This is a genomic window from Ewingella americana ATCC 33852, from assembly GCF_000735345.1.
Classification (GTDB): domain Bacteria; phylum Pseudomonadota; class Gammaproteobacteria; order Enterobacterales; family Enterobacteriaceae; genus Ewingella; species Ewingella americana.
The window spans coordinates 1-115,343 of the sequence record NZ_JMPJ01000033.1; the positions used below are offsets into that span (position 1 = coordinate 1).

Consider the following 115,343-nt stretch of genomic DNA (forward strand, 5'->3'; position numbering starts at 1 on the left):
TTAAAACGGTGTGGGCCGACGCCCACGGTTTTGAAGTTGAATTGAAATTTAAAAGGCGAATCTGGGTCGCCCAACCCATCACCCCATCAGCTGATCGGTTTCCCACCTGTCACTCCGATAACCTCCCCAGTAATGTAACTCGACTCCTGCGAGGCGAGGAAAACATAGCTTGGGGCCAGTTCGGCAGGCTGTCCGGCGCGTTTGAGTGGGGTGTCGGAACCGAAATCGGGGATATTCTCCTGAAGCTGCCCGCCGCTGACTTGCAGCACTGACCAGATAGGGCCGGGAGCCACGACGTTGACGCGAATACCTTTCTCGGCGACTTGCTTCGCCAAGCCTTGGCTGTAAGTGATGATGGCGCCCTTGGTTGAGGCGTAGTCGAGCAAGAACTCACTTGGCTGATAAGCCTGAATTGACGACGTGGTGATGATCGTCGAGCCAGCGGGCAGGTGCGGGATGGCGGCTTTGGTTATCCAGAACATAGCGAAGACGTTGGTTTCGAAGGTCTTTCTGAACTGTTCGCTGGTTAACTCAGTGATATCAGTGACTGCCACCTGCTTGCCTGCCACCAGTGCTAACACATCTAAACCACCCAGCTCGGAGCGGGCTTTCTCCACCAGACGCTTACAGAAATCTTCATTGCTGATATCACCGGGGATCAGCACGGCTTTACGCCCGGCTTCAATAATGTATTTCGCCACTTCTTCGGCATCGACCTGCTCTTCGGGCAGATAGGAGAGGGCGACGTCGGCCCCTTCTCGGGCGTAGGCAATCGCGGCGGCGCGGCCAATGCCGGAGTCGGCACCGGTAACCAAGGCTTTGCGGCCTTCGAGTCGACCTGAGCCACGATAAGTCTCTTCGCCGTGGTCGGGTTTTGGCTGCATCTTGGCATCAAGCCCCGGCGCAGGTTGCTTCTGCTTAGGGAAGCCGTCGCTGCTGTACTGCGTTACGGGGTTCTGCATGGTGTATTGATCGCGCTTACTCATATTCGTCCTCTCTTCACCGGTTGATGCATTAAACGTGCATGAACCATTAAGGCTAGTTGAGTGAGAGGGGATCACAACGTGGATTCGTCTGATTCAAACCTGAGCTGAAATCTGCTGAATGAAAAAGCAACAAAGCCGGTAAAAACGGCGAATTTACAGCCGGTTACAATGCGGGGTTGTTAATCAATGTTTAGCGCTTGACCCAATAATAACCCTCTCTTTATATAGTTGCGGGGCGTTATCTATCACCTGTTGCCTCAATATGCGGCGCAGAGTGCCAGCCGCGATCAGTGAAAATTATTGAGGTTATAGAGCCGCTTATGAGTCAATTCTTGCCGAATTTCGCCCCGCGTTTTTCTCTGGCGTGGCTGCCCGTCGCGGCGCTTTCTCTGGCGCTGGGCGGATGCTCAATGGCCAACGCCGGGCAGAACAGCGCGGAACCACCACTCGATGCGCGGCTTAATGAGCAGGTGGTGATGCTTCCGGCGCATATCGGCGATAGAACTGTGGAGCTGCAAACCACCATTTTCAAACCTGCCGGGCCGGGACCTTTCCCACTGGTAGTGCTCAATCACGGTAAAAACCCCGGCAAGGCCCGTGACCAAAAACGTTCAAGACACCTGCGGGTAGCGGCGGCCTTAGTGGAGCGGGGTTATGTGGTTGCCATTCCAATGCGCGAAGGCTTTGCGGGTTCCGAGGGACGCTATCCTGATGACCACTGTGATATCTACAAACACGGCTTAGACGAAGCGCGAGACGTCGCGGCGGCGATTAATGAATTGGTGAAACTGCCTTATGTCGACAGAAAACGCATTGTGATTGCAGGGCAGTCGGACGGCGGCCTGACCACTATCGCGCTCGGCACCAAGCAGATCCCCGGCGTGCTGGGCTTGGTGAACTTCTCCGGCGGGCTGCGGGTGCGCACCTGTAGCGATTGGCCGCAGAGGCTGGTCGCCACTTACGCGGCCTACGGCAAGCAGGCTCGCTATCCGTCCCTGTGGTTCTATGGCGACAACGACCAGAACTGGCCGCAACCTATGCCGCAGCAGATGTTTTCGGCTTATCACAGTCACACTATTGGCGCGGCGCATGAGGCGAAAATGGTGGATATCGGCGTGTTCGGCAAAAATTCCCACGTGTTCTTTGACGCCAAAGACGGCGTGAAACTCTGGCTGCCGCAAGCCACGGTATTCTTCCACTCTCTTGGCCTGCCGTTTGAGCCTGTGAAGTGAAACAGTAATTAGAACGCATCCCGACCCTGCGCAGCCTCGATCTCACAACAAAAAAACGCAGGGTTCCAAGGGAGGCGCGTTTACGCCTCCCTTGGCCGGTGTGGGCCGACGCCCACGACCTTGACGTTGAACTTAAATAAAGCGGATTTGGACGCCTTCCAAACTCACCCGTGTAACCACTCGGCATGGAACCTCAGATGCTCCTCGATAAAGGTGGCAATCGTGAAGTAGCTGTGGTCGTAGCCGGGCTGGATGCGGATCTGCAACGGCCAGCCTTGCTGACGGGCTAGCTCGACCAATTTGGCTGGCTGAAGCTGATCGGCGAGGAACTGATCGTCATCACCCTGATCGATCAAGATCGGGAAGGGCTTCTGATCTTTAGGCAGCGTGTTCAGCAAATGGCAGCTGTCGTACTGCAACCATTGGCTCTCGTCATCGCCCAAATAGGTGCTGAAAGCTTTACGCCCCCAAGGCACCTGACAAGGGTTAACGATGGGCGCGAAAGCTGACACCGAGCGGAAACGCTGCGGGTTGCGCAGCGCTAACACCAACGCCCCGTGGCCGCCCATGGAGTGGCCGCAGATTGACTGTTTATCGCTGACGGAGAAGTGCCCGGCGATGATCTGCGGCAGCTCGTCGATAACATAGTCATACATGCGAAAGTGAGCGTCCCACGGCGCGCGAGTGGCGTTGAGGTAGAACCCCGCGCCTTGGCCCAAATCGTAATTTTCGTCATTGGGCACATCGTCGCCACGCGGGCTGGTGTCTGGCATCACCAGCACCAAGCCCAACTCAGCGGCAATGCGCTGCGCCCCGGCTTTCACCGTGAAGTTTTCATCATTGCAGGTCAAACCGGACAGCCAGTACAGCACCGGCGGCGGATTATCATCACGCGGCGGTGGCAGGTAAATGCTGAAGGTCATGCTGCAATTCAGGCTGCTGGAGGTGTGGCGGTAGCGCTGCTGCCAACCGCCAAACATTCGGTGTTCTTCGAGTAGTTCTATCGAGCTGCTCACCGTTAGGCTCCCTTATTTATTAAAGTGGATAACGGAACGAATGGACTTCCCTTCGTGCATTAAATCAAAAGCTTCGTTGATTTCATCCAGACCCATGGTGTGGGTGATGAAGTCATTCAAGGCAAATTCGCCGTCCAGATAGCGCTGCACAATGCCCGGCAGCTCGGTGCGGCCTTTGACGCCACCGAACGCAGAACCGCGCCATACGCGACCAGTAACTAACTGGAATGGACGAGTAGAAATCTCTGCCCCCGCCTCTGCGACGCCGATAATCACTGATTCGCCCCAGCCTTTGTGACAGCACTCAAGCGCTGAACGCATTACGTTGACGTTGCCGATACATTCAAAGGAGAAGTCCACGCCGCCGTCGGTCATTTCAACAATCACTTCTTGAATCGGCTTATCAAAATCCTTTGGATTGATCAGGTCGGTTGCACCGAGTTTGCGCGCCAAGTCGAATTTGCTGGTATTGAGGTCGATACCGATGATGCGGCCCGCGCCCGCCATCACGGCACCAATAATTGCCGACAGGCCGATGCCGCCGAGGCCAAAGATGGCTACGGTGTCGCCTTTCTTCACTTTGGCGGTGTTCATGACCGCGCCCATGCCGGTGGTGACGCCGCAACCCAGCAGGCAGACTTCTTCCAGCGGGGCTTCTTTGTTGATTTTAGCGAGGGAGATTTCAGGCACCACGGTGTATTCAGAGAAGGTGGAGGTGCCCATGTAATGGAAGATTGGCTTGCCGTCTTTGAAGAAACGGGTGGTGCCGTCTGGCATCAAACCTTTACCCTGCGTGGTGCGAATGGCCTGACACAGGTTGGTTTTGCCGGATTTACAGAACTTACACTCGCCACATTCCGGGGTATAAAGTGGGATCACGTGATCGCCCACCGCGACGGTGGTTACACCTTCGCCCACGGCCTCGACTACGCCAGCGCCTTCATGACCCAAAATCGCCGGGAATACGCCTTCAGGGTCCTTGCCGGACAGGGTGTAAGCATCGGTATGGCACACGCCAGTAGCAACGATGCGCACCAGAACCTCGCCTTTTTGTGGCGGCATTAAATCCACTTCTTCAATGGACAGTGGCTGGTTAGGGCCCCATGCAACGGCTGCGCGAGTTTTGATCATTTCCATGGTATTGCTCCTGTTTTATAAATTGTCGCCCTTGCGACAGCATTAATCACTGTGGGCTCATACTGCTGGCTGCTCTACTTCTTCGCCAGCAATGGGGTGTTTGAGTTGCGGCACGACGCCGCCGTTTTGCGCGATGATCAGCTCTTTGAGCGCGCGCACGTTAGGGGTGAAAGCGTCGCGGCGCCAGATAAGCCAGGTCGCGGTGTTGGCGAAACCGTCTTCGATTTCATGGGCTTGCACCCGCTCATGGCCCGGTAGCTGATCCAGCACGCTGCGCGGCACCATGGCAATGCCCGCGCCGCTGGCGACGCAGGCCACCATCGCGTGGTAGGACTGAATCTCCATAATATTGCCGACCGCTAGCCCGGTGTGTTTAATCCACGACTGCAAGCGCGTGCGATAAGAGCAGGTGGCGCGGAAGGCGAACACCGTGTGACCACTGCGCCCCGGCGGGGTGTCGAAAGGCGATTCCCCTTGCGGCGAGATAATGACCAGACGCTCACGAAACGCGATGCAGCCATTGATGTCGTCGTAATCAATCGGGCCATCAACCAGCGCGGCGGCCAGTTTGCCTTCGCGCACGCCATCAATGGTTTCTCCCGAGGTGGCGGTATTGAGCGACAGCGACACCTGAGGGTAAAGCTGGTGATAGGCCGCCAGCAGGCTCGGCAAGCGCGTGGCCGCCGTGCTCTCCATTGATCCCAGCGCAAAGCCCCCTGCAGGCTCGCCGGCGTGGGTGATGCTCATCGCTTCATCGCTCAGAGCCAGAATGCGCTGGGCGTAATTAAGGAAGTTATGGCCCATCGCCGACAGGCGAATTCGCTGCTTCTCGCGGATAAATAAGTCGCAGCCCAGCTCGATTTCAAGCTGGCGCAGGCGAGTGGTCAGGTTAGAGGGCACGCGGTGCAACTGCTCGGCAGCGCGCGCCAGCGAGCCGGTTTCCGCTACGCTGCAAAACATACGCAATTGTGTCAGGTCCATCGCACCCCTCTTGATGATGATCTGCCGAGTTGAATAACGCTCTCCGTGGATTAGTTCTCAAAGAGGAAACAACTTGGTCATTATTATTCACTTTTCGTGATTGTATCCTCAAGGCATGATGATCCACAACTTAGTTTTAACACCTAGGCACAAAAGAGGGTGTTTACTCGTTACAATTTCACTATGTTTGTTTGGTGTTGCGAAATTGTAAAAAACAATAAAACAGGGCGGATCGTTATGGCATTTCGTGTAGCACTCAGCGGTTTTTTGGCATTTGTCGTCGCCATGGGGATAGGCCGTTTCGCCTTTACGCCTCAGGTGCCATTAATGATAGCTGAACATCAGTTCACGCTAACTGGCGCAGGCTTGGTCGCGGCATTTAATTACTTGGGCTACCTGTGCGGAGCCTATGACGCCATGAAGGCCAGTCGGCACCTTGAGCGCCGTCTGTGGCTTGGGCTGTGGGGCGCGGTGGCGCTGACGCTGCTTTCGGCGGCGGTCACGGGTGAAGTCTTCCACAGCGTTATTCGCTTTATGATTGGCTGGACCAGCGGCTGGGCGATGGTGCTGGTATCGGCATGGTGTAATGAGCGGCTGCATCACTTTGGCCGTCCGGCGCTGGGTGCGGCAGTCTTTGCCGGGCCGGGGGCAGGCATCTTCCTCAGTGGCATCTTGGCGGTGGTCATTCACAGCCTGCAACTTAGCTCGGCTCAGGCTTGGGCGGTGTATGGCGTACTGGCGTTTGTGTTTATCGCGCTGATTAGCATCAATCTGCCGCGCACTGGTGAGCTGCATCGTGCTCACGTGGCGACCGAGCCGCTGAAGATGACGCCGACGCTAAAACGTTTGGTGTGGAGCTACAGTCTGGCGGGGTTCGGCTATATTCTGCCCGCCACCTTCCTGTCGCAGATGGCCAGCGCGCGTTTCCCTGAGAGCCTGTTTGCTCAGTTCGTCTGGCCGGTGTTCGGCGGTGCGGCGGTGATTGGGATTATCATCGGCATTCTGACCCGTCACTGCCTGACCACCCATACTCGTCTGGCACTCACCCTGTGGGCGCAGGGGCTGGGAATTCTCTCTGCCGAAGTGATCCCCGGCGTCAGCGGGCTGGTGATGGGTGCCGTGCTGGTGGGCGGCGGCTTCCTGAGCGTGGTGCAACTTAGCCTGCAATATGGTCGCGAATTAGCGCCGAACCACAGCCGTTATCTGGCGGGGTTGCTGACCACGGGTTACGCCGTAGGCCAGCTGTGCGGGCCGATCCTGTCCGCTATCTCGACCGCGCTGACTCACCGCCTTGAGCCTGCGCTGTATGTTGCGCTGGTGGGCTTTATTATTGCCGGTGCCTTAGTGGTTGGGCGTCCGGGGCAGCAAGTGGCCAGCGCCAAAGCATAAAATACATTTACACGGGGAATATTTATTTATTAGATATTCCCCGTGACTATATAATTAAATCCATCACAAGTAATTTATAAATAATCAGATATAAAATATGTTAGGAGTATATTTATATTAACTTTCCATTACTCTACATTTTTAGTGTTCACCAGTTATTCCTGCTTTAGATAAAGCGCGTGCGCTCATCCCTTGAAGTAAAACACTTTTAAATTACTTGCATACCATCAGTTTCACTGAGTGGGACTGAAGTCATAGGCTATTGAGTTGTTTTCTTGCACATATATAGTGAGCGGAAACCGCAAGGTTTTAATAATCGGAAATTACTATTGAGATGAATTAATAAAATAGTTATTTAATTTATCTAATGCAAGGAGCAAACAATGAAAAAGGTCACTTATTTTACTGCCGCTATTTTGTCTTCGGCTGCTGCCCCTTCTATGGCACTAGCGGAAAGCGAGATTGATTGTTTCACACCGGAGAAGGTCACCCTTGGGCTTTCATTAGGCCAATTGCAAGGTGAAGCCAAAGAGCGGGTATATGAGCCAAAAGAGGGCGATCGTAAGGTCAGCCAGCTAAATTGGAAATATAACAATGCTGCCATTCTCAAAGCTGACTTGGCGTGGGATTTATTGCCGTGGGCCTCGCTCGGGTTTAATGGTTGGACGACCTTAGCTTCTGCCGGTGCGGCAATGGATGATTATGATTGGCAGGATATTTCTCAATCAAAGTGGACTGAATGGTCAACGCATCCTGAGACCAGACTGAATTATGCCAACGAATTTGATATCAATATGAAAGCTTGGTTGTTGAATGAAGATCAATACCGTGTAGGGGTATTGGCCGGTTATCAACAAAGCTCATTTAGTTGGTTGGCGAAAGGGGGCAGTTACAGCTATAGCAATGGTACCGAAATCGGTAACTTCCCTCGTGGGCAGCCCGGCATTGCGTATATGCAGAAATTTAAACTGCCTTATATCGGCTTATCTGCCCGATATAAATATGAAAAATTCGAAACTAATCTGCTGTTTAAATACAGTGATTGGGTTGATACCACGACCAATGATGAACATTATGCTCGCGGAGTGACATTCAAAGATGACGTCAATAATTCCCGCTATTATGCCGTGGTGGCGGATGTCGGCTATTACTTTACGCCACAGGCAAAAGTCTACTTGGAAGGTAGCTGGAACCAGTATCAAGAGAAGCGTGGCTCGTTGAGTTATAACAGTCCGTCCGAAGGCGTATACGAAAAAGAGAATGATGCTGGCAGCATTGAAAACGAGTTTTACACCGTGACGATGGGGATGAAATACAGTTTCTAATCCTCAGACTGTCCGGTTTCCCCTGTGGAAGCCGGACTTGAGCCAACTTCCTGCACTATTGTGCCCAAGATTGATAACTTGCGGCTATTTCACTCATCATGAGACACAATCACTGGATTATGAATCCGCACTCCACTACAGTAAGCCACCTCATTTTGGTGTGATCTGCGTCAACTTGACGACACTTGCGGGACCTGCTGGAGAATAACTATGTCAACTTTGAGTAAAGAAGCCATTCTGGTGCACGAGGCATTACTGGCCCGTGGTCTGGAAACCCCACTGCGTGAGCCTCTGCCAATCGATAACGAAACGCGTAAACAGCGAATCAAAGAGCATATGACCGGCATCATGCAGCTGCTCAATCTTGACCTTGCAGACGACAGTCTGGCCGAAACGCCACACCGCATCGCCAAAATGTATGTCGATGAGATCTTCTCCGGTCTGGATTACGCCAACTTCCCGAAAATCACCGTCATCGAAAATAAGATGAAAGTCGATGAGATGGTGACAGTGCGTGATATCACCCTGACCAGCACCTGCGAGCACCACTTTGTGACCATCGACGGCAAAGCCACCGTGGCTTATATCCCGAAAGACAAAGTGATCGGCTTGTCGAAAATCAATCGCATCGTTCAGTTCTTCTCCCAGCGCCCGCAGGTTCAAGAACGCCTGACTCAGCAAGTGCTGCTGGCTCTGCAAACGCTGCTCGGCACCAACAACGTGGCGGTGTCGATTGACGCTGTTCACTACTGTGTGAAAGCACGCGGCATTCGCGATGCCACCAGTGCGACCACCACCACCTCACTCGGCGGGCTGTTCAAGTCGAGCCAGAATACGCGCCAAGAGTTCCTGCGCACGGTGAGACACGCCAGCTAATCGCGTTTTTTCTCACAGTCGAAAAGCAGTCGAAAGCTTTAAGTTGCGGCACCTTTTAGGTGCCGTTAATCTATCTGGCATACTCATTTTCCTATGCCACCGACTTTGCAGCCCACTTTAATGACAAAACCTTCAGGAATGCGTCCGCGCATTGCCACTCTCGATTTTGCCCGTGGCATCGCCATCCTTGGCATTTTACTGCTCAATATCAGCGCTTTTGGTTTGCCGAAGGCGGCCTATCTCAATCCGGCCTTTAACGGCCAGCCGTCGAGCAGCGACGCTTGGACATGGGCGGTGTTGGACCTAGTGGCGCAGGGCAAATTCCTGATGATGTTTGCCATTTTGTTTGGCGGCGGCCTCTACCTGCTGCTGCCTCGCGGTAAGCATTGGATTCAGGCGCGGCTGTCACTGTTACTGCTTTGCGGCTTGTTACATGCGGCGTTCTTTTGGGATGGCGACATCCTGCTCTCCTACGGTTTGATTGGTCTGGTGTGCTGGCGGCTGGTCAGGGAAGGGCGCAGCAGCCAGTCGTTGATCAATACCGGTATCATGCTCTATCTGATTGGCGTCGCGGTGCTGCTGATGCTCGGGTTTATCAGCAATCCACAGCCCGGCAGCTTCTGGTTGCCCGGCCCGGCGCAGCTGCAATATGAGCAATATTGGAAGTTGAAGGGCGGGCTGGAAGCTATCACTAACCGGCTGGACCTGCTGTCATCCAGCCTGATTGCCATTGCCGTGCAGTACGGCTGGGAGTTGGCGGGCGCGATGCTATTGGGAGCCGGGCTGATGCGCAGCGGCTGGCTGCGCGGGGGATATAGCCTGCGCCACTACCGCCATCTTGCGGCGCTACTGTTACCGCTTTCATGGCTGATTCAAATCCCGGCCATCACCATGCAGTGGCAGTTGCAGTGGGACTATCGCTGGAGCGGCTTTTTGCTTCAGGCCCCGCGTGAAGTGGGCAGCCTGATACAGGCGGTGGGCTATTTGTCACTCTGTTATGGCTTCTGGCCGCTGCTGTCTCGCCTGCGTTTGGCGCACTGGATCTCTCAAATTGGCCGCATGGCGCTCACCAACTACCTGTTACAAACTCTGGTTTGCACCACCTTCTTCAACGTTTTTGGCTTCTATCAGCACTTCGACCGCCTACAGCTGGTGGCGCTGGTGCCTGTCGTTTGGGCCATCAACCTGCTGGTGACCTTAGTCTGGCTGTGTTATTTCAAGCAGGGACCGATGGAGTGGATATGGCGCAAACTGACGGTCCGCGCTTCGGGCGTTGAGGAGAAAAGCCTGAGTTGATATTCACACAAATGATAAATATGAGAGAAACGTTGCAAAATTGTATGTAAACGTTTTCTTTCCTGTGACGAGATTCACGCAGGTGTTTTCGCAAAATGTTTAGGATATCGCTCGTGCAGCGTTAGCCGATAAAAACAGGAAACACCATGATCACTGTACTGCCGACTTTTTTCACCTCTTTGTTCTCCACCTGGGCACGAACTTTTGCATTCCCTCCTTATTGTTTTCAATCAGTTAACTCAATAAACCTGCCAACGCAGGCGCAGCCTTCATTGCCAGCATCTGGAGCGACCCATGGTCACCATTCGTGATGTGGCGAAGCTGGCCGGTGTGTCAGTGGCGACCGTTTCCCGCGTTTTAAACAACCCCGCCATCGCCAGTAAAGAGGCGCGTGAGTTGGTGTTACACGCCGTGGCTGCGTTGGGTTATAGACCGAATGCTAACGCGCAGGCGCTGGCCACCCAAAGCAGTGACACCATCGGCGTGGTGGTGATGGACGTCTCCGATCCTTTCTTTGGCGCGCTAGTGAAAGCGGTAGATACCGTAGCGCAGCGCCACCAAAAATATGTGCTGATTGGCAACAGCTATCACGAGGCGGAGAAAGAGCGCCACGCGATAGAAGTGCTGATCCGCCAGCGCTGTAACGCCTTGGTTGTACACGCAAAAGCGCTGGACGACGACGAGCTTTCTCACTTCCTCAATCAGGTGCCGGGCATGGTGCTGATTAACCGGGTGATCCCCGGCTATGAGCATCGCTGCGTGTCGCTCAACAATGTCACCGGGGCTGAAATGGCGACCCGACTGCTGCTGTCGCAGGGGCATCAGCGCATCGGATACATCGGTTCTAACCACGGGATTGAAGATGATTTGCAGCGCCAGCAGGGCTATTTGACAGCAATGACGCAGGGCACGTCAGTCTCAATGACGCAGACACGTCAGCCGCCGCCAGAAAGCTGGCGCGCGCAGGGCTCACCTGACCTGCAAGGTGGCGAAGCGGCGATGGTTGAGCTGTTGGGGCGCAACCTCCAGCTGAGCGCGGTGTTCGCCTATAACGACTCAATGGCCGCGGGCGCGCTGGCGGTGCTGAAGGAGAATGGCATCAGCGTGCCGCAGGATTTCTCACTGGTCGGCTTCGACGATATTCCTATTGCGCGCTACACCAGTCCGAAGCTCACCACCGTGCGCTATCCCATTGTTTCCATGGCGACATTAGCCACTGAGTTGGCTCTGAAAGGGGCTGCCAACCAGCTTGAAACCGGCGTGTCTCACTGTTTTATGCCGACCTTGGTCAGACGCCATTCGGTGGCACCTTGGCAAAATGTGGCACCGGTCACTTATTGACTAATTAGCGCCGTGTAACCGTTTTCAATCTGTGAGAACTTTCACAGTTTATTAACATTGACGCCATTATGATTCATTCGTTTTCGACATGATTCATTTTGTGTCCTTGTTACAGGACAGGTTTTCACAGCGAGTCAGGAAGTCATACGTCAAGGAAGGCAGGCACCGTTTCATTGTTGAGGCGCGGACGCACTGCTCCCGCAGGATTGCCGGTGCCACACTCTGTACCACCCTACACAAAACCGGAGATATAAATGAATAAGAAGGTCTTCACCCTGGCTACTCTGGCTGCAAGCATGATGTTTGGCGCTGCTGCTCATGCTGCTGATACCCGTATCGGTGTCACCGTTTATAAATATGATGACAACTTCATGTCCGAAGTTCGCAAAGCCATTCAGGAAGATGCGAAACAAGCTCCAAACATCCAACTGCTGATGAATGACTCGCAAAACAGTCAATCAACGCAAAACGATCAGGTTGACGTCATGGTTGCAAAAGGCGTGAAAGCGCTGGCCATCAACTTGGTTGACCCAGCTGCGGCCCCGGTCATTATTGCTAAAGCCAAAGGTGCTGGCATTCCGGTGGTGTTCTACAACAAAGAGCCATCACGCAAAGATTTGGACAGCTACGACAAAGCCTATTATGTCGGTACTGACTCTAAAGAGTCTGGCGTGATTCAAGGCGAGTTGATTGCTAAACACTGGAAAGCGACTCCAGCTTGGGACCTGAACAAAGACGGCGTGATCCAATACGTGCTGCTGAAAGGCGAGCCGGGCCACCCTGACGCAGAAGCGCGTACCAAGTATGTGGTGAGCACGCTGAATGATAAAGAAGGTCTGAAAACTCAACAATTGCAGCTCGATACAGCAATGTGGGATACCGCTCAGGCTAAAGACAAAATGGACGCGTGGTTATCTGGCCCGAACGCTAACAAAATCGAAGTGGTTATCGCCAACAACGATGCGATGGCAATGGGTGCTGTAGAAGCGCTGAAAGCTCATAACAAAACCAGCATTCCTGTGTTCGGCGTTGACGCCTTGCCAGAAGCTCTGGCTCTGGTGAAATCTGGCGCAATGGCCGGTACCGTGCTGAACGATGCTAAAAATCAGGCTCAGGCGACATTCGATCTGGCGAAGAATCTGGCTGACGGCAAACCTGCCGCCGACGGCACTAAATGGAAAGTTGAAAACAAAGTGGTACGTATTCCTTACGTAGCGGTAGACCAATCTAACTTGGCTGACTTTACTAAATAATCCAAAGATTACGGACAGACGAGTAAATAGCTAAATATATAGCTAAGCAGTGGCATTAATAAGCAGTGAAGTAATATCACGTTAATACCTGCATAACAGGAAGTGATGTCTTTATACCGCCGGTCTATTACTGACCGGCGGTATTCATGACGTCAGGTATTAATATAATCAGTTTCTCTTAATATTTAGCCAGGTATAACTATGGCCGATATTCCTAAGCCTGACATCACGCAGACTGACGCTGCTGCCCCGCAGCCGCGCGAGTTTCTGCTGGAAATGAGCAATGTTAATAAATCATTTCCCGGCGTTAAGGCATTAGATAATGTGAATTTGAAAGTTCGACCGCACTCTATTCACGCGCTAATGGGCGAGAATGGGGCGGGTAAATCCACCTTATTGAAATGTCTTTTTGGCATCTACAGCAAAGATTCCGGCACCATTCTTTTCCAAGGTCAGGAAGTTAATTTTAAAAGTTCTAAAGAGGCGCTTGAGCAGGGCGTGTCGATGGTTCACCAAGAGTTGAATCTGGTGTTGCAGCGCACGGTCATGGACAACATGTGGCTGGGCCGCTACCCAACCAAAGGCTTCTTTGTTGACCAAGAGAAAATGCTCAAAGACACGCAGGCTATCTTCGATGAGCTAGATATTGATATCGACCCGCGTGAGAAAGTCGCCAAGCTTTCCGTTTCCCAGATGCAGATGATTGAGATTGCTAAAGCTTTCTCCTATAACGCGAAAATCGTGATTATGGATGAGCCAACCTCGTCTCTGACTGAGAAAGAGGTGAATCATCTGTTCACCATTATCCGCAAGCTGAAAGACCGTGGCTGCGGCATCGTCTACATCTCTCACAAGATGGAAGAGATTTTCCAGCTGTGCGACGAGATAACCATTTTGCGCGACGGCCAGTGGATCATGACCCAGTCACTGGAAGGTCTCGACATGGATAAAATCATCTCCATGATGGTAGGGCGTTCACTGAGTCAGCGTTTCCCAGACCGTCAGAATGTGCCGGGAGAGGTCATTCTGGAAGTCCGTAACCTGACCTCGCTGCGCCAGCCTTCAATCCGCGATATCTCCTTTGATTTGCACAAAGGGGAGATTCTGGGCATTGCCGGTCTGGTCGGGGCGAAGCGTACCGATATTGTCGAAACCCTGTTTGGTATCCGCGAAAAAGTCGCCGGAACCATCAAGTTGCATGGTAAGAAAATTAATAATCACAGCGCCAACGAAGCCATTAATCACGGCTTTGCCTTGGTGACTGAAGAGCGCCGTTCCACCGGTATTTATGCTTATCTCGATATCGGTTTTAACTCACTGATTTCAAATATTCGTAATTACAAAAACAAGATTGGCCTGTTGGATGTCAACCGGATGAAAAGCGATACCCAGTGGGTTATCGACTCCATGCGGGTGAAAACGCCGGGGCATCGCACCAGCATTGGTTCGCTGTCTGGGGGCAATCAGCAGAAAGTCATTATTGGGCGCTGGTTATTAACTCAGCCGGAAATATTAATGCTTGATGAACCTACGCGCGGTATTGACGTCGGGGCCAAGTTTGAAATTTACCAGTTAATTACCGAGCTGGCGAAAAAAGAGAAGGGGATCATTATTATCTCCTCCGAAATGCCAGAGCTGTTGGGAATTACAGACAGAATATTGGTTATGAGCAATGGGCAGGTTGCGGGTATTGTGGAAACAAAAAATACTTCGCAGAATGAAATTTTACGCCTTGCATCCTTGCACCTCTAATTTTTAAGGGTTCTTATTATGAAAGCATTAAATAAGAAAAGTATGCTCACTTATTTAAAAGAGGGCGGGATTTACGTTGTGTTGCTGGTGTTACTGGCAATTATCATTATTCAGGACCCGACCTTCCTCAGTCTGGTCAACTTAAGCAATATTTTAACCCAGTCTTCAGTGCGCGTAATTATCGCCCTCGGCGTGGCCGGGCTGATTGTGACTCAGGGTACTGACCTGTCAGCCGGTCGTCAGGTCGGTTTGGCGGCGGTAGTTGCGGCAACTCTGTTGCAGGCAATGGACAACGTTAACAAGGTGTTCCCGCATCTTGAAGTCGTGCCTATTCCAGTGGTTATTCTGACCGTGTGTGTGATTGGCGCGCTGATTGGTTTGGTGAACGGTATCATCATCGCCTACCTCAACGTGACGCCATTTATCACCACCTTGGGTACCATGATCATCGTCTACGGGATTAACTCACTCTATTACGACTATGTGGGTTCCTCTCCAGTGGCCGGTTTTGACCCAGGATTCTCCAGCTTCGCACAGGGCTTTATCCAACTGGGCGGCCTGAAGATCTCCTACATCACCTTCTACGCGTTGATTGCCATTGGCTTCGTTTGGATCCTGTGGAACAAAACTCGCTTTGGTAAAAACATCTTTGCCATCGGCGGTAACCCAGAAGCCGCCAAGGTTTCCGGCGTCAACGTACCGTTAAACCTGATCATGATTTATGCGCTGTCCGGCGTGTTCTATGCCTTCGGCGGCTTGTTGGAAGCAGGGCGCATCGGCAGTGCCACCAACAACCTCGGCTTTATGTATGAGCTGGACGCCATCGCGGCCTGCGTGGTGGGCGGGGTATCCTTCGCCGGTGGCGTGGGTTCAGTGGCGGGCGTGGTTACGGGCGTGCTTATCTTCACCGTGATCAACTACGGCCTGACCTATATCGGCGTGAACCCTTACTGGCAGTACATTATTAAAGGTTCGATTATTATCTTCGCGGTGGCGCTGGATTCACTGAAGTACGCCAAGAAGAAATAAGGCTGGGAAGCAGGAAGAACCAACAACTAAAAAATCAGCAGTAACAACAAGGGCGCTTCGGCGCCCTTGTTATTTTAGGGTCAGTGAGATTCCCGAGACTGCGAGAACGGATTGCGGCCCGGAACCATCGGGCGCGCAGGCGGTGGCGGCGGTGCGGCGTCATCTACGCTCTGCTCTTCGGCGTCGTTGGCTTCTTGCTCGGCTTTGAGTCTGGCAGCTTCATCGGCTGCCGCTTTGTCAGCCGCGGCTTTCTCTGCGGCGGCTTTCTGTTGGGCCGCTTTCTCTTCTGCCGCTTTCTTCTCTTCGGCCAATTTCTGTTGCAGGACCAGCAGCTGCTCCGGCGTGACGGCAGGGTAGCCCTGTGCGTCATCCGGGATGTGATGGACGGCTGGAATTGGGATTAGCGGGCCAAGGAAGCGCGGCTCGCGTTTCAGAATATAGAGGTCAGTCAGCGCGCCAAGGCGGGCGAAGATTTCACGCACGCGCACGGTCATGATGTCTTTCGGCGACGGCACGGCGAAGCACTGGGCCTGAATCCCCATGTGCAGCGCAATATACAGGGCGCGCTCGCAGTGGAAACGCTGGGTGATTATCAGGAAATCATTGGTGTCGAACACCTTGCGGGTGCGCACGATAGAGTCCAGCGTGCGGAAACCGGCGTAGTCGAGCACGATATCGCTGGCCGGGATGCCTGCTGCCATCAGGTCACGGCGCATGGTCATCGGCTCGTTGTAGCTCTGCTGGGCATTGTCGCCGCTCAACAGCAGGTATTTGACCTTGCCGCTGTTATAGGCGTTGATAGCCCCCTGAATGCGGTAGAGATAATACTGATTGGGCACGCCGGTGCGGTAATACTTGGCCGTGCCGAGCACCACACCGACCTGACGATGCGGCAACTCCTGCACTTCGTCATAGACATAATCTTTGGTTTTCCAGCTGATCCACCGGTCAAGCCCAATAGCGACAACCAACATCAAGACTATGATGCTGATGAAGCCTACTATTAGTCGCTTAATCATAAACTCGTCATCCTTCAGGTTGCAGCGGCCTTAGCGGCTAACGCTATGCTCTATCGCTTCCCTGAGTCGCTGCTGGAAATCAGGAATTCAAGGCTACTTGACCAATCGACACCATGCAATAAGCACGGCTCCGTATCTCGGGGCTTCGCGGAATATTTCAGCAACATTGCTGTAATTACTTCGCGCGGTGGAAGCTGCATTCCAATTTTGTCACCAAACGGCATAAAAAAAGGGCCAGTGCAGAAGCTGCATGGCCCGATGTTTTATGGCGTTAGTCCGCGAAAATTAGAACGACGTGCGTTTGTAATCGCGGTACTGCGGTGCCCAGAAATTGTGTTCGATGGCTTTTGACAGCGCATCTTCAGAGGTCACCATCGCCACGCCTTGCAACTGCGCGGCTTTACCCACTTCCATGGCGATGCATTTAGACACGCCCTGAATGTCATTGACGTCTGGCAGCAGGGAGCCCACGCCATCCGTCGCCAGCGGTGAACACTCGGCCAGCGCGCGGCTCGCGGCCATCAGCATCTCATCAGTCACGCGGGTTGCACCCGATGCCACGACGCCCAAGCCGATGCCCGGGAAGATGTACGAGTTGTTGCACTGGGCGATTGGGTAGACTTTCTCTTTGTAAGTCACCGGAGAGAACGGGCTGCCGGTCGCGACCAGCGCGTTGCCGTCGGTCCAAGTGATGATATCCACCGGCTGGGCTTCCACGCGAGAAGTCGGGTTGCTCAGTGGCATCACGATTGGGCGTTCGCAGTGCTTATGCATCTCGCGGATAAGCTCCTCGGTGAACAAGCCCGGCTGGCCGGAAACGCCAATCAGCACGGTCGGTTTCGCATGGCGAACCACGTCCAGCAGGGAGATACTGTCGTTATCCAAGCCCCAATCGGAGAGATCGGCGCTTTTTTGCGTCAGCTTGCTCTGGAAATCTAACAGGTTTGGCAGTTTGTCGGTCAGCAGGCCGAAACGGTCAACCATGAAGATGCGCGCGCGGGCTTCTTCGTCGCTCAGACCTTCTGCTTTCATACCGGCGATGATCTGCTCGGCGATACCACAACCGGCAGAACCTGCACCCAAGAAGGTGACAGTTTGGTCGCGCAGGCGGCAACCTGCGGCTTTACTGGCGGCAATCAGGCTGCCGAGCGTTACTGACGCGGTGCCTTGAATGTCATCATTGAAGCAACAAAGCTCGTCGCGGTAGCGCGTCAGCAGCGGCATGGCGTTTTTCTGCGCGAAGTCTTCAAACTGCAACAGCACGTTCGGCCAGCGCACTTTTACGGCTTCAATGAACATGTTAACGAATTCGTAGTATTCGTCGCCGGTGATACGCGGATGGCGCCAGCCCATGTACAGCGGGTCATTCAGCAGCTGCGGGTTGTTAGTGCCCACGTCGAGAACCACTGGCAGGGTGTAAGCTGGGCTAATGCCGCCACAGGCGGTGTACAGCGACAGTTTACCAATCGGAATGCCCATGCCGCCGATGCCCTGATCGCCAAGGCCGAGGATACGTTCGCCGTCAGTCACCACCACCACTTTTACGTGCTGTTTGGTGGCGTTCTGCAACATATCGTCGATGTGAGCGCGGTTCGGGTAGGAGATAAACAGGCCGCGGGCGCGACGGTAGATATCAGAGAAATGCTCGCAGGCTTCGCCAACGGTTGGGGTGTAAATCACCGGCATCATTTCACTGAGGTGGGAGTCGATCAGGCGGTAAAACAGGGTTTCGTTGGTGTCCTGAATGTTGCGCAGATAAATGTGTTTATCGATATCGCTTTTGAAGTCTTGAAACTGGCGGTAAGCACGTTCGGCTTGTTCTTCTATGGTTTCAACGGCTTCCGGCAGCAGTCCATGCAAGTTAAAGTTGTTGCGTTCTTCTTCTGTGAAGGCACTACCTTTATTCAGCAGCGGGAATTCAAGCAGGATTGGGCCAGCATGTGGAATATACAGCGGGCGTTTACTCTCGTATTCAAGTTCCATTGATTTTACTCTTCGGCTATCGGAGCGGGTTGCTGTTTTCTTATTATTTACTATCTCAGGGAGCTGATCCTAAAAGATAAAGTAAATATGTACAGTATTTGTTATCAGCCTATGACGAAAGGCAGAGGAAATGTGATTTGTGTCCTATTTCTGCACAGAAGGGTAACAACGGAAAATAACTATTTCAAATGCCAGACGGGGAAAGGGAATTAGGTAACTAAAAAAAGTGATTTCCGACGACAGATATTGGATTTAACAGCCGTCGTCGGGGGAACAAATAACAATTTACAGCGTAATTGCGCTTAATTCTTGGCAGCCCAAAGCGGCGAGGGTTGCGCGGGTGGCATCGTGCTGGCTGACCAGCGGCTGGTGGCGTTCGACAATCACCGCCCGGCGGATTTTCAGACAATCTTCACCCGACAGATTAAGCAAAATCAGCGCCCCTTGCAGCGGTGGCAGGCTCGGGTTGAACGCAGCGTTCTCCGCATAGCGCCCGGCGAAAATCTTGCCATTTTCCGTTTCCAGCGCGACGCCGCTGTGTGACTGGCTATAAGGTGCGTGGCTCTGGTTACAAGCATCCAAAGCCTGCTGGCTGAGGGCATCTTGCTCTGCAATCTGGTAGCCGTGATTGACCTTGTCCATCAGCAGCGTGGTGATATCCAAGTCTTTCGGGCCGAAGGAGTAAGGCAGGTAATCGCCCAAGGTCGCGACATCGCGGTCCGGCAGATGAATATTCAACTCGGTTCCGCTGTTCAGCTCATTCATAAACTGACGGCAGTGGCCGCACGGCGTGTAGTTGACGGTAATTGACGCCAGTTTGGCTTCTCCGCGCAGCCACGCGTGAGTCACCGCAGACTGCTCGGCGTGTACGGTTTGCTGCATTGAAGCTCCGCTGAACTCCATATTGGCACCAAAGTACAAATTGCCTGAAACACCCCGCGCTACGGCACCCACGTGGAAATGGGAGATAGGCGTCAGGGAGCAGGCGGCGGCCAGCGGCAGCAGTGAAAACGCCAATGCATCATCATCCAGCCCCGTTTGCGCTTTAACGTTCGCGACCTGTTCGGCTGTCAACATGGCCGGGAAGTCGTCACGGCTGAGCAACGGTTCGAGTGCGGTCTGAAGAGTGGCGGGCAGTGTGGCGAATGCGTCGAGGAAACGAGAATGCATGAGTGTGATCCTTCAGGATTTACGGGAAATCATTCTATGAGTCTTTGTGGGATTATTGTGTGACGAGAATCACTATTTTTATGAAATGAGGTGATGTTGTTGCAGTAATGCGAGATATCTCGCAAGTTTCGGCGATGCCCGCGTGGAATTGCATTGCATTCGGCAATAAAAAAAACGACCCGAAGGTCGCTTTTTCAATTTGGCAGCAATGTGCAGCAATCACGCTTGGGTTGCTGCTTACTTAAAGCTTAGTTGCGGCGCTCAAAGGCCAACGCGCGGCGCTCGATCAGACGCATCATCAGCGTCAGCAAGCCGTTCACACACAGATAAACCAGACCCGCCGCGCCAAACACCATCACATCATAGGTCCGGCCATACATTAATTGGCTGTGGCCCATCACGTCCATCAGGGTAATGGTGTACGCCAGCGAGGTACTTTTAAACACCAACACCACTTCGTTCGAATAGGACGAAAGGGCACGTTTAAAGGCAAACGGCAGCAGGATGCGCAGCGACTGTTTCTTCGACATGCCCAACGCTTCGCAAGATTGCCACTGACCCGACGGGATAGCGCGCACCGCACCGGCAAACAGCTGAGTTGTATAAGCCGCGCTGTTCAGCGCCAGCGCAACCATGGCGCATAGCCAAGGCTGAGACAGCAAGTCCCACAACCACGGAATTTCGCGAATCGAAGGGAACTGGCCCGGCCCGTAATAGATAAGGAAGATCTGCACCAGCAGCGGCGTGCCGGTGAACAGCGTGATGTAACCTTTCACTATTTGGCTGAGTACCGGCACCTTGAGTGTCAGCACCACGGTGAAAATCAGCGCCAGCAGCAGGGCGACGATCAGCGCCGCAATGGTCAGAGTCAGGCTGGTGTGCAGCCCTTTGACAACTTCGGGTAAGTAATCCCACATCAGGAAGCACTCCGTTCAAAGCGGGTGGTACGGAGTTCGATGCGTTTGATAACAAACTGGCTGAACAGGGTCACGAGCAGATAAATCGCGGCGGCAATCATGTACCAAGTGAAAGGTTCCTGAGTCCGGGTCGCGATGCTTTTGGTTTGCAGCATCAGGTCATTAACACTGATCAGCGACACCAGCGCGGTATCTTTCAACAGCACCAGCCACTGGTTGCTCAAGCCCGGAAGGGCGTGACGCCACATTTGCGGCATGATTAAGCGGAAGAAAATCGCCGCTTTCTTCATACCCAGCACTTGGCCTGACTCCCACTGGCCTTGCGGCACGGCCTTCAGCGCGCCGCGCAGAGTCTGCGAAGCATAGGCCGAATAGAGCAGGGAGAGGGCGATGACGCCGCAGACGAAGGGGCTGACTTCGAAGTTATCAATCGGCAACTTCACCGGAATCTGGAATAGGCCCAAATTGATGTTGAAGCCGTCGGCCAGCACCACTAACAGCTGCGATGAGCCGAAATAGATAAACAGCACCACCAGAATTTCCGGTAGGCCGCGCAGAATAGTCACCCACGCCGTACCCAGCCAGCTGACGGGTTTCCACGGCGCAGATTCCCACACCGCAAAAATCATCGCTAAAAACAGGCCGAGGACCAGCGCACAAACGGCAAGGCCGACGGTCATCCCGGCGGCGCTTGCTAGAGGTAGAAGTTCAGTCATTGATGGCAAAACTTACTGTTGGAACCATTTTGAATACAGAGTCTGGTAAGTGCCGTCAGCCTTCACTTTTGCCAGTCCGTCATTCAGTTTCTTCAGCAAGTCAGTGTTGTTCTGGCGAACCGCGATGCCCAGACCAATGCCGAAGTAGTCTTTGTCAGTGATTTTTTCGCCGACGGAAGAGAGGTTCGGGTTCTGTTTCAGCCACTCATTGACCACGGCGGTGTCGCCGAATACGGCGTCAAGACGACCATTTTTCAGATCCAGCACGGCGTTCTGATAGCTGTCGTAAGGCACGGCGGTGATCTCAGGGTGTTTTTCCATCAGGTATTTCTGGTGGGTACTGCCGTTTTGCATGCCAACACGTTTGCCTTTCAGCGCAGCGAGATCAGCGAACTTGCCTTTCTCAGCGATGAACAGCGCGGAGTTTTCATAGTAAGGCGTGGTGAAAGCGACCTGCTTTTCACGCTCTGGGGTGATGTCCATGCCGGAGATAACCGCGTCAAAACGGCGGAATTTCAGGCTTGGGATCAGGCTGTCGAAGGCCTGATTGGTGAAGGTACAGTCAGCCTGAATCTCTTTACAAACGGCATTCGCCAAGTCGACGTCAAAGCCCTGAATCTTGTTGCCGGAGTCCACAAATTCGAACGGAGGATAAGAGGCTTCCATCGCGAAACGAATGGTGTCCGCTGCGCTGGCAGACAGACTGACGCTCGCCAAAACAGCAGCAATTAATAATTTTTTCATCGCAAACTCCGTAGTAAACATCAATGAGACAGATAGCTGGCAAACTCTTTGGTTTGCGGCTGGGTAAAGCAGGTGGCATCGCCTTGTTCAACGACGCGACCGTTTTCCATGTAAACCACGCGGCTGGCGGTCTTACGCGCGACTTCCACTTCGTGGGTCACGATAACCTGAGTAATGCCGGTACCGGCCAGTTCGCGAATAATGCTGACGATTTGCGCGGTGATTTCTGGATCAAGCGCGGCGGTAGGTTCGTCGAACAGCAAAACCTGCGGCTCCATCATCAGGGCGCGGGCGATGGCGACGCGCTGCTGTTGACCGCCTGAAAGATGCAGCGGGAAACGTGACGCATAGTCAGTTAAGCGCAGGCGGGTCAGCAGCTTTTCAGCCCGTTTCATGGCGACATCTTTGCTTAAACCCAATACACGCATCGGCGCTTCAAGCAGGTTGTCGAGCACCGTGCGGTGCGGCCATAAATTGTATTGTTGGAAAACCATTCCGACGTTTTGGCGCAGTTCACGCACCGCTTTTTCGTCTGGTTTTTTGGTGAAATCGAAGGTGTTCCCGGCTATCTGCAACGTGCCTGAACGCGGCATTTCCAGCAAGTTTAACACGCGCAGAAGAGAACTTTTCCCGGCACCGCTTGGCCCGAGCAACACGAGGGTTTCTCCGGCAGGGCAGTCGAGCTGAATGTCGAACAACGCCTGATGTGCGCCGTAGAAGCAGTTGATGTTATTTAGTTGAATACTCATGCGCAAATAGTGAATAGCCATTGATGCCGCGGATGTTAACTTCTGTAGCATAGTTATGCAACGATCGCGGCTTAAAATTTATGAGTGAGGTGCTTTAGCTACAAAGCTTAGCACATCATATTGTTACGCCACTGTTAATGACGTAAAAGTCAGGCCCAGATCACTGAGCCTGGGGAGGGAGTTTGCAGGATTATTGATTTTCCAGAACCTGACGCAGGGTGCCGCTGGAGGCGAAGTCGAGGTCGGCCATGTAGCGCACGTCGTCGACGGTCCAGCATTGGCCTTCGCGCACCATCAACACTTCATCTTTCCAGGTTGATTTCGCGCCGTTGTCTTTGGCGTGGGTCATGGTGACGCGCAGCGGGATGTTGCGGGCGTCGGTATTCGGAATGGTGGAAGCGTCATCAACCGAGGCCGAGGTCGGGCCGTCGAACAGGCTGGAGAACACGTCACCGTCGCTGGCGCCCGGTTTTTCATTCGGCGTGGCGGCGATATCCACTTTACGTTCAGACTGCGCCTTGAGCAGCGCGTTATACAGGCCGGTGCTCAAGTAAGGGCGATATTCCGCCAACTGGCTGCTGTTCGGCAGGCCAGAACCGCCTTTTTGAATGCGTAAATCATAGAATTTCTGAGCGACGGTATCCGGGCCCCCGTCAACGCAAGGCGCGGTGCGGCTGCCAATATCCTTAAAAGCCGGGTCAACCGTAGTACAAGCGCTGAGGGTCAGCACCAGGGGGATCGCGGCGGCAAGTGTTTTATATTTCATCGTATTCCTTACTGAAAGATTGAACGTTTTCACCATGACTTTCTTTAGCATACAGTATAAAACCGATTTGGATTGATGCACTGTGCGGTGCGAAATCAACCTTAGCGCATGGGCTATACTCAAGACGTTGGCCGACGGCTGGCGAGTAAATGGACGAAAACTAATAAGGAATACTTATGCAACTCCTACTCACTGCTTCCTTCGATTGCTGCTTATGAAAGCGATATGGCGCACCGGCGGGGCGATGATCGCCGCCATCATGCTGCTGACCGGCTGCCAAAACTCGCCATCGGCAGAACAGAATTTACCCTATCGGCTAGAAAGCCAGCGACAGGCACAGGGTGCTGACCAGCGCGTGCGTTTTCTGGTGATCCACTACACTGCCGAAGATTTCCACAATGCATTAAATACGCTTACTGATGAGCACGTCAGCGCACATTATTTAATTCCTGCCCGGCCGCCGGTGGAAAATGGCAAACCGGTGGCGTGGCAGCTGGTGCCGGAGTCGCTGCGTGCATGGCACGCCGGGGCCAGCGGCTGGCGCGGGCGCACTAATCTCAATGACACTTCTATTGGCATTGAGCTGGAAAACAAGGGTTACAGCCGCCATCTGCTCGGCAAGCATTTTTACCCATTCCCGCCCGCGCAGATTGACCTGCTCGCCGACCTCAGCCAGCAAATTATCCAGCGTTACCAGATTGAGCCGCGCAACGTGGTGGGCCACAGCGACATCGCGCCGCTGCGCAAAGACGATCCGGGACCGCTGTTCCCATGGCATGAACTGGCCAAGCGCGGCATAGGCGCGTGGCCGGACGCCCAGCGAGTCAGGGATAATCTGGCAGGGCGCGATCCGCATCAGGCAGTGGATCAAGCCGGCTTGCTGGCGAAGCTTCAGCAGTACGGCTATCCGGTGACGCCAGAAATGAACCCAGCCCAGCAGCGGCGGGTGATTGCCGCTTTCCAGATACATTTCCGCCCGGCGGATTATCGCGGCGAAGCCGATGCCGAATCTGACGCCATTATCAGCGCGCTGCTTGAGCAATATCCGGCGGGGAATTAAGGGGAAGAATGATTGAGGGGCGTTAGTCGCGCTTGCTGCCGACGCTCTGCAAACCTTGCAGACGGCCATGGTCGCGCAGCCAGTTGGCGGTGCGGATAATGCCTTGGTCGAGGGAAATCGGCGGGCGATAGCCCAATTCATCCTGCGCGCGCTGGGTGTCGAGCGTCAGGTCGAAATTCAGCTTGGCGACGCTGTAGTGCGTCAACACCGGCTCTTTATGCGAGTTCTTGCTGATCTTCTCCATACCGCGCGCCATCATGTCCAGCAGCGGGTAGGGCACCGAGCGAATGCGGTATTTCATCTCCAGCGCGTCCATCAAATGCTCCACCATGGTGCGCAGCGGGCGAGGCTGCTGGTTGGTGATGTTGAAGGCGCGACCGGATTCGGTATTTTGGGTCTGCGTCGCCAGCCACATGGCGTGAACGGCGTTTTCCACGTAGGTCATATCCACCAGCGCTTCGCCACCGCGCGGCAACATCAGCGTGCCGCCGTACTTCAACATTTGCAGCAGGCGCGGCAGCAGCACATTGTCGTGCGGGCCGAACACCCCCTGCGGGCGCAAGATCGTAAAGTGAGTCTGTGGATTCGACAGCGCCAGCGTGGTGATCACCTGTTCCGCCGCCGCCTTGCTGCGCGCAAAGGAGTTGGCAAAACGGTTCGGGCGGAAATCTTCTTTTATATTGCGATGATGATGAAAGTCGAAGTAGATCGCAGGAGAGGAGAGGTGGACAAAATTCTCCACGCCATAGGCAGTAGCCCACTCACCAAGGCGGCGGGTGGCGCGCACGTTGGCCAGCTCGAACTCCTGCTCGCTGCCCCATGGGGAGATCATCCCCGAGCAGTGCCACAGGGTATCGACATCCGCCAGCAGCACTTTGGCCTGCGATGACACCAGGCTGGTGAGGTCCGCGTGAACGAACTCCGCGCCCATTTTTTGCAATAGCGGGCCCATGGCAGCGTTACGCCCCGTCGCTCTGACGCTAATGCCTTTGTTACGCAGAAATTCTACGGCATTGCGGCCTAAGCCGCTGCTGGCGCCTGTGACGAGTACTTTCATAAATAGGTCAATTCCAACGCTTTTTTACCGGGCTGAGGTTCAATCCCATACCCATGAGCAATAAGGGTGCCATTCTTTCGTGAAATTGTGCTACTTGCAATCGGAAAGGCGGAAAGCGTGACGCCAGCCGGTGCGACTGCGCGGGAAATAATCCGCGTCACAGGCCGCAGCGATCTTTTTGCCGGGCGAGGCTGGCAATGCGCTTCGCCATGCCACGAAAAATAAACTGATGCGCGGGCATCATGCTGAACCAATAGAGCAAACCGCTAAAGCCCGCCGGGTGCCACCATGCCCGAACATCAATGCTGCGGCTGTCGCCATGATCGGTAATGGTGAAGGTCAGCCGCCCCAGCCCCGGCGCTTTCATGCCGAACAACAGGGAGAGCTCGCGCTGGGGTTGCAGGCCAATCACTTTCCAACCGTCAATCTTATCGCCGAGCCGCAGCAGTGGGCGATCTGGCCGACCATACTTCACGCGGCCACCCAGCAAATCGTCGATTCTGGCCCGCAGTCGCCACAGCTTGTTGGCGTAGAAATAACCCTCTTTGCCGCCCAGTTGCTGAATCACCTGCCACAGCGCGGCTTTGGACGCCGTGGTTTCCAGCTTAAATCCGGCCTGCTTCGGGTAGTAGCCGTAACCCGGACGCCAGCGAGCGCGGGCGTCGGCATCATAATGCCAGTCGGAGGAGTCGAGCACCTGCTGCTCTTCTTGGGCCAGTGTGGCGCGAATCGACTCGTTTACCGTGATCAGTTTCTGCGGAATAAGCTGGCGCAGCGCCGCGCTATCGGCGGGTAAATCGTGTTTTAGCCCTTGGATCAGCGCCTTGGCCAACGGCGTTGGCACCGAGGTGATCAGACTCAGGAAGTAGACTGAAATCAGCGACGTCGGCAGAGGTAATGGCAGCAGCCAGCGGCGTTTGCCACTGATGGCGATAAAACGCTCAAACAGCGTCTGGTAACTCATATATTCCGGGCCACCGGCGTCGAAATGGCGGTGCACCTGTGGGGGAAGGGCAATCAGCCCGCTGAGATAATTCAGCAAGTTTTCCAGCGCCACCGGCGACGATTTCGAGCGCACCCAGCGCGGCGGGGTGAGAATGGGCAGGTTATAGACCATGTCGCGCATCACTTCGAAGGCCGCCGAACCCGCGCCAATCACAATTCCCGCGCGCAGCTCGGTCACCGGGATATCCCCGCGTCGCAGCAGGTCGCCGGTAAGCTTACGGGCTTGCAGATGGGCAGAGTGGCTGGACTTCGGCTGCATCGAGCCGAGGTAGATAATGTGTTTGATGGAGGACTCTTTCAGCGCCAGCAGGGTGTTTTGCGCCGCCTGTCGCTCTTTCTCCAGCAGGTCGTCGTCTTCGCTCATGGAGTGAACCAGATAGACCAGCACGTCGGCACCCGCAAACACTTCTTTTAAACTTTTGCTGTTATACACATCCGCGAAGCAGCAGCGCACATTGGGCCATTTCTGCTGCTCTAGCCACTCGACGCGCCTTGCTGCCGCAGTGACCTGATAGCCCTGCTGGCTGAGATGTGAGGTCAGATGCTGGCCGATGTAACCGCTGGCCCCAAGCACCACGACCCTTGTGGTTGGTATTGACACTGGCATCATCCATTTCGCTCATTGAGGAAAAAATCGATGATAAAAAAGCGGCGCTTAAGCCGCTTTGTTTATTCATCGCAAAGCTTACTTGGCGTGATGTTGCAGGAAGTCTTGCCACAGAGACACGACTTTTTGCAGATCAGCCCGACTAATGTCGATATGTGTGATCAGACGAGTCAGCGGACCGGCGCTGAGGATCACGCCGCGTTCGCGCATCCACGGGCCAAGCTTGGCGGCCAACTCGGCAGATTGCTTGATATATAAAATGTTGGTTTGCGCGCCCGGCGCGGCGATTTCTACGCCAATCGCCCGCAGCTGCTGTTCAAGCCAAACCGCGTTGTCGTGGTCTTCTTGCAGGCGCTCAACGTTGTTTTCTAAAGCATAAATCCCCGCCGCCGCCAGAATGCCCGCCTGACGCCAGCCGCCGCCGGTCATCTTGCGCCAGCGATTGGCGCGGGTAATGTACTCACGGCTGCCGCACAGCACCGAGCCGACCGGCGTTCCCAGACCTTTCGACAGGCAAATGGTCAGGGTGTCGCAATACTGGGTTATCTCAATTAGCGGCACTTTCAGCGCGACGCTGGCATTCATGATGCGCGCGCCGTCGATGTGCAGCGCCAGACCTTTTTCGCGCGTAAATTCAAAGGCTTTTTGCAGATAATCCAGTGGCAGCACTTTGCCGCTGTGGGTGTTTTCGAGGCTTAACAGACGTGTCCGCGCGAAGTGAATGTCGTCCGGTTTGATGGCGGCAGCCACTTTGTCGAGGGGAATGGAGCCGTCGGCGTCCATGTCCAGCGGCTGGGGCTGAATGCTGCCTAGCACCGCCGCGCCACCGGCTTCATACATATAGTTGTGGGCTTTTTGGCCGACAATGTACTCTTCGCCACGCTGGCAGTGGGTCAGCAGAGCCACCAGATTGGCCTGAGTGCCGGTCGGCATAAACAGCGCCGCTTCTTTGCCGGTCAGTTTGGCAGCCAGCTCTTGTAAAGCATTTACCGTCGGGTCATCCCCGTACACATCGTCGCCCACTTCTGCATGGGCCATAGCCTGACGCATTGCTTCGCTCGGGCGAGTCACCGTATCACTGCGTAAATCGATCAACGTCGGAGTCCTTTTGAAAAGTGGAGAAGGGGCGGAAATTGCGCGGGCCGCCATGCGACAACCCGCGCACTACTCACTGCACTATATCCCTGTCGGGGTTATCGCAGCCAGTTGGTTTTCGCCAGTTCTACCACTTCGTCGCCACGGCCGTTGATCACCGCGCGCAGCATATACAGGCTGAAGCCCTTGGCCTGCTCAAGTTTGATTTGCGGCGGCATCGCCAGCTCGTCGGTGGCGGTCACCACGTCAACCAGCACCGGGCCTTCATAGGCAAAGGCGTCTTGCAGCGCGGCGTCAACGTCAGAGGCTTTCTCCACGCGAATACCTTTGATGCCCGCGGCCTCTGCCATGGCGGCGAAGTTCGGGTTTTGCAGCTCGGTGCCGTCAGTCAGATAGCCCCCGGCCTTCATCTCCATCGCCACAAAGCCCAGCACGCTGTTGTTGAAAATGATGATTTTCACCGGCAGTTTCTGCTGCGCCAGCGTCAGGAAATCTCCCATCAGCATGGTGAAGCCGCCGTCGCCGCACATGGCGACCACTTGACGGTTGCGGTCAATGGCCTGTGCGCCCAGTGCCTGCGGCATGGCGTTAGCCATCGATCCGTGGTTGAAAGAGCCAATCAGGCGGCGCTGGCCGTTCATCTGCAAGTAGCGGCAGGCCCAGACGGTTGGCGTGCCCACGTCACAGGTGAACACCGCGTCGGCATCGGCAAAGCGGCTAATCTGCTGCGCCAAATACTGCGGGTGGATGGCCTTTTTGTCGTTGAGGGTGGCGAGGCCGTCGAGGTCTTTACGCGCCTCTTGGTAGTGTTTCAGCGCCTTGTCGAGGAATTTACGGTCGCTCTTCTCCTGCAATTTCGGCAACAGCGCGGTAAGCGTGGTTTTGATATCACCCACCAGCGCCATATCCACCTGACAGTGCGCCCCGATGCTGCCCGGATTGATATCAATCTGAATAATATTGGCATCCGTCGGGTAGAAGGCGCGGTAAGGGAATTGGGTGCCGAGCAGGATTAGCGTGTCGGCATTCATCATGGCGTGGTAGCCGGAGGAGAAGCCAATCAGGCCGGTCATCCCGACGCTATAAGGGTTGTCCCACTCGATATGCTCTTTGCCGCGCAGGGCGTGAACCACCGGCGCTTTGAGGGTTTCCGCCAGTTTCACCACTTCATCATGCGCCCCGGCACAGCCGCTGCCGCACATCAGGGTGATGTTTTTCGCGCCATTGAGCACTTCCACCAACTTTTCCATTTCGGACAGATTTGGCAGCACCAGCGGCAGCTGCGGCGGATACCACTTGGCGGTGGCTGCTTCTGGCGCAGGTTTTAGCGCCACGTCGCCCGGCAGCACAATCACCGACACGCCGCGATTGAGAATGGCTTTGCGCATGGCGATGCCCAGCACCTGCGGCAGCTGGTCGGGATGAGTGATCATCTCGCAATAGTGGCTGCACTCGCGGAACAGCTCGGTAGGGTGAGTTTCTTGGAAATAGCCGCTGCCGATTTCACTCGAAGGGATGTGGGCGGCGATCGCCACGACCGGCACGTGGTTGCGGTGGCAGTCAAACAGGCCGTTGATTAAGTGCAGGTTGCCCGGCCCGCAGGAACCGGCGCACACCGCCAATTCGCCCGTCAGCTGGGCTTCCGCTCCTGCGGCAAAGGCGGCAACTTCTTCATGTCGGGTGCCCATCCATTCGATGGTTCCCATGCGGTTTAAGCTATCACTGAGTCCATTAAGGGAATCGCCGGTGACGCCCCAAATCCGTTTAACGCCAGCCTGTTCAAGTGTTTTTGCCAGCAACGAAGCCACGGTGTGTTTCATAGATCCCTCCAGATAGACTGTTAATCGATCGAATCGATAAGTTAAAAGCTCCGCTAATCATAGTTCATGATGCAAATGTGATTTGTTTCGAGAATGCTTTTAAGATTTCGATAGATTTCCGTAATGGCTATCAACCTTACAGAAAAGGTCAGGGAGTGGGGTTGTAGTTTTGTAAATCTACCCGGCCTTACTGTAAATCTGCATGTCTACAGGCTAGGCCGGGAAGGATTGGGAGAAAGGTGTTTAGGCGAGGGTGACGTCGCCCTGCAACTGGCAGCTACAGGCCAGCACGTAGCCGTCGGCTATCTCGGCGTCGGTTAGGGTCATTTGGCTGCTGGTGGTGAAGTCGCCTGAGATCACGCGGGTTTTACAGCTGCCGCAGACACCGGCGCGGCAGGCGGCATTGACCGGCACCAGATGCTGCTCCATCGCCGCCAGCAGGCTTGAACCCACCGGCACCTTGAAGTGGGAAAGGGGCGTCAGGCGCGTCATGGTCAGCTGTTGGTCGCTCTGCGGCTCGGCAACCGGCTGGTGGAACTGCTCGGTGACGACGCTATCGCCCGCCGCGCCCAAGGCATTCACCCACTGTTCTGCTAGCTGCATATAAGGCGCCGGGCCGCAGATCATCACTCTTCGCGCCGCCATGTCCGCGACGCCGGTCTGTAGCAAGTCTTGACTCAGTCGCCCGGCGATAAAGCCCTGTTCGGCACTGTTTTCAGCCAGCAACGTTAAGATTAACTGCGGGTGGCGTGCGGCCAGTTGCCGCCACTGGTCGGCGAAAATCACATCCTGCGGGCTGCGCACGCTGTAAAACACGGTCACAGCTCTGGCAGGCGTGTGCTGAAGAACATCGCGGCAAATCGACATAATTGGCGTCACGCCGCAGCCCGCCGCCAGCAGCAACAGGGGCTGATCGCCGTCGCAAACAAAGCTGCCTTGGGCATCAGACAGCCACAGATAGTCTCCGGCTTTCACTTCTTTCGTCAGCCAGTTCGAGCCTTGGCCGTCGGCGATTTGGCGCACCGTCAGGGTGATAAAGGGACTAACGCCGGGCGTGGAGGAGAGGGTATAAGCGCGCTGCACCTTGCCGCTACGGCCAATATTCACCAGCGCAAACTGGCCGGGCCGGTAGTCATAGGTGACGTGGCTGAACAGAGATAAAGTCCAGACATCGGCGGTTTCCTGCTTGATATCATGCACCTGCATGCGGTTCGGGCACAGCAGCGTGGGTTGGTCGGCAAACAGTGGGAAAGTCATGGCGAGTTCCTTGAGCAGGGCCGGTGGCGCGCACCGGCCAACTGAAATTATTGTGGCAACATCTGGCGCAGATCGTCCTCAACCGAGGTAATGGCGCGCAGGCCGAATTTTTCATTCAGCACGTTCAACAGGTTTTCTGTCAGGAAGGCCGGAGCCGTCGGGCCGGTGGCAATATTCTTCACTCCGAGAGAGAGCAGGGTCAGCAAAATAACAATCGCTTTCTGCTCAAACCATGACAGCACCAGACTGAGCGGCAGATCGTTGACGCCGCAGCCCAGCTTGTCCGCCAGATGAACCGCCAGCATGATGGCCGAATAGGCGTCGTTGCACTGGCCGACGTCGAGCAGGCGCGGCAGCGGGCCGAGGGTGCCGAAGTCCAGCTTGTTGAAGCGATATTTGCCGCAGGCCAGCGTCATGATCAGGCAGTCGTCAGGCACGGCGCGGGCTAAGTCGGTGAAGTAACTGCGTTCGCCACGGCTGCCGTCACAGCCGCCAATCAGGAAGATGTGGCGCAGCTGTTTGCTGGCGACCAAGTCAATTACCGTGTCCGCCGCGCCGAGCAAGGTTTCACGGCCAAAGCCGACGGTGATCTCTTGCTCGATTTCACTGTATTTGAAGCCCGGCTCTGCCAAGGCTTGGGCAATCACTGGCGCGAAATCTTCCCCTTCCAGATGCTTCACGCCCGGCCAGCCGACAATGCTGCGGGTCCAGATCCGGTCGCCGTAGTTGCCGACATTCGGGTCAATAATGCAGTTGGAGGTCATCACCACTGGCCCCGGGAATTTAGCGAATTCACTCTGCTGGTTCTGCCAGCCGCTGCCGTAGTTGCCCGCCAGATGCGGGTATTTCTTCAACTGCGGGTAGCCGTGGGCGGGCAGCATTTCCCCGTGGGTATAGATGTTAATGCCCGTGCCCGCGGTCTGTTCGAGCAGCATTTGCAAATCTTTCAAGTCGTGGCCGGAGATCAGAATGGCTTTCCCCGCGCGAGGTTTGACGTTAACCACCGTCGGCTGCGGGTGCCCGTAGGCGTCCGTTTCGCCTTTATCGAGGATTTCCATCACGCGGAAATTCATCTTGCCGATGCCCATGGCATTTTCCAGCAGAGTAGTCATGTCGGCAGGCTGGGTGCCGAGCCACGCCATGATCCGATGGTAATCGGCATAGATATTGGTGTCGGACTGGCCCAGCACGTGGGCGTGTTCCATATATGCGGCGGCCCCTTTCAGGCCATACAGGCAGAGCAGGCGCAGGCCGTGGATGTCGTCGCCGACCTCGGCTTTATCGCTGTTCAAGGCAAATTGCTGGGCCTGAATTTGTAGCTGGTCGATGGCGTCGCTGGTTAAGGTCAGATTGGCCAAAGGGTGCTGATTGCTGATGGCCGGGTCCATCAGGCGGCACTGGCTGGCAAGGGATTCGCGATAACCAATGGCTTCGCGGGCATAGGCCACGATGCGCGCCGAATCGAAGTTAACGTTGGTTAAGGTTGAGAAGAAGGCGCGGGGCGCAAAGGCGTCAATTTCTGCGTCAATGATGTCATAGCCTCGGGCGATCAGCGCCCACGAGGATAAGCCCTGCAACACTGCTACCAGCAGGTCTTGCAGGTCAGAGGTTTCAGCCGTTTTGCCACACATCCCCTGCGCATAGGCGCAGCCGCTGGTGGTCGGGGTTCTTACTGTTTGTTCACATTGCACACAAAACATCATCCGTTCCTTTTATAAGTTGCATTTATAATGCATGTTTTAGGCTAAGCCTAAGACGCAACAGATAAGAAATGAAGTGCTTTATGGAATAACTGCCGAAGGGTTGATTTAGCGCAAATTCTTAAGGCTGATCACCGCGCTGGTGGGGGCCAGCGCGGTTTTCATCAAGTCGAATGGAACAGGTCAGGCGGAGAAGAAGGCCATGAGGATTGGCGCGATAAGACTCAGCAAGAAGCCGTGAACCACCGCCGGTGGCACCATGTCCAGCCCGCCGCTGCGTTGCAGTACCGGCAGGGTGAAGTCCATTGAGGTCGCGCCGCACAGGCCCAGCGCCGAGGAACGGCTGGTGCGCACCAAGGTTGGGATGAGCATAATGGCGCACAGCTCGCGAGCCAAATCGTTGAAGAACGCCGCGCTGCCGACCACCGGGCCGAAAGAGTCGGTTAACACGATGCCCGACAGTGAGTACCAGCCGTAGCCCGAGGCCATCGCCAGTCCGGTATTCAGCGGCAGGCCGAGCAGCAGCGCGGCCAGTGCGCCACCGACCAGTGAGCTAACCGCAACCACCGACGCCACCAGCATGCCACGGCGATTAAGGATGATTTGGCGCAGCGTCATGCTGCTGTTACGCAGTTGCATACCCACCAGCGCCAGCAGGAAAATCAGCGCCACTTCGCTGGCTTCGGAGGCGTAAGTCAGCCAGTGCCACTGGGTCAGGCCGAGCAGGAAACCGGCGATCACCACGCCGCACAGCTTGAGCGAATCAATCGCCATATTCAGGCGAGATGGCAGGGACTCTTGCTGATGATTGGATTTCCAAGGTTTACGCTTCTCCAACAGCCAAAGTGCGACAAAATTGAAAATGAAAATGCACAAGAAACAGACCGCGGCGTATTTGAAAATCAGCAGCAGGTTAGTGCTCAAATTATCGAGAAAAGCCAAGCTGACGCCCATGATGAACAGGATCACGTAGACCATCCAACTCAGCAGACGGTTGATGGCATAGAGCAATGCCGATTTTTTTAATGGAATGAGGTAGCCGATGATCAGCGGCAGAAGAATGATCAGTAAACCTGAGTACATGAAGCTTTCCGTGTGGTTGCGAGTCCTAAATGGGCGGTCAACACGCTAACCAAAAGCCGTGACAGTGTAAAGTCGCTTTAAGCAGCAAATGGCGAGGCAATATCTTGACCAAACAGCATTTTTCACGCCATGCTGAAAACAGATGAAGCAGAAGGGAGCGTCCGATGTATCTGGAACATATCGATATTGCAGGATTTCGCGGTCTAAATCGGTTATCGCTAACCTTGACCCAACCCACGCAGCGCGGTGCTTCCATCAGCGGCCCGCTGGGCGAGGAGGACGTCTCCTCGGTCACCACCAATACCGTGCTGGTGGGGGAAAATGCTTGGGGTAAATCCAGTTTGCTGGATGCCCTGACACTGCTGCTCTCACCCGAACCCAAGCTTTACTGCTTTAAAGAAGAAGATTTCTACTTCCCCGCTGGTGAACAGCAGGCCAAATCGAAATACCTGCACGTGGTGTTCACCTTCTGCGAGAATCAGGCTGGGCACCACACTTCGCCGCGATTCAACCCGCTTTCTCCTTTATGGGTGAAGTGCGCGGACAAGCTCACGCGCATCTATTATCGCCTCGAAGGGGAGCTGGACGATGACGGCAGCGTGCTGACCCTGCGCAGCTTCCTCTCGGCCAACGGCCAGCCGCTGAATCTGCAAACTATTGATCCGCTGGCGCAGGCCTTAATTACTTTAAATCCGGTGCTGCGGCTGCGCGATGCGCGCTTTATTCGCCGCCTGCGCAGTGAGACGCTGGCCCCGCGCCTCGCCAAGAATAATGAAGAGATGGCCAAGCAGCTCGACGACCTGACGCGCGGGCTGATCCACAACCCGCAGAACCTGACCAACAGTGAGTTGCGCAGCGGGCTGGCGGCGATGCAGCAGCTGTTAGAACACTATTTTGCCGAGCAGGGCACCAGCAGCAGCGCGCCGTGGCAGCAAAAGCGCCACGGTCGGGCCGAGAGCCGCCGCGCATGGCGCTCACTCGATAACATCAACCGCATGATTGCCGAACCGAACAGCCGCAGTATGCGCGTCATGCTGCTGGGGATGTTTTCCACGCTATTGCAGGCCAAGGGGTCGGTAGTGCTGCACCCCGATGCTCGCCCGTTACTATTAATAGAAGACCCCGAAACCCGTCTGCACCCGATTATGCTGTCGGTGGCGTGGGGACTGCTCGATCAGCTTCCCTTACAGCGCATTACCACCACTAACTCTGGCGAGCTGCTGTCGCTGGTGCCGGTAGAGCAGATATGCCGATTGGTGCGCGAGTCAGGCCGGGTCGCGGCTTACAGCATCGGGCCGGAGGGGCTGAGTTCGGAAGACAGCCGCCGCATCGCGTTTCATATTCGCTTTAACCGCCCGTCGTCGCTGTTTGCCCGCTGCTGGCTGCTGGTCGAGGGTGAAACGGAAGTGTGGCTGCTCAACCAGTTGGCGCGCCAGTGTGGTTACCACTTCGAGTCAGAAGGCATCAAGGTGATTGAGTTCGCCCAGTGCGGCCTTAAGCCCTTGCTGCGCTTTGCTCGCCAGATGGGAATTGAGTGGCACGTGCTGGTGGATGGCGACGAGGCCGGGAAGAAGTATGCCGCGACGGTGATCAGCAATGTTGAGAAATACGACGACACGCTGCGCTACCGGCTGACCGCGCTGCCTTCGCAAGATATTGAGCATTTCCTCTATCGCGGCGGCTTTGAGGATGTTTACCGCCGCAATGCGGCACTTCCTGATACGCTACCTATGTCGCCACGGCGTATTATCGACAAAGCGATTCACCGCACGTCGAAGCCTGATTTGGCTATCGACGTGGCGCTGGCGGCGTCCCAACGTGGCGTGGGGTCTATTCCGCCACTGCTGCGGCAGATGTTCTCCCGCGTCGCATGGCTGGCGCGGGGTAGGGCGGACTAGGCGGCGTCGTTCTTGCGGCTGGCCGCAAAACCCTGCGAGAAGGTTTGGCGGATCTGCGCTTCCAGCGAATCCAGTAACTGGTAGCGGCGGCGATACTCAGAGCGACGCTTGCTGGCTATCTCTTCCAGCGAGCGGTGTGGGATCTGCCGTGGCAAATGGTAGTAATCATCTTCCTCCAGCTCGCCTTGCAGGGTTTCCCAGAAGCTGTCGTAGTCAGCGAACATCATGCCTTTACGCTTCTTGTAGCGCGCATTCTCATAGATGTGGGTTTTATTGGCGACGGCGACGATTTGCGTCATTTGGGTCAGCTCGGCCAGCAGCAGCGTGGCTTCCATCACCAGTTTTTTCGGGAACAGGCCGTGGCAGGCTTTGGTGGCTGCCTGAATCTGCGAGTGCTCAACGTGGGCGCGCGGGCCTTGAATAGCGCCAATAAACAGCGTTGGCTGGCCGCGGTAGTTAATCAACGCGAAGGTGACGGTGGCCAGTGGCTCGCCGTTTTCCAGCGTGAACATCAGCGTGGCTTCGCCTTCTTTATCTAAACGCCCGGCGGCGTTGAACTGAATAAAGTAGCGTTGATCCTCTTTGCCTTCCAGCGTAGCGATGTGCAGCGGCTGGTCAGAAAAATGGGCATGCGCCAGCGCTGGCGGCACTTGTGCTGCGAAGTGATCGTAGTGGGCGATAATATTTTTCAGCGCAATCTCGCGGTTTACTTTCACCGACTGGTACACACGGTGCAGCTTGCAAGGCAGGGACGGCGCGGCGCGCAGCATCTCATCACGCAGTGGGTGGCTGGCCAGATAATCCAGCAAAGAGAGCGTGGATTTCGGCGCCATCAGGGTGCGCAGTAAGAATTTAAAGCGATAGCTGGTCCGGTTCCAGGCAGGGCCAGGCACCATTCGGCGGGAAACCAATGCGGATAACATCTGCATACCAGAGTGTATTTTTTTATCTTCGATTGGGTAGCTGATTGCACTCATCGTTATGTACCTGCTCTTCACAAGCCCTCAAGGGCTGAATGTCGTTATTTGAGCAGTTGGTGAATAAACCAAATATCAACGGTGATTTTGATCACAGCGGGAGATTTACAATTGTTTGGGTTCCGTTTAGTTGAAGTTACCAAATGTAAATAATTAGCTAGCGATGCATCTAGGGCGCGCGGCAAAACTGACAATAATGTGCTTTTTTATTTTTCGGGGCTTGAAGGCCAATCGTTTCTCCCCCATAAATAAAAATGCCAGTCAAGATGAGACTGGCATTTGGCAAAGAGTACGCAACATGATGGTGTGGCAAAAAGGCGTTGAGTAGGGTCAGGCGACCGCTTCACTTTCCACCGGAATGATGAGGCTTGCATGATTTCCTTTTGGCCCTTCATGGACATCGAAGCTGACTAGCTGCCCGGCTTTGAGGGTGCGGTAACCCTCCATCTGGATAGTGGAATAATGAGCAAAGATGTCTTCACCGCCGTTTTGCGGACAGATGAAACCAAAGCCCTTAGCATTATTGAACCATTTAACAGTACCCGTCTCCATGCTTCTACTTCCCTCTCAAGACTATTTGGTGAGTTGAAGAGATTGAGCTAATTAGTGAGCACGAATGCCCGTACGTCGCTGAATACAGGCACTAATCGCCGGTATTTTGCACACGAAATTACACTCTAGTGGAATTGATCTGGACGTCAAGGGAAGGGCATTTGTCATGCCTGAGCAGATAGCCAAACTTTGAAGCAGGTAACGATCCTGAAATAATGTGGTCATTATTTCAACGATTTTACCGATAGCAAAGAGAGGAAGATGTGCGGGGGCATGATGCATTAAGAGATGGTAAAATGAATGTTAAACGTCATGACGAAAGCTGGGGCACAAGGGTGCCAGACAATGCTGACGTCATAACAGACCTTCAGAAGGTGATGGACAGGCAATGGGTAACAATCAAGACTGGCTAAATTTCGAACACTTGGCGGCGGATAAGCTAAAGGATGAGGTAAAACCGCCATCTATGTATAAAGTTATATTAAACAACGACGATTACACTCCGATGGAATTTGTGATTGACGTTCTGCAAAAGTTCTTTTCTTATGATATTGAACGTGCAACGCAACTGATGCTCCAGGTGCACTATAAAGGCAAAGCTATTTGTGGAGTCTATACCGCTGAAGTAGCCGAAACCAAAGTCGCACATGTGAATAAGTACGCCAAGGAGAACGAGCATCCGTTGCTGTGTACGCTGGAAAAAGCCTGATTAAGGCAATCTATTTGGGAGGTGCCTATGCTCAATCAAGAACTTGAACTCAGTCTCAACATGGCTTTCGCAAGAGCCCGTGAGCACCGGCATGAGTTTATGACCGTGGAGCACCTGCTGTTGGCGTTGCTTAGCAACCCGGCAGCCCGTGAAGCGCTTGAAGCTTGTACCGTTGACCTGGTGGCGTTACGCCAGGAACTGGAAGCGTTCATCGAACAAACCACGCCCACCTTACCTGCCAGTGAAGAAGAGCGCGACACCCAGCCTACGCTGAGTTTCCAGCGCGTTCTGCAACGTGCGGTATTCCACGTGCAATCTTCCGGTCGTAGTGAAGTGTCTGGCGCAAACGTTCTGGTCGCGATATTCAGCGAACAGGAATCCCAGGCCGCATATCTGCTGCGTAAACATGACGTTAGCCGTCTCGACGTGGTGAACTTCATCTCTCACGGTACCCGTAAAGATGAGCCAGGTCAGGCGCCAAACAACAACGCAGAGAACCCAGTTAACGAAGAGCAGTCGGCGGGGGAAGATCGTATGGAGAACTTCACCACTAACCTTAACCAGTTGGCGCGCGTGGGGGGTATCGACCCGCTGATTGGCCGTGACAAAGAGCTTGAGCGTGCGATTCAGGTTCTCTGCCGTCGTCGCAAAAATAACCCACTGTTGGTGGGGGAGTCAGGCGTGGGTAAAACCGCTATCGCCGAGGGTCTAGCCTGGAGAATCGAGCAGGGCGACGTGCCTGAAGTGATGGCCGATTGCACCCTGTACTCACTCGACATCGGTTCACTGCTGGCGGGCACTAAATACCGCGGTGACTTCGAAAAACGTTTTAAATCACTGCTGAAGCAGCTTGAGCAAGACAAAAACAGCATCCTGTTTATTGATGAAATCCATACCATCATCGGGGCAGGCGCGGCGTCTGGCGGCCAAGTTGATGCAGCAAACCTGATTAAGCCACTGCTTTCTAGCGGCAAAATTCGGGTTATCGGCTCAACGACTTATCAGGAGTTCAGCAACATCTTCGAAAAAGACCGTGCTTTGGCGCGTCGCTTCCAGAAGATTGATATTACTGAGCCAACCGTCGAAGAGACCGTGCAGATCATTAATGGTCTGAAAACCAAATATGAAGCTCACCACGATGTGCGTTACACCGCGAAAGCCGTGCGCGCTGCCGTTGAGCTGTCAGTGAAATACATTAATGACCGTCATCTGCCGGACAAGGCGATTGACGTGATTGACGAAGCGGGCGCGCGCAGCCGGTTAATGCCGGTCAGCAAGCGCAAGAAAACGGTTAACGTCAGCGACATCGAAAGCGTGGTTGCGCGCATCGCGCGTATTCCAGAGAAAACAGTATCGGCCACCGACCGTGACGTGCTGAAGAATCTGGGCGATCGCCTGAAAATGCTGGTATTCGGGCAAGATCCGGCGATTGAAGCACTGACCGAGGCGATCAAAATGAGCCGCGCCGGTCTGGGCCAAGATCATAAGCCTGTCGGTTCCTTCCTGTTCGCCGGTCCGACCGGTGTGGGTAAAACCGAAGTGACCGTACAGCTGGCGAAAGCGTTAGACATTGAGCTGCTGCGTTTCGATATGTCCGAATACATGGAGCGTCACACCGTCAGCCGTTTGATTGGTGCGCCTCCGGGCTATGTCGGCTTTGACCAAGGCGGTTTGCTGACTGACGCGGTACTGAAGCACCCGCACGCGGTTGTGCTGCTGGATGAAATCGAGAAAGCGCACCCGGACGTCTTCAACTTGCTGTTGCAGGTGATGGACAACGGTACGCTGACCGACAACAACGGCCGTAAAGCGGACTTCCGTAACGTCATTCTGGTCATGACCACCAACGCCGGCGTGCGTGAAACTGAGCGCAGATCTATTGGTCTGGTGCATCAGGATAACAGCCCGGACGCGATGGAAGAGATCAAGAAAGTGTTCACGCCAGAGTTCCGTAACCGTCTCGACAACGTGATTTGGTTCAACCACCTGTCTACTGAAGTTATTCAGCAGGTTGTCGACAAATTCATCGTTGAACTTCAGGCGCAGCTGGATGCGAAAGGCGTGTCTCTGGAAGTCAGCGACGAAGCGCGCGACTGGTTGACAGTCAAAGGCTACGACCGCGCCATGGGCGCACGTCCAATGACCCGTGCCGTGCAGGAAAACCTGAAGAAACCGTTGGCTAATGAACTGCTGTTTGGTTCGCTGGTTGATGGCGGTTCAGTCTCCGTGGGCCTCGATAAGAGTGCCGATAAACTGACGTACCATTTCATGAGTGCGCAGAACAAGAAAGCGGAAGGCGCGGTGCACTAATCACCGGTAGCTGAAAAGTAAAAAGGCGATGGAAACATCGCCTTTTTTTATGCCTGTTTTCCGTCAAATTTCAGTTGAGTGAAGGTAATAACCTGAAGCTGATAAAAGAGGAAAATAGCGGGAAGTGCCGAATTGCGGACACCACAAAACGCCCTTGCAAAAGCAGGAAGGGCGAAGAGGGTATCCTCGGATATCGCTGGAAATCAGCGATGAGTGAGCCGCCTGTTAGCGGCTACGGAAGACAATGCGGCCTTTGCTCAGGTCGTAAGGAGTCAATTCTACAGTGACTTTGTCACCCGTCAGGATGCGGATGTAGTTCTTACGCATTTTACCGGAGATGTGTGCGGTGACTACGTGCCCGTTTTCCAACTCAACGCGGAACATAGTGTTTGGCAGCGTATCAAGTACGGTGCCCTGCATTTCAATATTGTCTTCTTTGGCCATCGAATCCTCTAGGTCTAACTACCATAGTTTTTAACCGGCGTGATAATGCCGAAAAACCCACATTATGTAAAGAAGTATGGTTGACGATCGCATCTATTCCCTATCCATCGGGACTGTCGGCAGGTCTTCATAACGTGGGGATAAGTCTTGGGGCAGCCAGCATTCCGGCGGTAATTGTTGCTGTGAAAGCCGGGAAAGCGACTGCAAAAATTGGCGGCGTGGGATCTCTCTCGCACCCAGCGACGCAGTGTGAGGGTTGAGCACCTGACAGTCAATCAGTTCTCCACCATAGCGGGTGAAATGTTGGCAAAAAATCATCACGGCGCACTTTGAGGCGTTATCCCGGCGGCTGAACATTGATTCTCCACAGAATAATCCGCCGACATTCACGCCGTACATGCCGCCCACCAGTTCATCGCCGTCCCACACTTCAATCGAGTGCGCGTGACCCGCTTCGTGCAACTCCTGATAACCGCGTTTGACCAGCGGGCCAATCCAAGTGCCTTCATCACGCTGCTGAGAGCACGCGTGAATCACCTCAGCGAACGCTTTGTTAAGCGTGAAGCGATAGGGTTCCCGACGCATAAAACGGCGCAGGCTGCGGCTGATATGGCGCTCTTCGGGGTAGAGCACGGCCCGTGGGTCAGGGGACCACCATAGAATCACTTCCCCCGGCTCGAACCAAGGGAAGATGCCGCTGTGATAAGCCGAAAGCAGGCGAGGGGAGGTTAAATCCCCGCCCAGCGCCAGCAGGCCGTTGGGTTCATGCAGCGCCGTCTCCGGGTTAGGGAAGGCGACGGAGTTAGCTTCAAGCTTGACTAACCGCATAGGGTCCTTATTCATTGGTCAAAAAAGTCGGTCAGCCGCGCGCACGAAAACGTGCATAGCGACTCGCCATGCCGATCAGCGCGTGGTGAGAGCCTTCCTCAACGATTTGACCCTCTTCCATCACGCAGATCTTATCCATATTTTCCAAGCCGTAGAGGCGATGGGTAATTAAGATTAGCGTCTTTTTTTCACAATGTTGGCGCAGCAGCGCCAGAATATGACGTTCGGTTTCCGCGTCCAGACCCTCTGTCGGCTCATCCAGCAGCCACAGCGGCGCGTTATGCAAGATAGCGCGCGCCAAGCCAAGGCGACGCTGTTCGCCGCCAGAGAGCTGTCTTCCGCCTTCTCCTAGCCAGCTGTTTAAGCCATCGCCGACCAGCAAGGCTTGAAGATCAACCGCTTCCAGCGCCTTGACCAGTTGCTCGTCGCTACTTGCCGGAGCCACCATGCGCAGGTTTTCCCGCAGCGTGGTGTTGAAGATATGCACTCGCTGGCTGACCACGGTCATCGTTTGGCGCAGCGTGGCTTCATCGTAATCCGTAATCGCCGTGCCGTTAATGTTCAGGCAGCCTTGGTTGCTGTCCCACGCGCGGGTGATCAGCTGTAACAGCGTCGACTTACCGCAGCCGGTTTGGCCGAGCAGCGCCACGTGTTCGCCAGCATTAACCTGCAGATTGATGCCTTTCAGCACCGGCAGCGGCTGCCCCGGATAAGTAAAGCTTAGGTTTTCAATCTCCAGCGCGACCTGCTGTTCAGCCTGTGGGCCGTGCGCCGGGAAGCTGACGGCGGGCTGCTGCTGAATTATCTGCGTTACGCGCTGGGCCGAGGCAATGACTTGCCCCAGATGCTGGAAGGCCGCGGCGACCGGGCCGAGCGCCTCGAAGGCGGCCAGCGGGGTGAAGACAAACAGGGCAATCAGCGCGCCGGGCTGGACGATATCGCCAATGCCACCGGCAGCCAGCCACAGCATCAGCGTAACGGTCAATCCGGCGCTGGCAATGATCATCGCCTGCGACAGGCCTGAAAGCTTGGCTTGCTGCTGTTGGCGGCTCACCCAGCGGCTTTCCGTCTCATTCATGCTCTGGCGAAAACGCGCCTGTGCGCCAAACACCGCCAGTTCTGACTGGCCCTGCAACCATGAATTGAGCTGGGTGCGATAGGTGCCGCGCAGCTCGGTTAATTCGCGGCCAATCGGCTGGCCCGCGCGGTAAAACACCAGAGGTAACAACAGCATCAGCAGCAGCATGATGCCGCCGAGCGTCAGGGCCAGATGCAGGTCGAGGAAGCTCAGGCCAAAAGTGACCACCACGATGATCACCAAGGCGCTGACCAGCGGCGAGATAACCCGCAGGTAGAGGTGGTCGAGCGTGTCGACGTCGGCAACCAGCCGATTGAGCAAATCTGCCTGACGGAAGCGGGCAATGCCGCCCGGAGAGAGCGGCATGATTTTGGTGAAGGTGAACACCCGCAGATGGGCTAAGACGCGGAAAGTGGCGTCGTGGCTCACCAGACGTTCCGCATAGCGCCCCGCCGTGCGGAAGATTGCCGCGCCGCGCACACCGGCAGCGGGCAGCATGTAGTTGAAAGTATAAAGCCCGGCGAGGCCCGCCAGCGCTGACGCCGCGAGGAACCAGCCGGAGAGGGTCAGCAGGCCAATACTCGCCAACAGGGTGATGATCGCCAGCACAATGCCCAGCGACAGGCGCAGCCAATGGCGGCGATAAAGAGCCAGATAAGGCAGTAGAATTTTCATGTTTATAGCTCCTGACTGCGCTGAGCTAACAATCGGGAAAATGCGCCATTCCCGCTCGCCAATTGTTGATAACCACCTTGCTCAATCAGCAAGCCTTTATCCATCACCCACACTTCGTCGTATTGCTGAGTGTCTTCTAACTGATGGGTCACCAGCAGCGTGGTTTGTGATTGAGAAGCCACGTTCAGCGCCTGCATCACCCGTTTTTCACTGTGAGCGTCGAGGCTGGCGGTGGGTTCATCTAACAGCAGCAGGTGGCAAGGGGAGAGCAGGGCGCGAGCCACGGCAACGCGCTGAGCCTGCCCGACTGAGAGCCGCGCCGCGCTGTCGCCAAGCTCGGTGTCTAAACCTTCAGGCAGCAGCGGGAGAAACTCGCTGACATAGGCGCGCTCGATGGCAGATTGCAGCTGCGCTTCGCTGGCATCCGGCCAGCCCAGCAGGATATTGGCTCGCAGGCTCTGCTCCGGAAGGTGTGGGTTTTGCCCCACCCAGCTGAGCTGCTGGCGCCAGTCCGCTCGGGCTATCTGCTGCAATTCGATGCCATTGGCCTTGAGTGAGCCTTGATAAGGCAGGAAGCCGAGCAGGGCATTGAGCAGGGAGCTTTTCCCCGCGCCGCTCAGGCCAACCAGCGCCACGCGCTTGCCCGCAGGCAGGGTGAAGTTGAGCGGGCCAGCCAGCGTTTTGCCGTCCGGCGAGCGGATAATCAGGTCGACGGCTTCCAATGAAATGGCGCTCTCTGCCTCTGTCGGCCAAGGCTGGGTGCCTTCGCCCTGACTTTCAGCTTCGGCACTCAGGAAGGTCAGCAGGCTCTCTGCCGCGCCCACCGCCTGCGCTTTCGCATGGTAGAAAGTGCCTAAATCGCGCAGCGGCTGGAAAAACTCGGGAGCCAGTATCAGCACCAAGAAACCGGCAAATAGCGTGACGGGCGTGCCGTAGCTGCCGAAATTCAATTCTCCAAGATAGGAGAAGCCGAAGTAGACCGCGACCACGGCGATGGAGATTGAAGCGAAGAACTCCAGCACGGCGGAAGATAAAAACGCCAGACGCAGCACGTCCATGGTGCGAGCGCGGAAGCTTTCGGTGGAGCGTTGGATCTGCGCTGTCTCGGCCTTTGCGCGGTGGAACAGGCGCAGCGTATCCAAGCCGCGCAGGCTGTCCAAGAAATTGCCACTCAGGCGGGCGAGGGCGGTGAAGTTGCGGCGATTAGCATCCGCCGCGCCCATGCCGACCAAGGCCATAAAGATAGGAATTAACGGTGCGGTGACCAGCAGGATCATGCCCGCGGCCCAGTTGATCGGGAAAATACTCACCAGAATCAGCAGAGGAATAATCCCCGCCAGCGCAATCTGCGGCAGGTAGCGGGAGTAGTAATCCTGCATCTCTTCGATTTGCTCGAGGATGATGGTGGCCCAGCTTCCCGCTGGTTTGCCTTGGATCCACGCCGGGCCAAGCTTCTCCAACCTGTCGAGCACCAATTTGCGCATTTCCCGGCGAATAATTTTGCCGCAAATAAAGCCCACTTGCTCACGCAGCCAAGTGACCACGGCGCGAAGAATGAAGGTCAGTGCCAACAGCAGGAAGCTTTGCACCAGCTGGTCGCGAGGCGTGTTTTGAATAATTAAGCTGTGGAGCAGGCCCGCCATTAACCAAGCTTGGGCAAGAATGAGTAAACCGGAGAGTAAGCCCAGCATCATTGAAAGGCGTATCCAGCCTTTGGCGCGTGAGCTTTGTTGCTTTAACCAGCGGGTGAGTTCTTGTTGTCGTGTTTTATTCATCAGGCAATCAGTCTGCGCAGCAATACAGAAATCACAGGGGTATTTCCGTATAGAGTGACATGCGATTGAACGGAGAGTCAGGATGACGCAGAAGAAGCCCGCTCGCAGGTCGCATGATCCAAAAAAGCGCCGCCACGGCGGTGCCATTACCCGTGCATTCCGAGCTGAGTCGAAAGCTCGCTCATGTTACATGTTCGGACTTACGCTGAAAAATCTATTTCTATAAAAACGGTTATTTGCATAGAAAACAAAACAATGAGGCGACCGATTGGCCGCCTCATGAGGAGTTAACGCTTGTCTGGCATTCAGCAATTATACGGCTGGTTTCGCCAAGCCGTCCAGATAGCGTTCTGCGTCCAGCGCGGCCATACAGCCGGTGCCCGCCGAGGTAATTGCCTGACGGTAGATGTGGTCCATCACGTCGCCCGCAGCAAACACGCCTGGGATGCTGGTCTGAGTGGCATTGCCTTGAATGCCGGACTGCACTTTGATGTAGCCGTTTTCCAGCTCTAACTGACCGTCGAAAATGGCGGTGTTAGGGCTGTGGCCGATAGCGATGAACACGCCCGCGACGTCCAGCTTGCTCAGCTCGTCGGTGCGCGCATCACGCAGGTTGGCCCCGGTTACGCCCATCTGGTCGCCCAGAACTTCGTCCAAAGTCTTGTTGGTGTGCAGCACCACGTTGCCCTTGGTGGCTTTCTCATTCAGACGGTCGATAAGAATTTTTTCAGCGCGGAAGCTGTCGCGGCGGTGAATCAAATGCACTTCTTCGGCGATGTTTGCCAGATAAAGCGCTTCTTCAACTGCGGTGTTACCGCCGCCGACCACGGCAACTTTCTGGTTGCGATAGAAGAAACCGTCGCAGGTTGCACAGGCAGAAACGCCTCTACCTTTGAACGCTTCTTCAGAAGGCAGGCCGATATAGCGCGCAGAAGCACCGGTGGCGATGATTAACGCGTCACAGGTGTACTCTTCGCTGTCACCGAACAGGCGGAACGGGCGGTTCTGCAAGTCAACTTTGTTGATGTGGTCGAAGATGATCTCGGTATTAAATTTCGCGGCATGCTCGTGCATGCGCTCCATCAGACCCGGACCTGTCAGGCCCTCTGGGTCACCCGGCCAGTTTTCCACTTCGGTGGTGGTGGTCAATTGACCGCCTTTTTCCACGCCGGTGATCAATACCGGATTCAAGTTAGCGCGCGCTGCATAAACCGCAGCCGTGTAACCTGCTGGACCTGAACCTAAAATCAATAGCTTACTGTGTTTAACCGTACTCATGAGCAATTCATCTCCGTGATGGCGACTAGCAATGAACCGATTGTAGGGAAAACCGCGCAGTAAAAAAAGCAAACTCAGATGTTGTTAACGATTTGTCTGATAGTTTTTAATTTCAAACCCACGTACAACTACACCCCGGCTAGCTCTCATTTGGGGTAACTGATTGAAGATTGGATAAATAATCGGCAATGAATATGTTGTGAGCTTGTTATTTTTCAATCAGACGCTGGCCTTTTCGCGGCAAATCCCGACTTTATGTAGGCTTTAGCACGAAAAAGCAGGTTAATTGTTTTGTTATTATTGGTCGTTGAAAGATAGGTAAAAACGGGGCTGTGAGATTTCAATCTGGCACGTTCTTCTGATTTTGCTTCTTTTACTTTGACAATCCGCTGTGCATTTGCGAAAACATCTAGGGACGAAGAAATTAATCGCCTGCCTGTGACTTGAAATTCTACGATCAGCTGCTACCTGACATGTTCAAGGTGTTGTTTCGCTGGTTTTTTCTTGTGCAGGATTTAGTGAAAACAGCGAGCTTTGCGCAAGCTATTCATTTCACAGCGATATTTCTTCTCGGTATGGCGTCAATGAATGCGTTTTCTTTCGACAGGGGACTCACGCAATCAAACGGCTTACTAAAACCTAAAACTATCGGGTCTTCGCTTGGGACAAACCCTGACACATTGAAGTTGGCTAGGGTATGGCAGGTGCAGGGAAGGACAGCAGAGAGACAATAATAATGGTAGACAACAAAAAGCGTCCGGGAAAAGATCTCGACCGTATTGACCGTAACATCCTCAACGAACTGCAAAAGGATGGCCGGATCTCAAACGTCGAGCTTTCCAAACGAGTGGGATTATCTCCAACACCGTGTCTGGAGCGCGTTCGTCGTTTAGAACGTCAAGGCTTCATTAACGGATATACCGCGTTGCTCAATCCACACTATCTGGATGCATCGCTGCTGGTGTTTGTTGAGATAACACTCAACCGTGGTGCACCGGACGTGTTTGAGCAATTCAATGCAGCAGTACAAAAACTTGAAGATATTCAGGAGTGTCATTTGGTTTCTGGGGATTTCGACTACCTGTTGAAAACCCGCGTACCTGACATGTCAGCCTATCGTAAGTTGTTAGGTGAGACATTACTTCGACTGCCGGGCGTTAACGACACCCGCACCTACGTGGTGATGGAAGAAGTAAAACAAACCAACCGTCTGGTTATTAAGACCCGGTAAAGGTTCAGGTGCAAAACCTTATAAATTTAGCTACACTCCTGTGTATCTATACAGCCCCGGCGCCGAGGCCCGTTCTCGGCGCTGTTGCTTTTTCAGCCCACAGGAACCTGGAGAGCCTTTCTTGAGCCAGGAATATACAGAAGATAAAGACGTTACCCTGAAAAAACTGAGCAGTAGCCGCCGCGTGTTGGAAGCTGTTCTGGTAGTGGTAGCCGTTTTCGCCGTCTACCTTATGGCGGCGCTGGTGAGTTTTAACCCCTCAGATCCAAGCTGGTCGCAGACCGCATGGCATGGACCTATTCATAACTGGGGTGGTGGTGTAGGTGCGTGGATGGCCGACACCTTGTTCTTCATTTTTGGCGTATTGGCTTACGCTATTCCCCCTATCATGCTTTGCCTGTGTTGGGCGGCGTTTCGTCAGCGTGATAATCAGGATTACATCGACTATTTCTCTTTGTCGCTGCGACTTATTGGTACGCTGGCGTTAATTCTCACGTCTTGTGGACTGGCAGCATTCAATATTGATGACCTTTATTACTTTGCCTCAGGCGGCGTGATTGGCAGTTTGCTGACCACGGCGATGACTCCTTGGTTTAATAATGTCGGCGCGACCATGGTTCTGCTCTGTATTTGGGCGGCGGGTCTGACACTGTTTACCGGCTGGTCATGGCTGACGATTGCAGAGAAAATTGGCGGCGTGGTGCTGGGTGTTACCACCTTCATGACCAACCGTTCGCGTCGTGACGATGATTATGACTATGAAGATGATCACCATGAAAATGTTGCTCATGATAGCCATGACGATCCGTTACTCGACTCTGATTACGTGCCTTCTGCAGCAGCTAAAGCCGCCGCGGCTGCGACCGCCAGTGCCAAAGTCGCACCGGCCAATGCCGCCGTGGATGATGAAGATGACGTGCTGTTCTCCGCGCCGTCGCTGCATGACAATGCCGAGGCCAAAACTCAGCCAGAAGCTGCGCCAGTTCAAACACCTGCTCCAGCGCCAGAGGCGACTCAGCCTGCTGCGAGTGAGGTGAGGGCACCAGCACCTGAAGTTGAGATGCCTGCTGCGCCGGTAGCGCCGGAGCCAACTATTGCTCCCGCACCGCCGCTGTATAGCTTTGAAATTCCGCAAGAAACGCCAGCTCCCCAGCAGCCAACCAAATCGCCATCTTATGATGACGATGAGCCACGCTTAGGCAATTGGCAGGCCAGCGCGCCTGCTGAGCCGGAACGCTCGCCGTTTGATTTCAGCACCGCCCAGCGCGACAGCAGCGAAGTGAACAGTCTGGCTGCGACCGCGGCGTTGGCAACAGGTTTAGCGCAGGCCGGGCAGTCAGCCAGTTCTGCTACTAATACCTTTATGCCCGCCTTCAGCGCGGTCAGTGACGGCAATTCGCAAGTCAAAAAAGGCGTGGGTCCTGAGCTGCCGAGGCCAAATCCGGTGCGTATTCCAACGCGTCGTGAATTGGCTTCTTATGGCATCAAGTTACCTTCGCAGCGCATGGCCGAACAGCAGGAGCAGCTTGCTGCCCAGCAGCAGCCTGTTGCGCCAGTAAATGATGTAGACGGCGAGCAGGGCGATGATGAAGCCGCACTGCAAGAGGCGGCACTGCGCCAGCAGTTTGCCCAGCAACAGAGTCAGCGTTACGGCGATGAGCACGTCGCGACAGAAGAAGATGAAGAGGCGGCCTTGCAAGAAGCCGAGCTTCGTCAGGCTTTCGCCGCCCGTGAGCAGAACCGTTATCAGCAGGAAGAGCAGCAAGACACCCAGCCTGCTTACTCTCAGCACAGCTCGCCACAGCAGAACCCAGTCTCTTCTGCGGCAGCGGATGCTCTCGCTGCTGCCGCGATGAACATCAGCACGCATGATGCGTTCACCTTCTCGCCAATGGCGGATTTGGTGGATGACACGCCAACAGAACCTCTGTTTACGCTATCGCCGCACAAAGAAGAAGATGAGCCAGAAGTGCCGAGTTTCGGCCAAAGCTATCGTCAGTCAGCGCCGCAGCACCAGCCTATCGAACAATATGAGGCACCGGAGCAATCGCAACCTGCTCAGCCGAACATGGATAGCCTGATCCACCCATTCCTGATGCGTCACGAGCAGCCGCTGGTCAAACCGACCACGCCACTGCCGTCGCTCGATTTGTTAACCTCGCCGCCAGCCGAATCTGAGCCGGTAGATGAGTTTGCACTGGAACAGATGGGTAACCTGATTGAAGCGCGTCTGAACGATTACCGCATCAAAGCCGACGTGGTTGATAAGCTGCCGGGGCCGGTGATCACCCGTTTCGAATTGGATCTGGCACCGGGCGTGAAAGCGGCACGTATCTCGAATTTGTCGCGTGACTTGGCGCGTTCACTTTCGGCGGTTGCGGTGCGCGTGGTTGAGGTTATCCCTGGAAAACCTTATGTCGGATTGGAGCTGCCAAACAAGAAGCGCCAGACCGTTTACCTGCGCGAAGTGCTGGACTGTGCCAAATTCAAAGAGAGTCCTTCACCTCTGACCATCGTGCTGGGTAAAGATATCTCGGGTGAGCCCGTCATCGCTGACTTGGCTAAGATGCCTCACTTGCTGGTAGCAGGTACCACCGGTTCTGGTAAGTCGGTCGGCGTTAACGCCATGATCCTCAGCATGCTCTACAAAGCTACGCCGGAAGAAGTTCGCTTCATCATGATTGACCCGAAAATGCTCGAACTTTCGGTCTATGAGGGCATTCCACACCTGTTAACCGAGGTGGTCACTGACATGAAAGACGCCGCCAATGCGCTGCGCTGGTGTGTCGGTGAGATGGAACGCCGCTATAAGCTGATGTCGGCATTGGGTGTGCGTAATCTGGCGGGTTATAACGAGCGAGTTGAGCAAGCCGAAGCCATGGGCCGCCCGATCCCGGATCCATTCTGGAAACCGGGTGATGGCATGGCCGCTGAGCCGCCTTATCTGGAAAAAGAGCCATTTATTGTCGTGTTGGTCGATGAGTTCGCTGACCTGATGATGACGGTAGGTAAGAAGGTTGAAGAGCTGATTGCGCGTTTGGCGCAGAAAGCCCGTGCGGCCGGTATTCACCTGGTTCTGGCAACCCAGCGTCCGTCGGTTGACGTTATTACCGGCTTGATTAAGGCTAACATTCCGACCCGTATCGCCTTTACCGTGTCGAGTAAAATCGACTCCCGTACCATTCTGGACCAAGGTGGCGCCGAGTCCCTGTTGGGCATGGGTGACATGCTCTACATGGCACCGAACTCGTCAATCCCGGTTCGTGTTCACGGCGCATTTGTCCGTGACCAGGAAGTCCACGCCGTGGTTCAGGACTGGAAAGCGCGCGGTCGTCCTAAGTACATCGACAGCATCCTTGCGGGTGGTGAAGATGGCGAAGGCGGCGGCGGTGGTATGGACAACGATGAAGAGCTGGACGCGCTGTTTGATCAGGCCGTGGCTTTCGTGGTCGACAAGCGTCGCGCGTCAATTTCCGGCGTTCAACGCCAGTTCCGCATCGGCTACAACCGTGCGGCGCGAATCGTTGAACAGATGGAAGCGCAGGGCATCGTCAGCACGCCGGGCCACAACGGTAACCGTGAAGTCTTAGCACCACCTTCTCACGAATAATATCGTCGAATGCACAAAGGTCGCGGTTGCGGCCTTTGTGCAAAGAAGCGTAAACCCCCTGTTTTTCAGACGAATGAGCTACCTTTGTGGTAGCGCCTCAGCTAGAGTTCGCAACATGGGCCTATGCGCCAGCGCATGGCAACGTCTGAATCGAAAAAGGTTTCTGAGGTAGAGATAAGAATGAAAAAATTGTTAGTTGTTGGTTGTTTATTGACAGCATTTACTTCCGCCTCGGTTTTAGCCGATGCCAGCAGTGATCTGAAAAGTCGCTTGGGCAAGCTGAATACTTTCCATGCCAGTTTCACGCAGACCGTAACCAGCGATGACGGCGCGGCCGTGCAGCAAGGTGAAGGCGAACTGTGGGTGAAACGTCCAAACCTGTTTAACTGGCACATGACGTCGCCAGACGAAAGCATTCTGGTTTCTGATGGTAAAACCCTGTGGTTCTACAATCCGTTCGTCGAACAAGTCACGGCAACTTGGCTGAAAAACGCCACGGGCAACACGCCGTTTATGCTGATCACCCGTAACGACAGCAGTGACTGGGCTAAGTACAACGTTAAGCAGAAAGGCGATGATTTCGAATTAACGCCAAAAACCGCAGCCGGTAATCTGAAGCAGTTTGCGATCACCGTAACGCCAACCGGCACCATCAAAAGCTTCACCGCGGTTGAGCAAGATGGTCAGAAAAGCGCGTACAGCCTGAAAGGCGAGCAGAACGCGTCAGTTGACGATGCCAAATTCAAATTTACACCGCCGAAAGGCGTGACGGTGGACGACCAGCGTCAGTGAGGTCCCTTTGAGTAATCTGTCACTCGATTTTTCCCACAATGAGTTCCAGCCACTGGCCGCAAGAATGCGGCCAGTTTCACTTGCAGAATACATCGGCCAGCAGCATCTACTAGCCGCAGGCAAGCCGCTACCGCGCGCGATAGAAGCGGGGCAGCTGCATTCGATGATTTTGTGGGGGCCGCCGGGGACTGGGAAAACGACGCTGGCGGAGCTGATAGGGCGCTACGCCAACGCTGACGTCGAGCGTATCTCGGCGGTCACCTCGGGCATTAAAGAGATCCGCGAAGCCATTGAGCGCGCGCGGCAAAATCGCGACGCGGGCCGTCGCACCATTCTCTTTGTGGACGAGGTGCACCGTTTCAACAAAAGCCAGCAAGACGCCTTCTTGCCGCACATTGAAGATGGCACCATCACCTTCATTGGCGCGACCACCGAAAATCCCTCTTTTGAGTTGAATTCGGCACTGTTGTCCCGTGCCCGCGTCTATTTGCTCAAATCGCTGACTGCCGAAGATATTGAAAAAGTCATCGAGCAGGCGCTGACCAACAAAGAGCGCGGCTATGCGGACCAGAAAATTGTGGTTCCCGCTGAGACTCGCCGCATGCTGGCGGAGCTGGTCAATGGCGATGCGCGTCGCGCGTTAAACAGCATTGAGATGATGGCCGACATGGCCGAAATCGACAAAAAAGGTGTGAGAACCCTGACGCCCGAATTGTTGAAAGAGATCTCCGGTGAGCGCAGCGCGCGCTTCGACAATAAAGGTGACCGGTATTACGATTTAATCTCCGCGCTGCATAAATCGGTGCGCGGTTCATCCCCTGACGCCGCGCTGTACTGGTACGCGCGTATCATCACCGCCGGTGGCGACCCGCTCTATGTGGCGCGCCGACTGTTAGCCATTGCATCCGAAGATGTGGGTAACGCTGACCCGCGCGGTATGCAGGTGGCGATTGCCGCTTGGGACTGCTTCACCCGCGTCGGCCCGGCAGAGGGCGAACGGGCGATTGCGCAGGCGATTGTCTATCTAGCCTGTGCGCCAAAAAGTAATGCTGTTTACACGGCTTTTAAAGCCGCGATGCGCGACGCCCGTGAACAGTCTGATTACGACGTTCCAGAGCATTTACGCAATGCACCAACCAAGCTTATGAAGGAAATGGGGCTGGGCGCTGAGTACCGTTATGCGCATGACGAACCCAATGCCTACGCCGCCGGGGAGAACTATTTCCCGCCACAAATGGCCAACACCCAGTACTATTATCCTTCTCCTCGCGGTCTGGAGGGTAAGATTGGTGAAAAGCTGGCATGGTTGACTGAACAAGATCAAAATAGCCCGACAAAACGCTACCGCTAATATTGCTGTTGCGGTAAGGTTACTTCTGATAACTCTTTGACATGCTGCCTATTCAGGCGGCGTGCTTCATCTAATTCACACTAAAACAACACGTACAGGATTAGCATGCTCGATCCCAATCTGCTGCGTAATGAGCTAGACGCAGTTGCAGAAAAACTGGCTCGCAGAGGTTTTAAACTCGATGTGGAAACGCTGCGTTCTCAAGAAGAACGTCGCAAGGTCTTGCAAGTAGAAACGGAAACTCTGCAAGCGGAACGTAACGCACGATCGAAATCGATCGGTGCAGCGAAAGCCCGTGGCGAAGACATCGAACCCCTGCGTCAGGAAGTTAATGAACTGGGTGAGAGACTGGATGCTGCGAAAGCAGAACTTGATGCTTTGCAGACGGCTATTCGCGACATCGCGTCTGCCATTCCGAACCTGCCAGATGACTCTGTTCCTGCGGGCAAAGACGAAAACGATAACCAGGAAGTTACTCGCTGGGGCACTCCGCGCCAGTACGGCTTTGAAGTTCGCGACCACGTTTCACTGGGCGAGCTGGCCGGTGGCCTTGATTTCGCTTCCGCGGTTAAGCTGACGGGTTCACGCTTCGTGGTGATGAAAGGGCAGATTGCTCGCATGCACCGTGCTCTGTCCCAGTTTATGCTGGACTTGCACACTGAGCAGCACGGCTACAGCGAAACCTACGTGCCTTACTTGGTTAACCAAGACACGCTGTTCGGCACCGGGCAATTGCCGAAGTTTGGTGAAGACTTGTTCCACACCAAGCCTTTGGGCGAAGAAGCCGGAAGCAGCAACTACGCGCTGATCCCAACGGCTGAAGTTCCGCTGACCAACCTGCTGCGCGACGAAATTGTTGAAGAAGAGTCACTGCCAATCAAACTGACTGCGCATACTCCGTGCTTCCGCTCCGAAGCGGGCTCTTACGGTCGTGACACCCGTGGTCTGATCCGTATGCACCAGTTCGACAAAGTTGAGATGGTGCAGATTGTTCGCCCGGAAGACTCAATGCAAGCTCTGGAAGAGCTGACTGCGCATGCTGAAAAAGTGTTGCAGCTGCTCAATCTGCCATACCGCAAAGTGCTGCTGTGTACTGGCGATATGGGCTTTGGCTCAACCAAGACTTATGACTTAGAAGTCTGGTTGCCAGCGCAGGACACTTACCGCGAAATCTCTTCCTGCTCCAACATGGGTGATTTCCAGGCTCGTCGCATGCAGGCTCGCTGCCGCAGCAAAACTGAGAAGAAGCCGCGTCTGGTTCATACCCTGAACGGTTCTGGTTTAGCGGTTGGCCGTACTCTGGTTGCCGTGCTGGAAAACTATCAGTTGGAAGATGGCCGCATTGAAGTGCCAGAAGTTCTGCGCCCGTACATGCGCGGTCTGGAAGTCATCGGCTAATACCGCTGTATAATTTACAATATAGCGACAAGGCGCCTACGGGCGCCTTTTTTACGCCGTAAGTGTGCGCCACACGAAAGAATTCACTGCGTCGTGTAATCAAAGCCCTCCTTTCTTGATAGCAAACAAAGTTTGCTAACCACTAATGAGTAATATCCCCTGCGTAAGAGTGGGTATAAATCATCTCATCATAACGTCTTAGCCCGCTCTCCCTTACCTGATAACTGATCTTCAATGCCCGTGACGACATGGACTCGCTATCAGGAACATCACATGGAGCAGAGCATGCGGGATAAAAAGTCACCACAATCTGGCGAAAAAGGCGGTATCAGCCGCCGCACCTTAATGAAATCCTCGACACTCGCCGGGCTAGCCTTGGCTTCCGGGAGTGTCAGCTTGCCTTTCAGCCGCAAAGCCGTTGCCGGAGCGATACAAACCTCGGCGCACCCAACCTCGGAAAAAGTGGTGTGGGGCGCGTGCTCGGTCAACTGCGGCAGCCGCTGCGCCTTGCGACTGCACGTGCGCGACGAAGAAGTCTATTGGGTAGAAACTGACAACACCGGCCATGACCAATATGGTGACCATCAGGTGCGCGCCTGCCTGCGCGGCCGATCCATTCGCCGCCGTATGAACCACCCCGAGCGACTCAACTACCCGATGAAACGAGTTGGTAAACGCGGCGAGGGCAAATTCAAACGCATCAGCTGGGAAGAAGCCTTCGACGAAATTGCCAATAACCTGAAGCGAATTGTCGCCAAGTACGGCAATGAAGCAGTTTATATCAACTATACGTCCGGCATTGTCGGCGGCAATATCACCCGTTCCTCGCCCTATGCCTCTTTAGTCGCCCGCCTGATGAACTGCTACGGCGGCTTCCTCAGCCATTACGGCACTTACAGTACCGCGCAGATCAGCTGCGCCATGCCATACACTTACGGCAGTAACGACGGCAACAGCACCTCTGATATTGAAAACAGCAAGCTGGTGGTGCTTTTCGGCAACAATCCGGCGGAAACGCGCATGAGCGGCGGCGGGATCACTTACTACCTTGAGCAGGCCCGCGAGCGATCTAACGCGCGCATGATTGTCATCGATCCGCGCTATACCGACACCGCCGCCGGGCGCGAAGATGAGTGGATCCCCATCCGTCCGGGCACCGACGCCGCGCTGGTCGCGGGTCTGGCGCACGTGTTAATCACTGAGGATTTGGTCGATCAAGCTTTCCTCGACACTTACTGCATCGGCTATGACCAGAAAACCCTGCCGCAAGGTGCGCCGGAGAACAGCCACTACAAAGCTTATATTTTGGGTGCGGGCGATGATGCTACGGCGAAAACGCCTGAGTGGGCGTCGCGCATTACCGGTATTCCTGCCGAGCGCATTATCAAGCTGGCGCGCGAGATGGGTCAGGCGAAACCGGCCTATATTTCTCAGGGCTGGGGGCCGCAGCGTCAGGCCAACGGCGAGCTGACTTCGCGGGCCATCGCCATGCTGCCGATCCTGACTGGCAACGTGGGGATTAACGGTGGTAACAGCGGGGCACGTGAGTCCACCTACACCATCACCATTGAGCGCATGCCGGTGTTAACCAATCCGGTGAAGACGCAGATTTCCTGCTTTAGCTGGACCGATGCCATCTTCCGTGGCCCGGAAATGACCGCCGAAAGAGATGGCGTTCGCGGCAAAGCCAAGCTGGACGTGCCCATCAAGTTCATCTGGAACTACGCTGGCAACACCATTACCAACCAGCACTCTGACATCAACAAAACCCACGACATTCTGCAAGACGACAACCAGTGCGAAATGATTGTCGTGTTGGAAAACTTCATGACCTCCTCGGCGAAATATGCCGACATCCTGCTGCCAGACCTGATGACAACCGAGCAGGAGGACATCATCCCGAATGATTACGCGGGCAACATGGGGTATCTGATTTTCATTCAGCCCGCCACCAAACCTAAGTTTGAGCGCAAAGGCATTTACGAGGTGATGAGTGAAGTCGCCCGCCGCCTTGGTCCAGAGGTACACAGCAAGTTCACGGAAAATCGTACCCAGCGCGAATGGCTTCAGCATCTGTACGCCAAAATGCTCGTCAAAGACCCGGCGTTACCGGCCTATGAAGAGCTGCGCCAGATGGGCATCTATAAGCGTAAAGACCCAAATGGTCACTTTGTCGCTTATAAGAAATTCCGCGAAGATCCGCAGGCTAATCCGCTGAAAACTCCTTCGGGCAAGATTGAGATCTACTCTTCGGCGCTAGCGGATATCGCCTCGCGCTGGGAGTTGGAAAAAGATGAAATCATCAGCCCTCTGCCGGTTTACGCCTCCACCTTTGAAGGCTGGGATGACCCGCTGCGCAGCCAATATCCACTGCAAATGTTCGGCTTCCACTACAAGGCGCGTACCCACTCGACCTACGGCAATATCGACATTTTGCAAGCCGCCTGCCGTCAGGAAGTGTGGATCAACCCACTGGATGCGCAGAGTCGCGGCATTAAAAACGGCGACGCGGTGCGCGTGTTCAACGGGCGCGGAGAAGTGCGCGTGGCCGCCAAGGTGACGCCGAGGATCATGCCGGGCGTAGTGGCAATGGGGCAGGGAGCTTGGCATCAGGCCAACATGGCCGGGGATCGCGTCGATCACGGTGCTTGCATGAACACCCTGACAACGCATCGCGCTTCGCCGTTAGCCAAGGGCAATCCGCAACATACCAATTTGATTCAAATAGAAAAAGTGTAAGTCGAGGCAAGGGACAAAGAGATCCATTGCCCATCTAGCCATACCCAAGTTTCGCCTCTGGGCAATACCCGTGAGGATATTTAGGAGCAAGTAATGTCGATAAACAAACAAGGGAAAGCGTCGCAGGGCGCGGGGCTAAGCCGCCGCACCTTGATGAAAAGTTCCGCTCTGGTCGGGCTGGCCGCCGCTGCCGGTGGCATCTCGTTGCCATTCCGTCAGGCGCGGGCCGACAAGGCACCGGTCGCGGCTGCGGCTGAGAAAGAGAAGGTGGTCTGGAGCGCCTGTACCGTAAACTGCGGCAGCCGCTGCCCGCTGCGCATGCACGTGGTCGACGGTGAAATCCGCTATGTGGAAACCGACAACACCGGCAATGACGATTATGAAGGGCTGCATCAGGTTCGAGCCTGTCTGCGCGGTCGCTCCATGCGCCGCCGAGTGTATAACCCGGACCGCCTGAAATACCCGATGAAGCGAGTCGGCGCGCGCGGCGAAGGTAAATTCGTGCGCATCAGCTGGGAAGAGGCTTTCGACACTATTGCTGGCAGCATGAAGAAGATCATCAGCCAGTACGGCAACGAAGCGATTTACCTCAACTACGGCACCGGCACGCTGGGCGGCACCATGACCCGCTCATGGCCGCCGGGCGCGACCTTGATTGCCCGCCTGATGAACTGCTGCGGCGGCTACCTCAACCATTATGGCGACTACAGCTCGGCGCAGATTGCCGAAGGGCTGAACTACACCTACGGCGGCTGGGCGGATGGCAACAGCCCGTCGGACATCGAAAACAGCAAACTGGTGGTGCTGTTTGGCAACAACCCCGGCGAAACGCGGATGAGCGGCGGCGGGGTGACTTACTACATTGAGCAGGCGCGGCAAAAATCCAAGGCGCGGATGATTATCATCGATCCGCGTTACACCGACACCGGCGCAGGCCGCGAAGATGAGTGGCTGCCGATCCGTCCAGGCACTGACGCCGCGCTCGCCGCCGCGCTGGCTCACGTGATGATCAGCGAAAATCTGGTGGATCAGCCTTTCCTCGACAAATACTGCGTCGGCTATGACGAGAAAACCCTTCCCGCTGGCGCACCGAAGAATGGTCACTATAAAGCCTATATTCTCGGGCAGGGCGCGGACGGTATCGCTAAAACGCCAAGCTGGGCGGCGAAAATCACCGGCATTTCGGCAGATAAAATTATCAAGCTCGGCCGCGAGATTGGGCAAGCCAAACCGGCCTTTATCACCCAAGGCTGGGGGCCACAGCGCCACTCCAATGGTGAAATCGCCACTCGCGCCATTGCTATGCTAGCGATTTTAACTGGCAACGTGGGCATTAACGGCGGTAACTCAGGCGCTCGCGAAGGCTCCTACAGCCTGCCTTTCGTACGCATGCCGACCTTCGAAAACCCGGTCCAGACCAGCATTTCGATGTTTATGTGGACCGACGCGATTTACCGTGCCACGGAAATGACCGCCACCCGCGACGGCGTGCGCGGCAAAGAGAAGCTGGATGTGCCGATCAAGTTCATCTGGAACTATGCCGGTAACTGCCTGATAAACCAGCACTCCGACATCAACCGCACCCACGACATTCTTCAGGACGACAAGCAGTGCGAGATGATTGTGGTGATTGATAACCACATGACTTCTTCGGCCAAATACGCCGATATCGTGCTGCCGGACTGCACCGCCTCTGAGCAGATGGATTTCTGCCTCGACGCCTCGGCGGGCAACATGTCTTACGTGATTTTTGCCGATCAGGCCATCAAGCCGCGTTTTGAATGCAAAAATATTTATGAGATGACCAGCGAGCTGGCGAAACGCATGGACGTGGAGCAGAAGTTCACCGAAGGGCGGACGCAGGAAGAGTGGCTGCGCCATCTCTATCTGCAATCTATGAAAGCTATTCCGGCACTGCCTGATTTCGACACTTTCCGCCAGCAGGGCATGTTTAAACAACGCGACCCGCAGGGCCATCACGTGGCGTATAAAGCCTTCCGCGAAGACCCGGTGGCGAATCCGCTGGAGACAGCCTCCGGCAAAATCGAAATCTATTCAGCCCAACTGGCGGATATCGCCGCCAAGTGGCAGTTGGAAAAAGACGACGTGATCGACCCGCTGCCAATCTACGCCGCCGGTTTTGAAAACTACGACGATCCGCTGGCCAGCACCTATCCGCTGCAACTTACCGGCTTCCACTACAAGGCCCGCGTTCACTCCACCTACGGCAACGTCGACTTGCTCAAAGCGGCCTGCCGCCAAGAGATGTGGATCAATCCACTGGACGCCGCCGCGCGGGGGATCAGCAATGGCGACATGATCCGCATTTTCAATGCGCGTGGCGAAGTGCAAATTGCTGCCAAAGTCACGCCGCGCATGATGCCGGGCGTAGTAGCGCTGGGGGAAGGGGCGTGGTACTCGCCGGACAGCAAGCGAATCGACCGCGCAGGCAGCATCAACGTTCTGACTTCACAACGGCCTTCACCTCTGGCGAAAGGTAATCCTTCTCATACCAACCTTGTGCAAGTGGCGAAGGTTTAAGGGACTAAGTTATGACAACCCAATACGGTTTTTATATAGATTCAAGCCGCTGCACCGGGTGCAAAACCTGCGAGCTGGCCTGTAAAGACTTCAAAAACTTAACGCCGGACGTCAATTTCCGCCGCATTTATGAATATGCCGGCGGTGACTGGCAGCAAGACGGCGACGGCTGGCATCAAAACGTTTATGCCTACTATCTCTCTATCTCCTGCAACCACTGCGAAGACCCGGCTTGTACCAAAGTCTGCCCGAGCGGCGCGATGCATAAACGCGAAGATGGCTTCGTGGTGGTCAATGAAGAAGTGTGCATCGGCTGCCGCTATTGCCACATGGCCTGTCCTTACGGCGCGCCGCAGTACAACGCGGCCAAAGGGCATATGACCAAGTGTGATGGCTGCTACGAGCGGATTGCCGAAGGCAAAAAGCCAATTTGCGTGGAATCTTGCCCGCTGCGCGCGCTGGATATGGCACCGATTGAAGAGCTTCGCGAGAAATACGGCACGCTGGCGCAGGTGGCTCCGCTGCCGGGCTCGCACTTCACCAAGCCAAATATTGTGATTAAGCCGAACGCCAATAGCCGCCCGGTGGGCGACACCACGGGTTACTTAGCTAATCCGAAGGAGGTTTAAGATGGGAAACGGATGGCATGAATGGCCTTTGATGGTCTTTACGGTATTAGGCCAGTGCGTGGTCGGCGGCTTTATCGTGCTGGCGATTGCGCTATTGGGCAATAGAACGCGTGAAGAGACGCGCCGCATTCACCTCTCGATGTTCTTCCTGTGGGTGCTGATGGCGGTGGCGTTTATCGCTTCAGTGCTGCACTTGGGGTCGCCGCTGCGCGCCTTCAACTCGCTAAATCGCCTTGGCGCATCGCCGCTGAGTAATGAGATTGGCAGCGGCTCGCTGTTCTTCGCCTTGGGTGGCATTTATTGGCTGCTGGCGGTGTTGAATAAGATGCCGCAGGCGCTGGGCAAAGTCTGGCTGGTGGTCACTATGCTGGCGGGCGTTGGCTTTGTTTACGCCATGTGCCGGGTGTATGAAATCGACACCGTGCCGACATGGGACAATGCTTTCACGGCGCTCAACTTTGCTCTTACCGTGCTGATTGGCGGCCCGCTGCTGGGCTATTTGCTGCTGCGCGGCGCGAACATCCAAGGGTGCGGACTTAGGCTGCTGCCGATGATTAGCGTGGTGGCGCTGGTGGCGAGTGTCGCGGTGATGATGATGCAAAGCGCGACGCTTGCGAGCATTAACAGCTCGGTTCAGGCGGCTTCTGCGCTTATCCCGCAATATGGCGCGCTGTCGGTGTGGCGCGTGGTGCTGGTGGTGCTCGGGCTGGGCTGCTGGATTTGTCCATTGGTGATGCGTAAACGCCCGGCGGTCGCCTCGCTTGTCCTGGCCTTTGTGCTGGTGTTTGCCGGAGAGCTGATTGGTCGCGCCATTTTCTATGGTTTGCATATGACCGTGGGTGTTGCCATCGGCAGCTAAGCTTCACACGGCCCGTGCTGTCGCGAGGCGGCGCGGGCTAAATAAGAGTTAACTATGTCTACTGAAACTATCGCCGTCACCGGCAAAGTGCTGGGCGCACTGCTTTACTTCCCACCCGATTCACCGCAGGTTTCCCCGCTGATTCAATGGCTGCAAGAGGGAGCGTGGAAAAGCGAATGGCCCTATTTAACGGCTGAGTCTGCGGCGGAAATCGAGGCTTTGTTGCAGCAGAGTTTGGCGGAGGAAGAGTCCTGCGAAGAGGCGTTTCAGCGGCTGTTTGTCGGGCCATATGCCTTGCCAGCTCCGCCTTGGGGCTCAGTCTATCTGGACAAAGAGAGCGTGCTGTTTGGCGATTCAACCCTCAAACTGCGCGAGTGGATGCGCCAGCGCGGCATTGAACCTCAGCTCGCACAGGCCGAGCCTGAAGACCATATTGGCTTAATGCTGATGATGGCTAGCTGGCTGGCGGAGAATGACGCCCAGCATCTGGACGCGTTTTTGGCCGAGCACCTGCTGCCTTGGTCTTCGCGCTATCTGGCCTTGCTCGAGCTGGGGGCGATTCACCCGTTTTATCGGGCCGTGGCGCGTCTGGCGCAGACCACGCTTGAGGGCTGGCAGCCGTTGTGCTCACTGGCCGTGGTTGAGCAGGAGCTTTACCGCTAATGAGCGATTCGCGTGATGCCAATTACTACCAGGCGTGGATGAGTTCGCGGGAAGTTAGCCGTCGCGGGCTGTTTCGCGGCTTCTTCGCCTCCGGCCAGCGCGCGGTTGAAGACAATCGCGACGCCGGCGTGTTAGTCCGCCAGTGCGCCCGCCCGCCACAGGCGGTTGCCGAGCCGCTGTTTTTGCAGGCGTGCGATGGCTGCGGGGCCTGCCGCGATGCTTGCCCGATGGGCATTATTTCCGTGGAGCAGGGCAAGGCAACGCTGCAAATTGAGTATGCCGAGTGTGATTTTTGCGGGGCGTGCACTCAGGCCTGCCAGCGCGGGGCATTAGAGGCCAGCGTGGTGATGGACAGCGGGCTGCGCCCGGTTATTTCGCAGCATTGTCTGGGACGCCTCGATAACTTGTGCAGAATGTGTGAAATAGCCTGTCCGCGGACGGCAATATTTTTTAATCAACATAATCAACCGGCGATAAATAACGATAACTGTAACGGCTGCGGTAAATGCAAACTTGTTTGTTATCATGGTGATATCACTTTGTCGTTGCAGGCTTCATAAGTTCTTTCGGCAGGATTGATTAGCGTTTTAAATCATCGACCCACAGCTTGTGCTGATACCGATTTTCAGCCAATTGACTTTTAAATCGCCAGTGGCATGATGCGCGCAATTTCTTCGCTTCTTGGTCGCCAACTTCCCTATGTCCGCCTACTCTCGCCCGGTAATTTTATTATTATGTGGGCTACTTTTGCTGACGGTTTCTATCGCTGTACTCAGTACACTAGTGCCGCTTTGGCTCAGCCATGAAATGCTGCCAACCTGGCAAGTCGGACTGGTGAGTTCATCCTATTATTCCGGCAACCTGGTGGGTACGCTGATCGCGGGTGCGGTGATTAAGAAGCTAGGGTTCAACCGCAGTTATTACCTATCCTGCATGGTATTTGCCGCCGCGACCGCCGGGCTGGCTCTGTCAATGAGCTTCTGGAGCTGGATCAGCTGGCGTTTTATGGCAGGTGTCGGCTGTGCGCTGATTTGGGTTATCGTCGAAAGCGCCTTGCTGCGCAGCGGCACCGTGCGCAACCGTGGTCAGCTTCTTGCGGCCTACATGATTGTTTATTACATCGGCACCGTGGTGGGGCAGTTGATGCTCGGCGTGGTGTCGACTGAGCTGTTCAGCGTGCTGCCGTGGGTGACCTCGATTATCGCCATTTCTATTCTGCCGCTGCTGTTCACCCAGATAACCAATCAGGACAGCGAGCAGCCGCGCACCTCTATTTGGCCGATGCTAAAACGCCGCAGTGCGCGCTTGGGCATTAACGGCTGTGTTATTTCAGGGATTATCCTCGGCTCGCTGTACGGCTTAATGCCGTTGTTCCTCAACCATCAGGGCATGAGTGATGCTGACGTGGGCTACTGGATGGCGCTGCTAGTCAGTTCGGGCATTATTGGTCAGTGGCCGGTAGGGCGCTTGGCCGACCGTTATGGTCGCCTGATTGTGCTTCGCGTGCAGGTGTTTGTGGTTATTCTTGGCAGTATTGCGATGCTCAGTGGCTACGCCATGGCGCCAACGCTGTTTATCCTCGGCTGCGCAGGCTTTACTCTCTATCCGGTGGCGATGTCGTGGGCCTGTGAGAAGGTCAATCCAGAAGAGCTGGTGGCGATGAATCAGGCATTGTTGATGAGTTACACCATCGGCAGCCTTGCGGGGCCAACCATGACCGCGATGCTGATGCAAAACTATTCCGACCGTTTACTGTTTGTGATGATTGCCGCCGTGGCCTTGGTTTATCTGGTGGTGCTGCTGCGCAAAGCAGACAAACATCAGACGCCGGTGGCGACCGCCTAACGGCAACGTGCTAAACATCAGACAAAAAAAAGCCCGAAGATTCGGGCTTTTTTGTTTTGCGGAAACTGAAGTCTCAGTACATCACTTTGTGACCGTAGCCTTCAAGAATGCCTTTCACTCTGTCCATGATCTCTTTGGTTGGCGGGTTTACGCCGTCCAGACCGTAAGTCTCGCCCATGGCGGTCCATTTGTGCTTGCCCAACTCGTGGTAAGGCAGCAGCTCAATCTTCTCGATATTGGTCATATCTTTGGTGAACTCACCCAGCAGGTGCGCCGATTTGTCATCATCTGACCAGCCCGGCACCACCACGTAACGGATCCAAGTGCGCTGATTGCGTTTTGCCAGATAACGGGCAAATTCCAGCGTGCGGTGGTTCGACACGCCAACCAGATTCTGGTGGATATCGTCATTCATCTGTTTGAGGTCGAGCATGACCAAGTCTGTCACGTCGAGCAGCTCATCAATCACTGGGTCGTAGCGACGCACAAACCCGTTGGTGTCGAGACAGGTATTGATGCCTTCTTTCTGGCATGCGCGGAACCAGTCGCGAACGAATTCAGCTTGCAGGATCGCCTCGCCACCCGAAGCCGTAACCCCGCCGCCAGAGGCATTCATGAAGTGGCGATAGGTGACCACTTCACTCATTAAATCTTCAACATTGATCTCTTTGCCTCCATGGGTGTCCCACGTATCGCGGTTGTGGCAATACATGCAACGCATCAGGCAACCCTGGAAGAACACAATAAAACGTATGCCTGGGCCATCTACCGTGCCACAGGATTCATAAGAGTGGATGCGACCTTGAACTGACATTGCGGGTTTTTCTCCAATATTGACCAATAAGTTGCAGTCTAAATGCGCGGATGCTGGCCTGGCAGAGATAAACTGAAAGTGATCCCATATCCTTGAGGATTCTCTGGTTACTACTCATTAATAATAACAGACTATTAGTAAGGTTGATTGTTATAGCATCGCGGATTTGCTTTGCCAGCAGCCTTTGTTACTAAGGCTCTGGCGAAGCAGACTCATTTATAAAGTCTTAATCAAAGAGCAGGACTTGATGTTAAAAAGGCTCCACGGGTGTGGAGCCTTTATGTTTTACGGCGGGCTTACCGCCGTTTTACTTACAGCGTTTTGGTGAAGGTACGGGTGATCACGTCTTGCTGTTGTTCTTTGGTCAGCGAGTTGAAGCGCACTGCGTAACCGGATACACGGATGGTCAATTGCGGATATTTTTCCGGATTTTCCATCGCGTCTAACAGCATTTCACGGTTCATCACGTTGACGTTCAGGTGCTGACCGCCTTCGATATTTGATTCGTGGTGGAAGTAACCATCCATCAAGCCAGCAAGGTTGGCTTTACGCACATCATCATCTTTACCCAGCGCGTTTGGCACGATGGAGAAGGTGTATGAGATACCGTCTTTCGCGTAAGCAAATGGCAGTTTCGCGACGGAGGTCAGAGAGGCAACCGCACCTTTCTGGTCACGACCGTGCATTGGGTTGGCACCCGGACCGAATGGAGCACCGGCGCGGCGACCATCTGGAGTGTTACCGGTTTTCTTACCGTAAACCACGTTAGAGGTGATGGTAAGAACAGACTGCGTTGCCACAGCGCCGCGGTAGGTACGCAGTTTCTGAATTTTCTTCATGAAACGTTCTACCAGGTCACACGCGATGTCATCTACGCGAGCATCGTTGTTACCGAACTGCGGATATTCACCTTCGATTTTGAAGTCAGTCGCCAGACCGTCTTCGTCACGAATAGTAGTCACTTTGGCGTATTTGATGGCAGACAGGGAGTCGGCAGCCACGGACAGGCCGGCGATACCACATGCCATGGTGCGATAAACATCACGGTCGTGCAGCGCCATCAATGCAGCTTCGTAGCTGTATTTGTCGTGCATGTAGTGAATGATGTTCAGCGCAGTCACGTACTGTTTAGCCAACCAATCCATGAAGTGGTCCATGCGGTCGATGACTTTGTCATAGTCCAGCACGTCGTCCATCATTGGCGCTTCTTTCGGGCCAACCTGGATTTTCATTTTTTCATCAACGCCGCCGTTGATAGCGTACAACATGGTTTTCGCCAAGTTGGCACGTGCGCCGAAGAACTGCATTTGTTTACCAACAACCATTGGGCTTACGCAGCAAGCAATTGCGTAGTCATCGTTGTTGAAGTCAGGACGCATCAGGTCATCGTTTTCATACTGTACGGATGAAGTATCGATAGAGACTTTCGCTGCGTATTTTTTGAAGTTCAGTGGCAGTTTTTCTGACCACAGGATGGTCATGTTTGGTTCCGGTGAAGGACCCATGGTGTACAGGGTGTTCAGGAAGCGGAAGCTGTTTTTGGTAACCAGAGTACGACCATCAACGCCCATACCTGCCAGAGATTCTGTTGCCCAGATTGGGTCACCGGAGAACAGTTCATCGTACTCAGGAGTACGCAGGAAGCGAACCATACGTAGTTTCATAACCAAGTGGTCAATCAGCTCTTGCGCCGCTTCTTCAGTCAGGGTGCCGGCTTTGATATCACGTTCGATGAACACGTCAAGGAAGGTAGATACGCGGCCGAAGGACATTGCTGCACCGTTCTGGGATTTAACCGCAGCCAAATAGCCGAAGTAAGTCCACTGAACCGCTTCTTGTGCGTTAGTTGCCGGACCGGAAATGTCGTAGCCATATTTGGCTGCCATTTCTTTAATCTGGCCCAGTGCGCGGTGTTGCTCAGAAATCTCTTCGCGCAGTTGGATGGTCATTTCCAGATTCACGCCATTTTCCAGGTCATTTTGCAGAGACTGGAACTGTGCGTATTTGTCAGCCATCAGGTAATCAATACCGTACAGCGCAACGCGACGGTAGTCACCGATGATACGACCACGGCCATAAGCATCTGGCAGACCGGTCAGAACACCGGATTTACGGCAGTTCAGGATGTCTTTGGTGTAAACATCGAAAACGCCTTGGTTGTGAGTTTTGCGGTATTCAGTGAAGACTTTTTTCAGCGCTGGATCCAGTTCACGACCATAAACTTTACATGAACCTTCAACCATCTTGATGCCGCCGAATGGGATCAGGGCACGTTTCAGAGGGGCGTCTGTTTGCAGACCGACGATAGTCTCAAGAGATTTGTTGATGTAGCCCGCGTCGTGAGAGGTGATAGTTGCCGCGACATCGGTATCAAAATCGACTGGAGCATGAGTGCTGTTCTCCAGTTTGATGCCTTCCATCACTTTTTCCCACAGGGTAGAAGTCGCTTCAGTTGCGCCAGCTAAGAAAGACTCATCACCTTCATATGGGGTGTAGTTTTTCTGGATGAAGTCACGGACGTTAACTTCATTCTGCCATTCGCCAGCACTAAAACCTTGCCATGCGTTGGTCAATTTTTCATTGAGCTTGGACATTATGCACCTACCTTCTAATTTGGCTTTCTTTATAAATCGGTTTGTAAACTTGTCGTGACCAGCTATCCACAGAACTTAGTGTTTATGCTCATCACGGAGATAAATTACCCAGTACGTCAATCCGACCATTAAACCGCCGCCAATGATGTTGCCGATGGTGACTGGGATCAGGTTGTCGATAATAAAGTTACTGACATTCAACTCTGCAAACTGTGCAGGTGTAGAACCAATCGCCTGCCAGAACTCAGGGGAGGCGAAGTTTTTAATCACGATACCAAGAGGGATCATAAACATGTTGGCGATACTGTGTTCGAAGCCGCTGGCAACGAACATGCCGACAGGGAGGATCATGGCGAACATCTTGTCCATCAGGCTGCGGCCGGAGTAACTCATCCACACTGCCAGACAGACCATCAGGTTAGCCAGAATGCCGAGGCATACGGCTTCAATAAATGTGTGATGCATTTTATGGTCGGCGGTTTGTAGGACGTTCAGCCCCCACAGGCCGTTATCAACCATATATTCACCAGAGAACCAGATGAGAGCGACGAAGAACAGTGCGCCAATCAAGTTACCAATATAGACATTGACCCAGTTACACGCCAATTGACCCCATGTGATCCGGCCGCTAGCTTTGGCTATCACAATCAGTACAGTCGAGGTGAAGAGGTCAGCGCCGCACACCACGACCAACATCAGGCCGAGAGAGAAGCAGATACCACCGACTAATTTAGCCAGACCGTACGGGACAGCGGCGGTGCCAGTGGTTGAAGTGATATAGAAAACAAAAGCAATGGAAATAAAGACACCAGCGGTTATCGCTAAATAGAATGTTTTCAGCGGTTGTTTAGTGGCTTTATATACGCCAGCATCTTCGGCGACTTTCGCTGTAGCTGCGGGTAACAATAAATTGAAGGGGTTGTCAGCTTTCACAGTAACTCTCTCTGTAAGGGTTATCTACTGCACAACGAGATACTAGCAAAGCAGTATAACGTAAAAATTGACTTGGATCATAAGGGGGGGTTATAGCTGAGGTTCAACCTTCTACTAAAGGAGTAATTTACAGTTTATCTTTTTGATAAATAACGAATAAAAACATTTTAAATATTACAAAAAAAGTTGAATTTCGTTTTTTAGCATGCCAATGAACTGTTAAAAAATGAGGTGTAATGTAATGAAAACATTTCTTATTGTTCAGAATGTCGGCGTTATTTTGGCTATTTAGCCAAACTGAAATAAAAAATAAGCGTGAAGATTATAAATAGTTAGGGCGCAAAATTAAGTCTTAAATTGAATTAGTAGCCAAATAATTATGTTGATGGTTTTTTATTGTTCATAGCGCGTTCAGATTTTTGGTATCGAAGGATAAAAAAACCGGCAGACAGGCTACCGGTTTGGATTTACTCAATAATGCGCGAAGCGAATTACTTCTTCAGCCAGTAACGGCGTTTTGCCGCTTGCAGCTTCTCGTAGGCCGCCAATAGCCCCTGATGGGATGGCAAGGCTTTCAGGTCAGCATCTACCGCAAACAGCCCATAGAAGCGCTCTTCGCCGCTAATTGCCGCGGACGCGTGATCGACAGCATCCTGACCGTACATTTTGACGAATGCGCCATAGTACTGGGCCGGGTCACGATCTTCTTCCAATGAGAGTTGCAGCAGGGTTTGCAGGCAACGGTAGTAGTTGTTGCGCTCATCGCTGTATACGGAGGAGTTAAACTCGTGCGCCCACTCGGCCCAAGTCAGCGCCTGATCCAAGTCGCCACCGGCCAGTGCCAGCATGGATTTAAGCTCACCCACGCGCAGGGTGTACCAGCCGTTGTCTTTGCCGCTGGCAATGCCCAGCAACTCGCGAACGCGGGTGAAGTCGTCCAGACCTTCGTCGTCCATCTGGGTGATCATTTCCAGATAGGTTTCCTGTGGGAAATCGCTGTCTGGCAGAGCTAACAGCTGCTCGCGCAAGTGTGCGCCCATGCTGTTGTTGGCTAACAGCAGGTCTTCCGCCGGGTAGATGTCTGACATGCCAGGCACGATGATGCGGCACGCGTAAACGTCTAAGTGCTCGTAATCAGCGATATACACTTCAGCATCTTCTTTATCGAAGATGGCCATCAGCGTGGCGAACTCTTCTTCGGTGGTGCCGCTGAAGCTCCAGTCTGCAAACGGATAGTCGGCATCTTTCTTGAACAGATCCCATGAGATCAGGCCGCTTGAATCGATGAAGTGAGTTTCCAAGTTGGCGTGTTCAGCCACTTCTTCATCATCGAAGGTTGGCGCAGTGAAGACGTCGAGGTCTTTCAGGCTGCGGCCTTGCAGCAGTTCGGTCACGGTACGTTCCAGCGCCACGCCAAAGTCCGGGTGCGCGCCGAAAGAGGCGAAGCAGGTGCCGTTAGATGGGTTGAACAGCACCACGCAGATAACCGGATAGTTGCCGCCCAGCGAGGCGTCATAAGAAAGGATTGGGAAACCTTCTTCTTCCAGCTTGGCAATGGCTTCAACCACGCCCGGATAGCGCGCCAGCACCTCAGCAGGAATTTCCGGCAGGCTGATTGACTCAGCAATAATACGGTTTTTAACGTAACGCTCGAAAACTTCTGACAGCCCCTGAACGCGCGCTTCGTTAGCGGTGTTACCCGCTGACATGCCGTTGGAAACGTATAAGTTGCCGATGATGTTCATCGGGATATACACGGTTTGCAGGTCAGACTGGCGAGTGAACGGCAGGGCGCAGATACCGCGCTCTGGGTTGCCGGACTGAAGGTCTACCAAATCGCTGCCGGTAAGCTCTTTATCGGCATCATAGAAATCATGCAGACGCTCATCCAGAATCCCCGCTGGCAGGCTGTTGTCCGCCGGGATTGGGAACCATTTTTCATTGGGATAATGCACGAAATCGCCGTTGGCAATCTCTTTACCCAGATAGAAATCGGCGAAGAAATAGTTGGTCGACAGACGCTCGAAATATTCACCTAAAGCAGAAGCCAATGCCGCTTTTTTACTGGCGCCTTTACCGTTGGTAAAGCAGAGCGGGCAGTCGCGATCGCGAATATGTACCGACCAAACGTGGGGTACAGGATTCAGCCATGAAGCTTCTTCAATATTGAAACCGAGGTCGGCGAGTTTTTGTTGGAAGCGGGAAATGGAGTCTTCCAGCGCTGCGTCTTTACCAGGAATAAAAGTTTGCGTCATTGAGTTCACTTTTGAGCGTTCTAAAAACGCGCAATGATACGGGGTTTTGGCCTATAGCTCCACGTATTCATACAGGTATTGCGTGCGCGGGATAAAGCATCAGCAACATAGTCTTTATTTTTCATTTTTTAACGATTTAAACGCGGTGAATGGGGGGGATATTCAAACGACAGCAATGTGATCCTGCTCTCAGGAACAATAAGCGTTGCAGACTGCTTGTATCGAATGATAAAACCGTTAAATTGATTGTATCGATGGTTAGCTCAGTGGAGTGGTGAGGGGAAATGACTCAGGTTTATAATTTCAGTGCAGGTCCGGCAATGATCCCGGCAGAAGTGTTACGTCGTGCGCAACAAGAGTTATGTGATTGGCATGGTTTGGGCACGTCGGTGATGGAAATCAGTCACCGCAGTAAAGAGTTTATTCAGGTTGCCGAAGAGTCCGAACGTGACATTCGCGAGCTGATGAATATCCCCTCGAACTATAAAGTGCTGTTCTGCCACGGCGGCGCGCGCGCGCAATTCGCTGCGATCCCACTGAACTTACTGGGTGACAAAACCTCGGCTGACTATATCGACGGCGGTTACTGGGCCCACAGCGCGGTAAACGAAGCGCAGAAATACTGTACACCAAATGTTATCGACGTGACGACCACCGTCGACGGCAAACGCGGCATTCTGCCGATGAGCCAGTGGGCGTTGAACAAGGATGCTGCCTACGTTCACTACTGCCCGAACGAAACCATTGATGGCGTGGCGATTGATGAAGTGCCTGACTTTGGCGACAAAATCGTTATTGCTGACTACTCGTCTTCCATCCTGTCTCGCCCGGTAGATGTGAGCCGCTTTGGCGTGATTTACGCTGGGGCGCAGAAAAACATCGGCCCAGCTGGCCTGACATTAGTTATCGTGCGCGAAGATTTGCTGGGCCGTGCTCGCAAAGAGTTGCCTTCGATCCTTGATTACACCGTGCTGGCTGAAAATGACTCCATGTTCAACACGCCGCCGACCTTCGCTTGGTACTTGTCCGGCATGGTCTTCAAATGGCTGAAAGAGCAGGGCGGCTTGGTAGCAATGGAGCAGCGTAACCGGGCGAAAGCTGAGCTACTTTATGGCACTATTGACCGTTCTGATTTCTATCGTAACGAAGTGGCTCAGGCCAACCGTTCGTGGATGAACGTGCCATTCCAAATGGCGGATGCTTCTCTGGACAAACTGTTCTTAGAACAGTCTCAGAAAGCCGGTCTGCATGCGCTTAAAGGGCACCGCGTTGTTGGCGGCATGCGCGCATCGATCTATAACGCGATGCCGATTGAAGGTGTTAAAGCATTGACCGACTTCATGGCTGATTTCGAGAAAAGCCACGGTTAATCATTTGTAAAAATCGCCGTGTTTATCGCGGCTTAAAAATGACCCCGGCCTGAAATCCGGGGTCATTTTATGCATAAAGAATAATGGAGAAAGCGTGGAATCCCTGACATTACAACCCGTTGCATTGGTTAACGGCACTATCAATTTACCGGGCTCAAAAAGTGTTTCCAACCGTGCACTTTTGCTGGCGGCCTTTGCGCAGGGTACAACCCGCTTAAATAACTTACTCGACAGCGACGACGTGCGTCATATGCTCAATGCACTGACCAAACTGGGCGTGACTCACCGCCTGTCAGCTGACCGCACGCATTGTGATATTGACGGTTTAGCAGGGGCTTTTCAGCCTTCTGAAGCCTTAGAGCTGTTTTTAGGCAACGCTGGCACTGCCATGCGCCCGCTGGCTGCTGCACTGTGCCTTGGCGCCCATGACGTGGTGCTGACTGGCGAGCCGCGCATGAAAGAGCGCCCGATTGGCCATCTGGTTGATGCTTTGCGTCAGGGCGGAGCGGACGTTGAGTATCTCGAGCAAGAAGATTATCCACCGGTGCGCCTGCGCGGCGGATTCAAAGGCGGCGAAGTCACCGTGGATGGCAGCGTTTCCAGTCAGTTCTTGACCGCGTTGCTGATGACCGCGCCTCTGGCCGAAGCCGATACCACTATTCGTATCAAAGGTGATTTGGTTTCCAAGCCTTACATCGATATCACCCTGAACCTGATGAAGACCTTCGGCGTGACGGTTGATAACCAGAACTACCAACAGTTCCGCATCAAAGGCCAGCAGACCTATGTCTCTCCGGGCAACTATTTAGTTGAGGGCGACGCTTCTTCGGCTTCTTACTTCTTGGCTGCGGCAGCTATCAAGGGTGGCACCGTTCGCGTGACCGGCATTGGTAAGAACAGCATGCAGGGCGACATTCGCTTTGCCGACGTGCTGGAGAAAATGGGCGCGAAAATCACCTGGGCCGAAGACTTTATCGAATGCACCCGTGGCTCTCTGACCGGCATTGATATGGACATGAACCATATCCCTGACGCCGCGATGACCATTGCTACCACCGCGCTGTTTGCTCAAGGCCCGACGACCTTACGCAACATCTATAACTGGCGCGTGAAAGAGACTGACCGTCTGGCGGCTATGGCTACCGAGCTGCGCAAAGTGGGGGCAACCGTCGAGGAAGGCGAGGATTACATCCGCGTTGAGCCTCCGCAGTCTCTGACTTTCGCCGAGATTGGCACCTATAACGACCACCGCATGGCGATGTGCTTCTCGCTGGTGGCGCTGTCGGATACGCCGGTGACCATTCTTGACCCGAAATGCACCGCGAAAACTTTCCCTGACTATTTCGACAGACTGGCTGGCATCAGCACTCTGGCGTAATTCTCAAGCTGTATCTGGGTTTCAGCGATAACGGGCATCAGTCGATGCCCGTTTTTTTATGCCGTAATGAACTATTCTTCTTCAGACATAGTCTGCTTTTTCGCCAACTGATTGCTGTGGGGTAACAGTTGACGCAAAGGCAGCGTATAATGCCGCTCCTGAATTAGCCTTATCGGGTTAATGATGAGGGTTTACCCCACCCAAAGGAGACAGAAATGACGGCTTTAGCCCCGGTAATTACCGTTGATGGGCCAAGTGGCGCAGGTAAAGGCACCTTGTGCAAGGCGCTGGCAGAGGCTCTGGAATGGCGTTTGCTGGACTCTGGTGCAATTTATCGCGTTTTAGCACTGGCTGCTTTACATCATCAGGTTGATATTGTCTCTGAAGATGCTTTGGTGCCGCTCGCCGCACACCTTGATGTGCGTTTTGTGGCTCAGGATGGGCAATTAAAAGTGATTTTAGAAGGTGAGGATGTCAGTAATGAAATCCGCACCGAAACCGTAGGAAACACGGCGTCGCAGGCGGCCGCTTTCCCTCGTGTTCGCGAAGCGTTATTGCGTCGCCAGCGCGCATTCCGCGAAGCGCCGGGATTGATTGCCGATGGCCGAGATATGGGCACCGTGGTGTTCCCCGACGCGCCGGTAAAGATATTCTTAGACGCCAGCCCGGAAGAACGTGCAAACAGAAGAATGCTACAGTTGCAGGAAAAGGGCTTTAGTGTTAACTTTGAACGTCTTTTAGCCGAGATAAAGGAACGGGATGACCGTGACCGTCATCGTGCTATAGCGCCTTTGGTCGCTGCTTCTGACGCACTTTTGCTGGATTCAACCAGCATGTCGATTGAAGAAGTTATCCAACGAGCGTTGGCTTATGCCACTGAAATTCTAGGATTGCCGCAAAAACAAACCCGGTGATCGAGCTTGTTAACTGGTGCTGAATAAAGGTTCAGCGCCAGTTTTAGCTATAGTTTTTTTTAACCTCGCCGCAAGGATCTGTAGCGGGGCATTTGAAACAACCCCATCCAGCAGGATGCCAGATGGACGTTAAACTTAAGAACCTAAAGATTATCAACATGACTGAATCTTTTGCTCAACTCTTTGAAGAATCCTTAAAAACAATCGAAACCCGTCCGGGTTCCATCGTTCGTGGCGTTGTTGTGTCTATCGACAAAGACGTAGTACTGGTTGACGCCGGTCTGAAATCTGAGTCCGCTATTCCAGCAGAGCAGTTCAAAAACGCACAGGGCGAACTGGAAATCCAGGTTGGCGACGAAGTTGATGTTGCGCTGGACGCTGTTGAAGACGGCTTCGGTGAAACTCTGCTGTCCCGTGAAAAAGCTAAACGTCATGAAGCATGGCTGATGCTGGAAAAAGCTTACGAAGAAGCTGCAACTGTTACCGGTGTTATCAACGGTAAAGTTAAGGGCGGTTTCACTGTTGAGCTGAACGGTATTCGTGCGTTCCTGCCAGGTTCACTGGTAGACGTTCGTCCGGTACGCGACACGCTGCATCTCGAAGGCAAAGATCTTGAGTTCAAAGTCATCAAACTGGACCAGAAACGCAACAACGTTGTTGTTTCTCGCCGTGCAGTAATTGAGTCTGAGAACAGCGCAGAGCGCGATCAACTGCTGGAAAACCTGCAGGAAGGCATGGAAGTTAAAGGTATCGTTAAGAACCTCACTGACTACGGTGCATTCGTTGATCTGGGCGGCGTTGATGGCCTGTTGCACATCACTGATATGGCTTGGAAACGTGTTAAACACCCAAGCGAAATCGTCAACGTTGGCGACGAAATCACTGTTAAAGTTCTGAAATTTGACCGTGAGCGTACTCGTGTGTCCCTTGGCCTGAAACAGCTGGGCGAAGATCCATGGGTTGCTATCGCTAAACGTTACCCAGAAGGTACTAAACTGACTGGTCGCGTTACTAACCTGACTGATTACGGCTGCTTCGTAGAAATCGAAGAAGGCGTTGAAGGTCTGGTTCACGTTTCTGAAATGGACTGGACTAACAAAAACATCCACCCATCTAAAGTTGTTAACGTGGGCGATGTAGTTGAAGTTATGGTTCTGGATATCGACGAAGAACGTCGTCGTATCTCCCTGGGTCTGAAGCAATGTAAAGCTAACCCATGGCAGCAATTCGCAGAAACTCACAACAAAAACGACCGTGTTGAAGGTAAAATCAAGTCAATCACTGACTTCGGTATCTTCATTGGTCTGGACGGCGGCATCGACGGCCTGGTTCACCTGTCTGACATCTCCTGGAACGTTGCAGGCGAAGAAGCAGTTCGTGAATACAAAAAAGGCGACGAAATCGCAGCTGTTGTTCTGCAAGTTGACGCAGAGCGCGAGCGTATTTCCCTGGGCGTGAAGCAACTGGCTGAAGATCCGTTCAATAACTACCTGTCTGTTAACAAGAAAGGTACTATTGTTACTGGTAAAGTCACAGCAGTTGACGCCAAAGGTGCTACAGTTGAATTGGCAGGCGGTGTAGAAGGTTACCTGCGTGCTTCTGAAGCTTCTCGCGACCGTATTGAAGACGCAACTCTGGTTCTGAGCGTTGGTGATGAAGTTGAAGCTAAATTCACCGGTGTTGATCGTAAGAACCGCGTAGTAAGCCTGTCCGTCCGTGCTAAGGATGAGTCAGACGAGAAAGAAGCAATCGCCGTGGTTAACAACAAACCAGACGAAAGCAACTTCTCTAATGCTATGGCTGAAGCGTTCAAAGCGGCAAAAGGCGAGTAATGACGGGGGGCGGTATTTATATCGCCCCGATACGGTAGTTTAGCTGCAAAGCTTGGAGGTAATATGACCAAGTCTGAACTTATTGAAAGACTTGCTGGCCAGCACTCTCATGTCCCGGCGAAAGCCATTGAGGATGCAGTGAAAGAGATGCTTGAACATATGGCTGCAACTTTAGCTGATGGCGAACGCATTGAGATCCGTGGGTTTGGCAGTTTTTCTCTTCACTACCGTGCTCCGCGTGTTGGTCGTAACCCAAAAACTGGCGACAAAGTGGAGTTGGACGGTAAGTACGTTCCGCATTTCAAGCCGGGCAAAGAGTTGCGCGATCGCGCGAATATTTATGGTTAAGACTTCGGTCTGACATAAATTCTGCCTATAGCGAACCAAAAACGGTGTCTTTTTAAGACACCGTTTTTTTATTTGTGCCTATCTCACCTCACAATTGCGTGACGCCTCGCATCCTTCCTCTCTGACGCTTGTTCTCTCAATCCCGCAAAAACATACTTCCGCCAATGAATGCTGCTGGAAAAACAGCAACGAGTTTTTATCACTCGCCAACTAATGCAGTAAGGACGCCACATCAAAATCTCAATGGATGAGATAGCGCTGGCCGCGATCGCCGGAATGCTGCCACTGATTCTCCTTCCTCAACTTCCGGGTTTCTACATCTGTCTGCTGATGGCCATTGGCACGATCGCGGGCTGCTGGCTTAACCATAAGTTGTCTCTGCTGGCTGCTATCCTATTGCTCAGCATGCTATGGGGGACGCACAACGGTCACTCTCTGCTAAAGCAAACTGAGAGCCTGAGCCTTGGTAAGAAGGAGCTGATTGCCGAGATAAAAACCATCAATCTGCATCAGTCCGACAGTCAGTTGGTCACCTCCAAAATTGAACACGTCGACGGGGAGTTACTCTTTCCTCCAGTCTATTTTCGTAGCCGTTGGGAAGGGCAGGAGAGCTACTGCGCTGGTCAAAAGTGGCAGCTCAATGCCAATTTACGCCCGGTTCACGCACTGCTCAATGAAGGCGGGTTTGATAGCCAGCGCTGGGCCTTAGCCAATCGCTGGCCTTTAACAGGCAGGATCAGCAGCAAAACAGTCATCAACGCTGAATGCAGCCTGCGCCAGCGGCTCATCACCCACGTGCAGCAGGCTATTGCTCCTTTGGATAACGGCGCGGTGCTGATGGCTTTAGCCTTTGGCGAGAAGGGATTGATAAAGCCCGAAGATAAGCTGCTGATGCAGCGAACCGGCATTGCTCATCTGATTGCTATCTCTGGGCTGCACATTGGCATTGCGGCTTGGTTTGGCTATTTATTGGCGCGAGGGCTGCAATATTGCTTACCGCTTAAGTATATGGATTATCGTTTCCCGCTAATAATCAGTGAGCTAACCCTGCTGACCTACACTTGGCTGGCGGGGGGAAATGCTCCGGCTGTCAGGGCTGCCGTAGCCCTTTCGCTGTGGCTGCTGCTGCGATTTATGCGAGTTAAGTGCCACCCGTGGCAAATATGGCTGTGGTGCGTGGCGCTATTACTGATGAGCGATCCGATGAGCATTCTTTCAGACAGCTTCTGGCTCTCCTGCTTCGCCGTGGCGGCACTAATCTTCTGGTTTCAGTGGGCACCTTTACCCAAGAGAGTGGGGCATTCGTGGCGCTGGGCTGTTTTACGCTGGGCGCACTTGCAGCTGGGAATGACAATTTTGCTGCTGCCGATTCAAGTCGGCCTGTTCCACGGCGTTAATCTCGCTTCCTTCGCCGCCAATATGTGGGCGGTGCCTATCGTTTCATTATCTACCGTGCCTTTGGTGCTGCTTGGGGTGATGGGCACAGGCATTCTGCCAGCACTGATCACAGAGAAAACCTGGTTTATAGCAGACCAAAGCCTATCGCTGGCGTTTTGGGGAGTGAAGCGATTCGCCGGGGAGTGGTTTTACTTAAGTGAAGCAACAGTCGCGCTGAGTTTGGTGGGGTGGGGGAGCGTCATGGCTTGGCGTCTGGGCTGGCTGAGCATGTTTCCCGCCACGGTGATTGGCGTTTTTTCAGTGCTAATAGTCTGGTTCAACAGAGCCGAAGGGGAGAAGTGGCGCGTGGACATGGTGGATGTCGGCCATGGCTTGGCGGTGCTCATCAGCAAAAACGGCAAGGGCGTGTTATATGACACGGGAAACCGCTGGGAGAGGGGTTCGGCGGCCGAGATGAATATTTTGCCCTTGATGAGATGGCGTAACATTCAGCTCGAACAGATCATTATCAGCCATGCCCACGCCGATCATCGCGGTGGCCTAGACGCCATGAGAAAGGCATTTCCTTTAGCCACTTTGCGAGAAAGCACGGTGGATTCCCCACTACCGTGCCACGCCGGAGTCTCATGGCAGTGGCAAGGGCTCTCATTTACTGCGCTTTGGCCAGAGAAGGCGGGCGTTATTTCAGAGAATGATGACAGTTGCGTGGTGCGTGTGAGTGATGGCAATTTCAGTGTCTTGCTCACGGGAGATATCGAAACGGCTGCTGAGCGCAAAATTGTTTCAATATATCGAGGCGCGTTACAGTCGACCATCCTGCAAGTCCCTCATCACGGTAGCAATACTTCATCGACACCGCCTTTTCTGCGCGCGGTTGCGCCGGAACTGGCGATTTCTTCCTCGTCTCGCTTCAATAAGTGGCATCTGCCAGCACAAAAAGTGATGGCAAGGTATCGAAATGCCAAGGTGGCATGGCGTGACACTTCGCGTTCAGGCCAGTTATCTGTTCATTTTTATGACAAATATTGGCGGATAAATGGATTCAGGGAGCAAATATTTCCTCGTTGGTACCATCGGCGGTTTGGCGTATCAGGTGATAATGAGTAGAATGGGCCGCTGTTTCTTTCGCTGCTGGTTAATAATGCATTATGAATGATAAAGATCTCTCCACCTGGCAGACATTCCGCCGCCTTTGGCCGATGATTACCCCTTTCAAAGCGGGGCTTATCGCGGCGGCTGTTGCGCTGGTGGCTAACGCCGCGAGTGACACTTTCATGCTGTCGCTGCTGAAACCTCTGCTTGACGATGGTTTTGGCAAAGCCGATCGCTCCATCCTGTTATGGATGCCGCTGGCGGTTATCGCCTTAATGATTGTGCGCGGGATCAGTGGCTATATCTCCAGTTACTGCATTTCTTGGGTATCCGGCAAAGTGGTTATGCAGATGCGTCGCCGTCTGTTTGGTCACATGATGGGTATGCCGGTCGCCTTCTTCGACCAACAGTCTACGGGCACCTTGCTGTCACGTATTACTTATGATTCCGAACAGGTTGCTTCCTCTTCTTCCAGCGCGTTGGTTACCGTCGTGCGTGAAGGGGCTTCAATCATTGGCCTGTTCATCATGATGTTCTACTACAGCTGGCAGCTTTCGATCATTCTGGTGGTGATTGCGCCAATCGTCTCGATTGTTATCCGTCTGGTTTCTAAACGTTTTCGCGATATCAGCAAAAACATGCAGAACACCATGGGTCATGTGACGACCAGCGCCGAGCAGATGCTCAAAGGTCATAAAGAAGTGCTGATCTTTGGCGGCCAGAAGGTGGAAACCGAGCGTTTCGATTCTGTCAGCAACCGCATGCGTCAGCAGGGTATGCGTTTGGTGTCAGCGTCATCAATTTCTGACCCGATTATTCAGCTGATCGCCTCTCTGGCGCTGGCCTTTGTGCTTTACGCCGCAAGCTTCCCATCTGTGATGGAAACGCTGAGTGCCGGTACTATCACGGTAGTGTTCTCTTCAATGATCGCGTTAATGCGCCCGTTGAAATCCCTGACTAACGTCAATGCCCAATTCCAGCGCGGTATGGCGGCTTGCCAGACGCTGTTCTCTATCCTCGATATGGAGCAGGAGAAGGATGAAGGTAAACGCGTCGTTGAGCGCGCTAAAGGCGACATTGAGTTCAAAAACGTCACCTTTACCTATCCAGGCCGTGATGCTCCGGCACTGCGCGATGTTGCTTTCAGCATCCCGGCGGGTCGCACTGTTGCTCTAGTAGGGCGTTCTGGCTCGGGTAAATCGACCATTGCCAGCCTGATGACCCGTTTCTACGATATTCAGGAAGGCGAAATCTTGATGGACGGCCATGATTTGCGTGAATACACGCTGTCATCGCTGCGTAATCAGGTCGCGCTGGTATCGCAAAACGTGCATCTGTTCAACGATACTATTGCCAATAACATTGCCTATGCGCGCACTGACGTCTTCAGCCGCGAAGAGATTGAGAAAGCCGCCACCATGGCCTATGCCATGGACTTCATTAATAAAATGGATAACGGCCTCGATACGGTAATTGGCGAGAACGGCGTGCTGCTGTCAGGCGGCCAACGTCAGCGTATTGCCATTGCCCGTGCTCTGCTGCGTGACTCACCGGTGCTGATCCTCGATGAGGCCACTTCGGCGCTGGATACCGAGTCTGAGCGTGCGATTCAGTCTGCACTCGATGAGTTGCAGAAGAACCGTACTTCGTTGGTGATTGCGCACCGCCTCTCAACCATTGAAAAAGCTGATGAAATTCTGGTAATTGAAGATGGTCGCGTGGTTGAGCGTGGGACGCACGCTGAGCTGCTTGAGCAGCGCGGCGCTTATGCCCAGTTGCACCGGATGCAGTTTGGTCAATGATAGAGCGAATCTGGTCAGGCAAGTCGCCACTTTATCTCCTGCTTTTGCCCCTTTCATGGCTGTATGGGCTGATAACCTGCGGGTTACGGCTCTGCTATAGAAAGGGCTGGAAAAAGAGCTGGCGCTCGCCTGTCCCGATTATCGTGGTCGGTAATCTCACTGCCGGTGGCAATGGTAAAACGCCGGTAGTGATTTGGCTGATTGAGCTGTTACAGCGTCAGGGATTACGCGCAGGCGTGGTGTCTCGCGGCTATGGCGGCAAAGCTGACAGCTATCCGCTGGTGCTTGATGCAAGTACCAAAACGGCCGAAGCGGGCGACGAACCGGTACTGATTTACCAACGCACTGGCGCTCCAGTCGCTGTGTCGCCGGTCCGTTCGGACGCGGTAAAAGCCTTGCTCGAACATCATCAGCTCGACGTGATTGTCACCGACGATGGCCTTCAGCATTATGCTTTGCAGCGTGATGTCGAGATTGTGGTGGTTGATGGCATTCGACGTTTCGGCAACGGCTGGTGGTTACCGGCGGGGCCGATGCGTGAAAGGGCTTCGCGACTCAACTCAGTGGACGCCGTGATCACCAATGGTGGGCAGAGCGAGCCGGGCGAAATCGCCATGCAGTTGCAGCCGGGAATGGCCGTCAACTTGCTGACAGGTGAACAGCGCGATGCGACCTTGCTGCCGCAGGTAGTTGCTATGGCCGGCATTGGGCATCCTCCACGCTTCTTCGCCACCCTGAAGAACCTTCAAGTAACCACGCAAGCCGAGTTCGCCTTTGCGGACCATCAGGATTACCAATTCGAGCAACTCAATGCTCTGCTGGGTGCTGAACAAACCCTGTTGATGACTGAAAAAGACGCGGTTAAATGCAGAAGTTTTGCGCAGCCTAACTGGTGGTATTTACCGGTTAATGCGCAAATTTCAGACAGTGATACAGCCCGCCTGCTGGCCAAAATCCATCACGTCATCACTAAAAAATAGTCCGTTGCCAGCCATGGCAGGCTTTGTTTACATTTCTTCAAATTAAAAAAATAATTAATTTACCAGCTAATAAGCTGATTTATATGGAATATAAATCAATGTTGGCGGGTTAAATATTTTTTTGATTTATAGGTCTTGCTATCTGATTTGAGTTGTGAGTAAATGCAGTCCGGCCTGCGAAGCAGAGCTATTTATGTCCGAGTTTACAATCTAGCAGTTCCTCCCAAGACGTTATCTTTGATAAAACGATTCCTCTTCAAGTCGAAACTTCTAAGTACCTCCCCATAAGTAATCAATCTACTCGATTGGCCCTAAACGCCGTACGGCAGACAGTCTTAGCAATGCTACTTCATGATAATAAGACGCTGACTTACAAGGCGAAAAAACTAATAAATTATTTCACAATCGCTCATTAGAGGTTTTTATAAAAAAATAACTTTAGAGTGGGCAAGCGCATCCGAACAATAATAAAAAGCGTGTTCATGGATGCCCAAAATAAAGGATCTACAATTATGATGTTAAAAATGGGTTTAGTTAAATGGTACAACCAAGCCAAAGGCTACGGTTTCATTTGCCCTCTCGACGGCTCGTCTGAAATTTATGTTCAGCGCGCTTCCATTGCCAACACGGGCAATAAATCTTTGAATGCGGGCCAGCGCGTAGAGTTCACCACCTACCGCAGCGTTGCTCACGGTCCGGCTGCTGCCGATGTGATCGCTTTCTAAGTTTGAGCTGTACCCCAGACCTTGGCGCGTAAATTTACGCCCAGGTCAAAATGTGTTATCGGTATCTGTAATGCTTTCATCAACGGATACCGATATGTCTTACCCGGTTATTTCTCTCTCTGCCGCTCGCACCTTGCACCTCGCTGCTCAACAACTCCAACACCCACTCAAGCGCAAACCTCAACGTGAAGACCTTTTGTCAGCCATTACCCAAATGGGATTGCTGCAAATAGACACCATTAGCGTGGTCGCGCGCAGCCCTTATTTAGTGCTTTTCAGCCGTCTGGGACATTATCCGCAGGAGTGGCTGGAAGACGCGCTGGCGTCGGGAAAACTGTTTGAGTATTGGGCACACGAAGCCTGTTTTATCCCCATCGAAGACTATTCATTGCTGCGCCACCGCATGCTTGCGCCGGAGAATATGGGCTGGAAATACTCCGCCGAGTGGGTGGAAAAGCATCAAGAAGACATTGACGGCATTCTCAGTCATATTGCGGAAAACGGCCCGGTGCGCTCGGCAGATTTCGCCGGAGAGAAGCGTTCCGCCACCGGCTGGTGGGACTGGAAACCGCATAAACGGCATCTGGAAACGCTGTTTACGGCGGGCAAGCTGATGGTGGTGGAGCGCCGCAGTTTCCATCGAGTTTACGACCTCACCGAGCGAGTGATGCCCGACTGGGATGACCTCACGCAGGCTCTATCACAGCAGGATGCCGAAGAGGTCATGCTGCGCCGCTCGGCGCAAAGTCTGGGGCTATTCAAACCCGAGTGGCTGGCAGATTACTATCGCCTGAAGCGCATTAAAGCGCAGGAGGTGATATCTCGCTGGTTGGCAAGCGGCGAGGTTAGGGCGGTCAACGTGAAGGGGCTGGATGGCCTGTTTTACGTGCATCAGAGTCAGTATCCTCTGCTGGAACAGGCGATTAGCGGCAAAATTAGCTCGACGGTCACCGCGCTGCTTTCACCTTTCGATCCGGTAGTGTGGGACAGAAAACGCGCCCTGGCGCTGTTCAATTTCGACTACCGTCTGGAATGTTATACCCCGGAGCCTAAGCGCCAATACGGCTATTTCACATTACCTATTTTGAATCGCGGGGAGCTGATTGGGCGCGTGGATGCCAAGATGCATCGCAAAGATAAAGCCTTTGAAGTCAAAACTCTGCACCTTGAGAATGGCACTAAACTGCCGCCAAGACGCATCAAAGACATTACCGACGCTGTCAGCCGTTTTGCCTTGTGGCACGGTGCTGAACAGGTGCAGATAGGGAAGGTGCCGGAGGAGCTACAACTGCATTGGGGGGCGGGCTGGTCCCTGCTCAAATAAACAATCGGCTGCCATGGGCAGCCGTTTTTCGCAGGGTGAGAATGTCAAAACAGCCTTAGTTGCTGTAGTTGGCAAACATCGCGATGATTTTGTGGATCAGTTTCATTTCAGTGCTCGTCAGTAGAAATTTAATGTGACTTGTGTCACAAAAAAATACTACGCCGACCTCGGGCTTTTATCAATCTCTGTTTCGGCCTTTCGGCGATTTTACCCTGCTTTGCAGCCTATATTGCGCATGTCAGATTAACCTTGGCGGGAGGGTTATGGTATTCTTTGCCACCATAGCGCTTTGTCAAAACACGCATTGTTGCAGTTGCTTGGCCCTCAAGCGTGCAATTTAAATGCTCCGGGAGAATGTATGGATCATCGTTTACTCGAAATTGTTGCTTGCCCAGTCTGTACCGGTAAGCTTTATTTCAATAAAGAGTCGCAAGAATTAATTTGTAAAGTGGACGGCTTGGCTTATCCGGTGCGCGACGGCATTCCGGTATTGTTGGAAACTGAAGCCCGTGCGCTTTCTGCTGACGAGACGCATCCATGAGTTTTATTGCCATCATTCCTGCCCGCTTTGCTTCCAGCCGCCTGCCGGGGAAACCTTTGGCGGATATCGGCGGTAAGCCAATGGTCGTCCATGTGATGGAACGCGCGAAAGAGTCCGGCGCCGATCGCGTTATCGTCGCTACCGACCATCCTGATGTGTTTGCTGCGGTACAAGCAGCGGGTGGCGAAGTCTGTATGACCCGCGCTGATCACCAGTCTGGCACGGAACGTCTGGCCGAAGTCATTGAGCTGTACGGCTTTTCTGATGAAGATATTATCGTCAACGTGCAGGGCGATGAGCCTCTGGTGCCGCCGGTCATTATCAAGCAAGTTGCGGAAAACCTTGCCTCCTGTGAAGCGGGCATGGCGACGCTGGCGGTGCCGATTGAAACGGCCGAAGAGGCATTCAACCCTAATGCGGTGAAAGTGGTGATGGACGCCAAAGGCTACGCGCTCTATTTCTCACGGGCGACCATTCCTTGGGAGCGCGAGCGTTTCGCGAAATCCAAAGAGACCGTCGGCGACACCTTCCTGCGCCACATTGGCATTTATGCTTATCGCGCAGGTTTTATTCGCCGTTATGTCAACTGGGCGCCAAGCCCGCTTGAGCATATTGAGCTGTTGGAGCAACTTCGCGTACTGTGGTACGGCGAGAAAATCCACGTCGCGGTGGCGAAAGAAGTGCCTTCCGTTGGCGTCGACACGCCGGAAGATTTGCAGCGCGTGCGTGAGTTGTTGGCGCACTAATCAGCTTCCCCTCGGCTTCGCGCCTTGCAAAGCTATACTGATACGGAATGTCATTGGCATTCCGTTTTTTATTCTGCGACTTTCATTGATCTGCCGCCGAGAAATCGTCGGAAAATGCTTTCATCATAAACCTCATCACTTCTTCACTGTGTAACCGTCATGGAACAGCTGAAAGCCGAACTGAGTATTGTGCTGGGTGAGCGCCTGTCTCGCCTTGAATGCGTGAGCGAACAACCTTATGCCCATCTGTATGCGATTTACGATGAGCAGGGGCACGCCGTGCCGTTAATGGCGAAAAGCTATGTTTGCGCAGGCATTGCCAGCCAAGAGGCCTATAAATTGTCGATGCTGGCGCGCGAGGGCGTGGTGCGCGTGCCGACGGTATTTGGTCTGGTTACCACCAGCCAATCGCCTTTCAAGGAAGTCTTGCTGATTGAGCGCCTGCGCGGCGTTTCTGCCGAAGCCCCGACCCGCACGCCACAGCGCGGGGAGACGCTGATAGAACAGATTATTGAGGGGTTGCTGGCGTGGCACAGAATAGACAGCCACGGCCACGTGGGCACGGTGGACAGCACGCAGGAGAATAAGTGGCCGCTGTGGTATCAGCAGCGAGTCGAGGCGCTTTGGGCCTCGGTCAGCCATTTGCAGTCAGCGCAACTGACGCAGGAAGATCGCACCTTACTGTTCCGCTCTCGCGCCAGCTTACCCAGCCTGTTTGCTGATTTTAATGACAATTCCGTGCTGCTTCACGGCAATCTTTCACTGCGCAGTCTGCTAAAAGACCCGCGCAGTGACCAGCTGCTGGCGATGATCAACCCCGGCACGCTGCTGTGGGGGCCGAGGGAGTTCGAGTTGTTCCGCCTGTGGGAGAAAGGGATGAGCGAGCAGCTGCTATTTCGCTATTTACAGCGCGCGCCGGTCTCAGAAAGCTTCCTTACCCGACGCGGTTTATATCTTCTGTGGGAGTCTGTCTCCCATCTGCTGCATACCGGCAAACTGGATCGCCCGGCGTTTGAGCAGGCCAAACGCCAACTGCTTCCGTGGCTTAACTAAGCTCAGTCGCTGCTGCCGCCAATTCGTTGCCAGATGCGCCCCATGCTTTCATACCAAACACGCTCGCTATGGCCTAAGTAGATCGAGCTGGGCAATATTTTCTCCCACGGATTCAACGGCGAGTCGATAGCCAGCTGATTGGCCGGAGCAGGGATAGGGTGTAGCCCCTGTTGCTGGAAGAAAATCAGGGCGCGCGGCAGGTGGTTGGCAGAGGTCACCAGCGCCATTGGCTGCTCTCCAATGTGTATTTTCACCTGCTCGGCTTCTTCGTGAGTATCACGCGGGGTGTCGAGCATGATGATATCGCTCTGCGGCACGCCAAGGCTGACAGCCACTTTCGCCGCCACTTCTGCCGTACTCACCGGGTTGCCAATGGCTCTTCCGCCGGTAAAAATCATCTTCGACCCCGGATTCTCCCGATAAATGCGTATCCCTTCGGTTACACGCGGCAGACTGTTATTGATCAAATTGGAACTGGGTGCCCAGTCTGGGTTATAAGTGTACCCGCCACCGAGCACCACCACATATTTTAGCGGCTGCGCGCTATTGGCACGGTAAGTGGGATAGCTGGACTCCAGCGGACGCAGCAATGTATCAGCGACAGGTTGCAAGCTTAATAAGGCCAGAACGAGCCAACTCAGTAAAAAGCAGACTTTCCCGGCTTTCTGCCATCGCGTAAACCACAGTAAAACCAGCGCTACGGCCATGATCAATAATATAAAGGGAAGCGGAAGCAGCAGGCCGCCGATGGCTTTTTTGAGGATAAATGGCATCGAAAATAGGTCCTTTTGAGCGAAAAAACGACATCCAGGCGCGAATCCACATTGGGATGATTTATTCTACGTCAGCCTGTGCCAAAATAGCAGGCGCGGCCGTCCCGCAATGCCAACTATTTCGGTTATGATTTCATTCAACAAAATGCGCTATCAGGAACAGGTATCATTTCATGCAGGATCGTAATTTCGACGATATCGCCGAAAAGTTCTCACGCAATATTTACGGTACGACCAAAGGCCGTATTCGTCAGGCCGTGCTGGGACAAGATCTTCGCGAACTGATCGCCACGCTGCCGCAGAGGCCGCTGCGCATTTTGGATGCGGGTGGTGGTGAAGGGCAGATGGCGTGCGAACTCGCCGCTTTAGGACATCAGGTCTTGTTGTGCGATCTCTCTGGTGAGATGATCCGCCGCGCCAAAGCGGCCGCCGAGGAAAAAGGTGTGAGCGACAACATGCAATTTGTACAATGTCCCGCTCAGAACGTCGCTCAGCATTTGGAACAGCCTGTTGATCTGATATTGTTTCACGCGGTGATCGAATGGCTGGCAGAACCTCAAGAGGCTTTGCAGGCATTAACCGATTGTTTGGCGCCGGGTGGTGCCTTGTCGCTAATGTTTTACAATATCCATGGTCTGGTGATGCGTCACATGATCTTGGGTAACTTCGGTCACGTCGAAGCAGGCGTGCCAAAAATTAAAAAAAGCTCGCTGTTGCCGGATCATCCTCTGGAACCTCAACAAGTTTATGCATGGCTTGAAGAGCTGGGGATGACTATTGCTGGCAAAACCGGTGTTCGCGTTTTCCATGATTACTTGCGTAACCGGCAACAACATAAACAGGATTTCGACGAGCTTCTGGCGCTGGAACAGCGTTATTGCCGACAGGAACCTTTTGTTAGTTTGGGACGTTACATCCACGTGATGGCGCACAAACCCAATCTGAAGGACGAATCATGAGTGAATTTTCCCAGACTGTACCCGAACTGGTCGCCTGGGCGCGCAAAAATGACTTCTCCATTTCTCTGCCTACCGAACGTCTGGCCTTTCTGCTGGCAATTGCTACGCTGAACGGCGAGCGTCTGGACGGTGAAATGAGCGAGGGTGAGCTGGTCGATGCATTTCGCCACGTAAGCAAAGGCTTCGAGCAAACCCATGAAACGGTCACCGTGCGCGCCAACAACGCCATTAATGACATGGTGCGTCAGCGTTTACTCAATCGTTTTGTCAGTGAACTGGCTGACGGCAATGCCATTTATCGTTTAACGCCGCTGGGCATTGGCATCACCGACTACTATATCCGTCAACGTGAATTCTCGACGCTGCGCCTCTCCATGCAGCTGTCCATCGTGGCCCAAGAGCTTAAGCGCGCCGCGGATGCCGCCGAAGAGGGCGGTGATGAGTTTCATTGGCACCGCAACGTTTTCGCGCCGCTGAAATATTCCGTGGCGGAGATTTTTGACAGCATCGACATGACGCAGCGCATCATGGACGAGCAGCAGCAGGGCGTGAAAGACGATATCGCCGCGCTGTTAAACAAAGATTGGCGTGCGGCCATTTCCAGCTGTGAAATGCTGCTATCTGAAACTTCAGGTACGCTGCGTGAGTTGCAAGATACGCTGGAAGCCGCGGGTGACCTGTTGCAGGCGCATTTACTGCGGATTCAGGATTCGACCATGGGCGAAAGCGAGCTGAGCTTCGTCGATAAGTTAGTCTTTGATTTACAAAGCAAGTTAGACCGTATCACCAGCTGGGGCCAGCAAGCGATTGACCTGTGGATCGGTTATGATCGCCATGTTCACAAATTTATCCGTACCGCGATCGACATGGATAAAAACCGCGTCTTTGCTCAGCGCCTGCGTCAGTCCGTCCAAAATTACTTCGACAACCCTTGGACCTTAACCTTTGCGAATGCAGAGCGTTTACTGGATATGCGTGATGAAGAGCTGGCGCTGCGCAGTGAAGAGGTGACCGGTGAACTTCCGCCGGACCTGGAATATGAAGAATTTAGTGAAATCCGTGAGCAGCTTGCCGCAATGATTGAGCAAGCGCTGCAAGTGTATCAACAACAGAAGACGCCGCTCAATCTGGGCACCGTGATGCGCGATTACCTTGAACAGTACCCGCGCGCGCGGCATTTTGACGTAGCGCGAATTGTGGTCGACCAGGCTGTACGCCTTGGTGTGGCTGAAGCAGATTTTTCAGGGTTGCCAGCCGAATGGCAGGCAATCAATGATTTCGGAGCCAAGGTGCAGGCCCATGTCATCGACAAATATTGAACACATAATGCCAGCTAAGCTGGCGCAAGCGTTGGCAAATTCCGTATTTCCTGCTCTGGACAGTCAGCTGCGTTCTGGCCGTCACATTGGCATTGACGAATTGGATAACCACGCTTTCCTGATGGACTATCAGGAAGAACTCGAGCTGTTTTACAGTCGCTACAGCGTTGAATTGATCCGCGCGCCGGAAGGTTTCTTCTACCTGCGCCCGCGTTCTACCACGCTTATCCCGCGTTCGGTGCTTTCCGAGCTGGACATGATGGTAGGGAAAATCCTCTGCTATCTGTACCTCAGCCCTGAGCGTCTGGCGCATGAAGGCATTTTCACCCAGCAGGAACTGTATGATGAGCTGCTCAGCCTTGCCGATGAAAGCAAGCTGCTGAAATACGTCAATCAGCGTTCTACCGGCTCTGACCTTGACCGCCAGAAGCTGCAAGAGAAGGTCAGAACCTCGCTGAACCGCCTGCGCCGCTTGGGCATGGTGTGGTTTATGGGTGCCGACAGCAGTAAATTCCGCATTACCGAAGCCGTGTTCCGCTTCGGGGCAGATGTACGCAGTGGCGATGACGCCCGCGAAGCGCAGTTGCGAATGATCCGCGACGGTGAAGCAATGCCAATTGAAAGCGCGTTATCGCTGAATGACGAAAACGAAGACAGCGAATCGCCAACCGAACAAGGGCATGACAGCGCAGAGGACGAACAGGAATGATTGAACGCGGTAAATTTCGCTCACTAACGCTGGTTAACTGGAACGGCTTCTTTGCGCGTACTTTTGACCTTGATGCTTTGGTTACCACGCTTTCGGGCGGCAACGGGGCGGGTAAATCCACCACCATGGCGGCCTTCGTCACGGCGCTTATCCCTGACTTAACCTTGCTGCACTTTCGTAACACCACCGAGGCTGGCGCGACATCTGGCTCTCGTGACAAAGGTCTGCACGGTAAGCTGCGCGCGGGCGTCTGCTACTCCACTCTCGACGTAGTGAACTCGCGCCATCAGCGGGTGATCGTCGGCGTGCGTTTGCAGCAGGTTGCCGGGCGTGATCGTAAAGTGGATATCAAACCTTTCACCATTCAAGGTCTGCCTACTGCGATTCAGCCTACAGAGATTTTGACTCAGACCGTGGGCGACCGTCAGGCGCGCGTGCTGTCGCTGCAAGAGCTGAAAGACAGCGTCGAAGCGATGGAAGGGGTGCAGTTCAAGCAGTTCAACTCGATCACTGACTATCACTCGCTGATGTTTGATCTGGGTGTGATCCCGCGCCGTCTGCGCACCGCGTCCGATCGCAGCAAGTTCTATCGCCTGATTGAAGCCTCGCTGTACGGCGGGATTTCCAGCGCCATCACCCGCTCTCTGCGCGACTACCTGTTGCCTGAAAACAGCGGCGTGCGCAAAGCCTTCCAAGACATGGAAGCCGCGCTGCGCGAGAACCGCATGACGCTGGAAGCCATTCGCGTAACCCAGTCTGACCGTGACCTGTTCAAGCACCTGATCTCCGAGGCCACCTCTTACGTTGCCGCCGACTATATGCGCCATGCCAATGAGCGACGCATCCATCTCGACGGCGCGCTGGTGCTGCGTAATGACTTGCTGACCAGCCGTAAACAGCTCTCCAGCGAGCAGTATCGTCACGTAGAAATGGCCCGTGAATTGGCCGAGCAGAGCGGCTCGCAAAGTGATTTAGAGACCGATTATCAGGCGGCCAGTGACCACTTGAGTTTGGTGCAGACGGCGATGCGTCAGCAGGAAAAAATCGAGCGCTATGAAAGCGACCTCGAGGAGCTGACTTATCGTCTCGAAGAACAAAATGAAGTGGTTGCCGAAGCCAGCGAGCTGCACGCCGAGCACGAAGCCCGTGCCGAAGCCGCTGAGATTGAAGTGGATGAGCTGAAGAGCCAGCTGGCTGATTACCAGCAGGCGCTGGACGTGCAGCAAACCCGTGCCATTCAGTATCAGCAGGCGTTGCACGCCCTTGAGCGCGCGCGCGAACTGTGCCAAATCCCTGACCTTTCGAGCCAGAACAGCGAAGAGTGGCTGGAAACCTTCCAAAGCAAAGAGCAAGAAGCCACAGATATTCTGCTGATGCTTGAGCAGAAGATGAGCGTGGCCGACGCGGCGCACAGCCAGTTCGAAAACGCTTATCAGCTGGTGGTGAAAATCGCCGGTGAAGTGAGCCGCAGCGAAGCATGGCAAACCGCGCGTGAATTGCTGCGCGACTGGTCTTCTCAACAGCATCAGGCCGAGCGCGTAGAACCACTGCGCATGCGCCTGTCCGAGCTGGAAGGTCGCCTGCGCGAGCAGCAAGACGCCGAGCGCCAATTGCAGGAGTTCTGCAAACGTTCGGGTCAGGATGTCCATCCTGAAGATCTTGATGAACTGCAACGCGAGCTGGAAGTACAGATTGAAGAGTTGTCTGGCGTGGTTTCCCAAGCCGGCGAACGCCGCATGGAAATGCGTCAGGAACTCGAACGCGTGCAAGCCCGTATTCGTGAGCTGACCGCACGCGCGCCCGTTTGGCTGGCGGCGCAAGATGCGTTGAGCCAACTGAGCGAGCAGAGCAAAGAGCCGCTGGAAAGTAGCCAGCAGGTCACTGAGTACATGCAGCAGATGCTGGAAAGCGAGCGCGAAACCACGGTTGAGCGCGACGAAGTGGCTTCACGCAAAAAACGCATTGAAGGGCAGATAACTCGCCTTAGCCAGCCGAGCGGCGCGGAAGATTCGCGAATGATTGCGCTGGCCGAACGTTTTGGCGGCGTTCTGCTCTCCGAGATTTATGACGACGTCACCATTGATGACGCGCCTTACTTCTCCGCACTTTACGGGCCATCCCGCCACGCCATCGTGGTGCCAGATCTCTCTCTGATCCGCGATCAGCTTGACGGTTTGGACGATTGCCCGGAAGACCTTTATCTGATTGAAGGGGATCCGCAGTCCTTCGATGACAGCGTGTTTGCCGTCGAAGAGATGCAGGGCGCGGTACTGGTCAAAACCGGCGACCGCCAGTGGCGTTATTCCCACTTCCCGCAAGTGCCTCTGTTTGGCCGCGCGGCGCGTGAGAATCGCCTCGAAACCTTACATAAAGAGCGCGAAACCCTGTCTGAGCGTTATGCGACTCTGTCGTTTGACGTGCAGAAGATCCAGCGTGTGCATCAGGCCTTCAGCCGCTTCATCGGCAGTCACTTGGCGGTGGCGTTTGACGCCGACCCAGAAGCAGAGATCCGCACCCTCAGCGGCCGTCGCGGTGAGCTGGAGCGCGCCCTGAACTCGCATGAAGGTGCCAACCAGCAGCAGCGCCAGCAGTATGAACAGGCAAAAGAGTCGGTTGCCATGCTCAACAAGCTGCTGCCGCGCGTCGGCTTGCTGTGTGACGAAACCTTGATTGATCGTGTCGAAGAGATCCGTGAAGAGCTGGAAGAAGCGCAGGATTCTGCCCGCTTTATTCAGCAACACAGCGCGTCTCTTACCAAGCTGGAGCCGCTGGTTTCTGTGCTGCAAAGTGACCCAGAGCAGCACGACCAGCTGAAAGAAGATTATGCGCAGGCCCAGCACGCCCAGCGGCTGGCGAAGCAGCAGGCCTTCTCGCTGACCGAAGTGGTTCAGCGCCGGGCGCACTTCGGCTATACCGACTCTGCGGGCATGCTAACTGAAAACTCGGATTTGAATGACAAGCTGCGTCAGCGTCTTGAGCATGCAGAAGCCGAGCGTACCCGTGCGCGCGAGCAGATGCGTCAGCATCAGGCGCAATACGCCCAGTACAATCAAGTGTTGGCGTCGCTGAAAAGTTCGTTCGATGCTAAGCGCGACATGTTGAAAGAGCTGGGGCAAGAGCTGCAGGATATCGGCGTGCAGGCAGACGCTAATGCCGAAGCTCGTGCCAAAACGCGCCGTGACGAGCTGCATGCAGCCTTGAGCACCAACCGCGCGCGTTGCAACCAGCTGGAAAAACAGATCACCTTCTGCGAAGCCGAAATGGACAACTTGCAGAAGAAACTGCGCAAGCTTGAGCGCGACTATCACCAGAGCCGCGAACACGTGGTGACGGCGAAGGCCGGCTGGTGCGCCGTGATGCGTTTGGTGAAAGACAATGGCGTCGAGCGCCGTCTGCACCGCCGCGAACTGGCCTATATGGACGGCGACGAGCTGCGATCCATGTCGGATAAATCGCTGGGTGCGCTGCGCCTGGCGGTGGCTGACAACGAGCACTTGCGCGACGTTCTGCGTCTTTCCGAAGATCCAAAACGCCCTGAGCGCAAAATTCAGTTCTACATCGCGGTGTATCAGCATCTGCGCGAGCGAATTCGTCAGGATATTATTCGCACCGACGACCCGGTTGAAGCTATCGAACAGATGGAAATCGAGCTGGGCCGCCTGACCGAAGAGCTGACCGCGCGTGAGCAGCAGCTGGCGATCAGCTCGAAAAGCGTGGCGAATATTATTCGCAAAACCATTCAACGCGAGCAGAACCGCATTCGCATGCTCAACCAAGGGCTGCAGGCCGTGGCCTTCGGTCAGGTTAAGAGTGTGCGCCTTAACGTTAACGTTCGTGAAGCGCATGCCGGGCTGCTGGACGTGCTCTCCGAGCAGCAAGATCAGCATCAGGACCTGTTTAGCAGCAATCGCCTCACCTTCTCTGAAGCATTAGCGAAGCTCTATCAGCGCCTGAATCCGCAGATCGACATGGGTCAGCGTACGCCACAGACCATCGGCGAGGAGTTACTGGATTACCGTAACTACCTTGAGATGGAAGTGGAGGTTAACCGTGGATCTGACGGCTGGTTGCGTGCAGAGAGCGGTGCGCTGTCCACCGGTGAGGCTATCGGTACCGGTATGTCAATTCTGGTGATGGTGGTGCAGAGCTGGGAAGAAGAGTCGAGCCGTATGCGCGGTAAAGACATTTCGCCTTGCCGCCTGCTGTTCCTCGATGAAGCTGCGCGTCTGGATGCTAAATCCATCGCCACTCTGTTCGAACTCTGCGACCGTCTTGAGATGCAGCTGATTATCGCCGCACCTGAAAACATCAGTCCGGAGAAAGGCACAACCTATAAGCTGGTGCGTAAAGTGTTCAACAACCACGAGCACGTTCACGTGGTGGGCCTGCGCGGTTTCGCCGCCGAGCTACCGGCAACAGTGGATGCGGAAGTAGAAAACGGCTGATAGTCGCCGGGCTCCACGTATAAAAAAAGCCCCGTTTACGGGGCTTTTTTACGTATAAGTGGTTACCTAACTTAACGAACTTTGGCTTATGAGGCCATGGACAGTACTTTTTCACGCAATTGAGTGAATTGGCTAAATACATTGTCCACATCAACAAGACCGACATCTTCTGAAGGAGCCTTGATGATGGCGCAAGGGACCTGCCACGGGGCCCAATATTTGGTGTCACTATTACCGTACAGCGCCACGACGGGTTTATGTACGCCAGCGGCGATGTGCAACGCACCGCCATCACTGGTAATAATCTGATCGCAGAGTGACATTGCTGCCATCAGTTCGCGAATGTTGGTGGTTGGCAGAGCAACTAAGGGAATATCGGCACAGGCCTCAATCACCTGTTTGGCTTTGTTGTCATCACCAGGGTGTTCAGGATTATCTTCTGCACCAGGAGACCAGAAAAGCACCAGCTTACAATCTTCACGTGCCGCCAAACGGTGGGCCAGTTCAATGAATTTTTCTGCCTGCCAACGTTGTTTCGGTTTACGCGAACTAATTTGCAGCCCGTAAATAGGTTTGTCTCTGATAATTTTGAACTTTTCAGCACATTGATTAATTTCATTCTCAGAAACGTATAATTCCAAAGGTCCGGGAACTTCAGTAATACCCAGCGGCGTTAATAATGTATTGAGTAATTCAACAATATGTAAGCCTTCTGTATGTGGCAGGCAATCGGTAACCACTTTCTTAGGGGAATTTCCTATAGCGATTATTCTTTTCGCACCGGAAAGCTTTGCCCATTTAAGAGAGTGTTTATCAGTGCTAGCAATCAATACCACGTCATAGCGCGCCGAACGCACGGCGAGAATGGTTTTAATTCTTTGATAATAAACGTTTAACAGGCTTTGTCCCGGCTTTCTATGGTGAGACTTACAATATAGATGAACATTGCTTATGTGGGGATTACCCACCAATACATCCTTATTGTAAGTATTTACCAGTAAATCGAGAGTATTTGCCTTGTGTTTAGTAAGGTTTGCAATGAGAGGTGTCGTTAGAATCAAGTCGCCAATATTATCGCGTCTAATGAGTAAAATTTTCATATAAATAATTTAGTTAAAATAACAGTGGCTATCCTAGGTTTTGGCCTTTAAATAATCAAGCTTAATTGTTACCGTTTTATTGAGCCAAGATAACGAATATTTACTTTGAGTTTATGGGGTTAAGAAAGTTCACTCTTGCACTTTTACTGTGTGCCATCGCCAGAGAAAGTTGCCGTTTTTGGTAAGTTGCGGATTTTTCACCCATAAAGACATCTTTTGTAGCAGTTAGCCTAATGATTATCCTCTGTCAGCACTTTATTTCATCCTCGCGCTAGCTTAGAGTCTTCACTGCACGCGGGGTGCTATTGTGTTGAGATCCCGCGCAAAAAAAGAATTATGTTTATATACTTAAACCATGAGCGGTTTGCTTGAATTTATCGGGTTCAATTTGGGCATATTTAAGGGAGGCAAGGGATGATGTTAACGAGTCAAGGGTCTCTCAGATTTCTGGCAGCCAGCTGCCTAATCGCGTTGGGATTAGCGCCGCTGCAGGCTGCATTCTCGGCAGTGCCGACATTATCGGTGCGCTCGGCGACGCTTTCTAGCGTCCAAAGCCTCAGCCAGCTTCAGGCCGAGTTGCCAAAAGGAGTTAAACCGCTTTATCTCTCCTCTCTTTCATCTCTGTATGCCGCAAATCATATGCAGCCAATGTGGGAAGACAGAGATACCGTTCATCAATTCCAGCAACAACTCGCAGAATTAGCGCTTTCCGGAATCCAGCCGCAGTTTACCCAGTGGGTAAAATGGTTAACGGATCCGCAGATAACAGGGATGGCGCGAGATATCGTGCTGTCTGACGCCATGCTCGGCTATTTGCAATTTGTTAGCGGCGTTGAGGCAAATGGCGATAATTGGCTATACAGTTCCACGCCTTACAAAATGACCACGCCGCCGCTGACGGTGATTAACCAATGGCAGCTGGCGCTGCGTAAAGGCACCACGGCAGGATATATGGCGACCTTAACGCCACAACACCCGCTGTATGCCAAAATGCACGCCGCGCTGAGAACCATGTTGGCGGATAACCACCCATGGCCGCAGGTGACTAACGCTGCCAGCCTACGCCCCGGGCAAATCAGTGATGATATCCCGGCGTTACGCGAGATCCTCAGCCGCACCGGCATGATGAATGCCACTGCGGCGGAAACTAAATCGCCACAGCCGACTGACGAAACTATCGCCAAAGATGGCCCGGGTGCTGCGGCGAATGACGATCTGTCCGTAGATGAAACCGCTGACAAAACAGCCCAGCCATCTCCGGTAGTCAGCCCGGCGGCAACCTCGGTGACGGATGTCTTACCGACAGTGACCCCGGCAGGGCAGTCAGCGACACCAACGCCGGTTGCTGTGGCAGATAACCAATACTCACCAGATTTGGTAGAAGCTGTGAAACGCTTCCAGAAATGGCAAGGGTTGGAAGCCGACGGCATTATCGGTACCCGTACTCGCGAATGGCTGAACGCCTCGCCGCGTATGCGCGCAACGCTGCTGGCGCTGAACATCCAGCGGCTGCGCATTTTGCCGGGTAATGTGAACACCGGCATTATGGTTAACATTCCTAACTACCAACTGACTTATTATCTCAACGGTAGCGAAGTGTTGTCTTCTCGGGTGATTGTTGGCCGCCCAAGCCGTAAAACGCCATTAATGAGCAGCGCGTTGAACAACGTGGTGGTTAACCCGCCGTGGAACGTGCCGACAACCTTAGTGCGTGAAGATATTGTTCCTAAAGCGATGCGTGATAGCAGCTATTTCCAAAAACATGGCTATACCGTGCTGTCTGGCTGGAGCAATGATGCGGAAGTGGTTGACCCAACTATGATTGACTGGAGCGTGGTGTCACCGAATCATTTCCCGTATCGCATTCGTCAGGCACCGGGCGCGACCAACTCGCTAGGGCGTTACAAGTTCAATATGCCAAGCTCGGATGCCATCTATTTACATGACACGCCTAACCACGGGTTATTCCAGAAAGATATCCGTGCTCTGAGTTCGGGTTGTGTGCGCGTTAATAAAGCCTCTGAATTGGCGAATATGCTGTTACAGGATGCGGGATGGAATGACACCCGTATCTCGTCCACCCTACAGGGCGGGAATACGACATTTGTGCCGATTCGTCATCGTATACCGGTAAAACTGTTCTATTTAACGGCTTGGGTTGCCGAAGATGGTAAGCCACAATTCCGTACAGATATTTACAATTATGATTCTCCGGTGAGATCTGGCGCACAAATTTTGCCACAAGCAGAAATTTTGCTGCAATAAATGCAGTAAAACTAAAATGATAGCGGTCAGAGTAATTGGCCTAATGACGGGAATAGTGGCCACACTATTCCCGTCATGCTTTATACAGCGAGTTGACTCACTGAAATAAGGCGGTTAAGGTTCGGAAGGGCTCAATTATGCGCCTACTTTGACTCTCTTATCGGGTAATAAACTGTTCATGGACCAAATAGACAAACATCGCCGTAAATGGCTGGCACTTGGCGGTGCCGCTGTGGGCATTTCACTCCTTCCGGGGCGTGCTTTTGCCACTCTTTCCACTCCTCGTCCGCGTATTTTAGTGGTTAACAACATAAATACCGGTGAGACCCTCAAAACCGAGTTTTTTGATGGAAAGCGTTACAACAAGGATGAGTTGGCTAGATTGAACCACTTGTTCAGAGATTATCGTGCCGAGCAAGTTAAGAGCATTGATCCCGCCTTATTTGACCATCTCTATCGTTTACAAGTGATGTTGGGCACCAATAAACCGGTTCAGCTAATTTCGGGTTATCGCACCTTAGCCACCAATAACAGCATGCGTAAACCCGGCAGCGGCGTGGCGAAACATAGCTACCACACGCTGGGGCAGGCGATGGACTTCCATATTGCTGGCATAGACTTGAGTAATATTCGCAAAGCCGCGTTAAAAATGAAGATGGGTGGTGTAGGATATTATCCACGTAGCAACTTTGTGCATATCGACACGGGTCCGGCAAGAACCTGGTGATATGTGGAATATGCGGCTTATTGGTTCATGACTTCTTATCTCTTATGAATGAACAGATGAACAAATAAGCCGCCGTGGAGCCTTATGAAATACCATCTCATTCCTGTCACGGCTTTCAGCCAAAACTGTTCAGTTATCTGGTGTACCGAAACTAACCAAGCTGCCATTGTCGATCCCGGCGGTGAAGCTGAAAAAATCATTGCTGAAGTCTCTTCCCTTGGCGTCGATGTTAAGCAAATTTTGCTGACTCATGGTCATCTTGACCACGTGGGTGCCGCCGCCGAACTGGCAAAACACTACTCCGCACCTATCGTCGGGCCGCAGAAAGAAGACCTGTTCCTGTTAGAATCGCTGCCGACGCAAAGCAGAATGTTTGGATTAGCCGACTGTGCGCCGCTGCAAACCGATCAATGGTTGGAAGAGGGCGATAAGGTTACCGTCGGCGAAGAGCAGCTGTCGGTTTTACACTGTCCGGGTCACACGCCGGGACATATCGTTTTCATCAATGAGAAGAGCCGTCTGGCCGTGTCTGGCGACGTGATTTTCCGTGGTGGCGTGGGGCGTAGTGACTTCCCGCGTGGCGATCATCAGGCATTGATTCATTCCATCAAAACCAAATTGCTGCCGCTGGGTGATGATATTAAATTCATTCCGGGGCACGGCCCAATGTCAGATTTAGGTTTCGAGCGCAAAACCAACCCGTTTTTACAGGATGAGTTACCCGTCTGGTAAGAGTTGATTGAGACCACTCTGGCAGTCATTGAAGCCATAAAAAAAGCCCGCCAGTTGCCTGACGGGCTTTTTATTTTGCCGAATTCAGTAATTATAGAACGGCAACGATGGCTTCACACAGCGGGGACATGTTGTCCAGCGTGATACCCGCGACGTTGATACGGCCAGAGTTCACCGCATAAACGCCGAACTCTTCACGCAGACGCAGAACCTGATCTTTGGTCAGGCCGCTGAAGGAGAACATGCCGTTCTGGTTAATGATGAAGCTGAAGTCCTGTTGCGCGCCTTTTTCTTGCAAGGTGGTCACGAACAGCTGACGCATACGGTGAATACGCTGGCGCATATCACTCAGCTCTTGTTCCCAAATAGCACGCAGCGCTTCATTGCCGAGAATGGTCGCTACCACTGCCGCACCGTGTGATGGTGGGTTGGAGTAGTTGGCGCGGATCACGGACTTAACTTGGCTGAATGAGCGCTCGGCGGTTTCTGCATCAGCAGCAACTAAAGTACAGGCACCCACGCGCTCGTTGTACAGGCCGAAGTTTTTGGAGTAGGAGCTGGCAACCAGCAGTTCCGCATGTTTAGCCGCGAAAATACGCAGGCCCTGAGCATCTTCTTCCAGACCCTTAGCGAAACCTTGGTAAGCGAAGTCAAACAGCGGCAACCAGCCGTTAGCCACGGACAGCTCAGCTAGCTGAGTCCACTGGGCTTCTGTTGGATCGATACCGGTCGGGTTATGGCAGCAGCCGTGGAACAGCACCACGTCGCCGGCTTTCGCTTCACTCAGGCTTTTCAGCATGCCGTCAAAATCAAGCGCATGGTTTGCTGCGTCATAGTAGTTGTATTCAACCACTTCCAGACCAGAAGCGTTGAACACGCCTTTATGGTTTGGCCAGCTTGGGTTGCTTACCCAGACGCGTTTGGCAGAAGTCTGCGTGGCGATAAACTCAGCGGCAATGCGCAGGCCGCCGGTGCCGCCCGGCGTTTGAGCCGTGCGCGCGCGTTTAGCCGCGATGATCGCGCTGTCTTTACCAAACAGTAATTCTTGAGTGCAGCGTGCGAAGTCTGGCAGGCCGTCGATGCTCAGATAGGTTTTGGTGGTTTCGTTTTCCAGCAGGAATTGTTCGGCTTTCTTTACGCTGGTGAGAACCGGAGTTTTACCCGTTTCATCTTTATAAACACCAATCCCGAGATTAATTTTATCTTGGCGATCGTCAGCACGGAAAAGATCGGTAAGACCCAGAATAGGATCGGCAGGAGCAGCAATGATTTTTTCAAACATGTGAAAGACTTCCATGACCTGATATTTAGCAGAAAGAGGGCTCAGGTTACCGCCTCAAAATCAGTTTGCCAACCGTTTGCGGTAAAAAGAAAGCAGAGTTGTGAAGCGGCTGTCGAGATTAATAATTTTGATGATGGAAAAGGCGGGGGAGAAGCCAAAAAGCAAAAGGCAGAGCCGAAGCTCTGCCTTTAAATTCGCCAGTGAAGCACCCAAAAGTGCTTCGATTAAGCGAGATTAGAACTGGTATTGCAAGCCAACGCCAACAACGTTGTCGGTAGAGATACCGGCAGTTTTGGTGTAGTCGTTGTCGTCCAGCAGGTTGATTTTGTAGTCAACGTAGGTAGACATGTTTTTGTTGAAGTAGTAGTAGGTGCCCACTTCAATGTATTTAACCAGGTCAGCATCGCCGCCGCCAAAACCAGTACCCAGAGCGTTCAAGTCCTTACCTTTAGATTGCAGGTAAGCGATGGATGGGCGCAGGCCGAAGTCGAATTGGTACTGAGCAACAACTTCCAGGTTCTGAGTTTTGTTAGCGATAGCGTTGAAGTCACCGCCGTATGGCGTGGTGTTTGTAGATTCGCCGTAGAACGCAGCCAGGTATACGTTGTTAGCATCGTATTTAGTACCCAATGCATACGCAGACGCTTTATCGCCGTTACCGTCAAGTTTCTGAGTGTCGGTACGGTTAGAAGAGAAGTAAGCGCCAGTTACGCTAACACCGGAATTACCGATAGCGTAAGCGGTAGATGCACCCCAACCGTCGCCGTTCTGGTTTTTAGCAGAGCTACGTGGAACACCCAAGTTGACGCCGTTTTCGTCGAACGCGTCGGCGTTACGGTCGTTCTGGTTTTTACCTTGGTACTGAATTGCGAAGCTCAGACCATCAACCAGACCGAAGAAGTTGTTGTTACGGTAAGTTGCCAGACCGTTAGAACGACCAATCATGAAGTTGTCGTTGTTCTGGTACATGGTGTCATCGCCGAACACTGGTAATTGGTCAGTGTAAGACATTACGTCGTAGATCACGCCGTAGTTACGACCGTAGTCGAATGAACCCCAGTCGCCGAATTTCAGACCCGCGAAGCCCAGACGCGTTTTGTTGCCTTCGTCGCCAGCGCTTTCAGCGTGGTTAGCTTGAACGTTGTATTCCCACTGGCCGTAACCGGTCAGTTGGTCAGTAATTTGAGTTTCGCCTTTGAAGCCGAAACGAACGTAAGTCTGGTCACCGTCATCACCGTTGTTCTTAGAGAACTGGTGACGTGCGTCAACTTTACCGTACAGGTCCAGTTTGTTGCCGTCTTTGTTATAAACTTCAGCTGCGTTTGCTGCACCAGCAGCTAACAGAGCTGGGATTACCACTGCAAGAATATTGCGCTTCATCATTTATTATTACCCTCATTGGTTTTATTTGGACACCTGCCACTGCCGTAAATAATTCTTTGGGGAACTATTCTTGAGAGTTTGGTGTCTCCTGTGTCTGAACGCAGTGTTCCATCCGAAGGGGGGTTAATCCACATCGAAAATGCTACCAAACCCCCAAATATGTTTCAGCAGGAAAAAATGTATTACAAAATGTAATTTTTACGGAACTTTGTGACAGGGATCTATCTTTAAAAATGACTAAGGCCAGCAAAGCTGGCCTTATTTATGTAACTAAAATGTTAATTGGAAAATATTTTAGTTAATTAGAAGGTTGCACTACGTGGTGTACGTGGGAACGGGATCACATCTCGCACGTTTTGCACGCCAGTGACGTAAGCTACCAGACGTTCGAAGCCTAAGCCGAAACCTGAGTGAGGCACGGTGCCGTAGCGACGAAGATCGCGATACCACCAATAATCTTCTTTATTCAGGCCCATCTCTTCCAGACGTGCGTCCAGCATATCTAAGCGTTCTTCACGCTGAGAACCGCCGATAATTTCGCCGATGCCCGGTGCTAACACATCCATAGCTGCAACGGTTTTCCCGTCTTCATTCATTCGCATATAGAATGCTTTGATATCTTTCGGATAGTTTTTAACCACCACCGGCGCTTTGAAGTGCTGCTCGGCAAGATAGCGTTCATGCTCGGAAGAGAGATCGACGCCCCAAGAGACCGGGTTTTCGAATTTCTGACCGCAATTGATAAGGATTTCTACAGCATCGGTGTAATCCACCTGTGCGAAATCTGATGTTACAAAACGCTGGAGGCGAGAAACAGCATCTTTGTCTACGCGCTCGGCAAAAAACGCCATATCATCTGCTCTTTCGTCCAGAACGGCTTGGAAAACATATTTAAGCATGCTTTCAGCCAGTGCGGCGATGTCATCCAGAGTGGCAAATGCCACTTCAGGCTCCACCATCCAGAACTCGGCGAGGTGACGGCTGGTGTTGGAGTTCTCTGCGCGGAAGGTCGGGCCGAAGGTGTAAACCTTGGACAGGGCGCTGGCGTAGGTTTCGCCGTTCAACTGGCCGGAAACCGTAAGGAACGCTTCTTTACCAAAGAAGTCTTCGCTGAAATCGACTTCGCCTTTATCTGTGCGTGGCAGGTTTTGGAAGTCCAGCGTGGAAACGCGGAACATCTCGCCAGCACCTTCGGTGTCGGACGCGGTGATCAGCGGAGTCGACACCCAGAAATAACCATTCTCGTGATAGAAACGGTGAATAGCCTGAGACAGGGTGTTACGCACGCGAGCTACTGCGCCAATCAGGTTGGTGCGCGGGCGCAGGTGAGCCACTTCACGCAGATACTCGATGCTGTGGCGTTTTGCCGCCATCGGGTAAGTGTCCGGGTCATCAACCCAGCCAACCACTTTAATCGCCGTTGCTTGCAGCTCGAAACTCTGGCCTTCGCCAGGAGAGGCAACCACGGTGCCGGTCACTTCTACCGAACAACCGGTCGTCAGGCGCAGAACCTCATCCTGATAATTTGGAAGAGAATTATTCACAACGGCCTGTAACGGATTAAAGCAGGAACCGTCATAAACGGCGACGAAGGAGATGCCAGCTTTAGAATCTCTCCGGGTACGTACCCAACCGCGTACGGTGACTTCACTGTCAACCGCAGCACGGCCTTGCAGTACGTCGACTACAGGCACAACGCTCATAGGTTTCTCTCTTTCTTATATATTCAGATGTTGATTCAGAAATAATGGACACCCTTTAAAAAAAGGGATTTTGCTATGTTACTTAGCCTTTCTCAGGACACAAGCAGAAATCACCTTCGCCAGACAACATTTGTCAGTCAGAGCGGCGGCGAGATCAGATGCATCAGGCTGATGAATGCTAAATAAGCAAAACCAAATAATAGCTATATAAAGGAAGAAAAAGTCTAAAGCGGGAAGAAGGGCAGGATTGAGGGAGGAAATAATGCCGCCGGAATGACCCGACGGCGCGAAAGTCAGGAGGCTTTTTTCACCAGCGGCAAGTCAAAAGCTTTGCGTAAGGCTTTGACGAAGGCTTTATCCTGACAGATGGTTTTACCCGGGCTATCAGAGAGCTTGGCCACCGGCTTGCCATTGCACTGCACCAGCTTGATGACGATGTTCAGCGGCTTCACCTCAGGAATATTACAGGTGAGGCGAGTGCCGATACCAAACACCAAGTTGACCCGCGTGTGGAAGTGGCGGTAGAGGTCCAGCGCCTTATCCAAGTCGAGATTGTCCGAGAACACCAGCGTTTTGGTCATCGGGTCAATGCCCAGCTTTTGATAATGAGCAATGGCTTTCTCACCCCATTCCACCGGATCCCCGGAGTCATGGCGCAGACCTTCATAGGCGTTAGCGAACTTCAGGCCGAAATCGCGCAGGAAGGCATCCATGGTGATGCAGTCAGTCAAGGCGATACCCAGCTGATTGGGATACTCATCCAACCACGCCTGCAATGCCGCGCGCTGGCTATTGGCTAACACCGGGCTAATTTGCTGATGCGCCTGGAACCACTCGTGGGCCTGAGTGCCGACCGGCGACAATTGCAGTTGGTGGGCTAAATCATAGTTGCTGGTGCCAACGAGGTACGGGAACTCCTCTTTCAGCGTGCTGACAATGGCGCGCTGCACTTCGCCGGAGAAACGGCGGCGAGTGCCGAAGTCCATCAGGCGGAAGCGAGAAATATCCACGTCGGCCGCTTCTTCTTTAAAGCGAGCCAGATTCTTGCGCAACTGGTCGATGGCCATTTGCGCCGTGACCTGCGGCGAACGTTGGCGGTGCACCACTTCACTGATCACCGCGAGCAGCGGCACTTCCCACATGATCACTTCACGCCACGGACCGGCAATGCGCACGTGCAAATGCCCGTCGCGGTCGGAAACCGTGACATGTTGTGGGTTGTAGCGGAAAGTTTTCAGCCAGTTAAGGTAATCGTTGCTGAAGAACGGCAGGCCGGACAGATAAGTAAACTCATCATCGGTCAGGGCCAGTTGGCTCATCATCTCGATTTGTTGACGGATTTCGCCAGCGTATTCGCCCAGCAGTTCATCACCACGGCAGCGGAATTCAGCCACCACGCTAATATTGTGATAGCGATGGTAGACCGCTTGCTGCATGTGAAGCTTGTAGGCGTCGGTATCTAACAGCGAAGTCAAAATCGGGGAGGCGTATGGAGTCATAGCGCGTTTACAGCATCCTCGTCAGAAAGGGTCGTCGGCAATCACCGTTACATTCATATGTAGGCAGTTTGCCTGTACACAACCATTCCAGATAAAAAAGCGTTCTGGATAAAACAGCAAAGTCTGTGAAGTATACCGTAATATCCTGCGAAAGAACCCACATCACATCATAATTGTCCGCGATGGGTCGAGGATTAAATGTGCGCTTCCGCCCATTAAGGCTCTTTCTGTTAACTATTTTGCAAGGCGAATTGCCGGATATGATCACATTTCGATAACAAAAGTGCCGGGGCAGCATGCCGCACCCGGCCTGTGTTGTTAGATGTTTTCCAAGTTAATGCCGCGGGTTTTCGGCCCGAACAGGCCAATCACCAGCATGACAATTAACATACTGATCACGATGAAGGCGATCACTCCCGCGGTTCCGGCATATTGCAAAATCAGGCCAATCATAATGCTGCTGAAGGCGGTAGAAAGGCGGCTGAAGGAGTAGCAGAAGCCCACCGCGCGGGCGCGAATATGGGTCGGGAAAACCTCTGTCTGATAGGCGTGATAGCTATAGGTCAGCCACGCGTTGGAATAGGTGATCAGGAAGCCGCAGATGATCAGCATCAGCGCATTGCTCTGGAAAGCGAACAGCGTGCCGAAAACAACTGTCATTAATGAGGAGAGAACAATCTGCCATTTGTTTTCAATCTTATCGGCGTAGCGGCTGCAAATCAGCGAACCCAGCGGGTAGGCCAGCGTAATAAAGAAGGCGTACAGCAGGCTGTGAGTCAGCGTCGTTCCTTGGCCGGAGAGCAGGGCGGGCAGCCAGTTCCCAAAGCCAAAGAAGCCGATGGCCTGAAAGAAGTTCATCACCATCAGCATAATAGTGCGCGAACGATACTCAGGTGCCCAAATCTCTTTGAAAGTGCTTTTCCGCGGCGGCTCTGCGCGCGCCGCCGTCGGCACATAGGCCGGGCTGTGGCTGACGCCGCAACGCTTTTCCATCTCAGTGACGACCTTATGCGCCTCCTCGTGTCGCCCCTGCTGCGCCAGCCAGCGCGCCGACTCCGGCAGATTCTTCCTCACCAGCCAGATAACAATCGAGCACACTGCGCCCGCGATCACCACGAAACGCCAGCCACTGAGGCCAAAGAAGGTTTGCGGCACCAGCCACCATGACATTAACGCCACCGCCGGAACGGAGAGAAACTGAATAAAGAAGGCGAAGGCGAAAGCCCGGCTGCGCAGATGAGTCGGCACCCACTCGGTCAGGTAGGTATCAATGGTCACCAGCTCAAGCCCCAGCCCTATGCCGACTAAGAAGCGGCACAGGATCACTCCTTCCGCGCTGTGCTGAAAAGCCATTAATAAGGAGAAGAAACCGTACCAGACCAGCGCAAACATGAAGGTCATGCGGCGGCCAAATCGGTCGGCGTTGGGTGCCAGCAGGCTGGCGCCGACAAACAATCCTAGGAAGGTGCTGGAGGCAAACGCGGCCTGATCGGCAATGCCGAAAATCCCGGCCGCACCGACGTGGAAGATATTCTCAGCCACCAAACCTGAACTGATATATCCCGTCTGGAACAGGTCATACAGCTCGAAAAAACCGCCTAGCGAGAGCAAAACGATAAAGCGCCATAGTCCGGCCGAAGGGGGGAGTGCGTCGATACGTGCCGACAGCGTAGCGTTATTGTTATTTTTAGAGTAAGTCGAATCCACTCCGGGCGCAGCTATACCGCTCATTTTTTATTAACCTCTTGGATACATGGTATTAACAACCATGCTAATGATTAGCGGGCGGTTTTAAATTTTGAATTCATTAGTTAAAGAAGAAAATTAAGCATAAAAAACTGGATTATTAATTAATCAAACCGCCAGCCGAGGCGAGTCAGGGCAGCGACAGAGTGCCCGTGCTGAACAAAACGTGTCCTAACAGACTCACAAGCCTGTAACAATCTGGGAATTTCGGGTGCCTGTGGTAAAGTTTAGGAAAGCTTTACAAGCTGTAGCGCCGCCGTTTAGGGATGCTCTGGCGTCTAACCCAACAACAAACGTCGTCACGATTGACGAAAACGTTAAAAGGTTTTTTATGACTCAACTGCCACAAGCCAAATACCGCCACGACTACCGTGCGCCGGATTACACCATCACCGACATCGACCTCAACTTTGAACTTGATGCAGAAACCACGGTAGTGACCGCGGTCAGCCAGATTAAACGCCAGGGCGCAGAAGGCGCTTCTCTGGTTCTGGATGGTGAAGGTCTGACGCTGATTAGCCTGAAAGTGAATGGTCAGGATTGGCCAAGCTACCAGTTGACTGAAAACACGCTGACTATCGACCGTCTGCCGGATGCCTTTGAACTGAGCATCGTTAACGAAATTCACCCGTCCAAAAACACCGCGCTTCAGGGCCTCTACCTGTCTGGCGTGGCGCTCTGTACTCAGTGTGAAGCCGAAGGTTTCCGCAACATCACCTATTATCTGGACCGCCCGGACGTTCTGGCGCGTTTCACCACCCGCATCGTGGCTGACAAAGCGCGCTACCCGTACCTGTTGTCCAACGGCAACCGTATCGATCAGGGCGAGCTTGAAGGCGGCAAACACTGGATTAAATGGGAAGATCCGTTCCCAAAACCTTGCTACCTGTTTGCGCTGGTGGCGGGTGATTTCGACGTGCTGCGCGACACCTTTAAAACGCGTTCTGGCCGCGACGTGGCGCTGGAGCTGTTCGTTGACCGTGGCAATCTGGACCGCGCCGACTGGGCGATGGAGTCTCTGAAGCAGTCGATGAAGTGGGATGAAACCCGTTTCAACCTCGAATATGACCTCGACATCTTCATGATCGTTGCCGTTGATTTCTTCAACATGGGCGCGATGGAGAACAAAGGTCTGAACGTCTTCAACTCCAAATACGTGTTGGCGAAAGCAGAAACGGCTACCGACAAAGACTACTTGGGCATTGAAGCCGTGATCGGCCACGAATACTTCCATAACTGGACCGGTAACCGCGTGACCTGTCGCGACTGGTTCCAGCTGAGCCTGAAAGAGGGCCTGACCGTCTTCCGTGATCAAGAGTTCAGCTCTGATCTGGGTTCACGCTCGGTTAACCGTATCGACAACGTGCGCGTCATGCGCGCCGCGCAGTTTGCGGAAGACGCCAGCCCAATGGCGCACCCAATTCGCCCGGAAAAAGTCATCGAAATGAACAACTTCTATACGCTGACCGTGTATGAGAAGGGTTCAGAAGTCATTCGAATGCTGCACACCTTGCTGGGCGAAGAGAAGTTCCAGGCCGGTATTCAGCTCTATTTCGAACGCCATGACGGCAGCGCGGCGACCTGCGACGACTTCGTGCAGGCGATGGAAGATGCGTCCAACGTGGACCTCTCCCTGTTCCGCCGCTGGTACAGCCAATCGGGTACTCCGGTGCTGACCGTGCGCGACGACTATGACGTGGAAAAACAGCAGTACACCTTGACCGTCAGCCAGAAAACCCCGGCGACGGCGGACCAGTCTGAGAAGCTGCCTCTGCACATTCCTTTGGATATCGAACTCTATGATCCGCAAGGCAATGTGATTGCGCTCAAGCAAAATGGCGGCGTGGTCAGCAACGTGCTGAACGTGACCGAAGCCGAGCAGACCTTCATCTTCGAAGATGTGGAATACCAGCCGGTGCCGTCGCTGCTGCGCGAATTCTCCGCGCCGGTGAAACTGGATTACAAATATGGCGATCACCAGCTGACCTTCCTGATGAAACACGCGCGTAACGACTTCTCGCGTTGGGATTCAGCACAGAGTCTGCTGGCGATTTACATCAAACTCAACGTAGCGCGCCACCAGCAGAAACAGCCGCTGTCTCTGCCGCTGCACGTGGCCGACGCTTTCCGCGCGGTGCTGCTGGATGAGAGCATCGATCCGGGCCTCGCGGCGCAGATCCTGACGCTGCCATCGGAAAACGAAATCGCGGAGCTGTTCGAGGTTATCGATCCAGAAGCGATCAGCGCGGTTCACGAAGCCATTACTCGCTGTCTGGCGACGGAAATGAGCGACGAATTCCTCGCCGTTTACCATGCCAACAGCCTGCCGGCTTACCGCGTGACCCATGCTGATATCAGCAAACGCGCACTGCGCAACATCTGCCTGCACTATCTGGCCTTTGGCGACGTGGCTCAGGCTGACAAGATTGTTAAAGCCCAGTTCGAACAGGCTGACAACATGACTGACTCACTGGCGGCGCTGTCTGCGGCGGTTTCTGCCCAGCTGCCTTGCCGTGAAGCCTTGCTGGCGGCTTACGACGAGCGCTGGCATCAGGATGGTCTGGTGATGGACAAATGGTTCATTCAGCAGGCTACCAGCCCGGCGGCGGATGTCTTGCAGAAAGTGCGTTCGTTGCTGACTCACCGCTCCTTCACCATGAGCAACCCGAACCGCGTTCGCTCGCTGGTGGGTGCCTTCGCTTCGGCTAACCCGTCTGCGTTCCACGCGGTCGACGGCAGTGGCTACCAGTTCTTGGTGGAAATGCTGACTGACCTGAACACTCGTAACCCGCAGGTTGCTGCGCGCATGGTTGAGCCGCTGATCCGCTTGAAACGCTATGACAGCCAACGTCAGGCGCTGATGCGTAGCGCGCTGGAGCAGTTGAAAGGACTTGAAAACCTCTCCGGTGACCTGTTCGAGAAAGTGTCTAAAGCGCTGGATGCGTAATTGCCGCATCAGGTGACTTGGGCATAAATAGACACAAAAAAGGGCGATGGAAACATCGCCCTTTCTCTTTGCTGAAGTGAGGTAAAGTGAGAAGCTTAAACCTGAGCGCGACGCGCCTCGCTCGCTGGCGCAGAAGGCGTTAACACTCTCTCCAGCACTTCGGCCTCCAGCTCTGCCAGCCGTACCGAGCCTTTGCGGCGCGGGCGCGGCAAGTCGACTTGTAAGTCTAAACCTATCTCGCCTTGCTCAATCAAAATCACTCTATCTGCCACGGTCACCGCCTCGCTGACGTCATGAGTTACCAGCAAAACGGTGAAGTCATGCTGTTGCCACAGGCGTTCGATCAGCCCCTGCATCTCAATGCGCGTCAGGGCGTCGAGTGCGCCTAAAGGCTCATCGAGCAGCAGCAGGCGAGGGCGGTGGATCAGCGCACGGGCCAAGGCCACGCGCTGCTTCTGCCCGCCAGACAGTGCCGAAGGCCAGTCGTTAGCGCGATCCGCCAAACCGACCTCTTCCAGCGCGGCCTGTGCGGCTTCGCGCCATGCGCCTTTCAGCCCCAGACCGACATTATCAATCACCTTTTTCCACGGCAGCAGGCGATCGTCTTGGAACATCAGTCGGGTATCTTCGCGTACGTTGCTCAATGGCGCGCTGCCGCTAAGAAGCTCGCCCTGCGTGGTTTTCTCCAGTCCGGCCAGCAGGCGCAGCAGGGTACTTTTGCCACAGCCGCTGCGGCCAACCACGGCGACAAACTGGCCGGGGGCAATGCGCAGATTGATGTCATTGAGCACCGTCCGGTTGCCATACTTTTTGCTGATGCCGGACAAGGTCACCGGCGTGCCTTGTGGAATACGAGTGGTGTTGCTCATGCGGCATCTCCTTGTTTTTTCTGGTAAGCGGGGTGCCAGCGCAGCCAAACGCTCTCCAGCGAACGGGCCAGAATATCCGCCAGTTTGCCGAGAATGGCGTACAGCACGATAGCCACCACCACCACGTCAGTTTGCAGGAATTCGCGGGCGTTCATCGCCAGATAACCAATCCCCGAATTGGCCGAAATGGTTTCGGCGACGATCAGCGTCAGCCACATAAAGCCCAGCGCGAAACGCACGCCGACCATGATTGACGGCAGCGCGCCCGGCAGAACCACTTGCATAAACAGCGGCAAGCCGGACAGGCCGTAGCTGCGCGCCATCTCCAGCAAACCGCGATCAATGTTGCGGATGCCGTGGTAAGTGTTGAGGTAAATAGGGAACAGGGTGCCGAGCGCCACCAGGAAAATCTTGGCGGTTTCGTCAATGCCGAACCACAAGATAACCAATGGGATCAGCGCTAAGTGCGGAATGTTACGCAGCATCTGCAAGGAGCTGTCGAGCAGGCGTTCACCCCAGCGCGACAGGCCGGTGATAAAGCCCAGCAGCAGCCCGAGGCTGCCACCAATCACAAAACCAATCAGTGCGCGATAGGTACTGATTTTCAGGTTTTGCCACAGGTCGCCGCTTTTGGCCAGTGTCCAGAATGCCTCTATGACCGCGCTCGGCGCGGGCAGAATGCGGTCTGAAAGCCATCCGGCTTCAACCGCCAGTTGCCACCCGCCAATCAGCGCTACCGGCACAATCCAAGGTAAAATCCGGTCCAGCCAGCGATGTGAGGTTTTGCTATGCATGCTGATGTTCCTTACTGCTCGGCCGAAGCGTGTTTTGGTGCGAAGTCATGGGCCACCAGTTCGCCGCGAGCCTCAATGGCACGTTTCACCGTGCTGTCCTGATCCTGTTTCGCCAGATCCAGATGTGGGAACAGCAACTCGCTGACGCGATAAGCCTCTTCAAGGTGCGGGTAGCCGGAGAAAATAAAGGTGTCGATGCCTAAATCCGCGTATTCCTGCATACGGGCGGCGACGGTTGGGCCATCGCCCACCAGCGCGGTGCCTGCGCCGGAGCGCACCAGACCGACGCCAGCCCACAGGTTCGGACTGATTTCCAGTTTATTGCGATCGCCGCCGTGCAATGCCGCCATACGATGCTGGCCCACGGAGTCAGTTCGCGCGAAAGCGGCCTGCGCTTTCTTAATGGTTTCATCGTCGAGATTTGCAATCAGGCGATCAGCCGCCTGCCACGCCTCTTCAGTGGTTTCGCGCACGATGACGTGCAGCCGAATGCCGAAGCGAAGGGTGCGCCCTTGAGCCGCGGCCTTAGCGCGCACTTGCTCAATTTTCTCTTTCACTAAGTGCGGCGGTTCGCCCCACGAGAGATACAGCTCGACCTGCTCGGCGGCGAGATCCTGCGCTTCGTCCGAAGAGCCACCAAAATAGAGCGGCGGGCGCGGGAACTGCACCGGCGGCTGCATCAGGCTGGCCCCTTTGACGTGAATGTGCTTGCCTTCGTAATCGACGGTTTCGCCTTCCAGCACTCGACGCCAGATGCGAGTGAACTCGGCGGCAGACTCATAACGCTCTTTATGGCTGAGATGCAAACCTTCCGCCGCCAGCTCGGTCGGGTCACCACCGGCGACTAAATTGAACAGCGCGCGGCCGCCGGACAGCCTGTCGAGCGTCGCAGCCTGACGTGCCGCAAGGGTCGGGGAGATAATCCCTGGACGCAGCGCCACCAGAAACTTCAGCTTTTGCGTCACGGTGATAAGCGAGGCGGCCACCAGCCAAGAGTCTTCACATGAGCGGCCGGTTGGCAGCAAAACGCCGCCGAAGCCCAGACGATCAGCCGCCTGTGCCACTTGTTGCAAATAGCCGTGGTCAACGGTGCGGGCATCTTTGTCGGTGCCCAAATAGCGACCGTCTCCGTGGGTCGGTAAAAACCAGAAAACGTTCAGACTCATGTGATTTACTCCTCTCTGATCGCCGCCCTTGCTTGGGAGGGCGGCTGTTTTATTCTGCTAATTTAGTGAGTGGCGGCGTCGCGCCAGATTCGGTCTTTGATCACGACCTGCTTAGGTAAAATCTTGTTTTGGTAGAACAGGTCAGCCGTGGCCTGCTGGGCTTTCTCGGTACGCGCGTCCACCGGGGTGATCGGCGAGTCAGGCAAGTGATCCAGATAGCTGGCAATCACGTTTTCTGGCAGCCCCATGGCTTTGGAAAGCAGCTGAATGCTCTGCGCGCGGTCGGTTTTCACCAGCGCGTTGGCCTGCGTTAACACCGCTAACACTTGGTGAATAAACTGCGGATTGGCCTCGGTGTACTGCTTCGGTGCCAGATAGAACGCGCCAGTTTGGTTGAGCGTGGTGCCGTCAATCAGCACGCGAACGTTGCCTTGCAGCTTGGCCGCCGAGTAGTAGGGATCCCAAATTGCCCAAGCATCGACATCGTGCTGCTGGAAGGCGGCGCGGGCATCGGCCGGCGTGAGATAAACCGGTTTGATATCAGTGAACTTCAGGCCAGCCTGTTGCAGCGCACGCAGCAGCAGGTTGTGCGAGCTGGAGCCTTTCTGAAAGGCGACTTTGTGACCTTTCAGCTCGGCAACGCTTTTAATCGGGCTGTTGCTGTCGACCAGAATCACCTCGGCGAGAGGCTTCGGCGGCTCTTGCCCGACATACAGCAAATCCGCCCCGGCGGCTTGGGCAAACAGCGGCGGAAGGTCGCCGGTTCCACCCAAATCAATGCTGCCGACGTTCAGTGCTTCCAAGATTTGCGGGCCAGCGGGGAATTCAACCCAGCTGATTTTGGTATGCGGAAAACGCTTCTCTAATAACTGATGCGATTTCGCCAGCACCAGCCCGACGGAGCCTTTTTGGTAAGCTATGCGGAAGGTCGCCGGGTCTTTTTCAACCTGCGTGGCGGCCTGTGCACCGAAGGCCATGGCGGCCATTAGCCCGGCAATTACCGGCAGGCGGCGTATTAAGGAAAGGGTGGATGGCATCAGCAAACTCCTGTTAGTGCAGTCAGACGCCAATACTCGCCGCAGAATTCTGAGTGGCAGAGTGCGGGATAGGGCGACGGCGGCTAAGGGCCAGATAGAAGTTTTCCAGCGACTCTTCAAGGCGCTCATTCAGCGCGGGTTGCAGCGTGGCCGGGAAGGTCTGGTAGTCGGTGATCAGGCTGTCGTCGGCGAAAACGCCTTGCAGCACTTCCTGCGCTTTCAGCGAAGCCAGCACTGGTTTCAGGGCGTAATCCACCGCCAGCATGTGGCCGATAGAGCCCGCCGTGGCGAGAGGCAGCACTACTTTATGGTCTAGCGCGCGCTCAGGCAGCAGGTCCAGCAGGGTTTTCAACGCGCCGGAGAAAGAGGCTTTATAGACCGGCGTGGCGACAATCAGGCCATCCGCGTCAGCGAGTTGTGCGATGAGCTTTTTCAACTGCGGGCTGCCGAAGTTGGCGAACAGCAGATCGTCTGCATTGAAGTCCTGCAAACTGTAGGAAATCACTTCAACGCCGCGAGAGGCCAACCAGCGATGGCTCAGAGCCAATAACGCCGATGAACGTGAAGGTTGTCTCGGGCTGCCTGCGAGGGATATAACGCGCATCACTACTCCTTATAACCAAAAATTATAGATTCATCATTTTCTTTAACTTAGTGGTTTAAAGCTAACAGGCGCGGGCGGGGGACTGGAAATCTAAATTTTGACTATATATAGCCAAAAACCGGTTTAAGAGATGCTGCAAAGGTAAAGGAAAGGTGATCAACAGGTGAATAAAAGGGTATCGATTGCGCGGATAGGGGATTTTAGTCGTGATTCGTTTCCCTTTGCTCGGATGTTAGTCGATAATACCGCCCCGTCTAGCCACGGGACCCAGGAGTCTTCATGTATTACCCACTTGTCAGGAAAGCACTGTTTAAGCTCGACCCAGAGCACGCGCATGAGTTAACTTTCCGCCAGCTGAGCCGCCTTTCAGGTTCACCTTTTGAATTCCTTATTCGCCAATCCGTGCCAACCAAACCGGTTAGCTGCATGGGGCTCTCTTTTAAAAATCCATTAGGTCTTGCCGCCGGGCTGGATAAAAACGGCGAGTGCATTGATGCCTTCGGCGCGATGGGCTTTGGTTTTGTCGAAGTGGGGACGGTGACGCCGCGCGCACAGGCAGGTAATGACAAGCCGCGCTTATTCCGCGTCGTTGAAGCCGAGGGTCTTATCAACCGCATGGGCTTTAATAATCTGGGCGTGGAT

89 protein-coding genes (1 of these 89 running past the window's edge) are annotated in these 115,343 nt (G+C 53.9%); 47 read left to right on the forward strand and 42 right to left on the reverse strand.

Annotation, left to right across the window (positions count from 1 at the left end; genetic code table 11):
* Positions 1-86: 86 nt before the first annotated feature.
* The gene (locus GEAM_RS04855; RefSeq protein WP_034789026.1) at positions 87-986 is read right to left on the reverse strand and encodes an SDR family oxidoreductase; all 900 of its coding nucleotides are present in this window, start codon (positions 984-986) and stop codon (positions 87-89) included.
* A gap of 320 nt (positions 987-1,306) precedes the next feature.
* On the opposite strand from GEAM_RS04855, the gene GEAM_RS04860 reads away from it, so the two are divergent.
* The gene (locus tag GEAM_RS04860) at positions 1,307-2,218 is read left to right on the forward strand and encodes a dienelactone hydrolase family protein (RefSeq protein ID WP_084674053.1); all 912 of its coding nucleotides are present in this window, start codon (positions 1,307-1,309) and stop codon (positions 2,216-2,218) included.
* Between the two features lie 164 nt (positions 2,219-2,382).
* Here GEAM_RS04860 and fghA read toward each other — a convergent pair whose 3' ends face one another.
* From fghA to ptrR, 3 genes are read right to left on the reverse strand one after another with little or no spacing between them, the layout of a single operon-like run.
* Positions 2,383-3,234, reverse strand: a complete 852-nt coding sequence (fghA, locus tag GEAM_RS04865; RefSeq protein WP_034789030.1) for an S-formylglutathione hydrolase — start codon at positions 3,232-3,234, stop codon at positions 2,383-2,385.
* A 12-nt stretch (positions 3,235-3,246) separates the two neighbouring features.
* Positions 3,247-4,371 carry an S-(hydroxymethyl)glutathione dehydrogenase/class III alcohol dehydrogenase gene (locus GEAM_RS04870; RefSeq protein WP_034789033.1) on the reverse strand — a complete coding sequence of 375 codons (1,125 nt, stop codon included), beginning with the start codon at positions 4,369-4,371 and terminating at the stop codon, positions 3,247-3,249.
* Between the two features lie 57 nt (positions 4,372-4,428).
* The gene (gene ptrR / locus GEAM_RS04875; RefSeq protein WP_034789038.1) at positions 4,429-5,352 is read right to left on the reverse strand and encodes a putrescine utilization regulator PtrR; all 924 of its coding nucleotides are present in this window, start codon (positions 5,350-5,352) and stop codon (positions 4,429-4,431) included.
* A 237-nt stretch (positions 5,353-5,589) separates the two neighbouring features.
* Here ptrR and GEAM_RS04880 point away from each other — a divergent pair, with 237 nt between their 5' ends.
* The 8 genes from GEAM_RS04880 to mglC all read left to right on the forward strand — a co-directional run bounded on the left by GEAM_RS04880 (position 5,590) and on the right by mglC (position 15,613).
* Complete coding sequence (locus GEAM_RS04880) at positions 5,590-6,741, forward strand: YbfB/YjiJ family MFS transporter (RefSeq protein WP_034789043.1); 1,152 nt, start codon at positions 5,590-5,592, stop codon at positions 6,739-6,741.
* A 383-nt stretch (positions 6,742-7,124) separates the two neighbouring features.
* Positions 7,125-8,066, forward strand: coding sequence for an omptin family outer membrane protease (locus tag GEAM_RS04885; protein WP_034789046.1), 942 nt, complete (start codon positions 7,125-7,127; stop codon positions 8,064-8,066).
* Positions 8,067-8,276: 210 nt separating this feature from the next.
* Positions 8,277-8,942, forward strand: coding sequence for a GTP cyclohydrolase I FolE (gene folE / locus GEAM_RS04890; RefSeq protein WP_034789049.1), 666 nt, complete (start codon positions 8,277-8,279; stop codon positions 8,940-8,942).
* Positions 8,943-9,080: 138 nt separating this feature from the next.
* Positions 9,081-10,238, forward strand: a complete 1,158-nt coding sequence (gene yeiB / locus GEAM_RS04895; RefSeq protein ID WP_034789052.1) for a DUF418 domain-containing protein YeiB — start codon at positions 9,081-9,083, stop codon at positions 10,236-10,238.
* A gap of 294 nt (positions 10,239-10,532) precedes the next feature.
* Entirely contained in the window at positions 10,533-11,579 is a 1,047-nt protein-coding gene (gene galS / locus GEAM_RS04900; RefSeq protein ID WP_034789053.1) for an HTH-type transcriptional regulator GalS, read from the forward strand.
* Between the two features lie 254 nt (positions 11,580-11,833).
* Positions 11,834-12,832, forward strand: a complete 999-nt coding sequence (mglB, locus tag GEAM_RS04905) for a galactose/glucose ABC transporter substrate-binding protein MglB (protein WP_034789054.1) — start codon at positions 11,834-11,836, stop codon at positions 12,830-12,832.
* Positions 12,833-13,033: 201 nt separating this feature from the next.
* A complete protein-coding gene (gene mglA, locus GEAM_RS04910) occupies positions 13,034-14,584 on the forward strand; it encodes a galactose/methyl galactoside ABC transporter ATP-binding protein MglA (protein WP_034789055.1) in 1,551 nt (516 codons plus the stop codon).
* An 18-nt stretch (positions 14,585-14,602) separates the two neighbouring features.
* Complete coding sequence (mglC, locus tag GEAM_RS04915; protein WP_034789056.1) at positions 14,603-15,613, forward strand: galactose/methyl galactoside ABC transporter permease MglC; 1,011 nt, start codon at positions 14,603-14,605, stop codon at positions 15,611-15,613.
* Between the two features lie 80 nt (positions 15,614-15,693).
* Here the strand turns inward: mglC and sanA are convergent, their stop codons facing one another.
* The 8 genes from sanA to GEAM_RS04955 form a co-directional block, all read right to left on the reverse strand.
* Positions 15,694-16,632: an outer membrane permeability protein SanA gene (gene sanA / locus GEAM_RS04920; protein ID WP_034789059.1), complete on the reverse strand. Its 939-nt coding sequence runs from the start codon at positions 16,630-16,632 to the stop codon at positions 15,694-15,696.
* Positions 16,633-16,917: 285 nt separating this feature from the next.
* Positions 16,918-18,615 (reverse strand): NAD-dependent malic enzyme, encoded by a 1,698-nt coding sequence (locus GEAM_RS04925; protein ID WP_034789064.1) that lies wholly within the window; start codon positions 18,613-18,615, stop codon positions 16,918-16,920.
* A gap of 285 nt (positions 18,616-18,900) precedes the next feature.
* Complete coding sequence (gene cdd / locus GEAM_RS04930; protein ID WP_034789069.1) at positions 18,901-19,785, reverse strand: cytidine deaminase; 885 nt, start codon at positions 19,783-19,785, stop codon at positions 18,901-18,903.
* Between the two features lie 248 nt (positions 19,786-20,033).
* Complete coding sequence (gene artM, locus GEAM_RS04935) at positions 20,034-20,702, reverse strand: arginine ABC transporter permease ArtM (RefSeq protein ID WP_034789071.1); 669 nt, start codon at positions 20,700-20,702, stop codon at positions 20,034-20,036.
* Positions 20,702-21,418 carry an arginine ABC transporter permease ArtQ gene (gene artQ, locus GEAM_RS04940; protein WP_034789074.1) on the reverse strand — a complete coding sequence of 239 codons (717 nt, stop codon included), beginning with the start codon at positions 21,416-21,418 and terminating at the stop codon, positions 20,702-20,704. The genes artM and artQ overlap by 1 nt, the downstream gene beginning before the upstream one ends.
* A gap of 12 nt (positions 21,419-21,430) precedes the next feature.
* Positions 21,431-22,162 (reverse strand): arginine ABC transporter substrate-binding protein, encoded by a 732-nt coding sequence (gene artJ / locus GEAM_RS04945; RefSeq protein WP_034789076.1) that lies wholly within the window; start codon positions 22,160-22,162, stop codon positions 21,431-21,433.
* Positions 22,163-22,182: 20 nt separating this feature from the next.
* Positions 22,183-22,911, reverse strand: coding sequence for an arginine ABC transporter ATP-binding protein ArtP (gene artP / locus GEAM_RS04950; RefSeq protein WP_051899415.1), 729 nt, complete (start codon positions 22,909-22,911; stop codon positions 22,183-22,185).
* A gap of 190 nt (positions 22,912-23,101) precedes the next feature.
* Positions 23,102-23,677: a lipoprotein gene (locus GEAM_RS04955; protein WP_034789081.1), complete on the reverse strand. Its 576-nt coding sequence runs from the start codon at positions 23,675-23,677 to the stop codon at positions 23,102-23,104.
* Positions 23,678-23,891: 214 nt separating this feature from the next.
* Between GEAM_RS04955 and GEAM_RS04960 the strand changes: the two genes are divergently transcribed.
* The gene (locus tag GEAM_RS04960) at positions 23,892-24,737 is read left to right on the forward strand and encodes an N-acetylmuramoyl-L-alanine amidase (protein WP_034789335.1); all 846 of its coding nucleotides are present in this window, start codon (positions 23,892-23,894) and stop codon (positions 24,735-24,737) included.
* 22 nt (positions 24,738-24,759) lie between these two features.
* On the opposite strand, the gene GEAM_RS04965 is transcribed toward GEAM_RS04960, so the two are convergent.
* The 7 genes from GEAM_RS04965 to GEAM_RS04995 all read right to left on the reverse strand — a co-directional run bounded on the left by GEAM_RS04965 (position 24,760) and on the right by GEAM_RS04995 (position 34,361).
* Positions 24,760-25,794 carry an NAD-dependent epimerase/dehydratase family protein gene (locus tag GEAM_RS04965; protein WP_034789084.1) on the reverse strand — a complete coding sequence of 345 codons (1,035 nt, stop codon included), beginning with the start codon at positions 25,792-25,794 and terminating at the stop codon, positions 24,760-24,762.
* A gap of 157 nt (positions 25,795-25,951) precedes the next feature.
* Entirely contained in the window at positions 25,952-27,394 is a 1,443-nt protein-coding gene (locus tag GEAM_RS04970) for a DUF2867 domain-containing protein (protein ID WP_419471224.1), read from the reverse strand.
* Between the two features lie 90 nt (positions 27,395-27,484).
* Entirely contained in the window at positions 27,485-28,555 is a 1,071-nt protein-coding gene (gene ltaE / locus GEAM_RS04975; RefSeq protein ID WP_072009865.1) for a low-specificity L-threonine aldolase, read from the reverse strand.
* 44 nt (positions 28,556-28,599) lie between these two features.
* Positions 28,600-30,321: a ubiquinone-dependent pyruvate dehydrogenase gene (poxB, locus tag GEAM_RS04980; RefSeq protein ID WP_034789091.1), complete on the reverse strand. Its 1,722-nt coding sequence runs from the start codon at positions 30,319-30,321 to the stop codon at positions 28,600-28,602.
* A gap of 243 nt (positions 30,322-30,564) precedes the next feature.
* Entirely contained in the window at positions 30,565-31,578 is a 1,014-nt protein-coding gene (hcr, locus tag GEAM_RS04985; protein ID WP_034789094.1) for an NADH oxidoreductase, read from the reverse strand.
* 47 nt (positions 31,579-31,625) lie between these two features.
* Positions 31,626-33,278, reverse strand: coding sequence for a hydroxylamine reductase (gene hcp, locus GEAM_RS04990; RefSeq protein WP_034789098.1), 1,653 nt, complete (start codon positions 33,276-33,278; stop codon positions 31,626-31,628).
* Positions 33,279-33,461: 183 nt separating this feature from the next.
* Positions 33,462-34,361: a LysO family transporter gene (locus tag GEAM_RS04995; protein WP_034789100.1), complete on the reverse strand. Its 900-nt coding sequence runs from the start codon at positions 34,359-34,361 to the stop codon at positions 33,462-33,464.
* Between the two features lie 164 nt (positions 34,362-34,525).
* Between GEAM_RS04995 and GEAM_RS05000 the strand changes: the two genes are divergently transcribed.
* Positions 34,526-36,259 (forward strand): ATP-dependent nuclease, encoded by a 1,734-nt coding sequence (locus tag GEAM_RS05000; protein ID WP_034789103.1) that lies wholly within the window; start codon positions 34,526-34,528, stop codon positions 36,257-36,259.
* Here the strand turns inward: GEAM_RS05000 and GEAM_RS05005 are convergent.
* Together GEAM_RS05005 and cspD are read right to left on the reverse strand one after the other, a co-directional pair.
* Positions 36,256-37,236, reverse strand: a complete 981-nt coding sequence (locus GEAM_RS05005) for a VirK/YbjX family protein (protein ID WP_034789104.1) — start codon at positions 37,234-37,236, stop codon at positions 36,256-36,258. The two genes, GEAM_RS05000 and GEAM_RS05005, sit on opposite strands and share 4 nt — an antisense overlap.
* A gap of 330 nt (positions 37,237-37,566) precedes the next feature.
* Positions 37,567-37,788 carry a cold shock-like protein CspD gene (cspD, locus tag GEAM_RS05010; protein ID WP_034789106.1) on the reverse strand — a complete coding sequence of 74 codons (222 nt, stop codon included), beginning with the start codon at positions 37,786-37,788 and terminating at the stop codon, positions 37,567-37,569.
* 388 nt (positions 37,789-38,176) lie between these two features.
* Between cspD and clpS the strand changes: the two genes are divergently transcribed.
* Both clpS and clpA read left to right on the forward strand, forming a co-directional pair.
* A complete protein-coding gene (clpS, locus tag GEAM_RS05015) occupies positions 38,177-38,497 on the forward strand; it encodes an ATP-dependent Clp protease adapter ClpS (protein ID WP_034789108.1) in 321 nt (106 codons plus the stop codon).
* A 27-nt stretch (positions 38,498-38,524) separates the two neighbouring features.
* Positions 38,525-40,807: an ATP-dependent Clp protease ATP-binding subunit ClpA gene (clpA, locus tag GEAM_RS05020; protein ID WP_034789111.1), complete on the forward strand. Its 2,283-nt coding sequence runs from the start codon at positions 38,525-38,527 to the stop codon at positions 40,805-40,807.
* 225 nt (positions 40,808-41,032) lie between these two features.
* Here the strand turns inward: clpA and infA are convergent, their stop codons facing one another.
* From infA to trxB, 5 genes are all read right to left on the reverse strand, one after another.
* Positions 41,033-41,251 carry a translation initiation factor IF-1 gene (gene infA, locus GEAM_RS05025; RefSeq protein WP_002211347.1) on the reverse strand — a complete coding sequence of 73 codons (219 nt, stop codon included), beginning with the start codon at positions 41,249-41,251 and terminating at the stop codon, positions 41,033-41,035.
* Between the two features lie 93 nt (positions 41,252-41,344).
* Positions 41,345-42,079, reverse strand: a complete 735-nt coding sequence (aat, locus tag GEAM_RS05030) for a leucyl/phenylalanyl-tRNA--protein transferase (protein WP_034789114.1) — start codon at positions 42,077-42,079, stop codon at positions 41,345-41,347.
* A gap of 31 nt (positions 42,080-42,110) precedes the next feature.
* Positions 42,111-43,832 carry a heme ABC transporter ATP-binding protein/permease CydC gene (gene cydC, locus GEAM_RS05035; protein ID WP_034789118.1) on the reverse strand — a complete coding sequence of 574 codons (1,722 nt, stop codon included), beginning with the start codon at positions 43,830-43,832 and terminating at the stop codon, positions 42,111-42,113.
* A gap of 2 nt (positions 43,833-43,834) precedes the next feature.
* The gene (gene cydD / locus GEAM_RS05040; RefSeq protein WP_034789120.1) at positions 43,835-45,607 is read right to left on the reverse strand and encodes a heme ABC transporter permease/ATP-binding protein CydD; all 1,773 of its coding nucleotides are present in this window, start codon (positions 45,605-45,607) and stop codon (positions 43,835-43,837) included.
* A gap of 312 nt (positions 45,608-45,919) precedes the next feature.
* Positions 45,920-46,885 (reverse strand): thioredoxin-disulfide reductase, encoded by a 966-nt coding sequence (gene trxB, locus GEAM_RS05045; protein WP_034789123.1) that lies wholly within the window; start codon positions 46,883-46,885, stop codon positions 45,920-45,922.
* 736 nt (positions 46,886-47,621) lie between these two features.
* Between trxB and lrp the strand changes: the two genes are divergently transcribed.
* From lrp to GEAM_RS05110, 12 genes are all read left to right on the forward strand, one after another.
* Complete coding sequence (gene lrp, locus GEAM_RS05055; protein WP_013574775.1) at positions 47,622-48,116, forward strand: leucine-responsive transcriptional regulator Lrp; 495 nt, start codon at positions 47,622-47,624, stop codon at positions 48,114-48,116.
* Between the two features lie 121 nt (positions 48,117-48,237).
* Positions 48,238-51,726, forward strand: a complete 3,489-nt coding sequence (locus GEAM_RS05060) for a DNA translocase FtsK (RefSeq protein WP_034789133.1) — start codon at positions 48,238-48,240, stop codon at positions 51,724-51,726.
* A 180-nt stretch (positions 51,727-51,906) separates the two neighbouring features.
* Complete coding sequence (gene lolA / locus GEAM_RS05065) at positions 51,907-52,518, forward strand: outer membrane lipoprotein periplasmic chaperone LolA (RefSeq protein ID WP_034789137.1); 612 nt, start codon at positions 51,907-51,909, stop codon at positions 52,516-52,518.
* Positions 52,519-52,525: 7 nt separating this feature from the next.
* Complete coding sequence (locus GEAM_RS05070) at positions 52,526-53,869, forward strand: replication-associated recombination protein A (protein ID WP_034789140.1); 1,344 nt, start codon at positions 52,526-52,528, stop codon at positions 53,867-53,869.
* Positions 53,870-53,974: 105 nt separating this feature from the next.
* The gene (gene serS, locus GEAM_RS05075; protein ID WP_034789144.1) at positions 53,975-55,267 is read left to right on the forward strand and encodes a serine--tRNA ligase; all 1,293 of its coding nucleotides are present in this window, start codon (positions 53,975-53,977) and stop codon (positions 55,265-55,267) included.
* A gap of 285 nt (positions 55,268-55,552) precedes the next feature.
* Positions 55,553-58,006 carry a selenate/tellurate reductase subunit YnfE gene (gene ynfE / locus GEAM_RS05080; RefSeq protein WP_034789339.1) on the forward strand — a complete coding sequence of 818 codons (2,454 nt, stop codon included), beginning with the start codon at positions 55,553-55,555 and terminating at the stop codon, positions 58,004-58,006.
* Between the two features lie 93 nt (positions 58,007-58,099).
* Positions 58,100-60,547 (forward strand): dimethylsulfoxide reductase subunit A, encoded by a 2,448-nt coding sequence (dmsA, locus tag GEAM_RS05085; RefSeq protein ID WP_034789146.1) that lies wholly within the window; start codon positions 58,100-58,102, stop codon positions 60,545-60,547.
* An 11-nt stretch (positions 60,548-60,558) separates the two neighbouring features.
* Entirely contained in the window at positions 60,559-61,176 is a 618-nt protein-coding gene (locus GEAM_RS05090; protein WP_034789149.1) for a DMSO/selenate family reductase complex B subunit, read from the forward strand.
* Between the two features lies 1 nt (position 61,177).
* Entirely contained in the window at positions 61,178-62,035 is an 858-nt protein-coding gene (locus tag GEAM_RS05095; RefSeq protein WP_034789152.1) for a DmsC/YnfH family molybdoenzyme membrane anchor subunit, read from the forward strand.
* Positions 62,036-62,089: 54 nt separating this feature from the next.
* On the forward strand, positions 62,090-62,698 hold the full coding sequence (dmsD, locus tag GEAM_RS05100) for a Tat proofreading chaperone DmsD (protein WP_034789155.1): 609 nt from the start codon (positions 62,090-62,092) through the stop codon (positions 62,696-62,698).
* Positions 62,698-63,258 (forward strand): ferredoxin-type protein NapF, encoded by a 561-nt coding sequence (gene napF / locus GEAM_RS05105; protein WP_034789158.1) that lies wholly within the window; start codon positions 62,698-62,700, stop codon positions 63,256-63,258. The genes dmsD and napF overlap by 1 nt, the downstream gene beginning before the upstream one ends.
* A gap of 139 nt (positions 63,259-63,397) precedes the next feature.
* A complete protein-coding gene (locus GEAM_RS05110; protein ID WP_034789163.1) occupies positions 63,398-64,543 on the forward strand; it encodes an MFS transporter in 1,146 nt (381 codons plus the stop codon).
* A 73-nt stretch (positions 64,544-64,616) separates the two neighbouring features.
* On the opposite strand, the gene pflA is transcribed toward GEAM_RS05110, so the two are convergent.
* From pflA to ycaO, 4 genes are all read right to left on the reverse strand, one after another.
* Positions 64,617-65,357, reverse strand: coding sequence for a pyruvate formate lyase 1-activating protein (pflA, locus tag GEAM_RS05115; RefSeq protein WP_034789169.1), 741 nt, complete (start codon positions 65,355-65,357; stop codon positions 64,617-64,619).
* A gap of 311 nt (positions 65,358-65,668) precedes the next feature.
* Positions 65,669-67,951, reverse strand: coding sequence for a formate C-acetyltransferase (pflB, locus tag GEAM_RS05120; RefSeq protein WP_034789172.1), 2,283 nt, complete (start codon positions 67,949-67,951; stop codon positions 65,669-65,671).
* Positions 67,952-68,026: 75 nt separating this feature from the next.
* Entirely contained in the window at positions 68,027-68,884 is an 858-nt protein-coding gene (gene focA, locus GEAM_RS05125) for a formate transporter FocA (RefSeq protein ID WP_034789176.1), read from the reverse strand.
* A gap of 491 nt (positions 68,885-69,375) precedes the next feature.
* Positions 69,376-71,139, reverse strand: a complete 1,764-nt coding sequence (gene ycaO / locus GEAM_RS05130) for a 30S ribosomal protein S12 methylthiotransferase accessory factor YcaO (protein ID WP_034789178.1) — start codon at positions 71,137-71,139, stop codon at positions 69,376-69,378.
* Between the two features lie 284 nt (positions 71,140-71,423).
* Here ycaO and serC point away from each other — a divergent pair, with 284 nt between their 5' ends.
* The 13 genes from serC to GEAM_RS05195 all read left to right on the forward strand — a co-directional run bounded on the left by serC (position 71,424) and on the right by GEAM_RS05195 (position 86,642).
* Entirely contained in the window at positions 71,424-72,509 is a 1,086-nt protein-coding gene (gene serC, locus GEAM_RS05135; protein WP_034789181.1) for a 3-phosphoserine/phosphohydroxythreonine transaminase, read from the forward strand.
* A 94-nt stretch (positions 72,510-72,603) separates the two neighbouring features.
* Positions 72,604-73,887, forward strand: coding sequence for a 3-phosphoshikimate 1-carboxyvinyltransferase (gene aroA / locus GEAM_RS05140; protein WP_034789184.1), 1,284 nt, complete (start codon positions 72,604-72,606; stop codon positions 73,885-73,887).
* Between the two features lie 215 nt (positions 73,888-74,102).
* Positions 74,103-74,801, forward strand: coding sequence for a (d)CMP kinase (cmk, locus tag GEAM_RS05145; RefSeq protein WP_034789187.1), 699 nt, complete (start codon positions 74,103-74,105; stop codon positions 74,799-74,801).
* Between the two features lie 158 nt (positions 74,802-74,959).
* Entirely contained in the window at positions 74,960-76,633 is a 1,674-nt protein-coding gene (rpsA, locus tag GEAM_RS05150) for a 30S ribosomal protein S1 (protein ID WP_100935605.1), read from the forward strand.
* 63 nt (positions 76,634-76,696) lie between these two features.
* Positions 76,697-76,981, forward strand: coding sequence for an integration host factor subunit beta (gene ihfB / locus GEAM_RS05155; protein ID WP_034789191.1), 285 nt, complete (start codon positions 76,697-76,699; stop codon positions 76,979-76,981).
* A gap of 243 nt (positions 76,982-77,224) precedes the next feature.
* On the forward strand, positions 77,225-79,486 hold the full coding sequence (locus GEAM_RS05160) for a ComEC family protein (RefSeq protein WP_072009866.1): 2,262 nt from the start codon (positions 77,225-77,227) through the stop codon (positions 79,484-79,486).
* A gap of 38 nt (positions 79,487-79,524) precedes the next feature.
* Positions 79,525-81,273 (forward strand): lipid A ABC transporter ATP-binding protein/permease MsbA, encoded by a 1,749-nt coding sequence (gene msbA, locus GEAM_RS05165; protein ID WP_034789194.1) that lies wholly within the window; start codon positions 79,525-79,527, stop codon positions 81,271-81,273.
* Positions 81,270-82,253 carry a tetraacyldisaccharide 4'-kinase gene (lpxK, locus tag GEAM_RS05170; RefSeq protein WP_034789197.1) on the forward strand — a complete coding sequence of 328 codons (984 nt, stop codon included), beginning with the start codon at positions 81,270-81,272 and terminating at the stop codon, positions 82,251-82,253. The genes msbA and lpxK overlap by 4 nt, the downstream gene beginning before the upstream one ends.
* Positions 82,254-82,765: 512 nt before the next feature.
* The gene (locus GEAM_RS05175) at positions 82,766-82,978 is read left to right on the forward strand and encodes a cold-shock protein (RefSeq protein WP_034789203.1); all 213 of its coding nucleotides are present in this window, start codon (positions 82,766-82,768) and stop codon (positions 82,976-82,978) included.
* A gap of 94 nt (positions 82,979-83,072) precedes the next feature.
* Positions 83,073-84,302, forward strand: a complete 1,230-nt coding sequence (locus GEAM_RS05180) for a winged helix-turn-helix domain-containing protein (RefSeq protein ID WP_034789206.1) — start codon at positions 83,073-83,075, stop codon at positions 84,300-84,302.
* A gap of 358 nt (positions 84,303-84,660) precedes the next feature.
* A complete protein-coding gene (locus GEAM_RS05185) occupies positions 84,661-84,843 on the forward strand; it encodes a Trm112 family protein (RefSeq protein WP_034789208.1) in 183 nt (60 codons plus the stop codon).
* Positions 84,840-85,589, forward strand: coding sequence for a 3-deoxy-manno-octulosonate cytidylyltransferase (gene kdsB / locus GEAM_RS05190; protein WP_034789211.1), 750 nt, complete (start codon positions 84,840-84,842; stop codon positions 85,587-85,589). Before GEAM_RS05185 ends, kdsB begins: the two co-directional genes overlap by 4 nt.
* A 159-nt stretch (positions 85,590-85,748) precedes the next feature.
* A complete protein-coding gene (locus GEAM_RS05195) occupies positions 85,749-86,642 on the forward strand; it encodes a YcbJ family phosphotransferase (protein WP_034789214.1) in 894 nt (297 codons plus the stop codon).
* Positions 86,643-86,644: 2 nt separating this feature from the next.
* On the opposite strand, the gene elyC is transcribed toward GEAM_RS05195, so the two are convergent.
* A complete protein-coding gene (gene elyC / locus GEAM_RS05200) occupies positions 86,645-87,415 on the reverse strand; it encodes an envelope biogenesis factor ElyC (protein ID WP_034789216.1) in 771 nt (256 codons plus the stop codon).
* 173 nt (positions 87,416-87,588) lie between these two features.
* On the opposite strand from elyC, the gene cmoM reads away from it, so the two are divergent.
* Genes cmoM through mukB form a run of 4 tightly spaced genes read left to right on the forward strand, consistent with a single transcriptional unit; the run spans position 87,589 to position 94,847 of the window.
* Positions 87,589-88,374, forward strand: coding sequence for a tRNA uridine 5-oxyacetic acid(34) methyltransferase CmoM (gene cmoM / locus GEAM_RS05205; protein WP_034789219.1), 786 nt, complete (start codon positions 87,589-87,591; stop codon positions 88,372-88,374).
* Positions 88,371-89,693, forward strand: a complete 1,323-nt coding sequence (mukF, locus tag GEAM_RS05210) for a chromosome partition protein MukF (RefSeq protein WP_034789221.1) — start codon at positions 88,371-88,373, stop codon at positions 89,691-89,693. Before cmoM ends, mukF begins: the two co-directional genes overlap by 4 nt.
* Positions 89,674-90,402, forward strand: coding sequence for a chromosome partition protein MukE (gene mukE / locus GEAM_RS05215; RefSeq protein ID WP_034789231.1), 729 nt, complete (start codon positions 89,674-89,676; stop codon positions 90,400-90,402). Before mukF ends, mukE begins: the two co-directional genes overlap by 20 nt.
* A complete protein-coding gene (mukB, locus tag GEAM_RS05220; protein WP_034789233.1) occupies positions 90,399-94,847 on the forward strand; it encodes a chromosome partition protein MukB in 4,449 nt (1,482 codons plus the stop codon). The genes mukE and mukB overlap by 4 nt, the downstream gene beginning before the upstream one ends.
* An 86-nt stretch (positions 94,848-94,933) precedes the next feature.
* Here mukB and GEAM_RS05225 read toward each other — a convergent pair whose 3' ends face one another.
* Complete coding sequence (locus GEAM_RS05225; RefSeq protein ID WP_034789235.1) at positions 94,934-95,947, reverse strand: glycosyltransferase family 9 protein; 1,014 nt, start codon at positions 95,945-95,947, stop codon at positions 94,934-94,936.
* A 414-nt stretch (positions 95,948-96,361) separates the two neighbouring features.
* Here GEAM_RS05225 and ldtD point away from each other — a divergent pair, with 414 nt between their 5' ends.
* The 3 genes from ldtD (at position 96,362) to GEAM_RS05240 (ending at position 99,671) form a co-directional block, all read left to right on the forward strand.
* A complete protein-coding gene (gene ldtD / locus GEAM_RS05230; RefSeq protein WP_210435874.1) occupies positions 96,362-98,212 on the forward strand; it encodes a L,D-transpeptidase in 1,851 nt (616 codons plus the stop codon).
* Between the two features lie 178 nt (positions 98,213-98,390).
* Positions 98,391-98,939 (forward strand): peptidoglycan L,D-endopeptidase MepK, encoded by a 549-nt coding sequence (gene mepK, locus GEAM_RS05235; RefSeq protein WP_034789237.1) that lies wholly within the window; start codon positions 98,391-98,393, stop codon positions 98,937-98,939.
* A gap of 84 nt (positions 98,940-99,023) precedes the next feature.
* The gene (locus tag GEAM_RS05240) at positions 99,024-99,671 is read left to right on the forward strand and encodes an MBL fold metallo-hydrolase (RefSeq protein ID WP_034789239.1); all 648 of its coding nucleotides are present in this window, start codon (positions 99,024-99,026) and stop codon (positions 99,669-99,671) included.
* 91 nt (positions 99,672-99,762) lie between these two features.
* Here the strand turns inward: GEAM_RS05240 and GEAM_RS05245 are convergent, their stop codons facing one another.
* The 5 genes from GEAM_RS05245 to GEAM_RS05270 form a co-directional block, all read right to left on the reverse strand.
* A complete protein-coding gene (locus tag GEAM_RS05245) occupies positions 99,763-100,953 on the reverse strand; it encodes an amino acid aminotransferase (protein ID WP_034789242.1) in 1,191 nt (396 codons plus the stop codon).
* 234 nt (positions 100,954-101,187) lie between these two features.
* Positions 101,188-102,336 (reverse strand): porin OmpC, encoded by a 1,149-nt coding sequence (gene ompC / locus GEAM_RS05255; RefSeq protein ID WP_034789247.1) that lies wholly within the window; start codon positions 102,334-102,336, stop codon positions 101,188-101,190.
* 302 nt (positions 102,337-102,638) lie between these two features.
* Positions 102,639-104,039 carry an asparagine--tRNA ligase gene (gene asnS, locus GEAM_RS05260; RefSeq protein ID WP_034789249.1) on the reverse strand — a complete coding sequence of 467 codons (1,401 nt, stop codon included), beginning with the start codon at positions 104,037-104,039 and terminating at the stop codon, positions 102,639-102,641.
* 293 nt (positions 104,040-104,332) lie between these two features.
* On the reverse strand, positions 104,333-105,538 hold the full coding sequence (pncB, locus tag GEAM_RS05265) for a nicotinate phosphoribosyltransferase (protein WP_034789253.1): 1,206 nt from the start codon (positions 105,536-105,538) through the stop codon (positions 104,333-104,335).
* Positions 105,539-105,856: 318 nt separating this feature from the next.
* Complete coding sequence (locus GEAM_RS05270; protein WP_034789255.1) at positions 105,857-107,269, reverse strand: MFS transporter; 1,413 nt, start codon at positions 107,267-107,269, stop codon at positions 105,857-105,859.
* 346 nt (positions 107,270-107,615) lie between these two features.
* On the opposite strand from GEAM_RS05270, the gene pepN reads away from it, so the two are divergent.
* Positions 107,616-110,231 carry an aminopeptidase N gene (pepN, locus tag GEAM_RS05275; RefSeq protein WP_034789263.1) on the forward strand — a complete coding sequence of 872 codons (2,616 nt, stop codon included), beginning with the start codon at positions 107,616-107,618 and terminating at the stop codon, positions 110,229-110,231.
* A 95-nt stretch (positions 110,232-110,326) separates the two neighbouring features.
* On the opposite strand, the gene ssuB is transcribed toward pepN, so the two are convergent.
* The 5 genes from ssuB to ssuE form a co-directional block, all read right to left on the reverse strand.
* Complete coding sequence (gene ssuB, locus GEAM_RS05280) at positions 110,327-111,100, reverse strand: aliphatic sulfonates ABC transporter ATP-binding protein (protein WP_034789265.1); 774 nt, start codon at positions 111,098-111,100, stop codon at positions 110,327-110,329.
* Positions 111,097-111,894: an aliphatic sulfonate ABC transporter permease SsuC gene (gene ssuC / locus GEAM_RS05285; RefSeq protein WP_034789266.1), complete on the reverse strand. Its 798-nt coding sequence runs from the start codon at positions 111,892-111,894 to the stop codon at positions 111,097-111,099. The genes ssuB and ssuC overlap by 4 nt, the downstream gene beginning before the upstream one ends.
* 11 nt (positions 111,895-111,905) lie before the next feature.
* The gene (gene ssuD / locus GEAM_RS05290; protein ID WP_034789267.1) at positions 111,906-113,060 is read right to left on the reverse strand and encodes an FMNH2-dependent alkanesulfonate monooxygenase; all 1,155 of its coding nucleotides are present in this window, start codon (positions 113,058-113,060) and stop codon (positions 111,906-111,908) included.
* Positions 113,061-113,122: 62 nt separating this feature from the next.
* Entirely contained in the window at positions 113,123-114,097 is a 975-nt protein-coding gene (locus tag GEAM_RS05295; RefSeq protein WP_034789268.1) for a sulfonate ABC transporter substrate-binding protein, read from the reverse strand.
* A gap of 22 nt (positions 114,098-114,119) precedes the next feature.
* A complete protein-coding gene (ssuE, locus tag GEAM_RS05300; protein ID WP_034789269.1) occupies positions 114,120-114,701 on the reverse strand; it encodes an NADPH-dependent FMN reductase in 582 nt (193 codons plus the stop codon).
* Positions 114,702-114,980: 279 nt separating this feature from the next.
* Between ssuE and pyrD the strand changes: the two genes are divergently transcribed.
* Positions 114,981-115,343, forward strand: the beginning of a protein-coding gene (gene pyrD, locus GEAM_RS05305; protein ID WP_034789270.1) for a quinone-dependent dihydroorotate dehydrogenase. It continues 648 nt past the right edge of the window; the window shows 363 of its 1,011 coding nt (coding positions 1-363); its start codon is at positions 114,981-114,983; its stop codon lies off the right edge, out of view.

Bases quoted from the DNA above. Each gene is read 5' to 3' on its own strand.
- GEAM_RS04855 (WP_034789026.1), bottom strand. From the start codon at position 986: ATGAGTAAGCGCGATCAATACACCATGCAGAACCCCGTAACGCAGTAC.
- GEAM_RS04860 (WP_084674053.1), top strand. From the start codon at position 1,307: ATGAGTCAATTCTTGCCGAATTTCGCCCCGCGTTTTTCTCTGGCGTGG.
- GEAM_RS04870 (WP_034789033.1), bottom strand. From the start codon at position 4,371: ATGGAAATGATCAAAACTCGCGCAGCCGTTGCATGGGGCCCTAACCAG.
- ptrR (WP_034789038.1), bottom strand. From the start codon at position 5,352: ATGGACCTGACACAATTGCGTATGTTTTGCAGCGTAGCGGAAACCGGC.
- GEAM_RS04880 (WP_034789043.1), top strand. From the start codon at position 5,590: ATGGCATTTCGTGTAGCACTCAGCGGTTTTTTGGCATTTGTCGTCGCC.
- GEAM_RS04885 (WP_034789046.1), top strand. From the start codon at position 7,125: ATGAAAAAGGTCACTTATTTTACTGCCGCTATTTTGTCTTCGGCTGCT.
- folE (WP_034789049.1), top strand. From the start codon at position 8,277: ATGTCAACTTTGAGTAAAGAAGCCATTCTGGTGCACGAGGCATTACTG.
- yeiB (WP_034789052.1), top strand. From the start codon at position 9,081: ATGCGTCCGCGCATTGCCACTCTCGATTTTGCCCGTGGCATCGCCATC.
- galS (WP_034789053.1), top strand. From the start codon at position 10,533: ATGGTCACCATTCGTGATGTGGCGAAGCTGGCCGGTGTGTCAGTGGCG.
- mglB (WP_034789054.1), top strand. From the start codon at position 11,834: ATGAATAAGAAGGTCTTCACCCTGGCTACTCTGGCTGCAAGCATGATG.
- mglA (WP_034789055.1), top strand. From the start codon at position 13,034: ATGGCCGATATTCCTAAGCCTGACATCACGCAGACTGACGCTGCTGCC.
- mglC (WP_034789056.1), top strand. From the start codon at position 14,603: ATGAAAGCATTAAATAAGAAAAGTATGCTCACTTATTTAAAAGAGGGC.
- sanA (WP_034789059.1), bottom strand. From the start codon at position 16,632: ATGATTAAGCGACTAATAGTAGGCTTCATCAGCATCATAGTCTTGATG.
- GEAM_RS04925 (WP_034789064.1), bottom strand. From the start codon at position 18,615: ATGGAACTTGAATACGAGAGTAAACGCCCGCTGTATATTCCACATGCT.
- cdd (WP_034789069.1), bottom strand. From the start codon at position 19,785: ATGCATTCTCGTTTCCTCGACGCATTCGCCACACTGCCCGCCACTCTT.
- artM (WP_034789071.1), bottom strand. From the start codon at position 20,702: ATGTGGGATTACTTACCCGAAGTTGTCAAAGGGCTGCACACCAGCCTG.
- artQ (WP_034789074.1), bottom strand. From the start codon at position 21,418: ATGACTGAACTTCTACCTCTAGCAAGCGCCGCCGGGATGACCGTCGGC.
- artJ (WP_034789076.1), bottom strand. From the start codon at position 22,162: ATGAAAAAATTATTAATTGCTGCTGTTTTGGCGAGCGTCAGTCTGTCT.
- artP (WP_051899415.1), bottom strand. From the start codon at position 22,911: ATGAGTATTCAACTAAATAACATCAACTGCTTCTACGGCGCACATCAG.
- GEAM_RS04955 (WP_034789081.1), bottom strand. From the start codon at position 23,677: ATGAAATATAAAACACTTGCCGCCGCGATCCCCCTGGTGCTGACCCTC.
- GEAM_RS04960 (WP_034789335.1), top strand. From the start codon at position 23,892: ATGAAAGCGATATGGCGCACCGGCGGGGCGATGATCGCCGCCATCATG.
- GEAM_RS04965 (WP_034789084.1), bottom strand. From the start codon at position 25,794: ATGAAAGTACTCGTCACAGGCGCCAGCAGCGGCTTAGGCCGCAATGCC.
- ltaE (WP_072009865.1), bottom strand. From the start codon at position 28,555: ATGGCGGCCCGCGCAATTTCCGCCCCTTCTCCACTTTTCAAAAGGACT.
- poxB (WP_034789091.1), bottom strand. From the start codon at position 30,321: ATGAAACACACCGTGGCTTCGTTGCTGGCAAAAACACTTGAACAGGCT.
- hcr (WP_034789094.1), bottom strand. From the start codon at position 31,578: ATGACTTTCCCACTGTTTGCCGACCAACCCACGCTGCTGTGCCCGAAC.
- hcp (WP_034789098.1), bottom strand. From the start codon at position 33,278: ATGTTTTGTGTGCAATGTGAACAAACAGTAAGAACCCCGACCACCAGC.
- GEAM_RS04995 (WP_034789100.1), bottom strand. From the start codon at position 34,361: ATGTACTCAGGTTTACTGATCATTCTTCTGCCGCTGATCATCGGCTAC.
- GEAM_RS05000 (WP_034789103.1), top strand. From the start codon at position 34,526: ATGTATCTGGAACATATCGATATTGCAGGATTTCGCGGTCTAAATCGG.
- GEAM_RS05005 (WP_034789104.1), bottom strand. From the start codon at position 37,236: ATGAGTGCAATCAGCTACCCAATCGAAGATAAAAAAATACACTCTGGT.
- cspD (WP_034789106.1), bottom strand. From the start codon at position 37,788: ATGGAGACGGGTACTGTTAAATGGTTCAATAATGCTAAGGGCTTTGGT.
- clpS (WP_034789108.1), top strand. From the start codon at position 38,177: ATGGGTAACAATCAAGACTGGCTAAATTTCGAACACTTGGCGGCGGAT.
- clpA (WP_034789111.1), top strand. From the start codon at position 38,525: ATGCTCAATCAAGAACTTGAACTCAGTCTCAACATGGCTTTCGCAAGA.
- infA (WP_002211347.1), bottom strand. From the start codon at position 41,251: ATGGCCAAAGAAGACAATATTGAAATGCAGGGCACCGTACTTGATACG.
- aat (WP_034789114.1), bottom strand. From the start codon at position 42,079: ATGCGGTTAGTCAAGCTTGAAGCTAACTCCGTCGCCTTCCCTAACCCG.
- cydC (WP_034789118.1), bottom strand. From the start codon at position 43,832: ATGAAAATTCTACTGCCTTATCTGGCTCTTTATCGCCGCCATTGGCTG.
- cydD (WP_034789120.1), bottom strand. From the start codon at position 45,607: ATGAATAAAACACGACAACAAGAACTCACCCGCTGGTTAAAGCAACAA.
- trxB (WP_034789123.1), bottom strand. From the start codon at position 46,885: ATGAGTACGGTTAAACACAGTAAGCTATTGATTTTAGGTTCAGGTCCA.
- lrp (WP_013574775.1), top strand. From the start codon at position 47,622: ATGGTAGACAACAAAAAGCGTCCGGGAAAAGATCTCGACCGTATTGAC.
- lolA (WP_034789137.1), top strand. From the start codon at position 51,907: ATGAAAAAATTGTTAGTTGTTGGTTGTTTATTGACAGCATTTACTTCC.
- serS (WP_034789144.1), top strand. From the start codon at position 53,975: ATGCTCGATCCCAATCTGCTGCGTAATGAGCTAGACGCAGTTGCAGAA.
- ynfE (WP_034789339.1), top strand. From the start codon at position 55,553: ATGCGGGATAAAAAGTCACCACAATCTGGCGAAAAAGGCGGTATCAGC.
- dmsA (WP_034789146.1), top strand. From the start codon at position 58,100: ATGTCGATAAACAAACAAGGGAAAGCGTCGCAGGGCGCGGGGCTAAGC.
- GEAM_RS05090 (WP_034789149.1), top strand. From the start codon at position 60,559: ATGACAACCCAATACGGTTTTTATATAGATTCAAGCCGCTGCACCGGG.
- GEAM_RS05095 (WP_034789152.1), top strand. From the start codon at position 61,178: ATGGGAAACGGATGGCATGAATGGCCTTTGATGGTCTTTACGGTATTA.
- dmsD (WP_034789155.1), top strand. From the start codon at position 62,090: ATGTCTACTGAAACTATCGCCGTCACCGGCAAAGTGCTGGGCGCACTG.
- napF (WP_034789158.1), top strand. From the start codon at position 62,698: ATGAGCGATTCGCGTGATGCCAATTACTACCAGGCGTGGATGAGTTCG.
- GEAM_RS05110 (WP_034789163.1), top strand. From the start codon at position 63,398: ATGTCCGCCTACTCTCGCCCGGTAATTTTATTATTATGTGGGCTACTT.
- pflA (WP_034789169.1), bottom strand. From the start codon at position 65,357: ATGTCAGTTCAAGGTCGCATCCACTCTTATGAATCCTGTGGCACGGTA.
- pflB (WP_034789172.1), bottom strand. From the start codon at position 67,951: ATGTCCAAGCTCAATGAAAAATTGACCAACGCATGGCAAGGTTTTAGT.
- ycaO (WP_034789178.1), bottom strand. From the start codon at position 71,139: ATGACGCAAACTTTTATTCCTGGTAAAGACGCAGCGCTGGAAGACTCC.
- serC (WP_034789181.1), top strand. From the start codon at position 71,424: ATGACTCAGGTTTATAATTTCAGTGCAGGTCCGGCAATGATCCCGGCA.
- cmk (WP_034789187.1), top strand. From the start codon at position 74,103: ATGACGGCTTTAGCCCCGGTAATTACCGTTGATGGGCCAAGTGGCGCA.
- rpsA (WP_100935605.1), top strand. From the start codon at position 74,960: ATGACTGAATCTTTTGCTCAACTCTTTGAAGAATCCTTAAAAACAATC.
- ihfB (WP_034789191.1), top strand. From the start codon at position 76,697: ATGACCAAGTCTGAACTTATTGAAAGACTTGCTGGCCAGCACTCTCAT.
- GEAM_RS05160 (WP_072009866.1), top strand. From the start codon at position 77,225: ATGGATGAGATAGCGCTGGCCGCGATCGCCGGAATGCTGCCACTGATT.
- lpxK (WP_034789197.1), top strand. From the start codon at position 81,270: ATGATAGAGCGAATCTGGTCAGGCAAGTCGCCACTTTATCTCCTGCTT.
- GEAM_RS05175 (WP_034789203.1), top strand. From the start codon at position 82,766: ATGATGTTAAAAATGGGTTTAGTTAAATGGTACAACCAAGCCAAAGGC.
- GEAM_RS05180 (WP_034789206.1), top strand. From the start codon at position 83,073: ATGTCTTACCCGGTTATTTCTCTCTCTGCCGCTCGCACCTTGCACCTC.
- GEAM_RS05185 (WP_034789208.1), top strand. From the start codon at position 84,661: ATGGATCATCGTTTACTCGAAATTGTTGCTTGCCCAGTCTGTACCGGT.
- kdsB (WP_034789211.1), top strand. From the start codon at position 84,840: ATGAGTTTTATTGCCATCATTCCTGCCCGCTTTGCTTCCAGCCGCCTG.
- GEAM_RS05195 (WP_034789214.1), top strand. From the start codon at position 85,749: ATGGAACAGCTGAAAGCCGAACTGAGTATTGTGCTGGGTGAGCGCCTG.
- elyC (WP_034789216.1), bottom strand. From the start codon at position 87,415: ATGCCATTTATCCTCAAAAAAGCCATCGGCGGCCTGCTGCTTCCGCTT.
- cmoM (WP_034789219.1), top strand. From the start codon at position 87,589: ATGCAGGATCGTAATTTCGACGATATCGCCGAAAAGTTCTCACGCAAT.
- mukF (WP_034789221.1), top strand. From the start codon at position 88,371: ATGAGTGAATTTTCCCAGACTGTACCCGAACTGGTCGCCTGGGCGCGC.
- mukE (WP_034789231.1), top strand. From the start codon at position 89,674: ATGTCATCGACAAATATTGAACACATAATGCCAGCTAAGCTGGCGCAA.
- mukB (WP_034789233.1), top strand. From the start codon at position 90,399: ATGATTGAACGCGGTAAATTTCGCTCACTAACGCTGGTTAACTGGAAC.
- GEAM_RS05225 (WP_034789235.1), bottom strand. From the start codon at position 95,947: ATGAAAATTTTACTCATTAGACGCGATAATATTGGCGACTTGATTCTA.
- ldtD (WP_210435874.1), top strand. From the start codon at position 96,362: ATGATGTTAACGAGTCAAGGGTCTCTCAGATTTCTGGCAGCCAGCTGC.
- mepK (WP_034789237.1), top strand. From the start codon at position 98,391: ATGGACCAAATAGACAAACATCGCCGTAAATGGCTGGCACTTGGCGGT.
- GEAM_RS05240 (WP_034789239.1), top strand. From the start codon at position 99,024: ATGAAATACCATCTCATTCCTGTCACGGCTTTCAGCCAAAACTGTTCA.
- GEAM_RS05245 (WP_034789242.1), bottom strand. From the start codon at position 100,953: ATGTTTGAAAAAATCATTGCTGCTCCTGCCGATCCTATTCTGGGTCTT.
- ompC (WP_034789247.1), bottom strand. From the start codon at position 102,336: ATGATGAAGCGCAATATTCTTGCAGTGGTAATCCCAGCTCTGTTAGCT.
- asnS (WP_034789249.1), bottom strand. From the start codon at position 104,039: ATGAGCGTTGTGCCTGTAGTCGACGTACTGCAAGGCCGTGCTGCGGTT.
- pncB (WP_034789253.1), bottom strand. From the start codon at position 105,538: ATGACTCCATACGCCTCCCCGATTTTGACTTCGCTGTTAGATACCGAC.
- GEAM_RS05270 (WP_034789255.1), bottom strand. From the start codon at position 107,269: ATGAGCGGTATAGCTGCGCCCGGAGTGGATTCGACTTACTCTAAAAAT.
- pepN (WP_034789263.1), top strand. From the start codon at position 107,616: ATGACTCAACTGCCACAAGCCAAATACCGCCACGACTACCGTGCGCCG.
- ssuB (WP_034789265.1), bottom strand. From the start codon at position 111,100: ATGAGCAACACCACTCGTATTCCACAAGGCACGCCGGTGACCTTGTCC.
- ssuC (WP_034789266.1), bottom strand. From the start codon at position 111,894: ATGCATAGCAAAACCTCACATCGCTGGCTGGACCGGATTTTACCTTGG.
- ssuD (WP_034789267.1), bottom strand. From the start codon at position 113,060: ATGAGTCTGAACGTTTTCTGGTTTTTACCGACCCACGGAGACGGTCGC.
- GEAM_RS05295 (WP_034789268.1), bottom strand. From the start codon at position 114,097: ATGCCATCCACCCTTTCCTTAATACGCCGCCTGCCGGTAATTGCCGGG.
- ssuE (WP_034789269.1), bottom strand. From the start codon at position 114,701: ATGCGCGTTATATCCCTCGCAGGCAGCCCGAGACAACCTTCACGTTCA.